At 71.9% G+C, this 114,745-nt stretch carries 94 protein-coding genes, 1 tRNA gene and 1 other RNA gene (2 of these 96 only partly in view); 46 read left to right on the top strand and 50 right to left on the bottom strand.

All coding sequences use genetic code 11. The features are described from left to right. The 5 genes from DEJ24_RS03895 to DEJ24_RS03875 form a co-directional block, all read left to right on the top strand. Positions 1-456 carry the 3' portion of a phosphatidate cytidylyltransferase gene (locus DEJ24_RS03895; protein WP_111077333.1) on the top strand. 537 nt of this gene lie to the left of the window's left edge, so 456 of the gene's 993 nt are visible here — the last part of the coding sequence; its start codon lies off the left edge, out of view; it ends in the stop codon at positions 454-456. Positions 457-542: 86 nt separating this feature from the next. Beyond that, positions 543-1,091 carry a DivIVA domain-containing protein gene (locus DEJ24_RS03890; protein ID WP_111077332.1) on the top strand — a complete coding sequence of 183 codons (549 nt, stop codon included), beginning with the start codon at positions 543-545 and terminating at the stop codon, positions 1,089-1,091. A gap of 104 nt (positions 1,092-1,195) precedes the next feature. Next, a complete protein-coding gene (locus DEJ24_RS17160; RefSeq protein ID WP_258374576.1) occupies positions 1,196-2,170 on the top strand; it encodes a lytic transglycosylase domain-containing protein in 975 nt (324 codons plus the stop codon). A 12-nt stretch (positions 2,171-2,182) separates the two neighbouring features. After that, positions 2,183-2,488, top strand: a complete 306-nt coding sequence (locus DEJ24_RS03880) for a hypothetical protein (protein ID WP_181432856.1) — start codon at positions 2,183-2,185, stop codon at positions 2,486-2,488. Beyond that, entirely contained in the window at positions 2,485-3,255 is a 771-nt protein-coding gene (locus tag DEJ24_RS03875; RefSeq protein WP_111077331.1) for an alpha/beta hydrolase, read from the top strand. Before DEJ24_RS03880 ends, DEJ24_RS03875 begins: the two co-directional genes overlap by 4 nt. A 61-nt stretch (positions 3,256-3,316) precedes the next feature. Here the strand turns inward: DEJ24_RS03875 and DEJ24_RS03870 are convergent, their stop codons facing one another. Further along, complete coding sequence (locus tag DEJ24_RS03870; protein WP_181432857.1) at positions 3,317-5,158, bottom strand: hypothetical protein; 1,842 nt, start codon at positions 5,156-5,158, stop codon at positions 3,317-3,319. Positions 5,159-5,341: 183 nt separating this feature from the next. Here DEJ24_RS03870 and DEJ24_RS03865 point away from each other — a divergent pair, with 183 nt between their 5' ends. Next, positions 5,342-7,084 (top strand): hypothetical protein, encoded by a 1,743-nt coding sequence (locus DEJ24_RS03865; protein WP_111077330.1) that lies wholly within the window; start codon positions 5,342-5,344, stop codon positions 7,082-7,084. Then, positions 7,081-8,091, top strand: coding sequence for a tetratricopeptide repeat protein (locus DEJ24_RS03860; protein ID WP_111077329.1), 1,011 nt, complete (start codon positions 7,081-7,083; stop codon positions 8,089-8,091). The genes DEJ24_RS03865 and DEJ24_RS03860 overlap by 4 nt, the downstream gene beginning before the upstream one ends. Positions 8,092-8,247: 156 nt before the next feature. Here the strand turns inward: DEJ24_RS03860 and glgB are convergent, their stop codons facing one another. The 3 genes from glgB to DEJ24_RS03845 form a co-directional block, all read right to left on the bottom strand. Continuing rightward, positions 8,248-10,731: a 1,4-alpha-glucan branching protein GlgB gene (gene glgB / locus DEJ24_RS03855; protein WP_258374721.1), complete on the bottom strand. Its 2,484-nt coding sequence runs from the start codon at positions 10,729-10,731 to the stop codon at positions 8,248-8,250. After that, entirely contained in the window at positions 10,728-12,785 is a 2,058-nt protein-coding gene (locus DEJ24_RS03850) for a maltotransferase domain-containing protein (protein ID WP_111077328.1), read from the bottom strand. Before DEJ24_RS03850 ends, glgB begins: the two co-directional genes overlap by 4 nt. Before the next feature lie 85 nt (positions 12,786-12,870). After that, positions 12,871-14,916 carry a glycogen-debranching protein gene (locus DEJ24_RS03845; protein WP_111077327.1) on the bottom strand — a complete coding sequence of 682 codons (2,046 nt, stop codon included), beginning with the start codon at positions 14,914-14,916 and terminating at the stop codon, positions 12,871-12,873. A gap of 58 nt (positions 14,917-14,974) precedes the next feature. Between DEJ24_RS03845 and DEJ24_RS03840 the strand changes: the two genes are divergently transcribed. From DEJ24_RS03840 to DEJ24_RS16775, 7 genes are all read left to right on the top strand, one after another. Next, positions 14,975-16,138: a cysteine desulfurase family protein gene (locus tag DEJ24_RS03840; RefSeq protein WP_111077326.1), complete on the top strand. Its 1,164-nt coding sequence runs from the start codon at positions 14,975-14,977 to the stop codon at positions 16,136-16,138. Between the two features lie 43 nt (positions 16,139-16,181). Next, positions 16,182-17,291, top strand: coding sequence for a peptide chain release factor 2 (gene prfB / locus DEJ24_RS03835; RefSeq protein WP_111077325.1), 1,110 nt, complete (start codon positions 16,182-16,184; stop codon positions 17,289-17,291). A 93-nt stretch (positions 17,292-17,384) separates the two neighbouring features. Continuing rightward, positions 17,385-18,140, top strand: coding sequence for a cell division ATP-binding protein FtsE (gene ftsE, locus DEJ24_RS03830; RefSeq protein WP_110825177.1), 756 nt, complete (start codon positions 17,385-17,387; stop codon positions 18,138-18,140). Then, positions 18,137-19,051, top strand: coding sequence for a permease-like cell division protein FtsX (gene ftsX / locus DEJ24_RS03825; protein WP_110902062.1), 915 nt, complete (start codon positions 18,137-18,139; stop codon positions 19,049-19,051). Before ftsE ends, ftsX begins: the two co-directional genes overlap by 4 nt. Positions 19,052-19,202: 151 nt before the next feature. Further along, positions 19,203-19,679, top strand: a complete 477-nt coding sequence (smpB, locus tag DEJ24_RS03820; protein WP_110902063.1) for an SsrA-binding protein SmpB — start codon at positions 19,203-19,205, stop codon at positions 19,677-19,679. A 125-nt stretch (positions 19,680-19,804) separates the two neighbouring features. Then, positions 19,805-20,181, top strand: a transfer-messenger RNA (tmRNA) gene (ssrA, locus tag DEJ24_RS03815). 151 nt (positions 20,182-20,332) lie between these two features. After that, the gene (locus DEJ24_RS16775; RefSeq protein WP_181436516.1) at positions 20,333-21,154 is read left to right on the top strand and encodes a hypothetical protein; all 822 of its coding nucleotides are present in this window, start codon (positions 20,333-20,335) and stop codon (positions 21,152-21,154) included. 79 nt (positions 21,155-21,233) lie between these two features. Here the strand turns inward: DEJ24_RS16775 and DEJ24_RS03805 are convergent, their stop codons facing one another. From DEJ24_RS03805 to DEJ24_RS03770, 8 genes are all read right to left on the bottom strand, one after another. Beyond that, positions 21,234-22,538 (bottom strand): LLM class flavin-dependent oxidoreductase, encoded by a 1,305-nt coding sequence (locus DEJ24_RS03805; RefSeq protein ID WP_111077324.1) that lies wholly within the window; start codon positions 22,536-22,538, stop codon positions 21,234-21,236. After that, entirely contained in the window at positions 22,538-23,914 is a 1,377-nt protein-coding gene (locus tag DEJ24_RS03800; protein WP_111077323.1) for an O-acetylhomoserine aminocarboxypropyltransferase/cysteine synthase family protein, read from the bottom strand. Before DEJ24_RS03800 ends, DEJ24_RS03805 begins: the two co-directional genes overlap by 1 nt. Positions 23,915-24,238: 324 nt before the next feature. Beyond that, the gene (locus DEJ24_RS03795) at positions 24,239-24,958 is read right to left on the bottom strand and encodes a M50 family metallopeptidase (protein WP_181436515.1); all 720 of its coding nucleotides are present in this window, start codon (positions 24,956-24,958) and stop codon (positions 24,239-24,241) included. 78 nt (positions 24,959-25,036) lie between these two features. Next, the gene (locus DEJ24_RS16770) at positions 25,037-25,849 is read right to left on the bottom strand and encodes a hypothetical protein (RefSeq protein WP_181436514.1); all 813 of its coding nucleotides are present in this window, start codon (positions 25,847-25,849) and stop codon (positions 25,037-25,039) included. 1 nt (position 25,850) lies between these two features. Next, positions 25,851-27,443, bottom strand: a complete 1,593-nt coding sequence (locus tag DEJ24_RS03785; RefSeq protein ID WP_111077321.1) for a polysaccharide deacetylase family protein — start codon at positions 27,441-27,443, stop codon at positions 25,851-25,853. Continuing rightward, complete coding sequence (gene glmS / locus DEJ24_RS03780; protein ID WP_111077320.1) at positions 27,440-29,269, bottom strand: glutamine--fructose-6-phosphate transaminase (isomerizing); 1,830 nt, start codon at positions 29,267-29,269, stop codon at positions 27,440-27,442. Before glmS ends, DEJ24_RS03785 begins: the two co-directional genes overlap by 4 nt. Positions 29,270-29,271: 2 nt before the next feature. Continuing rightward, complete coding sequence (locus DEJ24_RS03775) at positions 29,272-30,291, bottom strand: NAD-dependent epimerase/dehydratase family protein (RefSeq protein ID WP_111077319.1); 1,020 nt, start codon at positions 30,289-30,291, stop codon at positions 29,272-29,274. Positions 30,292-30,302: 11 nt separating this feature from the next. Further along, positions 30,303-31,715 (bottom strand): nucleotide sugar dehydrogenase, encoded by a 1,413-nt coding sequence (locus DEJ24_RS03770; RefSeq protein ID WP_111077318.1) that lies wholly within the window; start codon positions 31,713-31,715, stop codon positions 30,303-30,305. Between the two features lie 388 nt (positions 31,716-32,103). Here DEJ24_RS03770 and DEJ24_RS03765 point away from each other — a divergent pair, with 388 nt between their 5' ends. Next, on the top strand, positions 32,104-33,408 hold the full coding sequence (locus DEJ24_RS03765; RefSeq protein ID WP_111077317.1) for a glycosyltransferase family 2 protein: 1,305 nt from the start codon (positions 32,104-32,106) through the stop codon (positions 33,406-33,408). Between the two features lie 97 nt (positions 33,409-33,505). Here the strand turns inward: DEJ24_RS03765 and DEJ24_RS03760 are convergent, their stop codons facing one another. After that, positions 33,506-36,205, bottom strand: a complete 2,700-nt coding sequence (locus DEJ24_RS03760; protein ID WP_111077316.1) for a LuxR family transcriptional regulator — start codon at positions 36,203-36,205, stop codon at positions 33,506-33,508. A gap of 502 nt (positions 36,206-36,707) precedes the next feature. On the opposite strand from DEJ24_RS03760, the gene DEJ24_RS03755 reads away from it, so the two are divergent. After that, positions 36,708-38,282 (top strand): MFS transporter, encoded by a 1,575-nt coding sequence (locus DEJ24_RS03755; RefSeq protein ID WP_111077315.1) that lies wholly within the window; start codon positions 36,708-36,710, stop codon positions 38,280-38,282. Between the two features lie 21 nt (positions 38,283-38,303). Here the strand turns inward: DEJ24_RS03755 and DEJ24_RS03750 are convergent, their stop codons facing one another. The 4 genes from DEJ24_RS03750 to aroA are packed head-to-tail and all read right to left on the bottom strand — an operon-like array spanning position 38,304 to position 42,726. Beyond that, complete coding sequence (locus tag DEJ24_RS03750; protein WP_111077314.1) at positions 38,304-39,089, bottom strand: inositol monophosphatase family protein; 786 nt, start codon at positions 39,087-39,089, stop codon at positions 38,304-38,306. Between the two features lie 20 nt (positions 39,090-39,109). Beyond that, positions 39,110-40,252 (bottom strand): hypothetical protein, encoded by a 1,143-nt coding sequence (locus DEJ24_RS16765; protein WP_181436513.1) that lies wholly within the window; start codon positions 40,250-40,252, stop codon positions 39,110-39,112. A 54-nt stretch (positions 40,253-40,306) separates the two neighbouring features. Further along, positions 40,307-41,362 carry a ribosome small subunit-dependent GTPase A gene (gene rsgA, locus DEJ24_RS03740; RefSeq protein WP_111077313.1) on the bottom strand — a complete coding sequence of 352 codons (1,056 nt, stop codon included), beginning with the start codon at positions 41,360-41,362 and terminating at the stop codon, positions 40,307-40,309. After that, positions 41,359-42,726, bottom strand: coding sequence for a 3-phosphoshikimate 1-carboxyvinyltransferase (aroA, locus tag DEJ24_RS03735; protein WP_111077312.1), 1,368 nt, complete (start codon positions 42,724-42,726; stop codon positions 41,359-41,361). Before aroA ends, rsgA begins: the two co-directional genes overlap by 4 nt. A 152-nt stretch (positions 42,727-42,878) precedes the next feature. Between aroA and DEJ24_RS03730 the strand changes: the two genes are divergently transcribed. The 3 genes from DEJ24_RS03730 to DEJ24_RS03720 all read left to right on the top strand — a co-directional run bounded on the left by DEJ24_RS03730 (position 42,879) and on the right by DEJ24_RS03720 (position 44,437). After that, positions 42,879-43,691: a sigma-70 family RNA polymerase sigma factor gene (locus DEJ24_RS03730; protein ID WP_111077374.1), complete on the top strand. Its 813-nt coding sequence runs from the start codon at positions 42,879-42,881 to the stop codon at positions 43,689-43,691. After that, positions 43,688-43,930 carry a zf-HC2 domain-containing protein gene (locus tag DEJ24_RS03725; protein ID WP_111077311.1) on the top strand — a complete coding sequence of 81 codons (243 nt, stop codon included), beginning with the start codon at positions 43,688-43,690 and terminating at the stop codon, positions 43,928-43,930. Before DEJ24_RS03730 ends, DEJ24_RS03725 begins: the two co-directional genes overlap by 4 nt. Before the next feature lie 69 nt (positions 43,931-43,999). Beyond that, the gene (locus DEJ24_RS03720; protein ID WP_111077310.1) at positions 44,000-44,437 is read left to right on the top strand and encodes a GNAT family N-acetyltransferase; all 438 of its coding nucleotides are present in this window, start codon (positions 44,000-44,002) and stop codon (positions 44,435-44,437) included. A gap of 129 nt (positions 44,438-44,566) precedes the next feature. Here DEJ24_RS03720 and DEJ24_RS03715 read toward each other — a convergent pair whose 3' ends face one another. Then, positions 44,567-48,361 carry a multifunctional oxoglutarate decarboxylase/oxoglutarate dehydrogenase thiamine pyrophosphate-binding subunit/dihydrolipoyllysine-residue succinyltransferase subunit gene (locus DEJ24_RS03715; RefSeq protein WP_181436512.1) on the bottom strand — a complete coding sequence of 1,265 codons (3,795 nt, stop codon included), beginning with the start codon at positions 48,359-48,361 and terminating at the stop codon, positions 44,567-44,569. Between the two features lie 189 nt (positions 48,362-48,550). On the opposite strand from DEJ24_RS03715, the gene DEJ24_RS03710 reads away from it, so the two are divergent. Continuing rightward, on the top strand, positions 48,551-49,990 hold the full coding sequence (locus DEJ24_RS03710) for a GuaB1 family IMP dehydrogenase-related protein (RefSeq protein ID WP_111077372.1): 1,440 nt from the start codon (positions 48,551-48,553) through the stop codon (positions 49,988-49,990). Positions 49,991-50,157: 167 nt separating this feature from the next. On the opposite strand, the gene DEJ24_RS03705 is transcribed toward DEJ24_RS03710, so the two are convergent. From DEJ24_RS03705 to DEJ24_RS03695, 3 genes are all read right to left on the bottom strand, one after another. Further along, the gene (locus DEJ24_RS03705; protein WP_111077309.1) at positions 50,158-51,198 is read right to left on the bottom strand and encodes a hemolysin family protein; all 1,041 of its coding nucleotides are present in this window, start codon (positions 51,196-51,198) and stop codon (positions 50,158-50,160) included. Continuing rightward, positions 51,195-52,547, bottom strand: a complete 1,353-nt coding sequence (locus tag DEJ24_RS03700; protein WP_258374724.1) for a hemolysin family protein — start codon at positions 52,545-52,547, stop codon at positions 51,195-51,197. Before DEJ24_RS03700 ends, DEJ24_RS03705 begins: the two co-directional genes overlap by 4 nt. A gap of 169 nt (positions 52,548-52,716) precedes the next feature. Then, positions 52,717-53,337: an HAD family phosphatase gene (locus DEJ24_RS03695; RefSeq protein WP_111077308.1), complete on the bottom strand. Its 621-nt coding sequence runs from the start codon at positions 53,335-53,337 to the stop codon at positions 52,717-52,719. Positions 53,338-53,361: 24 nt separating this feature from the next. On the opposite strand from DEJ24_RS03695, the gene DEJ24_RS03690 reads away from it, so the two are divergent. Then, a complete protein-coding gene (locus DEJ24_RS03690) occupies positions 53,362-54,210 on the top strand; it encodes an ADP/ATP-dependent (S)-NAD(P)H-hydrate dehydratase (RefSeq protein WP_111077371.1) in 849 nt (282 codons plus the stop codon). Positions 54,211-54,312: 102 nt separating this feature from the next. Here the strand turns inward: DEJ24_RS03690 and DEJ24_RS03685 are convergent, their stop codons facing one another. Continuing rightward, on the bottom strand, positions 54,313-55,035 hold the full coding sequence (locus DEJ24_RS03685) for a YceI family protein (protein WP_258374720.1): 723 nt from the start codon (positions 55,033-55,035) through the stop codon (positions 54,313-54,315). 67 nt (positions 55,036-55,102) lie between these two features. Between DEJ24_RS03685 and DEJ24_RS03680 the strand changes: the two genes are divergently transcribed. The 3 genes from DEJ24_RS03680 to DEJ24_RS03670 are packed head-to-tail and all read left to right on the top strand — an operon-like array spanning position 55,103 to position 56,885. Beyond that, on the top strand, positions 55,103-56,395 hold the full coding sequence (locus DEJ24_RS03680; protein WP_220036690.1) for a glycosyltransferase family 87 protein: 1,293 nt from the start codon (positions 55,103-55,105) through the stop codon (positions 56,393-56,395). Further along, positions 56,392-56,580 carry a thiamine-binding protein gene (locus tag DEJ24_RS03675; RefSeq protein WP_375334689.1) on the top strand — a complete coding sequence of 63 codons (189 nt, stop codon included), beginning with the start codon at positions 56,392-56,394 and terminating at the stop codon, positions 56,578-56,580. The genes DEJ24_RS03680 and DEJ24_RS03675 overlap by 4 nt, the downstream gene beginning before the upstream one ends. Continuing rightward, positions 56,580-56,885, top strand: a complete 306-nt coding sequence (locus DEJ24_RS03670) for a thiamine-binding protein (RefSeq protein WP_111077369.1) — start codon at positions 56,580-56,582, stop codon at positions 56,883-56,885. The genes DEJ24_RS03675 and DEJ24_RS03670 overlap by 1 nt, the downstream gene beginning before the upstream one ends. Positions 56,886-57,097: 212 nt before the next feature. Here the strand turns inward: DEJ24_RS03670 and DEJ24_RS03665 are convergent, their stop codons facing one another. Continuing rightward, positions 57,098-57,382 carry a hypothetical protein gene (locus DEJ24_RS03665; protein ID WP_146242513.1) on the bottom strand — a complete coding sequence of 95 codons (285 nt, stop codon included), beginning with the start codon at positions 57,380-57,382 and terminating at the stop codon, positions 57,098-57,100. Between the two features lie 793 nt (positions 57,383-58,175). Continuing rightward, on the bottom strand, positions 58,176-63,386 hold the full coding sequence (locus tag DEJ24_RS03660) for a DUF6531 domain-containing protein (RefSeq protein ID WP_146242512.1): 5,211 nt from the start codon (positions 63,384-63,386) through the stop codon (positions 58,176-58,178). Between the two features lie 228 nt (positions 63,387-63,614). Here DEJ24_RS03660 and DEJ24_RS16760 point away from each other — a divergent pair, with 228 nt between their 5' ends. From DEJ24_RS16760 to DEJ24_RS03645, 4 genes are all read left to right on the top strand, one after another. After that, on the top strand, positions 63,615-63,791 hold the full coding sequence (locus DEJ24_RS16760) for a hypothetical protein (RefSeq protein WP_181432862.1): 177 nt from the start codon (positions 63,615-63,617) through the stop codon (positions 63,789-63,791). Positions 63,792-64,048: 257 nt separating this feature from the next. Beyond that, positions 64,049-65,761, top strand: a complete 1,713-nt coding sequence (locus DEJ24_RS03655; protein ID WP_375334688.1) for an MDR family MFS transporter — start codon at positions 64,049-64,051, stop codon at positions 65,759-65,761. Between the two features lies 1 nt (position 65,762). Then, complete coding sequence (locus DEJ24_RS03650) at positions 65,763-66,239, top strand: MarR family winged helix-turn-helix transcriptional regulator (protein ID WP_111077304.1); 477 nt, start codon at positions 65,763-65,765, stop codon at positions 66,237-66,239. A 256-nt stretch (positions 66,240-66,495) separates the two neighbouring features. Next, positions 66,496-67,764: an MFS transporter gene (locus DEJ24_RS03645; RefSeq protein ID WP_111077303.1), complete on the top strand. Its 1,269-nt coding sequence runs from the start codon at positions 66,496-66,498 to the stop codon at positions 67,762-67,764. Positions 67,765-67,970: 206 nt separating this feature from the next. Here DEJ24_RS03645 and DEJ24_RS03640 read toward each other — a convergent pair whose 3' ends face one another. The 5 genes from DEJ24_RS03640 to DEJ24_RS03620 form a co-directional block, all read right to left on the bottom strand. Continuing rightward, positions 67,971-68,642 (bottom strand): response regulator transcription factor, encoded by a 672-nt coding sequence (locus DEJ24_RS03640; protein ID WP_110902095.1) that lies wholly within the window; start codon positions 68,640-68,642, stop codon positions 67,971-67,973. Between the two features lie 142 nt (positions 68,643-68,784). Next, entirely contained in the window at positions 68,785-70,101 is a 1,317-nt protein-coding gene (locus DEJ24_RS03635; RefSeq protein WP_111077302.1) for a hypothetical protein, read from the bottom strand. Further along, positions 70,098-71,255 (bottom strand): sensor histidine kinase, encoded by a 1,158-nt coding sequence (locus DEJ24_RS03630; protein WP_111077301.1) that lies wholly within the window; start codon positions 71,253-71,255, stop codon positions 70,098-70,100. The genes DEJ24_RS03635 and DEJ24_RS03630 overlap by 4 nt, the downstream gene beginning before the upstream one ends. A 180-nt stretch (positions 71,256-71,435) precedes the next feature. After that, positions 71,436-72,635 (bottom strand): homoserine O-acetyltransferase, encoded by a 1,200-nt coding sequence (locus DEJ24_RS03625; protein ID WP_111077300.1) that lies wholly within the window; start codon positions 72,633-72,635, stop codon positions 71,436-71,438. Positions 72,636-72,805: 170 nt separating this feature from the next. Continuing rightward, positions 72,806-74,137 carry a bifunctional o-acetylhomoserine/o-acetylserine sulfhydrylase gene (locus DEJ24_RS03620; RefSeq protein ID WP_111077299.1) on the bottom strand — a complete coding sequence of 444 codons (1,332 nt, stop codon included), beginning with the start codon at positions 74,135-74,137 and terminating at the stop codon, positions 72,806-72,808. 179 nt (positions 74,138-74,316) lie between these two features. Between DEJ24_RS03620 and DEJ24_RS03615 the strand changes: the two genes are divergently transcribed. Beyond that, entirely contained in the window at positions 74,317-75,288 is a 972-nt protein-coding gene (locus DEJ24_RS03615; protein WP_146242511.1) for a helix-turn-helix domain-containing protein, read from the top strand. Between the two features lie 26 nt (positions 75,289-75,314). Here the strand turns inward: DEJ24_RS03615 and DEJ24_RS03610 are convergent, their stop codons facing one another. Beyond that, positions 75,315-76,406, bottom strand: coding sequence for an acyltransferase family protein (locus DEJ24_RS03610; RefSeq protein WP_111077297.1), 1,092 nt, complete (start codon positions 76,404-76,406; stop codon positions 75,315-75,317). A gap of 86 nt (positions 76,407-76,492) precedes the next feature. On the opposite strand from DEJ24_RS03610, the gene DEJ24_RS03605 reads away from it, so the two are divergent. The 5 genes from DEJ24_RS03605 to DEJ24_RS03585 all read left to right on the top strand — a co-directional run bounded on the left by DEJ24_RS03605 (position 76,493) and on the right by DEJ24_RS03585 (position 79,925). Beyond that, on the top strand, positions 76,493-77,269 hold the full coding sequence (locus DEJ24_RS03605; protein WP_111077296.1) for an SDR family oxidoreductase: 777 nt from the start codon (positions 76,493-76,495) through the stop codon (positions 77,267-77,269). Positions 77,270-77,354: 85 nt separating this feature from the next. Then, positions 77,355-77,885: a phosphoribosyltransferase gene (locus DEJ24_RS03600; protein WP_181432864.1), complete on the top strand. Its 531-nt coding sequence runs from the start codon at positions 77,355-77,357 to the stop codon at positions 77,883-77,885. Next, on the top strand, positions 77,882-78,601 hold the full coding sequence (locus DEJ24_RS03595) for a Type 1 glutamine amidotransferase-like domain-containing protein (RefSeq protein ID WP_181432866.1): 720 nt from the start codon (positions 77,882-77,884) through the stop codon (positions 78,599-78,601). The genes DEJ24_RS03600 and DEJ24_RS03595 overlap by 4 nt, the downstream gene beginning before the upstream one ends. A 2-nt stretch (positions 78,602-78,603) precedes the next feature. After that, positions 78,604-79,290 (top strand): uracil-DNA glycosylase, encoded by a 687-nt coding sequence (locus DEJ24_RS03590; RefSeq protein ID WP_111077294.1) that lies wholly within the window; start codon positions 78,604-78,606, stop codon positions 79,288-79,290. Between the two features lie 23 nt (positions 79,291-79,313). Continuing rightward, positions 79,314-79,925, top strand: a complete 612-nt coding sequence (locus DEJ24_RS03585) for a GNAT family N-acetyltransferase (RefSeq protein WP_111077293.1) — start codon at positions 79,314-79,316, stop codon at positions 79,923-79,925. A gap of 37 nt (positions 79,926-79,962) precedes the next feature. Here the strand turns inward: DEJ24_RS03585 and DEJ24_RS03580 are convergent, their stop codons facing one another. Beyond that, the gene (locus DEJ24_RS03580; RefSeq protein WP_111077292.1) at positions 79,963-80,661 is read right to left on the bottom strand and encodes a FadR/GntR family transcriptional regulator; all 699 of its coding nucleotides are present in this window, start codon (positions 80,659-80,661) and stop codon (positions 79,963-79,965) included. A gap of 218 nt (positions 80,662-80,879) precedes the next feature. Here DEJ24_RS03580 and DEJ24_RS03575 point away from each other — a divergent pair, with 218 nt between their 5' ends. Genes DEJ24_RS03575 through DEJ24_RS03565 form a run of 3 tightly spaced genes read left to right on the top strand, consistent with a single transcriptional unit; the run spans position 80,880 to position 84,300 of the window. Next, on the top strand, positions 80,880-82,388 hold the full coding sequence (locus DEJ24_RS03575) for a GntP family permease (RefSeq protein WP_111077291.1): 1,509 nt from the start codon (positions 80,880-80,882) through the stop codon (positions 82,386-82,388). Then, on the top strand, positions 82,385-82,939 hold the full coding sequence (locus DEJ24_RS03570) for a gluconokinase (RefSeq protein WP_111077290.1): 555 nt from the start codon (positions 82,385-82,387) through the stop codon (positions 82,937-82,939). The genes DEJ24_RS03575 and DEJ24_RS03570 overlap by 4 nt, the downstream gene beginning before the upstream one ends. A gap of 53 nt (positions 82,940-82,992) precedes the next feature. After that, positions 82,993-84,300 (top strand): cytochrome P450, encoded by a 1,308-nt coding sequence (locus tag DEJ24_RS03565; protein ID WP_111077289.1) that lies wholly within the window; start codon positions 82,993-82,995, stop codon positions 84,298-84,300. 61 nt (positions 84,301-84,361) lie between these two features. On the opposite strand, the gene DEJ24_RS03560 is transcribed toward DEJ24_RS03565, so the two are convergent. Next, positions 84,362-85,312 carry a chlorophyllase gene (locus tag DEJ24_RS03560; RefSeq protein ID WP_111077288.1) on the bottom strand — a complete coding sequence of 317 codons (951 nt, stop codon included), beginning with the start codon at positions 85,310-85,312 and terminating at the stop codon, positions 84,362-84,364. Between the two features lie 105 nt (positions 85,313-85,417). On the opposite strand from DEJ24_RS03560, the gene DEJ24_RS03555 reads away from it, so the two are divergent. Then, positions 85,418-86,020 carry a TetR/AcrR family transcriptional regulator gene (locus DEJ24_RS03555; protein ID WP_111077287.1) on the top strand — a complete coding sequence of 201 codons (603 nt, stop codon included), beginning with the start codon at positions 85,418-85,420 and terminating at the stop codon, positions 86,018-86,020. 18 nt (positions 86,021-86,038) lie between these two features. On the opposite strand, the gene DEJ24_RS03550 is transcribed toward DEJ24_RS03555, so the two are convergent. Further along, positions 86,039-87,703, bottom strand: coding sequence for an ABC-F family ATP-binding cassette domain-containing protein (locus DEJ24_RS03550; RefSeq protein ID WP_111077286.1), 1,665 nt, complete (start codon positions 87,701-87,703; stop codon positions 86,039-86,041). Between the two features lie 103 nt (positions 87,704-87,806). On the opposite strand from DEJ24_RS03550, the gene DEJ24_RS03545 reads away from it, so the two are divergent. After that, positions 87,807-88,775: an NAD-dependent epimerase/dehydratase family protein gene (locus DEJ24_RS03545; protein WP_111077285.1), complete on the top strand. Its 969-nt coding sequence runs from the start codon at positions 87,807-87,809 to the stop codon at positions 88,773-88,775. Here the strand turns inward: DEJ24_RS03545 and DEJ24_RS03540 are convergent. Continuing rightward, positions 88,772-89,467 (bottom strand): hypothetical protein, encoded by a 696-nt coding sequence (locus tag DEJ24_RS03540; protein ID WP_111077284.1) that lies wholly within the window; start codon positions 89,465-89,467, stop codon positions 88,772-88,774. The two genes, DEJ24_RS03545 and DEJ24_RS03540, sit on opposite strands and share 4 nt — an antisense overlap. A 71-nt stretch (positions 89,468-89,538) precedes the next feature. On the opposite strand from DEJ24_RS03540, the gene DEJ24_RS03535 reads away from it, so the two are divergent. Further along, a complete protein-coding gene (locus DEJ24_RS03535) occupies positions 89,539-90,978 on the top strand; it encodes an amidase (RefSeq protein ID WP_111077283.1) in 1,440 nt (479 codons plus the stop codon). A 227-nt stretch (positions 90,979-91,205) separates the two neighbouring features. Here DEJ24_RS03535 and DEJ24_RS03530 read toward each other — a convergent pair whose 3' ends face one another. From DEJ24_RS03530 to DEJ24_RS03505, 6 genes are all read right to left on the bottom strand, one after another. Further along, positions 91,206-92,006, bottom strand: a complete 801-nt coding sequence (locus tag DEJ24_RS03530; RefSeq protein WP_111077282.1) for an ABC transporter ATP-binding protein — start codon at positions 92,004-92,006, stop codon at positions 91,206-91,208. Continuing rightward, positions 92,003-92,803: an ABC transporter ATP-binding protein gene (locus DEJ24_RS03525; RefSeq protein ID WP_111077281.1), complete on the bottom strand. Its 801-nt coding sequence runs from the start codon at positions 92,801-92,803 to the stop codon at positions 92,003-92,005. The genes DEJ24_RS03530 and DEJ24_RS03525 overlap by 4 nt, the downstream gene beginning before the upstream one ends. Then, positions 92,800-93,738 carry an ABC transporter permease gene (locus DEJ24_RS03520; protein WP_258374719.1) on the bottom strand — a complete coding sequence of 313 codons (939 nt, stop codon included), beginning with the start codon at positions 93,736-93,738 and terminating at the stop codon, positions 92,800-92,802. The genes DEJ24_RS03525 and DEJ24_RS03520 overlap by 4 nt, the downstream gene beginning before the upstream one ends. Further along, positions 93,735-94,688, bottom strand: a complete 954-nt coding sequence (locus DEJ24_RS03515; RefSeq protein WP_111077280.1) for an ABC transporter permease — start codon at positions 94,686-94,688, stop codon at positions 93,735-93,737. The genes DEJ24_RS03520 and DEJ24_RS03515 overlap by 4 nt, the downstream gene beginning before the upstream one ends. 10 nt (positions 94,689-94,698) lie before the next feature. Further along, complete coding sequence (locus DEJ24_RS03510) at positions 94,699-96,198, bottom strand: ABC transporter substrate-binding protein (RefSeq protein ID WP_111077279.1); 1,500 nt, start codon at positions 96,196-96,198, stop codon at positions 94,699-94,701. A 110-nt stretch (positions 96,199-96,308) separates the two neighbouring features. Beyond that, positions 96,309-97,262, bottom strand: coding sequence for an alpha/beta fold hydrolase (locus DEJ24_RS03505; RefSeq protein WP_111077278.1), 954 nt, complete (start codon positions 97,260-97,262; stop codon positions 96,309-96,311). A 63-nt stretch (positions 97,263-97,325) separates the two neighbouring features. On the opposite strand from DEJ24_RS03505, the gene DEJ24_RS03500 reads away from it, so the two are divergent. Together DEJ24_RS03500 and DEJ24_RS03495 are read left to right on the top strand one after the other, a co-directional pair. Beyond that, a complete protein-coding gene (locus DEJ24_RS03500) occupies positions 97,326-98,237 on the top strand; it encodes a siderophore-interacting protein (protein ID WP_111043807.1) in 912 nt (303 codons plus the stop codon). Beyond that, positions 98,234-99,061 (top strand): ABC transporter ATP-binding protein, encoded by an 828-nt coding sequence (locus tag DEJ24_RS03495; RefSeq protein WP_111077277.1) that lies wholly within the window; start codon positions 98,234-98,236, stop codon positions 99,059-99,061. The genes DEJ24_RS03500 and DEJ24_RS03495 overlap by 4 nt, the downstream gene beginning before the upstream one ends. A gap of 377 nt (positions 99,062-99,438) precedes the next feature. Here the strand turns inward: DEJ24_RS03495 and DEJ24_RS03490 are convergent, their stop codons facing one another. From DEJ24_RS03490 to DEJ24_RS16755, 5 genes are all read right to left on the bottom strand, one after another. Continuing rightward, positions 99,439-99,795, bottom strand: coding sequence for a Fe-S oxidoreductase (locus DEJ24_RS03490; protein WP_111077276.1), 357 nt, complete (start codon positions 99,793-99,795; stop codon positions 99,439-99,441). 3 nt (positions 99,796-99,798) lie between these two features. Further along, positions 99,799-101,199, bottom strand: a complete 1,401-nt coding sequence (locus DEJ24_RS03485) for an NAD(P)/FAD-dependent oxidoreductase (RefSeq protein WP_111077275.1) — start codon at positions 101,197-101,199, stop codon at positions 99,799-99,801. 79 nt (positions 101,200-101,278) lie between these two features. Then, entirely contained in the window at positions 101,279-102,100 is an 822-nt protein-coding gene (locus DEJ24_RS03480) for an arginase family protein (RefSeq protein WP_111077274.1), read from the bottom strand. 69 nt (positions 102,101-102,169) lie between these two features. Next, a complete protein-coding gene (locus DEJ24_RS03475; protein WP_110902123.1) occupies positions 102,170-102,892 on the bottom strand; it encodes a PspA/IM30 family protein in 723 nt (240 codons plus the stop codon). Positions 102,893-102,941: 49 nt separating this feature from the next. After that, the gene (locus DEJ24_RS16755; RefSeq protein ID WP_111077273.1) at positions 102,942-104,873 is read right to left on the bottom strand and encodes a TPM domain-containing protein; all 1,932 of its coding nucleotides are present in this window, start codon (positions 104,871-104,873) and stop codon (positions 102,942-102,944) included. A 222-nt stretch (positions 104,874-105,095) separates the two neighbouring features. On the opposite strand from DEJ24_RS16755, the gene DEJ24_RS16750 reads away from it, so the two are divergent. Both DEJ24_RS16750 and DEJ24_RS16745 read left to right on the top strand, forming a co-directional pair. Continuing rightward, entirely contained in the window at positions 105,096-105,299 is a 204-nt protein-coding gene (locus DEJ24_RS16750) for a hypothetical protein (RefSeq protein ID WP_111043803.1), read from the top strand. A gap of 8 nt (positions 105,300-105,307) precedes the next feature. Further along, positions 105,308-106,042 (top strand): 4'-phosphopantetheinyl transferase superfamily protein, encoded by a 735-nt coding sequence (locus tag DEJ24_RS16745; RefSeq protein WP_111237571.1) that lies wholly within the window; start codon positions 105,308-105,310, stop codon positions 106,040-106,042. 37 nt (positions 106,043-106,079) lie between these two features. Here DEJ24_RS16745 and DEJ24_RS03460 read toward each other — a convergent pair whose 3' ends face one another. Next, positions 106,080-106,475: a MerR family transcriptional regulator gene (locus tag DEJ24_RS03460; RefSeq protein WP_111077272.1), complete on the bottom strand. Its 396-nt coding sequence runs from the start codon at positions 106,473-106,475 to the stop codon at positions 106,080-106,082. Positions 106,476-106,529: 54 nt separating this feature from the next. On the opposite strand from DEJ24_RS03460, the gene DEJ24_RS03455 reads away from it, so the two are divergent. Continuing rightward, the gene (locus DEJ24_RS03455; protein ID WP_111077271.1) at positions 106,530-107,258 is read left to right on the top strand and encodes an SDR family oxidoreductase; all 729 of its coding nucleotides are present in this window, start codon (positions 106,530-106,532) and stop codon (positions 107,256-107,258) included. Here DEJ24_RS03455 and DEJ24_RS03450 read toward each other — a convergent pair. From DEJ24_RS03450 to DEJ24_RS03435, 4 genes are all read right to left on the bottom strand, one after another. After that, positions 107,255-108,571 carry a M1 family metallopeptidase gene (locus tag DEJ24_RS03450; RefSeq protein WP_258374718.1) on the bottom strand — a complete coding sequence of 439 codons (1,317 nt, stop codon included), beginning with the start codon at positions 108,569-108,571 and terminating at the stop codon, positions 107,255-107,257. The genes DEJ24_RS03455 and DEJ24_RS03450 overlap by 4 nt on opposite strands. Positions 108,572-108,579: 8 nt before the next feature. Further along, on the bottom strand, positions 108,580-112,467 hold the full coding sequence (locus tag DEJ24_RS03445; protein WP_258374717.1) for a Pls/PosA family non-ribosomal peptide synthetase: 3,888 nt from the start codon (positions 112,465-112,467) through the stop codon (positions 108,580-108,582). A gap of 313 nt (positions 112,468-112,780) precedes the next feature. Next, positions 112,781-112,852, bottom strand: a tRNA-Arg gene (locus DEJ24_RS03440). Between the two features lie 157 nt (positions 112,853-113,009). Then, complete coding sequence (locus tag DEJ24_RS03435) at positions 113,010-113,597, bottom strand: hypothetical protein (RefSeq protein ID WP_111077269.1); 588 nt, start codon at positions 113,595-113,597, stop codon at positions 113,010-113,012. A 73-nt stretch (positions 113,598-113,670) separates the two neighbouring features. Here DEJ24_RS03435 and argS point away from each other — a divergent pair, with 73 nt between their 5' ends. Then, positions 113,671-114,745 carry the 5' portion of an arginine--tRNA ligase gene (gene argS / locus DEJ24_RS03430; protein WP_111043799.1) on the top strand. The gene runs 596 nt beyond the window's last position, so 1,075 of the gene's 1,671 nt are visible here — the first part of the coding sequence; it begins with the start codon at positions 113,671-113,673; its stop codon lies beyond the right edge, outside the window.

The following is a 114,745-nucleotide window of genomic DNA, read 5'->3' as shown; positions in this document are numbered from 1 at the left end:
GCGTACGTGACCCTGCTCGGTGCCTGCGTGGTGCTGCTGTCCGCGCAGGAACAGGGGCAGCTCTGGGTCGTCGGGTTCATCCTCGTGGTCGTCGCCGTGGACACCGGGGCCTACGCCACCGGCATCAACCTCGGCAAGCACCCGATGGCTCCGCGGATCAGCCCGAAGAAGACCTGGGAGGGCTTCGGCGGCTCGGTCGGCGCGAGCATCATCGTCGGCATCCTGGTCGCCTGGCTCATGCTCGGTCTGCCCTGGTGGACCGGCATCATCCTCGGGGTGCTCATCTCCGGGTCCGCCACCCTCGGCGACCTCACCGAGTCGATGATCAAGCGAGACCTGGGCATCAAGGACATCTCGTCGTTCCTGCCCGGCCACGGGGGACTGCTGGACCGGATCGACAGCATCCTGCCGTCCGCGGCCATCGCGTACCTGATGTACCTCGTCGTCAACCACTGACGGTCCGCTCGCTCCGTCGATCCTCCTGACCGGACGGGTCCGCGCGTCCAGGTGGCGCACCGGTCGGAGCCTGGCACAATGGCGCCGTGCCTTCGACGTTCCCGACTGCCCCCCGCTCGGTCCTCGGCTACGACTCCGACGAGGTCGACCACTTCCTCGAAGACGCTCGTCGCGCGTACACCGCGAATGACAGTGCCCCGGGGATCGAGGCCGCCAAGATCCGTGCGACCGCCTTCTCGATGAAGAAGGGCGGCTACTCGACCGTCCACGTCGACGCTGCGCTCGAGCGACTGGAGGACGCGTTCGCCGCCCGTGAGCGCGAGCGCGAGATCGCGGACGTCGGCCAGAAGGCCTGGTACGCGGAGGCACGGGGGAAGGCCTCGGACGTCGTCGCGCGACTGGGACGTCCCGACGCGCAGCGGTTCCAGCGGGTCAGCTTCCTGACGACCGGGTACCACCCGAAGGACGTCGACGCGTTCTCCCGTCGGCTGCACGGGTACTTCAAGGACGGCAAGCCGCTGAGCCTGACCGAGGTGCGATCCGTCGTGTTCCGTCCGAAGCACGGCGGGTACCGCGAAGCGCAGGTCGACGCACTGCTCGACGCCGTCATCGAGGTCATGCTCGCCGTCCGCTGAGGCCGGAACGAGGACCTGCACCGGGCCTCCCGGACGGACCGAACCGACTCACCTGGGTCAGGTGCTTCGCTTTCCGTGATCGTTCCGTTATCCTGGTCAGACTCATGGGCAGGCACACGGCAGACAACCGATCCGACCGCGGAACCCGCGCACCGGACGATCTCGCGATCGTCAGTGAGCGCCGAGCGGCGAAGAACCGAATCCGCACGACGGAGACCTCGGTCGCCCGTCCGGTGACCGCACCGCAGGCGCAGCAGCACGTCGCTCCCGTCATCGCGCCCGTGTCCGTCGCCGCGAACCGTGTCTCGGACGCCTCCGCGGCTCGTGCCGCCGTCGCGTCGACCCTGACCGCACCGCGTGCCGTGCGTCGTGCACGCAGCCGCGCAGTCGCCCCGGTCAAGCCGCCGGCGCCGCGGTCCTTCGGGGGCTTCGTCCGGCAGCGCTCGACGATCCCCGTGCTCTCCTTCTTCGCGGTGTCAGCCTTCGTCGGCGGGTCGCTCTTCAACCCGATGCAGACGGACGCCGCGTCGGCCGCACCCGTGCTGGCGCCGGCGCCGATCTCGGTGCCGCAGCAGTTCTCGGCGCACGGCACGTACGGCGACTTCGACGCAGGGCGTGACGGCTTCGACGTCACCAAGCCAGCGCCGAAGCCGGTGCCGACGCCGACCCCCACCGCGACGCCGGACGCCGACGCGACCGACACCGACGCGGCGACGACGTCGACGTCCGCTCAGCAGCCGGTTGCCAGCACGCCGGTCGTGCCCGTCGCCACGCCGGACCCGGGCAGCGCCCAGGCCATCGGCCAGCAGATGGTCGCCGCTCGCGGCTGGGGCAACGACCAGTACAGCTGCCTCGTCTCCCTGTGGAACAAGGAGTCCGGCTGGCGGGTCAACGCCTACAACCCGAGTGGCGCGTACGGCATCCCGCAGTCGCTGCCGGGCAGCAAGATGGCATCCGCCGGTGCCGACTGGCAGACCAACCCGGCCACGCAGATCACCTGGGGTCTCAACTACATCACCGGTGTCTACGGCACTCCCTGTGGCGCCTGGGCGCACAGCGTCTCGTACAACTGGTACTGATCGGCGATCGGGGTGCCGCGGAGCAACCGGCCGCGGGGCCCACGCGGTCGTGGTCATGACGTCGAGCCGGAGGACTCCGGCTTCGACCGCATGCTCAACGGCTGGCGGCGCACCGAGCACCGGCGTGGTCGCGAGTGGTCGGTCCAGCCGATCTCGGCAGCGTCCGCGCAGAAGGAGTACGTCTGCCCGGGCTGTGGCCTGACGATCGAGCCCGGCGTCGCACACGTCGTGGTCTGGCGTGCGGACGGCGTCCTCGGCGACGCAGCCGACCTGGCAGCCCGACGTCACTGGCACCACCACTGCTGGAGCATCGCATGACGTCCGAGCCCGCACCCGCCGCAGACGGCGCCGAGATCCGGTCGGGCACGGTCCTGCCCGCTTCTCGTACCGACATCGAGCTGGTCACCGATGACCACCTGACCCTCGTCGGCGAGTTGGCGGAACCGCTCGACCGGCCCGCGCGGGGAACCGTCGTCGCCCTGCACCCGCTGCCGACTGCGCAGGGCTTCATGGATTCGCACGTCCTGAAGAAGGCCGCCGCACGTCTGCCCGCGCTGGCCGACATCGCGGTCCTGCGCTTCAACTTCCGATCGGTGACCTCGCCCCGCGGTACCTCGGAGGGTGTCTTCGGCGACGGCGTGTCCGAGGGGTTCGACCTCCGTGCTGCCGTGCACGACGTCGTCGAGCGGAGGCTGCCGACGCCGTGGTTGGTCGGCTGGTCGTTCGGCACCGAGGTCGTCCTCAAGCACGCCCTCGAGCACGTCGAGGCCGGGCACGTCGCCGGTGTGGTCCTGCTGTCGCCGCCACTGCACCGCACCTCTGACGAGGAACTCGCGCGTTGGGCCGCGGTCGAGGTGCCGGTGGTCGCCCTCGTCCCGGAGCACGACGACTTCCTGCAGCCCGACGAGGCAGCCCGACGGTTCGCCATCGCCCCGACGGTCCGGGTCGTTCCCGTTGCGGGGGCGAAGCACCTGTGGGTGGGGGAGAAGTACGTGCGGACCGTCCTCGACGCGATCGCCGATCTCGTCGTCCCGGGCAGCGCTCCGCTGCCGACCCACTGGCCCGCGGACGACCAGCGCCCCTAGCCCGGCCCCGTCAGTAGCCCGGCCCCGTCAGAGGACGGGGCCGGCGCCGCGGACGGCGTCGTCAGCGATCCGTGTCGTCCTGCTCGTCGGAGTCCGCCCGGTCGCCCTGCGCCGGCGCCTGCTCGTCGATGACGCCGGCTGCGTGGCTCAGGACGCCCCGGAGGTTCTCCAGGTACCCCGCCACGGCTTCCCGCTCGGTCCGGATCGCTCCGAGCCGGTCCTCCGCATCGGCCAGGAGCTCGGCGGTCCGGTCCTCGGCGTCCGCGACGAGGCGGTGCGCACGCTCCTGTGCCTCACGCACCAGGTCGGCGGCGTGCTCCTGCGCCGCGGTCTCCTGCTGGCGAGCGAGGTCCGCGGCTTCCCGCTCGAGGCGGTCGGCGGTCTCCCGTGCCGTGGTGGCGCGGCGGGTGGCCTCGGCGAGCTGGAGGTTCGCCTCGTCCAGGTACTTCTGCGTCTCGGTGACCGTGGCGCGGTGCCGGTCGAGGTACTCCTGCTCGGCGTCGTCGCGGCGGGCGGCGAGTTCGGTCTCGAGGGCCGCGCGGGCGTCGTCACGTTCGCGGGCGATCTCGGCACGCACCTCGTCGCGTTCCCGGGCGAGACCGGCACGGGCCGTGTCGATCTCCTGGCGGAGGGCGGTGCGCTCGGCCAACAGGTCGTCGAGTTCGGCCGTCCGACGGTCGGCGATCTCGGTGTCGACCTCGGCGTGCTCGCGTTCCCGACGGGCGGCGAGTTCGTTCTCGTGTTCCCGGGCGGCGCGCTCGGCCTCGGCGGCGGCGGCGTCGCGCTCACGTTCGATGCGGGCGACGTGCTCGGCGGTCTCGCGCTCGATCCGATCAGTGGTCTCCTGCACCCGGCGGGCGTTCTCGGCCGCGGTCTGCTCGGAGTCGACCCGGAGCTGGGCACGCGCGGCGGCGATCTCCTGCTCGAGGTCGGTCCGAGCGACGGCGAGTTCGCGGTCCCACTCGGCACGGGCGGCAGCCAACTCCTCGTCGAGGGCACTCCGCCGGTCGTCGATCTCGGCGGCGAGTCCGGCCCGGCGCTGGTCGACCTCCGCGGTCAGTTCGGCGCGAGCGGTCTCGAGTTCGAGTTCGAGGGCTCGGCGCGCCTCACCGTGCTCGCGCTCCCACGCGGTGCGGGCTTCGGTCAGCGTGCGTTCCAGCTGCTCACGGCGGGTGCCCTCCTCGCGGTCGAGGTCCTCGAGGCGACGAGCCTGGTCGGCCTCGAAGACGCTGCGGCGGTGCTCGGTCTCGCGGTCGAGGTCGGCGGCGGCACGACGGGCGTCGGCGGACTCGCGCTGGGCGACCTCGCGCAGTTCGGCGACCTCGTGCTCGACCTGGGCGCGGAGGGCGTTGGTCTCGCGGATGGCGACCGAGCGGACCTCGGCGGCCTCGGTGACGGCGGCTCCACGGACGGCGGCGGCTTCGTTGCGGGCGTCCTGCACGAGGATGCCGGCTTCGGAGCGGGCGCGCTCGACGGTGTCGGCCGACTCGGCGCGGGCGCGGGAGAGCTCGTTGGTCGCCCGGGTGCGGGCGTCCTCGAGCGTGACCTGGGCTTCGTCGCGGGCTTCGCGGAGGGTGCGCTCGGCCTCGGTACGACTGGTGGCGCGGAGCCGCTGGGCGTCGATGTCGGCCTGGCTGATCAGCCGGGTGGACTGCTCCTCGGCGACGCGGAGGGTGGACTCCAGCCGGGTGCCGAGGCCGCTGTAGGTCGGGGTACCGGCCTCGTCGAGCTCGCCCTGCAGGTCCGAGACGCGGGACTGCAGGAGACGGATCTCCTTCGCCGCCTCGGCCCGGTCGGTGTTCGACTTGATCAGTTCGCGGCGGAGGTCGTTCAGAGCCCGTTCGACCTCGTCCTTGCGGTAGCCCCGCAGCTCGGTCCCGAACTCTGCCTCGTCGTTCGCCACGTGTCGCTCCCTGTGGTCGTCACGGACCACCCCGTGCAGTCCGGACCCCGATTGTAGTGGTGCGTCCGCGACGGCTCCTGAGGCCTGCGGTGGACCCGGGGATGCGCCTCCCAGCTGTCCTGGGTACCCTGGGCCGTTGTCCTGCGCCGATCCACCCACCCCGGCGCGGAGGGAGAGAGATCCGTGCGATTCGTCCTGGCGATCGTCAGCTTCGTCATCGGGGTGCTCCTCGTCGGCCTGGGAGTCGGGCAGCGGACCGTGTTCGCGCCACCCACCTCGATCGTCGCCGCGACGAGCGGGACGAACGCCGCTCCCGTCACCGTGCTGCCCGGCAGCGTCCTGAACGCGAACCCCGGCTACCAGCGCGTGAACGTCTCGGGCTCCGGCAAGGTGTTCGCCGCCTACGGCAAGACGTCGGACGTCGACGCCTGGATCGGTGACGCCGAACACACGACCCTCCGCTACGACGCCGACGACGCCTCCCTGCAGTCCCGCACCACCGGATCCGGCTCCGACCTGCCCGATCCGAAGGGCAGCGACCTCTGGTACCAGGAGTACGACGATGCCCGTCAGTTCACCGTCCGACTGCCGGCCGACGTGTCGCTCGTGGTGATGGGCGACGGCTCGGACGCCGCACCCTCGGACATCTCCGTGACGTGGCCGCGCGACACCGCGACGCCCTCCGTGGGTCCGCTGCTGACCGCCGGTGGTGTCTTCGTGCTCGGCGGCCTGGTGCTGCTCGTCTGGGCCTTCCTGCACCAGCGCCGATCCCGTGGTCCGCGTCGTCGGAGCGGGGGCGGGCGCCCGCCGCGCGTGCGTGCCTCCCGTCGCGCCGCCGCGGCCGGAGCCCAGGTGCCGGCCCGCAGCCGACGTGGTCGCCGCGCGATCATCGCCGTGCCGGTGCTCGTCGCCGGTGCGCTCGTGTTGAGCGGCTGCTCCTCGGAGTACTGGCCGACCGGCGGTGGCGCGGACGTCACCCCGACCCCGACCGCCACGGCGACCGGTGCCGCTGCCGCGGACACCTCGACCGCCGCGACGAAGCAGCAGATCGGCCGCATCGTGTCCCGCGTGGCCGAGGTCGCCGAGAAGGCCGACGCCGACAAGGACGCGGACCTCGCCGCCACCCGCTTCACCGGTCCGGCGCTCGAGATCCGCAAGGCGAACTACACCATCCGCGACAGCGACGACAAGGCGCAGGCCCTGCCCGCCGTTGACGCCGACGACGTGTGCGTCGCGCTGCCGCAGCAGACCGACACCTGGCCGCGCACCGTGTTCGCCGTGGTCGCCGCGGACTGCACCGACAAGAAGACGGCCCCGCAGGCGCTGACCCTCGTGCAGCAGGACGCCCGTTCCGACTACAAGGTCGAGTACGCCGTCTCGCTCGAGGCCGATGCACAGTTGCCGTCGCTCGCGCCGACCTCCGTCGGTGCCGCCCAGCTCGCTCCGGACACCAAGCTCCTGGCGCTGGCCCCGAACGCCGTCGCCGCGGCGTACGGCGACATCCTCTCGAAGGACACCGAGAGCGAGTCCGCCGACCTGTTCGCCAGCGACGGGGACGACCTGCGATCGCGCATCGGCAAGTCCTACAAGGACGAGAAGGCGAAGGGGCTGCCGGACACCGCGAAGATCGAGTACTCGTCCGAGGTGCCCGAGGACACCGCCCTGGCCCTCGCGACGAACACCGCCGGTGCGCTCGTGTCCGTCGACCTCAACGAGGTCGAGAAGGTCACCCCGACGGCAGACGGTGCCGAGGTCAACCCCGAGGGTGCGGTCAAGGCGCTGTCGGGTGTGGACTCCAGCACCAAGGGTGTGACGGCCACGTACGGCGTCCAGTTGCTCTTCTCCGTGCCCCCCGTGGGCTCGGACGACAAGATAGAACTCCTCGGGTTCACTCAGGGCCTGATCGCAGCGAGTGAGGTGCAATGACCAACGTCCCCCCGACCCCGTCCAGCTTGCGTGGAGCGGTCGACCTCTCGTCCCTCGTCGACCGGGCGCAGCGTCCGCCGCAGGGCCCCGGTGTCCCGGCGGCGGCAGCCCCGAGCGGGCCTGCCGCCGGTGCTCCGGCAGCCGGCGCCACTGGTGACGGCGTGCTGAGCGTCCCGTCCCTCGTGATGGACGTCACGGATCAGAGCTTCCAGGACATCGTCCAGCTCTCCACCGTCGTCCCGGTCATCGTCGACATCTGGGCCGAGTGGTGCGGCCCGTGCAAGCAGCTCTCGCCGGTCCTCGAGCGACTGACCGAGGAGTACGCGGGTCGCATCGTCCTCGCCAAGGTGGACGCGGACACCAACCCGCAGCTCGTGCAGGCGTTCCAGGCGCAGTCGATCCCGACGGTCGCCGCGGTGATCGGTGGCCGCCCGCTCGGGCTCTTCGTCGGCGCACTGCCCGAGGTTGAGGTCCGCGACGTGTTCGAGCAGGTCCTGCAGGCGGCGGAGCAGAACGGCATCGCCGGTCGCGTCCAGGTCGACGGAGCGATCGAGGCCGACGACGCCGAGCAGGGCGAACCGGAACCGGAGCCGCTGCCGCCGCACCACCAGGCTGCGTACGACGCGATCGAGGCCGGCGACTACGCCACCGCGATCAGCGAGTACCGCACCGCGATCCTGCAGGATCCGCACGACCAGATGGCCGTCGCCGGTCTGGCGCAGGTCTCGCTGCTCGACCGTCTCGCCGGCAGGACCGCGGACGAGATCCGGGCAGCAGCCGGTGCCGGTCCGTCGGACGTGGCGGCCCAGCTCGCGGTCGCCGACCTCGACATCAGCGGCGGGCACGTCGAGGACGCCTTCGGACGTCTCCTCGACCTCGTCCCGACGGTCTTCGGTGAGGACCGTGAGGCGCTCCGCGTGCGGCTGGTCGAGTACTTCGAGCTGATCGGTGCCGAGGACCCGCGCGTCGTCGCGGCGCGACGGCGACTCGCCAACGCGCTCTACTGAGCCGCGGCGCGGGACGCGACACAGGACGGACGGGAGGCCCGGTACCAGCTGGTACCGGGCCTCCCGTCCGTCTACCCTCGCAAAACGCAACCTCGGCGCCGTCCCGCAACGGAAGACCGTTGCGAGTCGACGCCGAGGTTGCGTTCCGCGAGGGTGCTACTCGGCCAAGCGCAGCCAGACCGCGCCGAGCGGGGGCACGACGAGGTTCGCGGAGGCGGGGCGGCCCGCCCACGGGACGTCCTCGGCCTCGACCGAGCCGAGGTTGCCGACACCAGAACCGCCGTACGCCGACGCATCGGTGTTGAGCACCTCGTTCCAGGTGCCCGCCGTCGGCAGCCCGAAGCGGTGCTCGACGGGGACGCCGGAGAAGTTGACGAAGACCGCCAGCTTCTCGTCGCCCGCCTTGCGGAGGAACCCGAGCGTCGAGTGCGGCGCGTCACCGCTCTCGAGCCACTCGAAGCCCTCCGCGCTGGCGTCGAACGTCCAGAGCGCCGGGTTCTCCTTGTAGACGCGGTTCAGCTCGGCGACCAGGTCCTGCACGCCGCGGTGGCCCGGGTCGTCGAGGAGCCACCAGTCGAGGCCGTTCGCCTCGCTCCACTCCGAGGGCTGCGCGAACTCCTGGCCCATGAAGAGCAGCTGCTTGCCGGGGTGCGCCCACATGAACGCCAGGTAGGCGCGCACGTTGGCGAGCTTCTGCCACTCGTCGCCGGGCATCTTGCCGTAGAGCGAGCCCTTGCCGTGCACGACCTCGTCGTGGCTGATCGGCAGGGTGAACTGCTCGCTGAACGCGTAGACGAACGAGAACGTGATCTCGTCGTGGTGGTACGAGCGGAAGGCCGGGTCACGCTCGACGTACTGCAGCGTGTCGTGCATCCAGCCCATGTTCCACTTCTGCCCGAAGCCGAGCCCGCCGGCGCTCGTCGGCCGGGTGACGCCAGGCCACGAGGTCGATTCCTCGGCGATCATCACGATGCCGGGGTAGCGCTTGTAGGCGGTCGCGTTCGTCTCCTGCAGGAGCGAGATCGCCTCGAGGTTCTCGCGGCCACCGTGGACGTTCGGCAGCCACTCGGTGCGGGAGTAGTCGAGGTAGAGCATCGAGGCCACCGCGTCGACCCGGAGGCCGTCGATGTGGAACTCCTCGAGCCAGTACAGCGCGTTGGCGACGAGGAAGTTGCGCACCTGCGGCTGCCCGAAGTCGAACACGTAGGTGCCCCAGTCGAGCTGCTCGCCGCGGCGGGGGTCCGGGTGTTCGAACAGTGCGTAGCCGTCGAACTTCGCCAGCGCCCACTCGTCCTTCGGGAAGTGGCCGGGGACCCAGTCCATGATCACGCCGATGCCCGCCGAGTGCAGTCGGTCGATGAGGTACCGCAGGTCGTCGGGGGAGCCGAACCGTGCCGTCGGCGAGTAGTAGCCGGTGACCTGGTAGCCCCAGGACCCACCGAACGGGTGCTCGGCGAGCGGCAGGAACTGGACGTGGGTGAAGCCGGTGTACTGCAGGTGCCCGATGAGGTCGTCGGCCACCTCGCGGTAGCTGAGACCCGGACGCCACGAGCCGAGGTGCACCTCGTAGACGCTCATCGGCGCGTCGTGGGTGGTCGCGGTGGCACGCGCGGCCATCCACTGCTGGTCGCCCTCCGACCAGGTGTGGTGTGCGCTCGTGATCACGGACGCGGTGAGCGGCGGCACCTCGGTACGGCGGGCGAACGGGTCGGCCCGCTCCACCCAACCGCTGTCGGTGAGGATCTGGAACTTGTAGCGCTGCCCCTCGAGGGCACCCGGCCAGAACAGCTCCCAGACGCCGAGGTCGTTGAGACGGCGCATCGCGGTGGTGCGGCCTTCCCAGCCCTCGAAGTCGCCGATCACGCGGACCGCGGTGGCACGCGGAGCCCACACGGCGAACGCCACGCCGTCGACGCCGTCCACGGTCTGGACGTGCGCACCGAGGTGGTGCCAGAGCTGCTCGTCGCGGCCCTCGCCGAACAGGTGCAGGTCGAGCTCGCCGAGCGTCGGCGGGAACCGGTACGCGTCGTCGGTGGTCCAGGTCTCGTCGCCCTCGTAGTCGGCCTCGACGCGGTACCGGCCGAGCTCGCCGCGGGTCGCGCCGGCCCAGACGCCTTCACCCTCGTGACGGAGTTCGACGTCGTCGCCGTCCGGTCGGACGATGCGGACCGCGGTCGCCAGGTGGCGGACCACCCGGACGCTCGTGCCGCCGTCGACCGGGTGCGGACCGAGCACGTCGTGCGGCTGGGACCACCGGCCCTCGGCGACCTGCTGGCGGATCCACTCGTCGACGGGACCGGGGACCGGCTCCGTCGTGGCGGCGGTGGTGCTGGGGGACGTGGCGCGCGCGCCCTCCGTCCGGGAGGCGGTGGGCGCCTCCGTCTCGTCCGGTGCGTCCGTCGTCAGTCCGCCGGCGAGGGTCGCCGATTCCGGCACGTCCCGGGAGGGTGACTCGGGTGCGGCGGCCGGAACGCCCGGGAGGTCCTCACCCGGTGCCGAGGTGTTCGGCTCGGTGCGGACCACCTGACGGGGGATCGCGGGCGGTGGCGGCGGGACCGGCGGCAGGCCCGGTCCACGGGGCGGCTGTGGTGCGCCGTCCTGCGGTGCGCTGTTCTGCCCGGTGCTGTTGGGATCGGTCATCGGTGCGGTCCTTCCACGACGAGCAGGTGCACGGGCTCCTGGAAGGCATCCAGGCGCACGTAGTTCGAGGAGCCCCAGGTCCAGCGGGCACCGGTCACGACGTCGCGGACGTCGAACTCGGTGCCGGGCTCGAGCCCGAGGGCGGTGAGGTCGAGGTGCACGGTCGTCTCACGAGCGGAGTGCGGGTCGACGTTCGCCACGACGATCACGGTGTCGTCCCGACCGGACCGGGTGAACCGTCCGGGCAGGTGCTTGGAGTACACGACGATGGCGTCGTCCTCAGCGCTGTGCACGGTGGTGTTCCGCAGCTGCCGGAGCGCAGGGTGCGCCGACCGCAGACGGTTGAGCATCGTCACGTAGGGGGCGAGGCTCGCGCCCTCCGCCTCGGCGAGCGCGAAGTCACGGGGCTTGTACTCGTACTTCTCGTTGTCGATGTTCTCCTCGGAGCCCGGGCGGGCGACGTCCTCGAAGAGCTCGTACCCGGCGTACATGCCCCACGTCGGGGCGCCGGTCGCGGCGAGGGCGGCGCGCACCTTGTAGCCGGCACGGCCGCCGTACTGCAGGAACTCGGTGAGGATGTCCGGCGTGTTCACGAAGAGGTTCGGGCGCAGGTAGGCGCTCGTCTCGTGGGAGAGCTCGTCGAAGTACGTCTCGATCTCCTCCTTCGTGTTCCGCCAGGTGAAGTACGAGTACGACTGCTGGAACCCGGTCTCGGCCAGGGCGCGCATCATCGCCGGGCGGGTGAACGCCTCGGCGAGGAACACGACGTCCGGGTGCTCGTCGCGGACCTCACGGATCACGCGCTCCCAGAACCACAGCGGCTTGGTGTGCGGGTTGTCGACGCGGAACACCTTGACGCCGAACGTGATCCAGTGGCGCAGGACCCGGAGCACCTCGGCGACCAGCCCCTCGGGGTCGGTGTCGAACTGGATCGGGTAGATGTCCTGGTACCGCTTCGGCGGGTTCTCGGCCGTGGCGATGGAGCCGTCGGCGCGGACCGTGAACCACTCCGGGTGCTCGGTGACCCAGGGGTGGTCGGGGGAGCACTGCAGGGCGAAGTCGAGTGCGACCTCCATGCCGGTGTTCTTCGCGGTCTCGACGAAGGCGCGGAAGTCGTCCTCGGTGCCGAGGTCCGGGTGGATGGCGTCGTGGCCACCCTCCGGCCCACCGATCGCCCAGGGGCTGCCCGGGTCGTCCGGTCCGGCGGTCAACGTGTTGTTCGGGCCCTTGCGGGCGGTCCGGCCGATCGGGTGGATCGGCGGCAGGTAGACGATCTCGAAGCCCATCCGGGCCACGGCGGGCAGACGACGGGCCGCGGTCCGGAAGTCGCCGCTTTTCCACGAGCCGTCCGGGTTGCGCTTGGCGCCCTCGCTGCGGGGGAAGAACTCGTACCAGGCGCCGACGCCGGCGCGGGTGCGCTCGACGTCGAGCAGCTGCAGGGCGGAGCTCGTGCGCAGCGAGTCGATCGGTGTCTCGGCGATCTCGGCGACGACGCGCGGGTCGTCCACGGCGGCCAGGCGTTCGGCCGCGTCGAGGTCGGTGTCCCGCAGTCGGGCCGCGGCACGGGTGGCCACGGCGGAGCCCTGACGGTCGAGCAGTGCGGCACCGTCGAGCAGGGTCGCCTCGGTGTCGACGCCGGCGGCGATCTTCAGTCGGGCGCCGTGCACCCAGGTCGCCCAGTCGTCGGAGTACGCCTCGACGTGCCACTCCCAGACACCGGTGCCCTCGACCTGCACGGTCGCTTCGTAGCGGTCGGTGCCCGCGGCGACGAGCGTCAGCGGGACGCGGAGGGTGCGCTCGTCGACCTGAGGCGCCGCGGGTGCAGGGGTCTGCTGGGCGACGGCCTGCGTCGTCTCGGGCTTCTGGCCGAGGGGCCGGACGAGGACGAGGTCCGCGCCGATGATGCCGTGCCCCTCCCGGAAGACGGTCGCACCGAACGTGATCACCTCCCCGTCGAAGCCCTTGCCCGGGAAGCCGTTCGGCGTCGTCGGGGCGAGTTCGGTGATCGGGATGCGCCCGATCTTCGGACGCCGGGGTCGGTCTACGGAGGCCACGGAGCAGACGCTACCCGGCTGGGCCGTCCGTGTTCCCCGGGAAGCGTGTCGCGCCTCCGGACCCGGTGCCGAACGGGGCCGTCCGTCAGACGACCTCGAAGACGTGGATGCCGGGGCCGTAGGCCGTGAACCCGGTGCCGGCGGTGCGGTGCCGGTCGTGGTCGCGGTGCTTCTCGCTGGACCAGGCCAGCCGGTACGCGAAGACGTCCTCGCGCGTCGGCAGCGTCAGGTCGCGGGTGCGTCCACTGCCGTGCACGACCACCAGCACGCGGTCGTAGGGCTCGTGCTCCGGCGTCGACTCGACGAAGTACTGCAGGGCACGGTGGATGGGCTGGTCCCAGCCCTCGGCCGTCATCGCCTGTCCGTCCGGGCCGTACCAGGTCATCCGCGACGCCGAGGGCGTGGTCTGCCCGGGGACGCCGAACCGCGACGGACGGAGTGCCGGGTGCGCCGCACGGAGCCGGGTCAGGGCGGCCATCGCCTCGGTCATGGACTCGGCGTCCTCGTCGTCCGACCAGTCCACCGGTGTCAGGTCGTCGGAGACGACGTAGGCGTTGTTGTTGCCGTTCTGGGTCCGGCTGCGCTCGTCACCCGCGGTGATCATCGGCACGCCGGCGGAGAGCAGCACGGTCGCCATCAGGTTCCGCATCGAGCGCCCGCGCGCCGCACGGACGCCCCGGTCCGCGGTGTCGCCCTCGATGCCGTGGTTGAACGAGCGGTTGTCGTTCGAGCCGTCGCGGTTCTCCTCGCCGTTCGCCTCGTTGTGCTTCGCGTCGAAGGACACCAGGTCGTGCAGGGTGAAGCCGTCGTGGGCGGTCACGAAGTTGACGCCGGACAGCGGGCCGCGCTCTGCCCCGAACAGGTGGCGCGAACCGGTGAGGGCTCCGGCGAGCGCCCCGATCCCGGCGTCCGGGGCGCCGCGGCGTCGTTCGTCGGCGACGTCCTCGAGCCAGAACTTCCGCACCGTGTCGCGGAACCCGTCGTTCCACTCGAGGGTGCGGGCACCGAAGGAACCGGTACGCCACCCGTCCGGCCCGACGTCCCACGGTTCCGCGATGACGAGCGTGTCCTGCAGGTCGGGGTGGTTCCGGATCCGCTCGAGCAGCGGGTGCTCGGGGTCGAACACGTGGTCGGCGTCGCGGGCCAGCGACGCCATCAGGTCGAAGCGGAAGCCGTCGACCTGGACCTCGCGCGCCCAGTAGCGCAGGCTGTCGAGGACCAGGTCGGCGGTCGCCGTCACCGAGGTGTCGACGGTGTTGCCGCAGCCCGTCGTGTCGTAGTAGGTGTCGGTGTCCGACCAGCGGTAGCGGCCGGCACCGTCGATCCCGCGGAGCGAGGTCGTGGGGCCGCCGAGACCCTCTTCCGCGGTGTGGTTGTAGACGACGTCGAGGACCACCTGGATCCCCGCCTCGTGCAGCAGCCGGACCATGCCCTTGAACTCGCGGAGCACCCCGTCGGCACCGGCGGCCCGGGCACCGGCGGAGGCGTGGCCCGCGTGCGGGGCGAAGAAGCCGAGCGTGTTGTAGCCCCACGCGTTCTCACGCCCGGCCTCGCGCAGCCAGCGCTCGGTGTCGAACGCCTGCACGGGCAGCAGCTCCAGCGTCGTCACGCCGATGCGCTGCAGGTGGGCGATGGTGCTCTCGTGCGCGATGCCGGCGTACGTGCCACGGAGCTCCTCGGGGACCGCCGGGTTCGCGCTCGTGAAGGTCCGGACGTTCGCCTCGTAGACGACGGCCCGGTCGAGGGGGACGACGGGCTTCGTGACGCCGCCCCAGTCGAAGTCGCCGTCGACGACGACGCTGGTCCAGCGGGTGCCGTCGGCGCCGGCCTCGGCTTCGGCGCCGGTCGCGACGATCCCGCGTGCGTACGGGTCGAGGAGCGGGCGCGTCGGGTCGAAATCGTGCCGTGGTCCCGACGGTCCGTCCACGAGCAGGTGGTACGTGTCCCCGACCCGCACGCCGGGCGTGCTGGCGCTCCACTCGTCGGTGTCGCCCCGGCGTGCCAGGGGGAAGGCGCCCCGGCCGTCGACGACCACCGTCACCGCGGTCGCCGAGGCGGACCGCACCGTCATCCGGGGGTCGCCGTCGTCGACCCGGAAGCCGGGCGTGGTCTCGGTCGCGGTCTCGTACACGCCCCCAGGGTACGAGGCCGACCGGGTATCCTGAAAACGCTCCAGAAAGGGGTACCCCGTGCCCGTCTACCTCGACCACGCCGCGACGACGCCGATCCTGCCCGCGGCGCTCGCCGCGTTCACCGACGCGATGGCGACGGTCGGCAACCCGTCGTCGATCCACAGTGCCGGCCAGCACGCGCGGATGCTGCTCGAGGACGGTCGTGCCCGTGTCGCCGCGTCGCTCGGCGCCGACCCGGTGGAGGTCGTCTTCACCTCGGGCGGGACCGAGAGCATCAACCTCGCGGTGAAGGGGCTGTTCTGGGCGCGGCAGCGCGACCGTCGGCGCCCCCGCATCGTGGTGCCGGCGGGGGAGCACCACGCCACCGTCGACACGGTCGACTGGCTGGAGCGCCACGAGGGCGCCGTCGTCGACGTCGTCCCGCTCGACGCGCAGGGTCGCGTCGACCTGGCCGGACTGGAGGCCCGACTCGCCTCCGCCGACGACGTCGCCCTGGTCACGTTCCTGTGGGCGAACAACGAGGTCGGCACCATGCAGCCCGTCGAGCGGATCGTGGCGCTCGCGCACGCGGTCGGCGTCCCGGTGCACAGCGACGCGGTCGCCGCCTACGGGCAGGTCCCGGTGGACTTCGCCGCCTCCGGGCTCGATGCGCTGAGCGTCTCGGCGCACAAGATCGGTGGTCCGGTCGGGGTCGGCGCGCTCGTGCTCGGCCGACGCGCGGTCGTCGAACCGCTCATCCACGGCGGCGGCCAGCAGCGCCAGGTGCGGAGCGGCACGCAGGACGCCCCGGGTGCTGCGGCCTTCGGGGTCGCCGCCGCCGCACCGCACGCCGACGTCCGGCACCTGCGGGACCGGTTGGTCGACGGGGTCCGGGCCGCGGTGCCGTCCGCGGTGCTGATGGGGGACCCGGTCGACCGGCTGCCGAACAACGCGCACTTCACGTTCCCGGGTTGCGAGGGGGACTCGCTGCTGTTCCTGCTCGACGCCGCCGGGGTCGCCGTGTCCACCGGGTCGGCCTGTCAGGCCGGGGTGCCCGAGGCCTCGCACGTGCTGCTCGCGATGGGCCTCGGTGAGGACGACGCCCGCGGTGCACTCCGGATCACCCTCGGGCACACCTCGACCGACCAGGACGTCGACGCCTTCCTCCGGGCGCTGCCGGTCGCCGTCGAGCGTGCCGGTGCGGCGGGTCTGGCGCGCCGGGAGCCCTCGCTCGGGCGCTGAGTCCGGCGTCGAGCCGGACGCCCGGCCGGTAGGATCGGGGACCATGGTCGAACTGGACATCAGCGAGCAGGTCAACGCCCTCCGAGTGACCTTCGGGAACATCCGCTCCGTGGTCGACGTCGACCGGCTGGAGCGTGAGATCGCCGAGCTCAGCGAGCAGGCCGGTGCGCCCGACCTCTGGGACGACACCGACCACGCGCAGCAGGTCACCAGCGCGCTCGCGCACCGACAGTCCGAGCTGAAGAAGCTCACCGCCACCGCACAGCGCCTCGACGACCTCGAGGTCCTGGTCCAGATGGCGAACGAGGCCGAGGACCAGGAGTCCGCCGACGAGGCGGCCGAGGAACTCAAGGCCATCACGAAGACCATGGGCGAGCTCGAGGTCCAGACGCTCCTCGACGGCGAGTACGACGACCGTCCGGCCGTGATCACGATCCGTGCCGGTGCCGGTGGGGTCGACGCGGCGGACTTCGCCGAGATGCTCATGCGCATGTACCTGCGGTACGCCGAGCAGCACGACCAGAAGGTCACCGTGATGGACACCTCCTACGCGGAAGAGGCCGGCATCAAGTCCGCCACGTTCGAGGTCGACGGCCCGCACGCGTTCGGCACGCTGTCGGTCGAGGCCGGCACGCACCGCCTGGTCCGCATGTCGCCGTTCGGTGCCGCGGGCAAGCGCCAGACGTCCTTCGCCGCGGTGGAGGTCATCCCGCTGATGCCGGAGACCATGGTCATCGACATCCCGGAGAACGACATCCGTGTCGACGTCTTCCGGTCCTCCGGCCCCGGCGGACAGTCCGTCAACACGACCGACTCCGCCGTCCGCCTGACCCACCTGCCGACCGGCACCGTCGTCTCGATGCAGAACGAGAAGTCGCAGATCCAGAACCGTGCCGCCGCCATGCGCGTGCTGCAGTCGCGCCTCCTGCTCCTGAAGAAGGAGGAGGAGAGCGCGAAGAAGAAGGAACTGGCCGGCACGATCACGGCCAGCTGGGGCGACCAGATCCGCAACTACGTCCTGGCGCCGTACCAGATGGTCAAGGACCTGCGGACCGAGTACGAGGTCAACAACCCGTCGGCGGTCTTCGACGGTGACCTGGACGGCTTCATCAACGCCGGCATCCGGTGGCGCAAGCGTCCCGACGAGGACTGAGCCCGATCCGGCACCGATCTGAGCGACCCCGCGGGTTCCTGAGCCGCGCGCCTGGAGCAGGAACACCGGTTCGCGACCTACCCTGATCCGGTCATGATCAAATTCGACCAGGTCACCAAGGTGTACTCGGGCAACCCGAGTCCCGCTCTCGACAACGTCACCCTCGAGATCCTCAAGGGTGAGTTCGTCTTCCTCGTCGGTGCGTCCGGCTCCGGGAAGTCGAGCTTCCTCCGGCTCGTCCTCAAGGAGGAGAAGCCCTCCCGCGGGCAGATCCACGTCCTCGGACAGCGTCTCGGCGCGCTCTCGTCCCGCAAGGTCCCGTACTTCCGCCGCAACCTCGGCGTCGTGTTCCAGGACTTCCGACTGCTGCCGAACAAGAACGTCTTCGACAACGTCGCGTTCTCGCTGCAGGTGATCGGCAAGAGCAAGGGCTTCATCAGCGAGTCCGTCACCGACGTGCTCAAGCTCGTCGGGCTCTCCGGGAAGGCGACCCGCATGCCGCACGAGCTCTCCGGCGGTGAGCAGCAGCGCGTGGCGATCGCCCGTGCCGTCGTGAACAAGCCCGCCGTCCTGCTGGCCGACGAACCGACCGGCAACCTCGACCCGACGACGTCGGCGGGCATCATGGCGCTGCTCGAACGCATCAACCAAGGAGGCACGACGATCCTGATGGCGACGCACGACGCGAGCATCGTGAACCAGATGCAGCGGCGGGTCATCGAGCTCTCCGGCGGCACGGTCCTCCGTGACGAGCAGGCCGGCGGCTACCAGACCCAGGCCCTGCCCATCCAGCGCGGCGGCGTCTCGAACACGACCGGCATCCAGACCATCCCGGGGCTCATCCGATGAGGCTCGGACTCGTCATGGCCGAGGTCGGTTCCGGCCTCCGTCGGAACGCCTCGATGGTCGTCTCCGTCGTCCTGGTGACCTTCATCTCGCTGACCTTCGTCGGCACCGCGATCCTGCTCCAGATGCAGATCAACCAGATGAAGGGCTACTGGTACGACCGGGCCCAGGTCGCCGTCTACCTCTGCACCGACACCGACACCACGGGCAACTGCACCGGGGCGAAGGCGACCGACGACCAACGTGCCCAGATCAAGCAGCAGCTCGAGTCGTCCACGCTGAAGCCGTACATCGAGAAGGCGTACTTCGAGGACCAGCAGGACGCGTACACACGGTTCAAGCAGCAGTTCAAGGACTCGCCCGCCACGGAGTTCGTCAAGCCCGAGTACCTCAACGAGACGTTCTGGGTGAACCTGAAGAACCCGTCGCAGGCCGACGTCCTGGTCGAGAGCCTGTCCAAGGTCGCGGGCGTGCAGAGCGTCGTCGACCAGCGCGGGTACCTGCAGCCGATCTTCAACCTGCTCAACGCCTCGTCGTACACGGCGATCGGCATCGCGGGGCTGATGCTCGTCGCGGCGGTCCTCTTGATCGCCACCACGATCCGGTTGTCGGCGTTCTCGAGACGACGGGAACTCGGCATCATGCGGCTGGTGGGAGCCTCGAACCGGTTCATCCAGACGCCGTTCGTGCTCGAGGGGGTGATCGCCGCCGCGGTCGGAGCCGTGCTCGCGGGTGGTGCGATCACGGCCGTGGTCTGGTTCTTCGTCCGCAACTACCTGACGAAGCGGTTCTCCGGGACGGCGTTCATCGGGATGGACGACGCGGCGGTCGTCGTCCCGGCGGTCATCGTGATCGGTGTCGTCCTGGCGGCCGTCTCGGCCTCCATCGCGATCCGTCGGTACCTGAAGGTCTGAGCCGAGCACCGGCCCTCACGCGGGTCGCCACGTCGGGAGGCCCGCACACCGTAACCGGGGAGATCCCGGGAAGGTGCGCGGGCCTCCCGGCGTTCGATATGCTGGGCGGCTCGCGCGCAGCGCGGACACACCGAACGAAGAGGAGCCGGGCATGGCGAAGGAACGCGGGGAGAAGGTCGTCGCGACGAACCGTCGTGCGCGCCACGACTACCTCATCGAGGACACGTACGAGGCCGGCATGGTGCTCAGCGGGACCGAGGTGAAGTCGCTGCGCGAAGGCCGGGCGTCGCTCGTCGACGGGTACGCGTTCGTGGACGCGGGGGAGGCGTGGCTCGACGCCGTGCACATCCCCGAGTACACCGAGGGGACGTGGAACAACCATGCTCCCCGTCGGAAGCGGAAGCTGCTCCTCCACAAGCAGGAGATCGTGAAGATCTCGCACAAGACGGCACAGGGTGGCTACACGCTCGTGCCGATGAAGATCTACTTCCACGACGGTCGGGCCAAGGTCGAGATCGCGGTCGCGAAGGGCAAGCGCGAGTTCGACAAGCGCCAGGCCCTGCGCGAGAAGACCGACAAGCGCGAGGCCGAGCGGGCCATGCGCTCCCGCAACCGTCTCGGCGAGTGACCAGCCAGCTCGACTAGCATGGGACGTGTTCAGTCGGTAGACTGAACAGCTGCCTGGCCCGGTTCGTCCGGGCACCAGGCTTGGCAACTCAACAGCGTGACAGCGGTTCGCACGACGGCCTGCATGGGGATGATCGGTTTCGACATTGCCTGTGTGCCGACGGGAAGCGGGCCGAGGACCCACGGTCATCTCGTCAACGATCCGTGGAAAACAACAAGTGCCAATTCCAAGCGCACTGACTTCGCTCTCGCTGCGTAAGCAGCCCAGCACATGAAGTCCGTCGGCCAGGTGATCGTCTTCTAACCTGAGTTCCGGCGTCATCCAGAGGACTTGCTGCACGGTTGCGCCTCAGGGCCGTGCGGGACTTGCACTGAGACTGGGCCTGTCGTCCGAGAAGCCGGTAGCAACGGACGGGGCCGAGCAGAACGAACATCCGGATACGCCCGTAGAAGACGTCGAATTGCAGCGATGGACGGGGGTTCGATTCCCCCCATCTCCACCACCTGCCGATCGTCGGACCGCTGTCACGTGAGTTGCCATCGAAGGCCCTGCACCGTTCTCGGACGGTGTAGGGCCTTTTGCATGTCCGGGACCGTTGTCGGGACGGGCCCGATCCTGTCCTGCCGGGTGCGAGGGCTACGCTCCGGGACACGGTGCCGCACCCCGTCGGCGCCGTCCCGAACGAGAGGTACACCGTGCAGGAGATCGCGATCCGAGTCCGTCTGCGGGAGCAGGGCCGTCTGGGACTGGCCGAGTACGAGCGCATCGTGGGGTCGGTCGCCTCCGTCGCGGCCGTGGTCGCTTGGCTGCCGACGCCCGACGCGCGGCTGGTGCTGCGCGGTCGTGGTGCCGAGCCGGTGCGTCTCGAGACCATGTCCTACGGCGCGGTGTTCGAGATGCTCGTCGTGATGGACCAGCACACTCCGGGTGTCGAACGGGCGGCGGCTGCGGTCGCGGCGTTGCTCGAGTCGGTCCGGCACGAGCACGTCGAGGACGACGCCGCCGGGATCGCGGGGGAGCTGGACCGCCTGGACCGTTCCGCTCCGCGTGGACGGTCGGTGCCCGAGCGTGCGCTCCGGACGTTCCTGGAGGGTGCCCGGGCGGATGCGTCGGCACGGAAGTCGACGACGCGACTGCGCGCTGCGCAGGCGCTGCTGCGGCTCGCCGAGTCCGGTGCCGAGGTCCTGGTCGAGCGGGTCGAGGACGCCCTGGCACCGGTCGTCAGCGAACAGGCGGTCGACGTGCTCGTGGACACCGGTTCGGCCGTCGTCGTCGAGCCGGTCGACGGTGTCGAGTCGGCCGCTGCGTCCGAGCCCGCCCCGCTGCAGCCGGAGAAGCCGCCCGCCGAGAAGGACAGCAAGAAGAAGGACGGCAAGAAGAACAGCAAGAAGGACAGCAAGAAGAAGGACGGCAAGAAGAAGGACGGCAAGAAGAAGGACAGCAAGAAGAAGGACAGCAAGAAGAAGAAGAAGTAGCCTCGCAAGACGCAACCCCGGCGTCAGGACGCAACGCTGTGACGTCCCGTCCTGACGCCGGGGTTGCGTCTTGCGGAAGTCAGAAGTCGAACAGGTTCTGCCGCAGACCGCCCGCGCCGTACTCGCGGCGGAGGATCCCGCGCTGGCGGAGCACCGGCACCAGGTCGCCGAGCATCCGGTACACCTGCGCCGGGTGCAGGTCGCCGGACAGGATCACCCCGTCGTTGTCGGCGTCCGACCCGAGCTCCTCGATGAAGTCCGCGAACTCCTCCGCCGTCCCGACGAAGCCCGAGCGGTCCGCGACCCGGCCGAGGCGGGCCTTCCGCGTGAGCAGTTCGCGCAGGGGTGCGTCCGGGGTGTCCCCGAGGAGCCCCCGGACGGTGCCGGCCGAGACGTGGTCGGCGAAGGTGCCGGCGGGGATCGGCGCGTCGAGGTCGAGTGCGAGCAGGTCGGTCTCGGAGTCGCTCGCCCACGCGAGCGCGACCGTGCGGAGGTCCTCGTCGGAAGGGTGCCGGGACGCTTCGACGATGCGGTCGGCCTCCTCCGGTGAGGCCACCACGACGGGCTTGAGCACGAACAGGACGCGGAGGTCCTCCGGTCGGCGTCCGACCTCGGCGGCGGCGGCGTGCACCTTCGTCCGGTAGGCGGCGACCGCGGCGGCCGACAGGGGAGCGAGCGCGAGCTGCACGTCGGAGTGTGCGCCCGCGAAGCCGAGTCCACGGCCGGAACCACCGGGGGAGACCACGACCGGGTCGGACTCGAGCGGCAGGGCGTTCAGCGGCCCCGCGGTCCGGAAGTACCGGCCCTCGTGGGTGAACGCGTCGAGTTCGGATCCGTCGGCGAAGTGCCAGTCCGACTCGGACTGCAGGTGTCCCGACCCCCACGAGTGCCAGAGCCGACGGAGCAGGCCGATCCACTCCTCGGCGCGGTCGTAGGCGGCGTCGTGCGGCAGCGGGTCGAGTCCGGCGTGCCGCGCGCTGCCGACGTCGGTGACGACGTTGACGCCGAGTCGGTCCGACGACAGGTGCGCGAGCGTCGCCAGCTGTCGGGCTGCCAGGTACGGCGGGGTGACGCCGGCGTTCACGGTCGGGGCGATGCCGATGTGCCGTGTCGCGGCGAACAGCCACGGCGCGAGCAGCAGCGGGTCGTGCTTCGGCCCGCCGTACGCCTGCCGGATCCGCAGGTCGAGGGTCGTCGGGTTCCCGAGCGAGATCGCGTCCTCGGCGATGACCAGGTCGAGGCCGGCGTCCTCGAGGGCACGGACGGCCTGCTGGTACATCTCCGGTCTGGTCCAGTCGTGGCCCCAGTGCCAGTCCGCTCGACCCCATGCCTGCGGGCCGAAGCCGCGCGAGAAGAAGTACCCGACGTGCTGCATCCTCGCCATCAGTGGGCCCCGTCGAGGACGGTGACCGCCGTGCCGGGCGCGGGGTGCCCCTCCCGGCCGACGATCCGACCGTCCGTCGTGACCGCGCGCACCGCGGCGAACCCACGCTCGAGGTCGCGGAGCAGGTCGGCGGCGTCCTCGATGCCGATCGACAGGCGCACGAGCCCGTCGTCGATGCCCTGCGCCGCCCGCTCGGCGGCCGTGCGCCCGGCGTGCGTCGTCGTCGCCGGGTGCAGCACCAGCGACCGTACGTCGCCCAGGTGGGTCATCCGGCTGAACAGCTCGACCGCGTCGATGAACGCGTGCGCGGCCGGCTCGCCGCCGGCGAGCGTGAACGCGAAGACGGAACCGGCTCCGCGCGGCAGGTAGCGCTGGGCGAGGTCGTGGTACGGACTGGAGGCCAGACCCGCGTGGTCGACACTCGTCACCTCGGGCTGCGCCTCCAGCCAGGTCGCGACCGTCAGCGCGTTCGCCACGTGCCGCTCGACGCGGAGCGACAGCGTCTCGATGCCCTGGCGGAGGAGGAAGGCGTTGAACGGCGAGGGGGTCGGTCCGATGCGAGAGGCGACGACGTCGCGCGCGTAGGCGAGGAAGGCACCGGTGCCGGCACGGTCGACGTAGCTGGCGCCGCCGAGGGCACGGTCGGGCTGGGTGAGGTGCGGCCAGCGCTCCGGGTTCGCGCTCCAGTCGAACCGGCCGCCGTCCACGACGACCCCGCCGAGGCCGGCCCCGTGCCCGGAGAGGAACTTCGAGGCGGAGTGGATGACGATGTCGGCTCCGTGCTCGACGGGCTGCACGAGGTACGGCGTCGCGAGGGTGTTGTCGACGACGAGCGGGACACCGGCGCGATGGGCCACCTCGGCGACGCCGGTGATGTCGAGCACGTCGTTCTTCGGGTTCGGGATCGACTCGGCGAAGAAAAGCTTGGTCTCGGGCCGGACGGCTGCAGCCCAGGCCTCGAGGTCTCGTGCGTCGGTGACGAAGTCGACCTGGATGCCGAGCCGGCCGAGGTTCTGCAGCAGCAGGCCGCGGGTGCCCTCGTAGATGCTCGCGGCGCTGACGACGTGGTCCCCGGCGGCGAGGAGCCCGAGGAACGCGACCGTCGCGGCCGCCTGACCGCTGCTCACCAGGATCGCGTCGGCGCCCCGCTCGAGGAGGGCGACGCGTCGCTCGACGTCGGCGTTCGTCGGGTTGCCGAGCCGGGTGTACGTGTAGCCGTCGTCGGTCCCGGCGAACCGGTCGCGGGCCTGGGCGGCGTCGTCGAACAGGAAGCCGGAGGACATGTGGATCGCGGGCACCCGTGCACCGTGGGCGGTGTCGGGCATGAAGCCGCCGTGCACCTGCTCGGTCGCGAAACCGGGTCGTTCGTCCGTCATGCGTCCACCTCCGTGCCGGGTCGTCCGGCCGCTCCCGCGTCCGGTCGTTGCCGTACTCTCGCAGGCTCGGCATGGTCGCGGGCCGATTGCGGCGTCGGGTTACGGAGCGGGACGTGGTGCGGCCGCCGACCGTCCGGCGGCGACGCGCAGCACGACCGCGAGTCGCCCGGCGGATCCGGACGCGGGCCGTGCGGGCACTGCGTCGCCCGGGAACGACCGGACGTCGTCGCTCTCGGCGCCGGCCGCCACCGTGCTGTCCACGCGATCGGTCGCCAGGAAGCCGACGCCCCGGTGGGTCGCAGGTCCTGGCCTCCGTCGTGCCAGCTAGGTGCCGAGGAGGGCGCGGACGCCGGTGAGGACGGTGTCGCCGACGGCGAGCAGCGGCCCCCGGGCAGCCCACACCGCGACCCCGTCCACGGCGAGGAACAGCACGAACCAGACGACCGCGGGCAGGTGCATCTCGGCCGCTGCGATGTGGAAGTCGGTCTGCACCCGCGCCCCGGTGAGGAGCCACCGGACGACCTGCACGAGCGAGCGGAGCCCGTCGACGAGGAGCGCGGCACCGAGGGCGGCCACCACGAGGAGGGTGAGGTCCGACGGGCGGACGGCGACCCAGACGGCGAGCGCGTCGAACCCGATCACCACGAGCAGCCCGAACCAGTTCCGGACGAACAGCAGGGCGACCAGGCCGACGACGCCGAGCACGGCGACGGGCAGCCACGGCGAACCGACGACGGCGCCGGTGACGAGCAGCACACCGGCCCAGATCGGTGCGCTGTAGCCGGCGAAGAGGTTGAGCAGCCGCACCAGCCAGCGGATGCCGCCGGGGACCCGTCCGAGCTGGACCCAGGCTTCCCCGGAGCCGTCCGGGTGCAGGTCGATGCGTCGGATGCGGCCGCCGAAGGGGACGACGACGACGCAGTGCCCGACCTCGTGCACGATCGTCGCGGCCAGGCGGGCGACCCGACCGAGGAACGGCACGAGGGGGAGCACGGCGCCGATGAGCAGGGCACCGAAGACGGCGGATGCGGGCAGGGAGGTCAAGCCGACATCGTCGCAGACCGTCCTCAGCGGTTCACTGGGAGCACACCCCTCTCAGGAGTGTGCTCGCGGCAGGTGCGCTCACTGCGACACCTGGCTGGTCGTGACGATGCGGCGCCACGGTCCGTTCGGGACCTTGTCGGCCTCGACGAACCGCCAGCTCACCCGGTCGTCCTCGCCGTCGAGTTCGGCGTACCCGAGACAGCCGTTCAGCGCGGGGGAGACGTCGACCCCGGCACCGTTGTACCGCTTGTTGGCCGGTCGCTTGTTGCCAGGGCCGAAGACGTAGGCGCTGTCGTGGTAGGTGCCGGGGCCGGCGTCCTGGACCTGGCCGTAGCAGGTCCGCCCGTCCTTGCTCAGCTGCACCCACCGGTTCTTGAGGTAGCTGAAGCCGTCGTCACCGCGGTGCTTCCGGTAGGCGGGGTCGCCCGCCCAGGGGACGACCCGGTCGCGGTCGCGGAACCCGGTGCGGTCGTTGACGTCGTCGTACGGGACGTCGAGGTAGAACGGGTTCTCCTTCGGCTTCATGTGCGTCGGGAAGTACCCGTTCGCGGCTCGGCGTCGTTCGGTCTGGCAGACACGCTCGACGATGACGCCGTCGCAGCCGCCGTAGCTGCCCTGCCAGTCGTCGTCGTAGGTGGAGTAGACCTGGCTGCCGTCGTCGGCGTCCGGGTCGAAGACCTCGCCGACCCAGAACGTGGTGGAGACGATCCTGGTGTGCCACGGGTAGGTGCGGGCCACCGCGCCCCCGCCGGAGGGACCGCCGCAGCCGGCGAGCACCGCGGCGAGCGCGAGTGTCCCGACGAGTGCCGCAGCCGTGCGCGGACGCGCACCGCGGCCCCGGGAGCCGCGGGTGCGGGTCTCCCGGGGTCGGGGCTCGGGTGTCGTGCTCACGTCACCGGGCGATCGTGCCGGGCAGCGCCGACGATGCGGCGGCTGCCGAACCGGCAGGCGTGGACGGGGTGTCGAGCTGGCCGGGCATGCCCGACGTGTCGAGCTGCCCGAGGACCGCACGGGACCGGACGGTCAGGGCGTCCACGGCCGGGGCGATCCGGCTCACGCTGCTGCTCGCCTTCGCCTTCGTCGTCGCGCTGTTCGTCGTCGTGGTGGTGGTCGCGAGCGGCGGGGCGCCGACGGTGTCGTACGCGGCGACGTCGTCGGTGGTCAGCGTGCCGTTCGAGAACAGGTTCAGGCCGAAGCTGATCCCGTCGAACCCGGCCGGGATCTGGTCCGTCGTCCACACCGCCTGCGTCCACGTCGAGGCCGAGGCGTACCAGGGGCTCGACGTCCAGTAGTGCCAGGAGCCGGTCGTCGAGTCGCGCAGGTAGACGGTGAACTGCGTGACGGTGTTCGCCTTGTAGTACTCGCGGAGCGAGTACGTGTGGCCGGCGACCACGGTGGGGGCGCAGTCGCCGAGGTCGAACGTCGGCAACCACTTGGCGTCACCGTCGACGTGGTCGCTCACGGTCAGCGATGCCGCCTTGGTGGTGGTGCCGGTGCGGCCCGGGGTGACGGTGCTGAACGCTGCCGTGTTCGAGCCGTACCCGCCGTACTGCCAGCACTTCTGGCCGCTCGGGCTGGTGGTGGAGGTCGTCTGGAAGGACGGGTTCTGCACCGCGTTGACACCGGGGGCTGCGGGTACCGGGACCGGGGACTGCACGACCGGCTGCACCGGGGTGCCGACGGCGTCGCCGACCGTCTTCACGGTGGTGGCGTTCGCGGGGTCCGCGGAGTAGGCGGCGAGCCACTGGGCGAACTGTGCGAACAGTGCCGGCGAGGTCGTCGGGTCGAGCGAGGTGTCGTCGCTGATGTGGTGGAAGGTGAGCTGCACCCAGCCGCCCTTGTCGGTCTTCGCCTGGGTGACCTGCTGCTGCAGGTCGGCCAGGGTCCAGTTCGCCTCGACCTGGCTCGGTGCCCGGGTCAGCATGGCGTTCCGCGGCGGCAGGGTCTCCGCCGTGACGCAGCCGGCGCAGTCGTACGGTGTCCGGACGTCGCCGAGGCCACGGGCGCTGGTGTACCCGCAGGCGCGGACGGCGTCACGCGTCTTCGTGGTCGACTCCGCGAACGGGTAGGCGAAGCTCCGGACGGTGTAGCCCCATGACGACAGCGTGGCACGGGACTGGCAGGCCTGCCGCTGTGCCTCGGCCTGGGACAGCGCGGACATGTCGGGGTGGGTGACGCTGTGCCCGCCGATCTCGTTGCCGGCCGCTGCGAGGGTGGCCAGGTCCGACTGCTGCATGTAGCCGGGGGCGTTGAGGTAGCCCGTGATGATGTAGAACGTGGCGGTCAGGCCGTTCTGCTGCAGCGCCTGCGCGGCCTGCATCTGGTCGGCGTCGCCGTCGTCGAAGGTCAGGCTGACCGTGACGGGCTTCGTGGTCGTCGCGGCGCGTGCCGGGGCTGCCCCGAGGAGGCCGGTGACGACGATCGCCACCGCCGCCAGGACGGCGAGGATCACCGTCAGACGGTTGAACGACTGGTCCTTGGTCATTCGACCGTCACCGACTTCGCGAGGTTGCGGGGCTTGTCCACGTCGCAGCCGAGTTGCAGTGCGAGCTCGCGGGCGAGCATCTGGAGGGGGACCACGGACTCGAGCGGCCCCCAGAGCGACATGCCCTGGTCTGTCACGTCGGTCCGTCGTGAGAGCAGCCGGCCGGCGTCGCGGCCGAGTGCGGGCACGTCGGCGCCGACACCACCGATGGTGATGACGAAGCCGCCGCGGGCACGGACCTCGGCGACGTTCGCCTGGATCTTGTGCTCGCCGTTGTCGACGACGACCACGGGGGTGCCGTCGGTGACGAGAGCGAGCGGACCGTGCTTCAGCTCACCAGCCGGGTAGGCCTCGGCCCACCGGTAGGAGAGCTCCTTGAGCTTCAGCGCACCCTCGGCGGCGAACGGGAGGCCCGCCCCACGTCCCAGGAACAGGAACCCGGAAGCGTCCCGCACGCTCGAGACGAGCAGCGGGATCCGGTCGAGCGACGCTTCGGCCGCACCGGCGAGGAGGCCGGGCAGCCGCTGCATGTCGCCGACGAGCGCCAGTGCCCGCGACCGGTCGATCCGGCTGGACGCCACGAGCGCCGAGATCATCGCCGAGACGCCGACGACGACCTGCGCGGTGAACGTCTTCGTCGCGGCGACGCCGATCTCCGGCCCGGCGTGGCAGTCGAGCACCGCGTCGGCTCGTCGGGCGAGCGAGGAGTGCAGGTTGTTCGTCAGCGCGAGCACCTGGTACCGGTCCGCGAACCGGTCGAGCGCACGGAGCACGTCCGCGGTCTCGCCGGACTGGCTGATCGCGACGACCAGCGTGCCCGGTGTCAGGACGGCCTGGTCGGCCTCGCTCGCGACGACGGTGTCGGTGGGGACGCCGCCGAGCCCGCGGAGCGCGGTCGCGATGACCTGCCCGGCGTTCAGCGACGTGCCGCACGCGACCACCGCGACGCGCTCGAACGGCGCGAGCCCGAGGCCGCGCCACATGCTCCCGTCGACCGCACCACCGGCGATGCGGTCGAGGATCTCCGCCACGACGGTGGGCTGCTCCTCGATCTCCTTCGCCATGTGGTCGGCGTGGTCGCCGAGCTCGAGCGCCTCGGCGGCGAACGGCGACGGCGTCGCGAACGGCACCGCCACGATCTCGCCGCGGGACGACCAGGTCCAGCTCTCGCCGAGCTCGACGACGTCGCCGTCACGGAGCGCGACGAACGTCTCGGCCCAGGTGGCGATCGCACCGATGTCGCTCGCGACGAAGTCACCGCGGGCGGCACGGGCCACCACGAGCGGGGACCGGTCGGCCGCGACGACCATCCGGCCGTCCCGGGCGTCGAGCACGACGATGGCCCAGGACCCCTCGAGCTGCGCGGTCGCGATCTGCACCGCGAGCATCAGGTCCGGGTCGACCGCCAGGGCACGCTCGACCAGGTGCGTGATGACCTCCGAGTCGACCTCGGACGCGAACACGTGCCCCTGGGTGCTCAGCTGCGCGCGGAGCAGGTCCGCGTTCTCGATGATGCCGTTGTGCACGACGCTGATCCGGCCGGAGCAGTCGGCGTGCGGGTGCGCGTTCGTCTCACGGACGGCGCCGTGCGTCGCCCAGCGGGTGTGTCCGATGCCGATGCCCGTGAACGGGTCACCGGAACGGGCGGCGACCAGCGTGCGCAGGTCGCCGACCCGGGACACCGAACGGATCGTCTCGGTGCGGCCGGTGCTGGTGCGCACGGCGATGCCGGCGGAGTCGTACCCGCGGTACTCCAGGCGCTCCAGGCCGTCCAGGAGGTACGGGGTGGCGTCGTCGGCAACGCGTGCCGCGATGATGCCGCACATGTTCAGACCACCGCCGTCGCACCGGCCGGCGCGCTGGCCACGGCGGCGGCGGAGTCGGCCGTCCGGGTCCGGAGGTCCTCGGCGACCAACCGGACCACGGCCTCCAGGGGGGTCACCGGGGCGAACCCGACGGCGGCCTTGGCGCGGGTGTTGTCCGGGACACGACGACGCATGTCCTCGTAGCCCTCGCCGTACGCCTCGTCGTAGGGGACGTAGGTGATCCGGCTGTCCGAGCCGGTGATGTCGATGACGAGCTCCGCGAGTTCGGCGATGCTGATCTCGCGCTCGCCGCCGAGGTTGAACGCCTCGCCGTAGGCCTCCTCGTGCTCGATGAGCGCGACCATCGCGGGGACCACGTCGCCGACGAAGGAGAAGCAGCGCGACTGGACGCCGTCGCCGTAGACGGTCAGCGGTTCGCCGCGGACGGCCTGGCCGACCAGGTTCGGGACGACCATGCCGTAGCGGCCGGTCTGGCGCGGGCCGACGGTGTTGAACGGACGGGCGATGGCGACGCGCAGGCCGTACTCCTTGAAGTAGGCGTGCGCGAAGGCCTCGTCGATGCCCTTCGCCGCGGCGTACGTCCAGCGGGCCACGAGCGGCGAACCGAGGACGCGGTCGGCGGTCTCGTGCAGCGCGTCGGCGGTGTTCTTGCCGTAGATCTCGCTCGTCGAGACGAGGAGCAGCTTGGCGCCGGCGGCCACACAGGCGTCCAGGACGTTCTCGCTGCCGTGGATGTTCGTGCGGAGCCCCTGCAGCGGGTGGTCCACGATGAGCTTCACACCGACCGCGGCGGCCAGGTGGAACACCCGGTCCGACCCGGCGACCAGTTCGGTGACGAGCGCACGGTCGAGGATGCTGCCCTCGACGACGCGCAGCCGGTCGTGTCCGGCCACGGCGGCCAGGTTGTCGGCACGACCGGTGGAGAAGTCGTCGAGGACGACGACGTCGTCGCCGTCGGCGAGCAGGCGTTCGACGAGGTGGCTGCCGATGAACCCGGCGCCTCCGGTGACGATGGACTTCATGGCGTTCCCTTTCAGAGGAGGATGCGGCCGGTGAGGTCCGCAGCCCGGTAGGTGGTGTCGATCACGAGCTGCTCGCCGGTGATCCAGGACAGGTCGGCGTCACTGTGCCGGGTGTGCAGGAGCACGACGTCCGCGCCGAAGGCGGCCTCGTCGACGACGTCGTCGAGGACGGTGCCGTCGTGCAGGCGGACGGAGTCGAAGCGGTGGTCCGCGAACCCGACGTCGGCACCGGCGGCGAGCAGGCCCTCGAGGATCTCGAGCGCGGGCGACTCGCGGAGGTCGGCGACGTCGCGCTTGTACGCGATGCCGACGACGAGCACCCGGGCGCCGCGGAGACCACGGCCGGCGTCCGAGAGGACCTCACGGGTGCGGTCGACGACGCGACCCGGACGGGCTGCGATCTCGGTCATCGCCTGGGTGATCATCGGCGCTGCCTGCCGGTCCGCCTTGAGCTGCCAGAGCAGGTAGTGCGGGTCGCAGGGGATGCAGTGGCCGCCGACGCCCGGGCCCGGCATGAACGCCATGAACCCGTACGGCTTGGTCGCCGCGGCGTCCACGACGTCCGCCACGTCGATGCCCATCGTGCGGCAGATGTCCGAGAACTCGTTCGCCAGCGCGATGTTCACGGCGCGGAACGTGTTCTCGAGGAGCTTCGTCATCTCCGCCGCGGCGAGCGAGGGAACGCGGTGCACCCGGGCGTAGCGGCCGAGCATCTCGTCCGCGATCTCCGCACACTCCGGCGTCGCGGCACCGAGGACGCGGGGGACGTCCTCGTGCGCGACCGAGGCGTTGCCCGGGTCGATGCGCTCCGGGCTGAACGCGACGAACACGTCCTTGCCCGGCAGCAGCCCGCGCTCGGTGAGGGGCTGCACGAGCAGGTCGTCGGTGCACCCGACGTAGGTGGTGCTCGTCAGCATGAGGAGCTGCCCGGGGACGGCGTGCTCGACGACCGTCGCCGCGGCGCCGCGGAGGATCGCGAGGTCCGGGACCAGGTACTCGTCGACGGGCGTCGGCACGCACACGATCACGGCCGCGGCACGTGCCAGCATCGAGGGGTCGTCGGTGAGGACGAAGTCGTCCGCCAGGAACGCCGACTCCAGACGCACCCGGTCGTCCTCGAGCAGGTCGGCGCCGCGGGACCGGATCGTCTCCAGGCGACGCTGCGACACGTCCAGGCCGATCACCGAGGTGCCCGAGTGGTGGTACGCCAGGGCGGTCGGCAGCCCGACGTAGCCGAGGCCCACGATCGCCACGTCGAACTCGAAACCACGGGTACCGCCAGCCGCGGTGGTGCCGTCGGTGCCCGGCACGCTGCGGTGCAGGGAAGCGGGGACGTCCGGGGACGTCGGGACGGCCGACGTCGACGGAGCGACCGGCGACGTGCGGACCGACAGCGCGTCGGACGGCGATGGTGCGATGGACATGCGGGTTCCCCTCGGGTCGGGACACAACCGGGAGGGTCGTCCCGGCAGGCACCGACCGCCGTCGGGTGGACCGCGGGATCAGGTGGGCCTCGTCCGGGCCGTCGTCCGTCCCCGGATCAGGCGGGGACGGACGACGGCGGTCCGGGTGCGGCCGGTCGGGTACCGATCTCGGGTACGCGGTCCTGCCCCGATGACGGGGCCGGCGGTCGGTGCGTTGCCACCATCACGGGTCGAGTGCCCCTCCGGCAACGCCCCCGGACCGGTCTTGCGGTGCTCCGCAGCACCGTGGCGGCGACTGCGGGACCGCATGCGGACTCCCGCAACCGCATGCGGCCACGGCTGCGGGAATGCGGTGCGCGGCCCACTCCGCGCGGCTTAGCGTCGCCCCATGCTCACGTTCGTCGTCGCCCTCGTGCTCGTCCTCGGCGTCAACACGATCCTCTGGACCACGGTCGGCGCGACCCGCGTGGTCACCGCCCGCCTCCACCGCATCGGCGCCGACGGCCGCGGTCGCCGCGCCCGCCGCCGCGGCATGCCGGCACCCGTCCCGCGCGGCTACCGCCCGCCGACGACCGCGGACGTCGCCGTCCTCGTCGCCGCGCACAACGAGGAACTCGTCATCGAACGGACCATCCGCTCCGCCGCCGAACACCTGCCGCCCGAGCAGATCCTCGTCGTCTCCGACGGCTCCTCGGACCGCACCGTCGAGATCGCCCGTGCCGCCGGCGCGCAGGTGTACGACCTGCAGCCGAACCGCGGCAAGGCCGGCGCGATCGCCGCCGCCATCGAGCACTTCGCCATCCCCGAACGCTTCGAGGTGATGATGCTGCTCGACGCGGACACACACCTGTCCACCGACTACTTCAGCACCGGGCTCCCCGAGTTCTCCGCACCCGACGTCGTCGCCGTCGCCGGACGTGCCACCACCATCCTGGAGCCCCGAGCCCCCACCGTCTTCGGTCGCCTGCTCGTCGCCTACCGCGAACGCGTCTACGTCGCCGTCCAGTACCTGCAGAAGTTCGGCCAGGCCGCCCCCGCCGCGAACGTCGTCGCCATCGTCCCCGGCTTCGCCTCGATGTACCGCACCCGGATCCTCCGCGACATCGACATCACCGCCGAGGGGCTGGCCATCGAGGACTTCAACATGACGTTCGAGGTGCACGCGAAGGACCTCGGTCGTGTCGCCTTCCGCCCCGGCGCCGCCGTCGCCTACACGCAGGACCCCGACACTCTCCGTGACTACGCCAAGCAGGTCCGTCGCTGGAACCTCGGCTTCTGGCAGACCCTCCGGCGCCACCGGTTCGGCCTCCGCCGTTTCGGGCTCGCCACCGGACTGTTCGTCCTCGAGCTCCTGACGTCGAGCCTGATGATGCTCCTGCTGCTGCCCGCGGTGGCGCTCGCCGGGACCGCCGCGGTCCTGGTGGCCCTCGGGATGGGTGCCGGCTTCCCGGACGCCGTGCTCGCCGTCGACCCGGTCACCGGGATCGTGATCGGCGTGCTGCTGCCCGACTACCTGCTCACGATCGTCGTCGCGGTGGTGTCACGTCGGGGCGTGTACGTCCTGTACGGGTTGACGTTCCCGCTCCTCCGGGTCCTCGACTCGTACCTGTGCCTCCGGGCGCTCGTCCTGGCGTTCCGTGGTGGCTCCAGCGGGGTCTGGCACAGCCCGACGCGCCGCGCGGCGACCGTCTGACCGCGCGTCCACCGACCCGGCCTCGAGTCGGCACCATGACGGACGGGAGGCCCGGTACCAGCTGGTACCGGGCCTCCCGTCCTGTGCGCCGTCGCGGCTACCCCAGCAGCGCCACCAGGTGCGAGCGCGAGCGCGCCCCCACCTTCCGGTAGATCTGCGTGAGCCGGAGCTCGACCGTCCGCTGCGACATGTACAGGGACGAGGCGATCTCGCGGTTCCGGTAGCCCTCCGTGACCTTCTGGACCACGGCCTGCTCCTCGGCGGTGAGCAGGGTCAGCACCGGCGTGCCGTCCGGCGCGCTCCGCGGCGTCGTCGGCGAGGGCGTCGAGTCGTACTGCGACTGCCGGAGCGCGGACGAGCCGACCGCCGGCGGCATCGCGGCGACGCCCTGCGGGGTGACGAGCGGACGACGGAGCCCCGCTGCCTCGTACGCCGCAGCCGATGCGGCGCCGAGTCGTGCACGGTCCGGACCGGTGCCCGTCGAGGCGAGTGCCGCGAGGGTCCTGGCCCGTTCGAACTGCGAATCCGTGGGCTCGAACAGCTCGAGCGCACGGTGGCGTGCGGCGTCCCGGGAGGTGTCGTCGCTGACGAGCGCCAGGCTCCGGGCCAGGACGAGGGCACCCCAGCGCGACGGGTGCGCCCGGTGGTCGGCGGCGAGCCGGGCCGTCATGGTCCGCGCGTCGTCGGTCCGTCCGAGCCGGACGTAGGACTCGATCAGGTCCCCGAGGTGCCGGAGCACCGTCGGGTTCCGGACCGTCCGTCCGATCGCGTCGGCGGTCTCGAGTGCCACGGCGGCCTCTTCCGCGCGGCCCTCGAACAGCAGGACCCGACCGCGGAACGCGTGCAGCTTCGCCGTCGCGCCCCAGAGCCCGCTCGTGGACCGGAGCGCCAGGCACCGGTCGAGCACCTCGAGGCTCACCAGCGGGCGTCCCTCGAGGAAGTGCCGCCAGGCGATCGCGATCGCCCGCGAGGGCTCCCGCAGTCGCTCGACGACGCTCGACCCGGTCTCCCAGGCGTCGATCGCACGGAGGGCGAGCCGGAAGTTGCCCGAGCGCACCTCGTTCTCGGCGGTCAGGTACCGGGCGGCCTCCACCCACACCGGTGCGGTGTGCGAGGAGCGGGCGATGACCAGCGCGAACACACGCCGGGCGCTGCGGTACCGCTCGGACAGGCTGAGCGCGTGGGCGAGGAGGAGCAGTGCCGGGTCGGAGAGGGCCAGCAGGCTGGTCGTCGCGAGTCCGTCGTGCAGCTCCCGGTCCGGCGGGAGGTGCCCGTCGACCGCGGCGACCATCTGCCGAGCGGCCTGCAGGATCTGCGCCGTGCCGGCCGGCAGCGCCGACTCGAACGGTTCCGCGCGGTGCAGCAGGTCACGGGCGTGCTCCAGTTCCCAGGCCTCGGCCCGGAAGCTGGCGACCATGGCCAGGAGGCCCGTGACGGCCTCCGCCTCGTCGGCGTCGGTCGCGTCGGCGGGGACGAGGAGCTCGTCGGCCTCGACGGCCTCGCCGTTGAGGTACTGCACCGAGTAGTGCAGCCGCAGGCGGCGTACGTCGTCGAGGCGGGACCGGAACGGCGCGATCGCGGCGAGGTACCGTGCCGCGTAGCCGAGGAGCCGGTGTGCGAGCAGGACCTCGGCGACCGCGAGGAGCGCAAGGTGCTCGCTCTCGGAACGGGTGCCGACGTGCAATGCGCGCTCGGTCAGTGTCACGGCTGCAGCGGGGTCGCCGTCCGCCGCGTACGCCAGGGCGGCGTGCAGCAGGGCGACGGCGTCCGGGACGTCGTCCGTGAAGCTCCGGTGCCACGACGCGGAACGCGGGTCGTGGGTCGCGGCGGACACGGCGAGCTCGGCGTGGGCCGCCCGACGGTCGCGGGCCGTCATCCGCCAGTGCAGGAAGGAACGCACGAGCGGGGAGCGGACCGAGATCGACTGACCGCGGACCGTGACGAGGCCGACGGACGCGAGGTCCTCGACGACGTCGCGGTCCCACTCCGGACCGGCGGCCTTCGTGACGGGCACCAGGGCGAGGCGGGCCAGGACGTCCAGATCGCGTCCTGCGACCGCCGCGAACACGGGCGCTGCGACCCGGTCCGTGGTCGGCGTCGGGCGCAGCGGCAGCACGAGGGGTTCCGTGCCGAGCAGCTGCTCACGGCGCAGCATGCCGAGCTGCTCGCGGAGCACGCCGGGGTTGCCGGCGGTCTGCTCCGCGATGACCGCCAGCACGCCGTCGTTCGCGTCGTCGGCGGCCATCTCACGGGCGAGCAGCAGTGCCTCGTCCGGGTGCAGGGCCTCCAGGCGCAGCGCCGGCAGGGCCGCGAGCGGGCTGTCGGACGGCACGCTGGTCACCGTGGCGACGACACGCAGGGACGTGCCGACGAGTCGACCGGCGAGGAACGCGATGAGCGTCTGGCTCGCCTCGTCCATCCGGTCGAGGTCGTCGATGAGGACCAGGGTCGGCGCCATCTGGAGCGTGCGCAGGGTGTCGAGGAGTTCGTGGGCCACGACGATGACCTGCGCGGGGTCGGCGTCGCGCATGGTCCCGAGGATCCGGGTGACGTGTGCGGCGGCCCGGGGGTCGTCGAGTGCGCTGAAGAGCGTCGTCACACCACCGAGCGGCCAGCGGGATTCGCTGCCGTTCACGCCGATGCGGACGACGGGGAGGGAGACGCGGCTGCTGGCCGCGTCGAGGACGCTTGTGCGTCCGGAGCCGGGATCGCCGACGACGACCAGCGCGGACTCCCGAGGGAGTACGGCGAGGGTCGTGATCCGGTCGACCTCAGTGCGTCGACCGGTGAGTTCCATCAGGACTCACCGGCCTCCGGCGCCAGGGCCAGTGACAGGCACGGGGGAGCGAGACGCGCCGGCGGGGAAGCCGACGACGTGGGAGCCCGCAGCGGAGTGGGTGGCTCCGCGGTGGGTGGTGCCGGCGGACGACGGGTGGGTGGCCCGGTTCGCTGGCAGGGTCGACGTGTGGACAGATCGCGGATGACGAGCCTGGGTGGGCTCGGTTCCGCTCGGGAACGATGATGTCATCGTCTTGATCACCCCTCGGGTTAGGGTCTTCGGACGAATGACGGCGGTCCGGTGCACGCTGGGACTAGGGATCCCGTTGCATCCACCTGGACTTCCGTCGTGAGAACGGTAACCCCTCTTCGGTCGTGCTGAGTCGTCCGTCAGGGAAAGGTCTCGCTCCGCGTGCCCCCAGTCCGGGGGGACCCGCGGACCCCCGTCCGGACGCCGTGGTAGGGGTCGGGGTACAGAACCGTGGGTCTGCCCGGAGCACGTCCCGGGTACGAACGGGGCGATGAGTGAGCGGACGGGCGAACAGACGAGCGATCGGGCATCGGACCGGCAACGGTGGCGGGCGTTCGGGGTGTGCGTCGCGGTGGCGGCGCTGACGATCCTGGACCTGTCGAAGGTCAACGTGGGTCTGCCCTCCATCGAGGAGTCCCTGCACGCGACGAGCTCCGCACTGCAGCTCATCGTCGCCGGGTACGCGCTCGCGTTCGGGCTCGCCCTGGTGCCGGCGGGACGTCTGGGTGACCTGACCAACCGACGCCGACTGTTCGTCATCGGGCTCGTCGCCTTCACCGTCTCGAGCCTGCTCTGTGCGCTCGCGCCGACGATCGAGGTGCTCACGGTCACCCGGATCCTGCAGGGTTTCGCCGCAGGGACGCAGATGCCGCAGGTGATCGGCCTGGTGCAGCAGCTGTTCCGCGGCGAGGAACGCGGCCGGGCCTTCGGCCTGTTCGGCGCGGTCATCGGGGTGTCCACGGCGCTCGGCCCGACGATCGGCGGCGGGCTGATCGCGCTCGGCGGGGAGCAGGACGGATGGCGCCTGCTGTTCTGGATGAACGTCCCGCTCGGCCTCGTCGCGCTGGTCTTCGCCTGGCGGCTGCTCCCGCGCGGGTCGCAGGGGAAGGCCGCGGACCGGGAGCTCGACATCGTCGGGATCCTGCTGCTCGGAGTCGCGATCATCGCGTTGATGCTGCCGTTCGTGACCACGTCCGGCGGCGGAGGATCGGCCGCCCGGTGGCTCTGGCTGGTGGTGTTCGCGGTCTTCCTGGTCGGCTTCGTGCTGTGGGAACAGGGGTACAAGCGCCGGGGGAAGTCACCGGTCGTCCACTTCGAGCTGTTCCGCCGTTCGTCCTACCGGAACGGCCTGGCGATCGTCGCCGTCTACTTCGCGGCCCTGCCCGCGTCGTTCCTCATGGTGACGCTGTACCTGCAGGAGGGTCTCGGGCTCGCCCCGGTGTTCGCCGGCATGGTGAGCATCCCGTTCGCGATCACGAGCGCCGTCGGCTCCTACGTCGGCGGCCGGCTCGTGAACCGCATCGGTCGGGCTCTGGTCGTCGCCGGGCTCGTGGCCGTCGTCGTCGGCTTCGTGCTGCTCATGCTCGCCGCGGTCCTCACCCCGCCGGAGGTCACACCGTGGGCGATGGCCGGGGCGTTCCTGGTCGGCGGCCTCGGAGGCGGGTTCGTCGTCTCGCCGAACCAGACCCTGACGCTCGCCGAGGTCCCGGTCGAGCAGTCCGGCGTCGCCGGCTCGATGCAGCAGCTCGGGCAGCGCGTCGGGACGGCGATCGGCACCGCGGTGGCGACGAGCATCTTCTACGGGATCGTCCGGAGCGAGTCTGCCGGGTCGGGGTCCGGCGGCCGGCTGGAGGCGTACCACGACGCCTTCCGCAGTGGCACGACCTTCACGGTGTCGCTCATCGCGCTGGCCCTCGTGCTGGCGGTCGCCGACCTGCTGGTCCGCCGTCGTGCGGCGCGGCGGGACGGCGTGGACGACCGGGAGGCCCGCCCCGCCTCCGACGAGCGGGCGGACGACGGGACGGGGTCGGCGGGGCACGTCGCGGAGCCGCGCCGACAGGACTGAGCGGGCCGCGCCTCCCGTCCGTCAGTCGCGGCGGACGACCTCGACGACCGCGTCGTGGACCAGGCCGTTCGAGGCCAGGGCGCTGCCGTGCCACGGCCCCGGGTCGCCGTCGAGCGAGGTGAAGCGCCCGCCGGCCTCCTCCACGATGGGCACGAGGGCCGCCATGTCCCACGGCTTGAGGTCCGGCTCGCCCGCAACGTCGAGGACCCCCTCGGCGACCATCATGTACGACCACATGTCGCCGTAGGCCCGGGTGCGCCAGACCTTCCGGGACAGCGCGACGAGGGAGTCGAGCCGGTCGTCGTCGTCCCACTGCTGCAGGGAGTTGTAGCTGAGGCTGGCGTCCTCGAGTGTTCGGACACCCGACACCTGCAGCGGCCCCTCGAGCGAGTGCGCGCCGAGACCCTCGGCTGCCCACCAGCGCCTGCCGAGCGCCGGGGCGCTCACCACGCCGAGGACCGGACGTCCGTCCACCGCCAGTGCGATCAGGGTCGCCCACACCGGCACACCCCGGAGGTAGTTCGCGGTGCCGTCGATCGGGTCGACCACCCATTGGCGATGACCCGCACTGACGGCCTCGGCACCGGTGTCGGCCGTGGTCTCCTCGCCGAGGAACGCGTCGTCCGGTCGCTCCGCGGCGAGTCGATCGCGCAGCGCCCGCTCGACGGCCTGGTCGGCGTCCGTGACCGCGGTGTGGTCGGCCTTCTCGGTGACGTGCAGGTCCGCGGCGCGGAAGCGGCCCAGGCTGATCGCGTCGGCGGTGTCGGCGAGGGAACGGGCGAAGTCCAGGTCGGCGCTGAGGTCCACGACCCCGAGCGTAGCGGCGGTCAGGCCGCGACGACCTCTTCCTCCTCCAGCCGGGTGACCGCACGCTCGCGGGCGATCCGCGTCCGACGGGCGACGAGCCCGTGGACGAGGACGCAGAGCAGCACGGCGGCGACGAACCAGAGTCCCAGGACCAGGCCGCTCCGACCGAGCGACGTGCCGGGGAAGTACTGCAGGTCCTGTGCGGCCTGCAGCCAGGCCGCGCCGCTCCAGAAGGTGTTGAGGCCCGCGAAGAACCCGGGCTGGAACGCCGGCTGGAAGATCCCGCCCGAGGACGTGAAGTTGAGCATCACGAACAGCATCGTCAGCACCGGCGTGGTCCACCGGCCGATGAGCGGGTGCAGGCCGACTCCGAGCGCGATGACGACCGCGTCGTACAGCCAGGCGAACAGGAACACCTGCCACTGGTGGGTGGTCAGCACGCCGTACACCGGGCCGGCGACGACGATGCCGATGCCTGCGACGACTCCCGCGGTGACGAGTCCGACGACGGCGGTCCACACCGGGCGCAGGCGCGTGGCGAAGGCGGCGACGGCGATCGCGGACGAGTACCCGCCGACGCTCAGGCCGACCAGCAGGAAGAACAGGCCCTGACCGGTGGTGTCCTCGGCACCGGTCGGGACGACGTCGACGACGTGGAACGGCAGGTGTTGCTCGAACGCGATCGGCACGAACACCTCCTCCGCAGCCGAGGCCGTGGTCTCGCTGGCGGCGGTCGAGACGTAGAGCGTCGCGTCGGCGTCGCTCGGGGCGTAGACCGCCGCGAGCTCTCGGTCCCGGACCTGCTGCTCGGCGGCCCGGCTGTCGTCGACGACGTGCGCGACGAGGGCGCCGTCGGACCGGTCGGTCACCGTCTGCGCGAAGACCTGCGTGGTCGGGGTCGTGCCGACGATCCCGACCGGGAGGTCGTGCGGGGTGGGGGCGTGGAAGGCACCCAGGTAGGCCAGGGTCATCCCGACCGCGAGGAAGAGCGGGACGAGGATGTGCGAGCCGAACGAGCGCAGCACCTGCCCGAGGCCCTGCGGGCGCAGCACACCGGGGGAGCGGTGCGGTGGGCGGGGGGCCGCATGGCCGTGCACGGTCGGAGCGGTGGGGGAGGACGACGCGTTCGGGGACGCGTAGTTGTACTTTGCAACTTCGGACACGAGGAGCGAGACTACGCCCACCTCGGCGCGAAGTCGAGGGGGCCGGCGCGGGACCTACGCCGTGCCGGGGTCCTCGGCGCCCATGCCCGTCAGCAGGGCCCGGAACGAGTCGAGGCGCTCGACGCCGGTCGTCCCGAGTTCGCCGTTCTGTACCCGGTCGACGATCTCCCAGTCGTGCGCCTGGTCGAGCGGGATGCCGTCGGGGGAGTCCTGCACGGTGACCGCGTGCGAGGCGAACGCGCGGAACACGTTCTCCGGCTGCACGTGGCCCAGGCCGAACGACCGGACGCCCGGGGTGTCGATGATCCAGCCGCCGTCCCGCACCCGCAGTGCGATCGAGGACGACGACGTGTGCCGCCCACGACCGGTGACGGAGTTCACGACGCCGATCGCCCGCGTCGACCCGGTCAGGGCGTTCACGAGCGTCGACTTGCCGACGCCGGAGTGCCCGACGGTGACGGTGACCTTGCCGTCGAGCAGCTCGTGCAACGCCTCGAACGGCACGTCGTCCGCGCGGCTCGTCACGATGCGCAGGTCGAGGCAGGCGAAGTGCGCCAGGAACGACGTCGGGTCGGCGAGGTCGGTCTTCGTGATGCAGAGGATCGGGTCGAGCCCCGCGTCGAACGCCGCCACCAGGTACCGGTCGATGAGCCGGGTCCGGGGCTCTGGGTCGGCCGCGGCGACGACGATGAGCATCTGGTCCGCGTTCGCGACGATGACGCGCTCGACCTCGTCCGAGTCGTCGGCGCTGCGTCGGAGCAGCGAGGTGCGCTCGGCCACCCGGACGATGCGGGCCAGGGAGCCCTCGTCGCCCGAGACGTCGCCCGCGAGCGAGACGTGGTCACCGGTCACGACGGACTTCCGACCCAGCTCGCGTGCCTTCGTCGCGGTGACGACGTGCTCGCCCTCCTCGCTCGTCACCAGGACGCCGAACCGACCGCGGTCGACGTTCGTCACCCAGCCGGTCGGGGCGTCGTCGTACGAGGGTCGGGTCTTGGTGCGCGGCCGGTTGCCCTTCGGGTTCGGGCGGACACGGACGCTGGACTCGTCGTACTGGCCGTACGGCTCGTCCTCGTCGGTGCCGCCGTCGGTCTCGTCCCACCAGCTCATGCCGGGTCCCCTTCGCTCGTCCGCGCGGTGCTCGTCGCCAGCAGGTCGGCCCACAGCTCGGGGAACTGCGGCAGCGTCTTCGCGGTCGAGCCGATGTCGTCAACGGCCACGCCCGCCGTCACCAGGCCGACGACGGCTCCGGCGGTGGCCATGCGGTGGTCCTCGTACGCGGCCCAGTCGCCGCCGTGGAGCTGCGCCGGATCGATCCGCAGGCCCTCCGGTCGTTCCGTCACCGCGCCTCCGAGACCGTTGACGTCCGCCGCGAGCGCGGCCAGCCGGTCCGTCTCGTGGCCCCGCAGGTGACCGATGCCCGAGACCTCGCTCGGTCCGTCGGCCAGGGCCGCGAGCGCGACCAGCGCGGGGGCCAGTTCGCCGCCGCGGGTCAGGTCCAGATCGACGCCCGGGACGGAGGCCCCACCCCGGATCCCGACGCCGCCGTCGAACACCAGGTCGTCGCCGTCCCGCGTCACGGTCGCGCCCCACAGCGGCAGGAGCGTCTCGAGGTCGGCACCGACCTGCGTCGTCTCGGTCGGCCAGGTCCGGATCCGGACCGTGCCGCCGGCGACGAGGGCGGCGACGGCGAAGGGGGCCGCGTTCGAGAGGTCCGGTTCGATCGTGACGTCCCGCGCCGCGATCGGCCCGGGGTGCACGACCCACTCCCCGACCGACGGCTCGTCGACCTGCACGCCGCGGGCGCGGAGGACCGCGACCGTCATGGCGATGTGCGGCAGGCTCGGCAGTCGCTCGCCGGTGTGCCGGAGATGCAGCCCCTCGGTGAAACGCGGTGCGGAGAGCAGCAGCCCGGAGACGAACTGGGACGACGCCGACGCGTCGATGTCGAGCGCGCCGCCCCGGACCGCGCCGGTGCCGACGAAGGTGAAGGGCATCGCGCCGCCGCCGTCGTCGGTGACCTGCACCCCGAGGTCGACCAGGGCCTGGACCACCGCGGCCATCGGGCGCTTCCGGGCGTAGGGGTCGCCGTCGATCGTGACCGGTCCCTCGGCCAGGGCGGCGAGCGGCGGCAGGAAGCGCATCACGGTCCCCGCGAGACCGCAGTCCACCCGGACGTCGCCGTGCATCGGTCCGGGCGTGACCCGCAGGTCAGGACCGTACGGGTTCACCGGGTCGCCGGCCGCGGGTCGGACCTCGTCGATCCCGACGCCGAGCTGCCGGAGCGCGGTCGTCATCAGCGACGAGTCCCGCGAGTGCAGCGGCAGGTGGATCGTCGACGGGCCGTCGGCCAGGGCGGCGAGGACGAGCTCCCGGTTCGTCAGCGACTTCGAGCCCGGCAGCGCGACGTCGCCGGCCAGCGGGCCGCGCGCGACCGGGGCGGTCCAGGGGTGGGAATGCGTCGTGGCTGCCATCGGTTCACCACACTACTGAACCCATCGGGAGGAGCACGGTGATCGCACTCGCACCGTCACGAACGGCCGACACAGCACTGCTGCCTCGGGTCGTCACGACGCTCGCCGAGCCACAGGGCCCGGACACCACCGTCCGCCTAGACTGGCGGGCGATGACGACCGACGAACCGCAGCACGCACCGGACGACCTGGTCGACGAGACCGAGGCGCAGCTCGACGCCGTCGAGGACGAAGACCTGGCCGGACTCGACTCCGACGCAGGGCCCGACGCGGCGCCCGAGCCCGTCGACGCGAAGACCGTGTCCGAGCACGAGCTGCGTCGTCTGTTCGAGGACCAGGCGCTGCCGTTCATGGACCAGCTCTACGGTGCGGCGATGCGGATGACGCGCAACCCGGCCGACGCCTCCGACCTCGTGCAGGAGACCTTCGTGAAGGCGTTCGCCGCCTTCCGACAGTTCCGCCAGGGCACGAACCTCAAGGCGTGGCTCTACCGGATCCTGACGAACACGTTCATCAACACGTACCGCAAGAACCAGCGGAACCCGTACCAGGGCACGATCGACGAGCTCGAGGACTGGCAGCTGGGCGGCGCGGAGAGCGTGACCCAGTCGATCTCGGCGCGATCCGCCGAGGCCGACGCCATCGACCACCTGCCGTCCTCCGCCGTGAAGGACGCGCTGCAGGCCATCCCGGAGGACTTCCGGATGGCCGTCTACTTCGCCGATGTCGAAGGGTTCTCCTACCAGGAGATCGCCGACATCATGAAGACCCCCGTGGGGACGGTCATGAGCCGCCTCCACCGTGGCCGCCGGCTGCTCCGCGGACTGCTGGCCGACCACGCACGTGAGACCGGTGTCGTCCCGGACGCAGCGTCGACGGCGACGATGCGCGGACGAGGCCGAGGTGCAGGCACGCGGGCGGCCACGACGGCCGGCACCCGCACGACCCGGAAGGACGCACGATGAGCGGGTGTGACTGCTCGAAGGCGAAGGCGGAACTCGAGGAGTTCCTCCACGACGAACTCCGACACGAGGACGCTGCGGACATCCGCGAGCACATGGACGGCTGCGAGGACTGCCTCACCGAACACCGCGTCGGCGTGGTGCTCATGGAGACCGTAAAGCGCGCCTGCCGCGAATCCGCGCCGGAGCAGCTCCGGGACGAGGTCCTCGCCCGGCTCCGCGCGGTGCAGTCGACCCACTGACGCCCGGTCCCGCGCGGCTGGGCTCGTCACACCCGCGGTGACGACGTCGTGAACGGGTAGGGTGCGGACATGACCGACGCCGAGCCGATCAGCACCTGGACCGAACCCGACGTCGCCGCGGTGACCGACCTGCTGCGCCTGCTCGGCCACCGGGTGGAGCCCGACGCGATGCAGGCCCGACTCGACCGGCTCACCGCCGAGGCCGGACACCGCACCTGGGTGGTCCGTGGCGACGACGGTCGTCCGATCGCGGTCGCCGGCGCGCAGGTCACGTGGACGTACGCCAGCGACGAGCCGACCGCACAGCTCCTGCTGCTGGTCGTCGATCCGACGGCCAGGAGGCACGGCACCGGTTCCGCACTCCTCGGCACGTTCGAGACGTGGGCAGCCGAGCAGGGCGCGCGGCGCCTGGCTGCCGTCAGCGCCGCGGCGACCGACAACGCGCACCGCTTCTACCAGCGCCGCGGGTACCACGAGGCTGGCGTGCGGTACACCCGGATGCTCTGACTCGCGGCCGGGGCGATCGCGCCGACCGCCCCGCCCGCGCTGTGGGGCACTGCCGCCTGCGGCCCCGCCCCACAGCGAACAACGCGCCCCGTCGGAACGGGGCGCGTTGTTCGTTGCGGGGTGCGAGTGCTACCGCAGCGCGCGGTCGATGACGTCGGCCGCCTCCTGTGCACTGCGCTTCGAGGAACCGGTGGCCGGGGCCGCGCTCGCCGAGCGGGACGAGACGGACAGCGGCCGGCCGTCGAGGTGCGGCGACAGGTTCATGCAGACGAAGGGCCAGGCGCCCTGGTTCTCGGGCTCCTCCTGCGCGAAGACGACCTCGGCCTCGGGGTAGCTCGCGAGCACCTCGAGGATCCGGTCGAGCGGCAACGGGGCGAGCTGCTCCAGCCGGACGAGGGCCACGTCGGTGATGCCACGCTTCTCGGCCTCGGTCCGCAGGTCGTGGTGGATCTTGCCCGAGTGCAGGACGACGCGGCGCACCGACCCCTTGTCGACGCCGCGCGACTGCAGGCGGTCGTCGTCGAGCACCTCCTGGAACGAGCCGGACGTGAAGTCGTCGACGGCGCTCGTCGCCTGGCGCAGGCGGAGCATCGCCTTCGGGGAGAACACCACGAGCGGCTTCTGCGGCTTCGCCCACGCCTGTCGGCGGAGCAGGTGGAAGTACGACGCCGGGGTCGACGGCCGAGCCACCACCATGTTGTCCTGCGCGCAGAGCTGCAGGTACCGCTCGATGCGGCCGGAGGAGTGGTCCGGTCCCTGACCCTCGTAGCCGTGCGGGAGCAGCAGCACCAGGCCGGAGCGCTGGCCCCACTTCTGCTCGGCGGAGGAGATGAACTCGTCGATCACGGTCTGGGCGCCGTTGGCGAAGTCGCCGAACTGCGCCTCCCAGAGCACCAGGGCCTCGGGACGCTCGACCGAGTAGCCGTACTCGAACGCCATCGCCGCGTACTCGCTGAGGAGCGAGTCGTAGATGAAGAAGCGTGCCTGGTCCTCGGTCAGGTTGGCGAGCGGCAGCCACTCCTGGCCGTTCGTCCGGTCGTGGAAGACCGCCTGACGCTGCACGAACGTGCCGCGGCGGGCATCCTGTCCGGCGAACCGCACGGGCTTGCCCTCGACCAGGACCGAACCGATCGCCATGAGTTCGGCCATCGCCCAGTCGACACCGCCGGCACGCGTCATCTCGCGGCGCTTCGTGAGCAGCTGCTGCAGCTTCGGGTGGATCGAGAAGCCCGACGGCGGGTTGCCGTGCGCGTCGCCGATGAGTTCGACGAGCTCCTGCGAGATCGCGGTCTCGCGCACCTCGAGCTCGGAGTCGTCACGCTGCGAGGTCGGACGCTCGAGGCCGTTCACGGCACCGGAGTCGTCGACCGAGACGGTCGGCATGGTGCCGGTCTGTGCCTCGTGGGTCTCGGCGAACGCACGCTCCAGGCGGTCCTGGAAATCGCGGTGCGCGTCGTCGTACTCCTGCTGCGTGATGTCGCCGCGGCCGACGAGGGCCTCGGTGTACAGCGTGCGGACGGAGCGCTTCGCCTCGATGAGGTTGTACATCAGCGGCTGCGTCATCGAGGGGTCGTCGCCCTCGTTGTGACCGCGCCGGCGGTAGCAGACCAGGTCGATCACGACGTCGCGGTGGAACTCCTCGCGGTACGCGAACGCCAGGTCGGCGACGCGGGACACGGCCTCCGGGTCGTCGCCGTTCACGTGGAAGACCGGCGCCTGGATGGTCTTCGCCACGTCCGTCGAGTAGACGGATGTGCGCGCGGACTCCGGCGGGGTGGTGAAGCCGACCTGGTTGTTGATGACCAGGTGCACGGTGCCGCCGGTGCGGTAGCCGCGCAGCTGCGACATCTGCAGCGTCTCGACGACCACGCCCTGTCCCGCCATCGCCGCGTCGCCGTGCACGAGCACCGGCAGGGTGCCGAACGTCCCCGCCGGCTTCCGGTCCTGCTTCGCGCGGACGATGCCCTCGAGCACGCCGTCGACGGCCTCCAGGTGGGACGGGTTCGCCGCGATGGTCACCGGGATGGCCGTGCCGTCGGACGCGCGGAACACGCCCTCGGTGCCGACGTGGTACTTGACGTCGCCGGAGCCCTGTCCGGAGACGGTGCCGGGCAGCTGGGTGCCCTCGAACTCGCGGAAGATCTGACCGTACGTCTTGCCGGCGATGTTCGTCAGGACGTTGAGGCGACCTCGGTGCGCCATGCCGATGGCGACCTCGTCGAGGCCGGCACCGGCGGCGTTCTGGATCAGGGTGTCGAGGAAGGCGATGGTCGACTCGCCGCCCTCGAGCGAGAAGCGCTTCTGACCGACGTACTTGGTCTGCAGGAAGGTCTCGAACGCCTCGGCCTCGTTGAGCTTGCCGAGGACCCGCAGCTGCTCGTCCTTCGACGGCTTCGAGTAGGGCACCTCGATGCGCTCCTGGACCCAGCGGCGCTGCTCCGGGTCCTGGATGTGCATGTACTCGATGCCGACGGTCCGGCAGTAGGCGTCGCGCAGGATGCCAAGCACGTCGCGCAGGGGAGCGGTGGTCGTCCCGGCGAGCCCGCCGGTCACGAACTCGCGGTCGAGGTCCCAGAACGTCAGCCCGTGGCGCTCGATCTCGAGGTCCGGGTGCGTGCGCTGCCGGTACTCGAGCGGGTCGATGTCGGCCATCAGGTGCCCGCGGACACGGTAGCTGTTGATGAGCTCCTGCACGCGCGCGGTCTTGTTCACCCGGTGCGCCAGGTCGACGTTGATGTCGTTCGCCCACTGGATCGGCTTGTAGGGGATGCGGAGCGCGGCGAAGATGTCGTCGTAGAAGCCGTGCTGACCGATCAGCCGCTCGTGCACCTTCTTGAGGAACTCGCCGGAGCCGGCGCCCTGGATCACGCGGTGGTCGTAGGTGCTGGTCAGCGTGATGGTCTTGCCGACGCCGAGCTCGACCAGGGTCTTCGGTGCCGAGCCCTGGAACTGTGCCGGGTACTCGAGCGCCCCGGCACCGACGATGCAGCCCTGGCCCCTGGTGAGACGGGGGACGGAGTGTTCGGTGCCGATGCCGCCGGGGTTCGTCAGGGAGATCGTCGTGCCCTGGAAGTCCGACGGGGTCAGCTTGTTGTCCCGGGCGCGCTTGACGACGTCCTCGTAGACGGAGAGGAACTGCCCGAACGTCAGGGTCTCGGCCCGCTTGATGCTCGGGACGAGCAGGGAGCGCGTGCCGTCCTTCTTCGGGACGTCGATCGCGATGCCGAGGTTGACGTGCGCGGGGGTGACGAGGAACGGCTTGCCGTCGCGCTCCTCGTAGGAGACGTTCTGGCTCGGGAACTCCTTGAGCGTCTGGACCATGGCCCAGCCGATCAGGTGGGTGAAGGAGATCTTGCCGCCACGGGCCCGGCGCAGGTGGTTGTTGATGACGATCCGGTTGTCGATCATCAGCTTCGCCGGGATCGTCCGGACGCTGGTCGCGGTCGGGACGGTCAGCGAGGCATCCATGTTCGACGCCAGGGTCTTCGCCATGCCGCGCAGCGGGGTGGCGACGTCCTCGTGCGTCTCCTCGTGCTCGTCGGCGGAGTCGTTCGCCTCGGCCGGGATCGGCTGCGGCGACGGCTGGCGCGAGGTGGTCCGGGCCTGGAGCGGGGTCTTCGCCTCGCCGGTGGCGGGCTGCTGCGTGCTGGACGGCCCGGCGACGGCGGCGGGCTGATCGGCGGGTGCGTCCGCGGCGGCAGCGGCCTGCGCGGGGGCTTCGGTGGTCGAGTCGGTCGCGGCGGTCGAGGTCGTGGGGTCGGTGCTGCTGAGCTGGGTCCGGTGGTAGCTCTCGAGGACCGGCCACCAGGACTCGTCGACGCTGCTCTTGTCGGCGACGAACTGCTCGTAGAGCTCGTCCACCAGCCACTCGTTCGCGCCGAATTCGCCCGCGGTCTCGTCAGTTCCGGTCAGATGGCTCGACACAGCCGATCGCCCACTCTCCGTCGATTGATGCTCGTGTGTGTCGTGCAGGGCAACCCTGTCCCGCACGCCGTCAACCCTAGCCGCTCATCCGTGGCCGTGAGGTGGGAGACGGCGGGTGAGTCGAGCCTCCAGGCCGGTCCGCGTGGCGCTCCCCGGCGGCCCTCCGCAGGCCGCCGTACAGTGGCCGTCATGAGGTTCTACGAGACGCGGCCGACCCACGACCTGACCTACTCCGACGTCTTCCTCGTCCCCAGCCGGTCGAGCGTGACGAGCCGCTTCGACGTGGACCTGGCCACGAACGACGGCACCGGCGCGACGATCCCGATCGTCAGCGCGAACATGAACTCCGTCACCGGTCCGCGACTGGCCGTGACCCTCGCTCGGCGGGGCGGCCTCGGCGTGCTGCCGCAGGACATGCACCTGCAGGACCTCGACGCGGCGATCCGCTGGGTGAAGGCACAGCCGGTCGCGTTCGACTCCGCGCTCGACCTGGGCGCCGACACCACCGTCGCCGAGGCGCTCGAGCAGCTGCTGCCTGTCGCCGGCCGTGGTGTCGTGGTCCGCGACGAGGCGGGGGAGTACCTCGGCTGCGTGCCCGCGACCCGTCTCGCCACCGCCGGCGCGGACGCGGTCCTCGGCGACCTGCTGCACGGCGCGACGACCGCGATCGACGCCGAGGACGCCGGGTCCTCCCGCCATGTGTACGACGTGCTCACCGCGGCCGGCGTCGACTTCGCGCCGGTGATGCGGCACGGCAAGGTCGTCGGCACCGTCAGCCCGACGAGCGCCATCCGCTCCGACATCTACCGGCCCGCGGTCGACGCCTCCGGCCGACTGCGTGTCGCCGCGGCCGTCGGCATCAACGGCGACGTCGCCGCGAAGGCCGCAGCGCTGGCGGACGCCGGTGTCGACGTCCTGGTCCTGGACACCGCGCACGGTCACCAGGAGGGCATGATCCGCGCGCTGCGCGCGGTGTCGGCGCTCGACCTCGGCATCCCGCTCGTCGCCGGCAACGTCGTCACCGCCGACGCCGTGGCCCACCTCGTCGCCGCGGGTGCGTCCATCATCAAGGTCGGGGTCGGTCCCGGGGCGATGTGCACCACGCGCATGATGACGGCGGTCGGTCGTCCGCAGTTCTCCGCCGTCCTCGAGACCGCCGCCGCCGCGCGTTCGCTCGGCGCGCACGTCTGGGCTGACGGTGGCGTCCGCTACCCCCGCGACGTCGCGCTGGCCCTGGCCGCGGGCGCGTCGGCCGTGATGATCGGCTCGTGGTTCGCCGGCACACTCGAGGCACCGGGCGTGCTCCGCCGCGACGACGCCGGGCGCGCGTACAAGGAGAGCTGGGGGATGGCGTCCGCCAAGGCGGTGCGGGAGCGCTTCGAGCGCCTCGACCCCTACGAGCGGGCGCGCAAGGCGCTCTTCGCGGAGGGCATCTCGTCCTCGACCATCTACCTCGATCCCGAGCGGCCGAGCGTCGAGGACCTGTTGGACATGATCACGACGGGCCTCCGCAGCTCCGCCACCTACGCCGGCGCGACGAGCCTGCCCGAGTTCGCCGACCGTGCCCTGGTCGGCATCCAGTCCGCCGCCGGTTACGAGGAGGGCAAGCCCCTGCCGGTCAGCTGGTAGCGGAGCACGGACGGACGGGAGGCCCGGTACCAGCTGGTACCGGGCCTCCCGTCCGTCCGGGCGTCACCTCAGCGGCGGCCTCGGCCGTCCTCACCGCGGAAGCGACAGTCCTGCGCCGATGAGCGGGACACGACTGTCGCTTTCGCGAGGGGATTCAATGCGCTGGGTCAGCGACGCCGGGTGGCGTCCTCGACGGTGCCGATGAGTTCCTCGAGGATGTCCTCGAGGAACAGCACGCCCGTCGTCCGACCGTCCGCGTCGAATGCCCGCGCCACGTGGCGTCCGGCCCCGCGCATCGTCGCGAGCGCGTCCTCCAGGTCCATCTCCGTGTAGAGCGAGATGAGCTGGCGGATGCGCTTCGGCGGCACCGGGTCGTCGAACTCGTCCGGCCGCAGGTCGATGACGTCCTTGACGTGCACGTACCCGGTCGGGTCGCCCGCGTCGTCGACCAGGACGTACCGCGAGAAGCCCCGCTGGGCGACGGCCCGTTCGACCTCGGCGGGCGTCGCGTCCTCGTGGAGGGTGACGAGCCCGGACATCGGCACGGCGACGTCCTTGACCTTCTTCTCGGTGAACTCGAACGCCATCCGGAGCGTGCCCGAGTCGTCGGCGAGGGTGCCCTCGCGTCGGGACTGCTCGACGATCGTCTGGACCTCTTCCACCGTGTACGCGCTGACGGCCTCGTCCTTGGGCTCCACCTTGAACAGGCGCAGCACCGCGTTCGCGACCTCGTTGAGCCCGACGACGACCCAGTGCAGGCCGTGGCCGATGTACCAGAGCGTCGGGACGAGCAGCAGTGCCGCCCGGTCCGGCATCGAGAACGAGATGTTCTTCGGGACCATCTCGCCGAAGACCACGTGCAGGAACGACACGAGCAGCAGCGTGAAGACGAACGCGATCACGCCGATGACCTCGCCGCTCCACCCGGTCAGGTGCAGCGGGACCTCGAGCAGGTGGTGGATCGCCGGCTCGGAGACGTTGAGGATCAGCAGCGAACAGACCGTGATGCCGAGCTGTGTGGTCGCGAGCATCCGGGTGGCGTGCTCCATCGCCCACAGCGTCATCTGCGCGGCTCGCGACCCCTGCTCCGCGCGCGGCTCGATCTGCGAGCGACGGGCCGAGATGACGGCGAACTCGGCTGCGACGAAGAAGGCGTTGCCGCCGAGCAGCACGAACAGCCAGAAGATGCCCCACCAGTCGGAACTCATCGGGTGGCCTCCTGGTCCGTCGTGGTGGTGCGCTTGCCGTTGCCGGCGTTGCTGCCCAGGGTGTCCTCGCCGACCGGGTTCGGCGTGTACCGGATCCGGTCGATGCGCCGGCCGTCCAACCGCTCGATGCGGAAGACGCCGGAGTCGATGGCGACCTCGTCACCCACCACAGGCAGGCGTCCGAGCTCCTGCATGAGGAACCCGCCGACGGTCTCGTACGGGCCGTCCTCGGGGACGGTGACGCTCGCGCGGTCCTCCAGCTCGTCGGGGCGAAGCAGCCCCGGGAAGGTCAGCCAGCCGCGGCTCCGGACGACGTCGATGCGCGCCCGGTCGTGCTCGTCGGACACCTCGCCGACGATCTCCTCGACCAGGTCCTCGAGCGTGACGACGCCCGCGGTCCCGCCGTACTCGTCGACGACGATGACCATCTGGTAGCCGCGACCGCGGACCTCGGTGAGCAGGGTGTCGCCGGGCATGGTCTCCGGCACGCGCTCGGCGTCGGTCATCAGGGCACCGACCGGCACCTCGGCGCGCTTCTCACGCGGGACCGAGACGGCCTGCTTGACGTGCACGAGCCCGACGACGTCGTCCGCGTCCTCCTCGATGACGGGGAAGCGGCTGAAACCGGTCCTGCGGGCCAGGGCGATGACCGCCTCGGCGCTGTCGGACACGCGGATCGTCGACAGGCGCGGACGCGGCGTCATCACGTCGCTGGCGTTGAGCTCGGAGAAGGACAGCGTGCGCTCGAGCAGCGTCGCGGTGTCCTGTTCGAGCGAGCCCTCGGACGCGGACCGGCGGAGCAGTGACGTGAGCTCCTCGGCACTGCGGGCACCGGAGAGCTCCTCCTGCGGTTCGATGCCGATCGCGCGGAGGACGGCGTTCGCGGTGCCGTTGAGCAGGGCGACGGCGGGCTTGAACACCGTCGTGAAGCCGACCTGCAGCGGCACGACCAGGCGTGCGGTCTGCAGCGGCAGGGCGAGCGCGAAGTTCTTCGGCACGAGTTCGCCGAGGATCATCGACAGCAGGGTCGCGATGACGAGCGCCACAATCGAGCCCACGGTCTCGACGACGCCCTCGGCGAGGTTCATCGCGAGGAACGGCGCTTCGAGCAGCGTGGCGATCGACGGCTCGAGCAGGTAGCCGGTGAGCAGCGTCGTCAGCGTGATGCCGAGCTGCGCGCTGGACAGGTGGGTCGAGGTGACCTTCAGCGCACCGATGACGGTGCCGAGGCCGGTCTCACCGCGGTCTCGGCGGGCTTCGACGTCGGCGCGGTCGAGGTTCACGAGCGCGAACTCGGAGGCGACGAAGACGCCGGTGCCGAGCGTCAGCAGGATGCCGCCGATCAGCATGACGATGTCGACGGGGCTCACGAGGCACACCTCGGAGTCAGGCAGCTCACTGTGTGAGCGGCGGGCATGTGATGGTCAGAACTAGGAGGGTCGTCCACAATGCCTCGATGGTACCGGGCGCTTCCTCGGAGGAAGCGAGAAGGCGTCAGGAGGTGAGCCGTGCCTCCCGTCAGACGCCGGCCGCGAGCTCCTCGAGCGACCGGCGCAGCCCGGCGGCCGAGGTGAAGTGCACGCCCACCGCGCCGACGGCGTCCGCGCCGGCGGCGTTCTCCGCACGGTTGTCGACGAAGACCATGGCACTCGGCTCGATGCCCAGACGTGTGCAGGTCTCGCGGTAGATCGAGGCGTCGGGCTTCAGGACGTGTTCCTCCGCGCTCACCACGACCGTCTCGAACAGCGAGCCCATCGGGGAGCGGCGGTACGGGTCACCGAAGTCGAAGCCCGCGTTCGAGAGCAGCGCCAGCCGGGTGCCGCCGTCGTGGAGCTCCTCGACGAGGGCCAGGACCTCGGGGTCGACCTCGAACCAGCCGGTGAAGTCGAGCGCCCACAGCCGGTGCACCTCCGTCACCGACCAGGTCCGGCCGGTGCGCTCGGCGATCGCGCGCCAGTACTCCAGCACCGTCAGGTCGCCGCGGTCCAGGTCGTGCCGGAGCTCCTGGTAGACCGGGAACAGCGTGTCGGCGTCGAGCCCGGTCGCCTCGAGCAGTGCGGCACGAGCGGCGTGCGGGGTCCGGCTGATCACCTCGCCGTAGTCGAAGACGACGACACGACCAGGCAGGGACAGGCTCATGCCCGTCACCGTACCGTGGGCACGATGAACGACTTCGTCTCCGTCCGACCCGTCGACGCCGCCCGCTGGATCACCGTCCCCACCGGCGACACCTCGAAGTACCGACGCGGGGTCCTCGGCGTCGCCACCGGGTCCGCGCAGTACCCGGGTGCGGCCGTGATGGGGGTCGACGCCGCCGTGCACACCGGCCTCGGCATGGTCCGGTACGTCGGCCCGGACCGGGCCACCGACTTCGTGCTCGCCCGCCGGCCCGAGGTCGTCGCCGGCGTCGGTCGCGTCCAGGCGTGGCTCGTCGGGTCGGGGATCTCGGCGCCGTCGCTCGACGCACTGGACGAGACGACCCGCTCCGCGTTCGCGCACGCCTCGGACGACGGCGTCCCGGTCGTCGTCGACGCTGGGGCGATCCCGCTCGTCGACCTCGGGCCGCTCGCGGTGCTCACCCCGCACGCGGGCGAGCTCGCGGCCCTCCTCGGTATGTCGCGGGACGAGGTCGAGGGTGATCCGCGGTCCTCGGCCCTCCGTGCCGCGGAACGGACCGGGAGCGTCGTGCTCCTCAAGGGCGCCGACACGCACGTCGTCACGCCCGACGGCGGGGTCCGCCTGGTCGCGTCGTCGGCGACCCCCTGGCTCGCAGCGGCTGGTGCCGGGGACGTCCTCGGCGGGGTGCTCGGCGCGCTCGTCGCCGCCCGCGCCGGCACGTCCGAGGTCGGACCGGAGGACCTCGCGCACCTGGCAGCGGCGGCAGCGGTCGTGCACGGGGTCGCGGCACGTCGCGCCTCGCGGGGCGGGCCGTTCCCGATGACCTCGCTCATCGAGCAGCTGCCCGGGGTGGTGCGCGACCTCGCGGTCACGGGCGACGCGCAGGTCGACTGACGGGGTGGCGGGACGGGCCCGTCGGACGGGAGGCGCGCCGACGGGCCGGTGCCGAGCCTCCCGTCCGTCAGCCGGTCGCGCCGTGACCCGCCCGGTCGCCGGTCAGGACGACGGCGAGGCGTGCACGAGGAACTCGACCGCCCCCGCGTCGTCGACCTTCACGAAGCCCAGGTTCGGCGCCTGCACCGAGTAGTCGGAGAACGTGATCGGGACCGTGCCGGAGACGTCGACGCCGTCGCCGCTGAGTCCGACCTGCAGCGTCGCCGTCACCGGCTTCGTGACGCCGTGCAACTCGAGCGTGCCGGTCGCGCGGACCTCGGTCGTGCCGCTGCCGGTCGGGACGGCGTCGGACACCGGCTCGGTCAGGGTGAACGTCGCGGTCGGGAACGCCTGCGTGTCGAGGGCTGAGTCGCGGAAGTACGAGTCGCGCTGTGCCGAGTCGGTCGCGATGGTGCCGACCTGCACGGTGATCGTCGCCGCGCTGATCGTGGTGCCGTCGACGGTCGCCGTCCCCGTGACGTCGGACGTGCGGCCGGTGACGGTGACGTCCGAGCCGTTGAGGACCTCGTGGACGCGGTAGCCGGCCTCGGACCCGTCGCCGACCGTCCAGGTGCCGGACAGGTCCTGTGCGTCGAGCGTGGACGGAGCGCGGGTGGCGGCGACCGTCGGTGTCGCTGACGCCTTGGCGTTCTCACCGGAGGTGTACGCGCGGGTGCCGATCGCGACGGCGACCACCGCGACCACGGCGACGACGACGAGCACGACGAGCACGACCACGAGGCGGCGCCGGGGGCGGGGGGACGGGCGGTTCGGAGCGGAGGTCACCCGAGGACGGTGACACGTCACTCTCGGGATCGGCTGAGGATCTGTGCCCGGTCGGTACGCTCGTCCGGTGCGCAGGAACCCGTGGCCCGAGATCGTCGTCTTCGGGGTGGCGTTCGTCACGGTGCACCTGGTCCTCTGGTACCTGACGCTGGTCGTGCCGAACCAGCCGATCGGTGACGTCACCATCACCTACCGACGGTGGATCGAGTCGGGGCAGTCGTCGCACTTCTGGGTCGGCATCGACTCGGCGTGGGTGTACCCGATCCTGGCGATCGTGCCGATGGCGGCCGCGGCCCTCGGCGGCACCGCGTCGATCGGCACCGGATGGCTGCTGCTCATGGTGCTGTTGAACGCGGTCGCGGCCGCGGTGCTCTGGCGCTTCCGGGCGTTCGGCGTCCGGGTGGTCTGGTGGTGGCTGGTGTTCCTGCTGGCCCTCGGACCGATCGGCCTCGGACGGATCGACACCGTCGCCACCGCGGTCGCACTGGTCGGCGTGGCCTTCGTCGCCGCACGACCGGGGATCGCCTCCGCGGTGTTCACCGTCGCGGCCTGGATCAAGGTGTGGCCGGCGGCCCTGGTCGGGGTGCTGTTCGTCCTCCGCCGCGGGCGTCGTGTCGAGGTCGTCGCCGGTGCGTTCACCGTCACCGGGCTCGTCGTCCTGGTCGACGTGCTGTTCGGCGGCGCGGCACACCTGCTCTCGTTCATCGGCGAACAGACCGGTCGTGGGCTGCAGATCGAGTCACCGCTCGCCACCCCGTTCCTCTGGGCCGCCGCTGCCCACGTTCCGGAAGCGGCGGTCTTCTACGACCAGGAGATCCTGACCTTCGAGGTGTCCGGTGCCGGGACCGCCGTCGCCGCGGCGCTGTCCACCCCGCTCATGGCGGTCGTCGTCGTCGTCGGGGTCGTCCTCGCCCTGCTCGCTGTGCGCACCGGTGCTCGGCAGTCCCAGGTGGCACCGGTCCTGGCGCTCCTGTTCGTCGCCGCGCTCATCGCGACCAACAAGGTCGGATCGCCGCAGTACATCGGGTGGTTCGCCGTCCCCGTGGTGTGGGGGCTCGTCGCCGGACGGGGGAGCGCCTGGCGGTTCCTGCCCGTCGCCGCAGCGATGCTGCCGACGGCGTTCCTCACGCAGCTCGTCTACCCCGCCTACTACGACCAGGTGCTCATGGTGCAGCCCTGGATCCTCGTCGTGCTCTCGGTGCGGAACGCGCTCGAGGTCGCGGTTCTGGTCTGGGCCGTCGTGGTGCTCGTCCGGCTGTGGCGGCAGGGGATCGAGCCACGGGCCTCCCGTCCGGTCGGCGACCCGACGCACGCGGATCCGTCGCGCATCAACGTGCAGCGGGGCAGGATGGGGACATGATCGTCGCCTTCTCCATCGCTCCGTCCGGCGGACCCGCCGCAACCGAGGACGGCTCCGTCCACGACGCCGTCGCCGCAGCCGTGCGGGTCGTCCGCGAGTCCGGCCTGCCGAACCGCACCTCGTCGATGTTCACCGAGCTCGAGGGCGCGATAGCTCAGAAGAGTACATGGAAGGGTGGTCTGTGATGTTGGTCGCGTTCAGCGTTTCGCCGAGTGGCAACGGCCGAGAGGACGGCTCCGTGCACGACGCAGTCGCGGCGGCCGTCCGAGTGGTCCGCGAGAGCGGGCTCCCGAATCGCACGACGTCAATGTTCACAGAGGTTGAAGGGCCCGACTGGGACTCCGTGATGGACGTTGTCAAGCGTGCGACGGAGGCCGTCGCGCCGTTTGGAAGCCGGGTGTCGCTCGTCTTGAAGGCGGACATTCGACCCGGGTACTCTGGCGAGCTCGACGCAAAGGTTGAGCGCCTCGAAGCCGCGATCGAAGACTAGAGCAGCGGCCTACGTGAACAGGCCGAGGCAGCCGCTGACAAGGGCGACAGCCGCGCCCAGGAGGGCTATAAAGAGCCCCCTCGGTCCGCCGGAAGGCACGGAATATAGGCCGGAGCCCTTCGGATCCTCGCGCCTCCGTCCGCGGCATGCATCTATCGCCCCTGTTACGGCGAGGAGAGCGCCCGCGATTGTCAGAACGGCGAGAAGAACAGTCATGCGGAATCCGTAGCTAATGCGCGGTGCCTCACAGCGGCAGTGCGCCAGACCCACACCTCCAGCGGGAGGCCGTCGGCCCGGTCCCAGCGGACGAGCACGGCGGCGGGCGTCTGCGAGACGCGACCCCCCTCGACGCGGAAGAGCCCCTCCGGCGTCTGCACGTAGGCGTGCACCGGGAGGAGTCCCGCGCCGAAGACGGGGCCGCCGTACGCCTCGGGGGAGAGGCTGAAGGGCGTCGCGGTCACGGGCGGGACGAACCGGTCCGATCGTCGCTTTCCCACGGCGGGGAGTCTGCTGGGGACCGCCGACGCCGGAACGACGAAAGGCCCCCATGCGCAACGAGCGGATGAGGGTCTTCGGAGGTGTCGCGCTAACGGTGGTCGGCGTCAGTGCTCGCGAGGCTCGTGCGCAGCGATAGCGCGTCGCGCTGTCAGTCCGGTGCAGTCCGAGGCCAGGGGTTCAAATTTTGCCCAGGACTCGACGCCAGGGCGTGGCGGTCGCGAGAACGGGCCGTGGTCGCCGGCTGCCCCGGTTCAGGTCTTGGCCGCGACCACGGACCGGATCACCACCGCGCCGATGCGCGGCGTGGCCGCCGTCGATCGTCACTTCTGATGAAGATCGGCGGTCAGGTTCGCAGTCAAGTCGAAGACGTCCTGTGGAACACGTAATCGGGTCGTGGTGCCTCGACTGATCGCACGAAGAAGCCGAGGTCGTCGCCATCGCGGACCGCCCTGCGCACGAGGAAGTCGTTGTACTCCAGCCAGAGTTCGCGCGGGTTCCCGTCCGCCAGCCGCCATGAACCGGAGAAACTCACCGAGGGGCTGCCGTCTCGGCAGCCGGGAGGGCTTCCCGCGGCGATCTCAAGCCGACATGCGAGCGCTCGTGGCAGATCCTCCGCGGTGTACGTGTGGTCCGCTGCCAGAGTGAAGCGCGCTGGCGACGCCCCGTTCTCGGCTTGGAGCTGCCAAGAGCCCACATAGTCCTTTGGGGCGGGCTGCGACTGAATCGTGCACCCGGTCAGGGACACGATGAGTGATGGGAACAGCACCAGCCGCACCGCTCGACGCCAATCCACTATTGCACTTCCTCTTTCCAAGTGAACCGCTCGGTCACTCGCGACATCGGGCCGTGGTCTCCTGCCATTCGATTGAGATCTTCGTAGCTGAAACCGGGAAGCCCCCGGAGGAAGGAGCCCAAAGTTGTCTCATTGGTTGCGGTGTACTCGACAACGGCAGGTCCATCCGCATCGCGACTCACAACACGCGCCTCGACTTCGTACGAGCCGAGCGCGAGAAGCGTTCGATTCTCCTCCGGAGCGATGGGCCACGTGGCGACCGTCACGAGGTCTCGTACGAAGTTCGGATTGTCGAGTCCGGGGGACTCAGCGTTGTAGCCGTATCCGGATGCCACCGGCTCGCCAGCCTTCAAGTCACGGATGATGTTCTTACGTTGGTCTGCTGGCAACTGCTCTCGCACGGCCTGTGTCATCTTGCTGTCCGACCCGTACAACAGGGTCCTCGGCGACGTCCCCGTTGCCCATCCGAAGAGCATCTCACCCTGCCCGCTCGTCAGAACCGTCCCGGCGTAGAAGTCCGCCGCCATACCGATGGGGATCCCGATCAGGGGCATGGGGCTCAAGAGCCCGAGCAAGAACCCGGGACCTGGCGAGGGGTCGAGGAGGGACATCCCGAGCAGCCAAGACAGCGCGTGCGAAGCATGGACGTCCCCGTCCATCGCGAACGCGCCGTTGTTCGAGAACCGATGCGCGATGCCGAGGAGCCCTTGGCGCCCGGCACCGTAAGCGGCCAGCTCCGCGTCCGTGATCGGGCGGAGGCCAGAAGGGTCGATCTGGTTCACCGGGTCGTTGCCGGCGTACGAGTACGGGTTGTCAGACCACGCCGCACCCACCACCGCCGGCAGCGGGTCGGGCGAGAGGAACGAGCGCACCGATGGGTCGTACATGCGCGCGCCCGTGACTTCGAGCCCGCCGACCACGACCGTCCCGGTCGGGCTGACCCCGATGCCGTCCGGGAGGCCCGCAGTCGTGACTGCGTCCGTCGCCGTCCACGGGTCCGCGCGCTGTGTCGAGCGCGCACGACGCCACCCGGACGGCTTCCACGTCCCGTCGACACCCAGGAGGCCGGGTGCCGTGATGACTGGCACGTCGCCGACCGACAGAAGAGTCGCCACCGGTGTCGTCAGGTCCCAGCTGAGCGCGGTGCCGTTGACCTCGGCGAGTTCCCCGAGGGCGTTCACCCAGAGGTCGGTGCGGTCGCTGTCGGTGCCGTCCTCGCGCACGACGGTGCGGAGATGACCCAGCTCGTCCCAGGCGTACGACATCGTGAACTCGTCCGACTCGGCTCGGACTCGCCGTCCGAGGCCGTCGTACGCGAACTGGACGACTGAAGGAGCGTCGCCGTGGCGTTCGGCCTGCAGGAGCGCTCCGGCTCCGTCGTGCGAGTACGAGTACCGCTCAGCGGCCCGCTGCTCGTCGACGAGCCGACCGGATCCGTCGTAGCTCCAGGTCGACACCGAGGACCCTTCACGGGCGGCGAGGAGCTGCGAGGCCGTGTCGTACTCGTAACGCACGGCCTCGCCGTCCGGAGCACGGACGGCTGTCAGACGCCCGCGGTCGTCGCGCTCGAGGACGGTCTCGCTGCCGTCGGAGGAGTGGCTGACGAGGAACCCGTCCTCGTACTCCCACGCCTGGGCGAGCGCTCCGGCGAGAGCGCCGGTCAGGCGACCGTCTTCGTCATGCCGGAACGTCGCCTCCGGGAAGTCCGACCGACGGATGGCGGTCAGGACGCCACCGCGACCACGGTCGAACTCGGTCCGCACCCCGTCCGGGGAGATCACTGCGCGCTGGTTGCCCGCGGCGTCGTACTCCCACCGGGTCGTCGTGCTCCGACCGGCACGCGTCGTGGTGCGTCGGAGGAGCTCGCCCCGTGCTCCGTACTCCAGACGGTGGACGGTGGGCGTGCCGTCGGGATGCGTCAGGTCGTTGATCGTCACCGACCGTTCGTCGGCGTCCCGTGCGATGCTCGCGACGAGTCGGTCGTCGTGACGCACCTCCGACAGCCGACCGGCCGCATCGCGCACCCAGGTCGTCGTGCGTCCGTCGGGGTCCGTTCGGGTCGACAACCGTCCGGCCGGGTCCCGAGTGGAGACGACCGTCCGGTCCAACGGGTCGGTCGTGCTCGACACCTGACCGAGGGGCGTGTGGTCGGTGCGGGTGCGCTCGCCGGAAGGGGCCGTCGTCTGCGTCACCTGTCCGACGGCGTCGTGATCGAACGCGGTGGTCCGACCGAGTCCGTCGTCGACGGCGACCATCTGACCGGCGGCGTCGCGAGCGATCGTGCGCCGTCCGTTCCGGGGGTCGTCGATCCAGGTCAGTCGCCCGGCCAGGTCGTGGCCGTATCGGGTCGTACCCACACCGGGGACGTGCTCCCGGACGAGCCGACCACATGCGTCGTACTCGAACACGGTGACGGCACCGGACGGCTCCACGCGCTCGACGAGGCGTGAGTCGGCGTCGTACCGGAGCGTGGTCCGGCCGCCGTCCACATCGGTCCACGCGGCCAGCCGACCGCAGGCGTCGTACTCGATCGCTGTCCGGTCCCCGAGCGGAGACGTCCCAGCAACGACACGGTTCGCGAGGTCGAACTCGAAGGACGGAGCAGACGGTGACCCGTCGACCGACGGGCCACCGTCGACCAGCTCGACCACGGACCGGACGCCGCTGGGGTCGACCCGAGCAGTCGGCCGCCCGACGACGTCTTGTTCCCGGAGCCATCGGCCTCCTGCCGGGTCCGAGACCTCCTGCAGTCGCGAGAGTGCGTCGTGCAGCAGGTCCCAGCGCGCGCCGTCCGGCAGGACGACCGCGCTGAGGTTGCCGAGACGGTCGTAGCGTAGCTCGGTCGTCCGTCCGAGTGGATCGGTCGTGCTCGTCACGTCGCCGCTCGGACCGTGTTCGTGGGTCGTCCTGCCACCGAGCGGATCGACGACGGCACCGATGCGGCCACCGGCGTCCCGCTCGAACGTCCACACGGCGCCGGCGGGATCCTCGCGGGACGTCACTCGGCCGGCGTCGTCGTAGGTGAAGCGGGTGCGGTGCCCCAGCGGGGTGGTGGTCGCCGCGACCCGACCGGCCGGGTCACGGTCGATCTGGATCGTGCCGCCGAGTGCGTCACGAACGGCGACCAGGTCACCGGCGCGGTCGTACTCGTAGGCGACGACGACGCCCGCAGGGTCCTCCATCCGGACGAGCAGGTCGTCGTCCCACGTCAGGGCGAATGCGGCTCCGCGCTCGTCGGCGACGACCGAGGGGAACCGGGCGGACGGCCCGGCGTGCTCGAACGTGACGAGCCGGCCGTCGCGCTCGATCCGCCGCACGCGGTCCTGCTCGTCGTAGGACACCGTCGTGTCGGTGCCGTCCGCGGCCACGGTCTTGACGAGCCGACCCTGGTCGTCGTAGGCGTGGACGGTGACCGAACCGTCACGAGCGGTCGACGCTACGAGGTTCCCGTGTTCGTCGTGGCTCAGGGACTGCCGGTGACCGTCGGCGTCGACGATCCCGACCACCCGTCCGTGCCGGTCCGACATCCACGTGTTCGCGTTCGCGCCGTCCTCGTCGGAGACGGAGGTGACGCGTCCGGGCAGGTAGGCGAAGCGCAGTGTCCGGCCGTGCGGGGTTGCCTGGCGGAGCACCCGGCCGTGCTCGTCGTAGGTGTTGACGCACTCGACGACGCCGTCCGCTGCCGTGACCCGCTCGATCCGGCGGTCCTGGTCCCACGTGTACGACCGGGTGCCACTCGGACTCGTCGCCGTGGCGAGCATCCCGTCGGCGTCGTACTCGTACGTCACCGTGCGGCCGTCCGACGACCGGGCCGAGCGGACCAGACCGTCGGCGTGGGCGAAGGCGACGGCTCGTCCGCGGCGGTGCTCGAGCCGGACCAGTCTGCCGTCCCGGTCGCGACCGGCGGTGACCGCAGCTCGGTCCCCCGTCCCGGAGGCGAGCCATGCGCCGGTCATCGCGAACGACCACCAGGCTCCGGCGTTGTCACGGACGACGAGCACCGTCCCGTCCGGGGGCGTACTCGACGCAGCCCCGGACACGGCTGCGGGTTCGGTGGCCAACCACAGGTTCTCACCGACGGCCCGGACACCCGAGGAGCCCCGGGTCGGGAACGTGATCCGCCGACCGTCGTCGGTCACCATCGCGATGTGGTCGTCGAGGAGTTCGAGGCGCATGTCGAGCACGGATGACCACCCGGGGCCGAACGCCCCGCCGACGGTGTCGAAGGAGTTGTAGGTCCGGCTCAGGTCGAGCGCCGTCGCGCCCCCGGCGAACGCGAGGTCGTGCTCCACCTCGATGAAGTTGCCCGTCGCGGTGTTCACCGGATCGGCCGCGAAGCCGCTGGTGGGCACGGCGCCGAACAGCGTGGGCTCACCGAAGTCGAGGTCCGTCCTCGTCCGGTTCACCCCCGCCGCCTGCAGTGCTGCCGCCAGCGAACTGTCGGCGACGCTGACGACCGCGCCGCCCGCACCGGCGGACTCGAAGGCAGCAGCGACCGTGTTCGCCCAGCGCACGTCGCCGCCGTTCGCGTCCAACCAGGCGCGGAAGCCCCGTACCACCGGTGCTACGTCGACCGTCCCGAAGTCGCAGGTCCGCGCGAAGGAGGCCATCGCGCTCTCGATGCGCCCGGGCAGGGCGCTGAGGTCACCGTCGAGCGATGCGGACCCCGACGCGAACGACCGGAGGCTCTCCGGTCGTGCGGACGAGACTCCGCCCCCGCTCCCCGGACCGGCTCCGGGGGACGGCGTGCTCCTGGCCCGCGGGGCGTAGCTGGTGTCCGGGAAGGTCGGAGCGTCGAGCTTCCCGCTGCTCGGTGGTGGTTCTTCGCCGAAGACGTGGTCCCACATGCTGTCGACGGCGTCCGCTCTCCGGGCGACCACGCGGTCGCGCCAGGCTCGGGCTGCGCGCCGACGCATGTTCTCCTCGCGCGCGGCGTCGCTCAACCGGCGGATGCCCTGCGCGATCTCGCCGAGCTTGGTGCTCAGTTCGCGCGAGTCCTCGACGGCGATCGCGGCGTTCGCGCGGAAGGTCTCGGCGAATCTCCCCGCGAAGTCCGTGCTGCCCAGCAGCACCAGCGCACCTCGGGAGGGCGTCTGGAGGCTGATGGACGTCTTCGCGGCGTCGCAGGCCCGTGCGACCGCGTCGGCTGCTGGGAAGTCGTACGTGAGGTCGGGCAATGCGAATGCCGACAGGTCTGTTGGTGCTGTCACCGTTGTTTTCCCCCCATGGAAAGCGGCGTGTCCACCCAGAACCTAACGCAGCCGTGTCGGCGCCGCTCGGACGGACGGAACCCCACAGGTGATCGCCAGCGCCGTGTACCGCCCGGTGTGGGTCGGCAGACACGCCGCCGACGTTCCGGCGATGTCGGCGGTCGGGTGTGTGCTGGGTCCATCAGCCGGCGCACGAGCACCGGCACCCGCGACGGAAGGAGCCCGCTCATGATGCACGACGGTTGGTGCCCGGATTGCGACCTCCCCTCGGTCGTGATCGACGTCTCCGATGACGAGCAGCACGCCTGGGCGAGCTGCGCCGAGTGCGGGACCGGGTGGGTGCACCGCGACGAACTGCCCGAGGCGCGGGTCGCCGCCCACGCTTCGGAGCGGCGCGCGGCCTGAGTCATGAGCGGTCTCGTCACCTGACACAGGAACGCAGTACGCCTCGACCCCGACGTTGATCCACCGTCGGGGTTTCTGCATGTCCTCGACGCGAGCGCGGATGCTGGAGCGGCACTCCGACGAGGGAGCGTTCAGTGTGCCCCGGCGGAGTCGTGCCTCCCACGCAGATCATTGACTTCGGTCAACCATGTGCAATGATTGACGCTGGTCAAGTAACGGGTGCAGCGTGGCATGCCGGAGAGTTCTGAGGAGTCCAGATGTCACAAGCCGAACCCGAGGCTGCCCACCGGTCCTCGTCCGACGCACCCGCGATGACGCAGCGGCAGGTGCTCGAAGCGCTGTCCGGTCTGCTGCTCGGCATGTTCGTCGCGATCCTCGCCTCGACCGTCGTCAGCACGTCGCTGCCGCGGATCATCGGCGACCTCGGCGGCGGTGAGAGTGCCTACACGTGGGTCGTCACCTCGACCCTCCTGGCGACGACCGTGTCGACCCCGGTGTGGGGCAAGCTCGCCGACCTCTTCAACCGGAAGCTGCTCATCCAGCTGTCGCTGGTGGTCTTCGTCCTCGGGTCGGCCCTGGCTGGCTTCTCACAGAACCCCGGGACGCTCATCACGTTCCGCGTCCTGCAGGGTCTCGGCGCCGGTGGCCTGACCGCGCTGAGCCAGATCATCCTGGCCGACATCATCAGTCCCCGCGAGCGCGGCCGCTACGGCGGGTACTTCGGTGCGGTCATGGCCGTCGGCACCGTCGGCGGACCGCTCTTCGGCGGCTTGCTGACCGACAGCCTCGGGTGGCGGTGGAACTTCTTCGTCGGAGTCCCGTTCGCGGTCGCGGCGATCATCCTGCTGCAGCTCACCCTGAAGCTCCGCGCGATGCCGAAGCGGAAGGTGTCGATCGACTACCTGGGCATCGCGACGATCGCCGGTGGTGTCTCGCTCCTGCTGATCTGGATCACCCTGGCGGGGAAGAACTTCGACTGGGTGTCGCCGACGTCGGCCGTCATGGTGATCGGCGCAGTCGTCCTGCTCGTCGCGACGGTGTTCATCGAGCTCCGTGCGACGGAGCCGATCCTCCCGATGACGCTCTTCCGGAGCCGGACCTTCTCGATGTCCGTGATCGGATCGATCGCCGTGGGCATCGCGATGTTCGGCGCCACGGTCTACCTGGCGCAGTACATGCAGCTGGCTCGCGGGGCCACTCCGACGCAGTCCGGCCTGCTGACGATCCCGATGATCGGCGGACTGCTCATCGCCTCCACCGTCGGCGGCAGCCTCGTGACGAAGACCGGCAAGTGGAAGCCGATCATGCTGATCGGGTCGATCGCGCTCGTGGTCGGTCTCGCCCTCATGGGGACGATCGAGTACGACACTCCCTACCTCGTCGTGGCCGTGTACATGTTCGTGATGGGTTCCGGCGTCGGTCTCGTGATGCAGAACCTCGTCCTGGTGGTGCAGAACACGACGGAGCCGCGGAACATCGGTGCGGCCTCCGCCGGCGTCGCGTTCTTCCGCTCGCTCGGCGGTGCGCTCGGGGTGTCGGTGCTCGGGACCGTTCTCGGCAACCGCGTCACCGACCTGCTCGGTGACAAGCAGGCCGAACTCGGCAAGGCGATCGCGGCGCTCGGCGCCAAGGGCGCGGCCGTGGCGAAGGAGCTGTCCTCTGGCAGCATCCCGGCCGTGAGCAAGCTGCCGTCGGGCGTCCGCCAGATCATCGAGTCGGCGTACGGGCAGGGCGTCGCCGACGTGTTCCTCATCGCGGCGCCGATCGCGGTCCTGCTCGTCCTGGCGATCGTCTTCATGCCGAACGTGCCGCTGACCACGAAGACCGTCGCCGAGCGATCCACGGACCAGGGGCCGCTGGCCGGGTCCGCGGAGGACTTCGCCGGCATCGGTACGGTCACCGGATCGAACCCGGTCATCGAGGCCGGTGGTTCCCAGGGTTCCGCCGGGACACGTGCTCGAAACTCGTGAGATGACGTCGTCCGGGACTCCGCCCACCGCAGGTGACGACGGGTTCCCGGACGGCCTGGAAGCCCGCGTCGGAGTGCTGGAGCGCCAGTTCGCGGCGCTGTTCAGCGCGTACCGCACGCGCCTCCGGCAGCAGGCGACGGACGTCGACCCGGCACTGCAACCGTCCGGCTTCCGGACGCTGCAGGAGCTCGTCGACCGCGGGCCGGTCGGCGCGGGGGAGCTGGCGGAGTCGCTGGGCTTCGACAAGAGCGTGCTCAGCAGGCAGCTCCGGCAACTCGAGTCGCTCGGTCTGGTGTCGAGGGGTCAGGACCCGGCGGACCGCCGCGCGGTCGTGATCAGCCCCACCGATGACGCCGTCGCCCGGATGGAACGGATCCGCACCGGAGCGCGAGACGAGTTCCGCACCAACCTGGCGGAGTGGCCAACCCGCGACCTGGACGAACTCGCCCGACTGCTCGCCAATCTCTGGCCGCGGTGACGCTCGGTACCAGTACCAGCACCAGCACCAGCACCAGCACCAGCACGGACAGCTCGTCGTGACGGGACCGTCGCGCCGATCGGGAATCCCGGTCGGCGCGAATGCGTTGGATCGTCCAGTCAGCGACACTGTCGACATGTCGGTCGAATCGATTCGGCCACTCGTCTTCCGCCGCCGTGTTGGAGCGGTCTACACTGATCCGGCACCCGATCCCACGTGCTCGTACCCACCGTGCTCGCGCACGAGAACAGGTCCCATGTCCCAGCTCACGCCGGCACGTCGCACGCTCGCCATCCTCGCTCTCGCGCTGGGTGGCTTTGCCATCGGGACCACCGAGTTCGTCGCGATGGGCCTGCTGCCGAACATCGCCGAGGCGCTGCTGCCCGGTCAGTACTCCGCCGACCCCGAGGGCGGGGTCGCCCACGCCGGTTGGATCGTCAGCGCGTACGCCCTGGGGGTCGTGGTCGGTGCACCGACGATCGCGGCGATGTCCGCCAGGTTCCCGCGCAAGGGTCTGCTCATGGCGCTGCTGGTCGGCTTCGTCGTCGCGACGGTCGCGAGCGCGGTGCTGCCCTCGTTCGGCCTGGTCCTCGTGGCCCGGTTCGTCGCCGGACTCCCGCACGGTGCGTACTTCGGCATCGCCTCGATCGTCGCCGGCGACATCATGGGACCGGGCAAGCGCGGCAAGGGCATCGCCCTCGTGCTCCTCGGCCTGTCGGTCGCCAACGTCGTCGGTGTCCCCGCGGTCACCTGGATCGGTCAGGTCGCCAGCTGGCGGACCGCGTACGGGGTCGTGGCCGCGCTGTTCGCGCTGACGTTCCTCGCCGTGTCGGTGTTCGTGCCGCGCAGCGGTCGGGACGTGCACGCGACCATCGGGCGGGAGCTCCGCGCCTTCCGGGTGCCGCAGGTCTGGATCGTGATGAGCCTGGGGGCGGTCGGCTTCGGCGGTTTCTTCGCCGTCTACTCGTACATCTCGCCGCTGGTGCAGAACGTGACCGGGTTGTCGGAGTCCTCGGTGCCGCTCGTGCTGGTCGTCGTCGGGCTCGGCATGGTCGTCGGCGGCCTGCTCGGAGGATTCCTGGCCGACCGCAGCGTCAAGGCCACCATCTTCGTCGGGCTGTTCGCCCTGATCGGCGCGCTGCTCGTGACGGTCCTCACCGCACAGTGGGTCGTCGGCCTGTTCATCGGGGCGTTCCTGCTCGGTGCGACCTCGTCCGCGATCCCGCCGGCGGTGCAGTCCCGACTGATGGACGTCGCCGGCGATGCCCGCACCATCGCGGCAGCACTCAACCACTCCGCCTTCAACCTGGGCAACTCGCTCGGCGCTGCGCTCGGCGGCGCGGTCATCGCGGCCGGCTTCGGCTTCGTCGCCCCGGGCTGGCTCGGCATCGGTCTGGCGCTGCTCGGCGTCCTCGTCGCGGTGATCAGCTACGCGGTCGAGAACCGCACGAACCGACGCGCAGCGGCGGTCCGGACGGCGGGGGCCAGCACCGGCTCGATCCGCGAGTCCGTGTCCTCACACTGAGGCCCGCCTTCGGGACGCAGCCCGAGCCTCCCGGCCAGCCGGCAGATGACCCAGACCCCCGGCCCCGACCGTGGTCGTGTCGCCAGACGCCCTGACTCGCCGCGCGCACTCCGCCGAGATGCGAAGATCGCGGCATCCCGGCCCCCGAGATGCCACGATCGCGGCACCTCGCGGTGGAGCCCGCCCGCTCGCCCGGCAGGCCGCCCCTACAGCCCGTGTGGGGAACCGTCCTGGACGATGATCCCGTCGGTGATCGCACGCTTCCGCAGCGCCACCTTCGTGCCGACGTCGAACCCGGCGACGCGGTACTTCTCGCGGATGCGCTTGAGGTAGCTCTTCGCGGTCTCCTCGGAGATGCCGAGCTGGTAGGCGACGCTCTTCACGGGCTCACCACCGCCGTAGAGCGCCATCACACGACGCTCCTGGGCGCTGAGCTTCGGCACGCCGCCGACGTCGCCGCTGTTGATCGCCAGGTCGAGTTCGGCGGAGACGTACTGCTCGCCGCGCTGCGCTGCGCGGATCGCCTCGACGATCATCGCCGCGTCCTCGCTCTTGACGAGGTAGCCGAGGGCCCCGGCACCGAGGGCCTCACGGACCACGTTCGGCTCGGAGTAGGTGCTCATCACGACCGTCTTCACGCCAGCGGTCTTCAGCGTCGAGATCTTCAGGGACACCGGGATGGAGTCCTTGAGGTCCAGGTCGAGCAGCACGACGTCGACCGGGAAGGCCGGACTGGTGAGCAGCTCCGGCCACGTGGTGACCGCGGTGACCATCGCGATGTCGTCGGCTGCGTTCCGGATCCACTCGGTCAGGGCGCTGAGCAGCATCCGGTGGTCGTCGACGAGAGCGAGTCTGATCGGTTCTGCTGGAGTCGCCATGCGCGATGGTCCTTTCTGGTGGGTCCGTCCCGGGCCTGCTGATCCTAGGAGGATCGGCGGCCCGGTTCGGGGAGGCTGGCCATGTTTTCCGGTAGCGGCACTCGCTGCGTGCCGGCATCGCTGCCGGGAGGCTCGTGGTGCGTCACATCTGCGGGTGCCGGTTGACGACGCAGTGCGCCGTGACGTGCAGCACGCCGTCGCGGACGCTGTCGGTGTAGGGCCCGATGCGCTGCAGGGCGGTCCACGCGGCCGGGCCGAGGCGGCGGCGGGGGACCCCGCGCGACTCGATGACGACCGGGACGTCCATGGTGTCGTCGGTGACCGGGTGGCCGTCGCTGCCGACGGGACCGAGGGTGACCGAGACGACGGGCACACCGGGCTGCTGGGCGCGGCCGTCGCCGACCATCTGCCACAGCGCCTGGAGCAGGCCGTCGCGCTGGGCGGGGGTGAGGTGGCCCGCGAGGGCGCTCGGGTCGGTGACGGCGACGGAACGGCCGAGGTTGTCGGACTCCGTGATCGCGTGGTAGAGCCAGGTCTCGCGGCGGCCCTCGATCAGGTGCAGGCGGAGCTCGGTGGCGAGGGACGCGGCGTCCGAGGCCGACGCGTCGGAGAGCGGCAACGGGTCGGAGCCGTTCGCGACGGCGTCGAGCAGCTTCTCGGCGGCGAGGTCCAGGCGCGCGAGTTCGTCCGAGGCGAGCATCCCGACGGCGAACTGCGGGGCGCCGACGTTGCTCTGCACGAGCACCCGGTCGAGTTCGCGCTGCACGAGCTGCCGGAACCGGTGCACGACGAACAGCGCCACGGACGGCGGGACGACGGTGACCGCGAGCATGGTGACGATGCCGGGCAGGGTCTCGGTCGTCAGCGGGGTGGACACCACGGCGTAGACGGCGAACGCCAGGCCGAGGCCGACGATCGCGGCGATGACCTCACGGGCGGGCCGGAGGGTCGTGATCGGCAGCAGCGCGAACCCGGCCGCCATCGACGCGGTGGCGGTGTGGCCGACGTCGTGCTGGTCCCACATGCCGATGAAGTCGAGCGTGACGATGCAGGCGAGCACGACGCAGATCAGCCCGAAGGCGACACCGGTCAGTCGTTCTCCGTACGTGAGGACCGTGGCGAGCACGCAGCTCGCGGCGACGACGAACAGCGCCCAGGCGGTCGCGGTCATCCACGGGTTGGTGTAGTCGTCCCAGTGCACGAGGAAGAAGACGATCCCACCGAGCGCCTCGAGTCCGGTGAGCACGGCGGCACCGAGCCCGAGGTGGCCGGCACCGAGCGAGGCACCGGGCTGGGCTGCCTGTCGGAGCGAGCGGGCGCCGGTCGAGGTGGAGGGCAGGCCGCGCGCCTGTCGTCGTTCTGTGCCCCGGTAGCGTTCGCGGGCCTCCCGGCGGGTGCGGGGGGCGGTCTGCTCACCGGGCAGGCCGTGGCTGATGGTGTCCTCCGGGACGCCGCTCATCGGGGTGCCTCCAGGACGACGGTGGTGCCGGCACCGGGTGCCGAGAACAGGCGGGCGTCGCCGCCGACCTCGCGGAGGCGGTTCACGACGCTCTCCTTGAAGCCGAGCCGTTCGGCGCTGATGGTGTCGAGTTCGAAGCCGACGCCGGAGTCGGTGACCATCGCGCGCACCATCGCCTCGTCGTGCACGATCGTGACGTGCGCCTCGGGGACGCCGGCGTGGCGTCGGACGTTCTCCAGGCACTCGCCGAGCGCGAGCAGGAACGCGTCGAGCACGTGCTTCGGCAGCAGGACCTGCCCGGTGCCGTGCCAGGCGACCTCGAGACCCATGCGGCCGAAGCGCTGCTTGACGGACTCCAGGGTCTGGCCGAGCGGGGACTCCTCGGTCCGGGTGAGGGAGTAGTCACCGGACTGCTGTGGCTGCGGGGTCGCGCCGAGGCGGAGGTGGCGGAGGAGTCGTGCGTCCTCCGCGGCCTGCTCCCGCATCGCGTGCTCGGAGACGCCGACGCCGGAGTGCGCCAGCAGGGTCAGGGTGGCGAGCACGGTGTCGTGCAGCAGTCGGGCGCCCTGTCGTCGCTGCGCCTCGGTCTCGCTGGCCTGGCGTTCGGCGCGGTGAGCGGTGCCGATGCTGTAGATGCGACGAGCCACGCGCGGGATGCTGCGGCTGATCCAGACGGCGACGACGGCGACGAGGACCCAACCGAGGAGCACGCCGCTGACCGGGGCGCTGAGGACGGCGCCGCTGGCCCAGCTCATCAGCCCGACGGAGACGACTCCGGCACCGGCGGCGAGGCCGAGTCCGACCCGGTGTCCGCGCTGCGCCATGAGCAGGGAGGCGAGTCCACCGCCGGCGAGCGGGACGAGTGCGCTGGCGATCACGCCGCGGTCGTCCGCCGCGACGGCCGTGGTGAGGATCGTCACGGCGCCGAGACCGGCGACGACGGTGGTGGCCGTCCACCAGGTCGAACCGTTGGCCCCGAACGCGAGGAGCGCCCCGACCATCACGGCGATGCAGCCGAGTCCGAGGACGAGCTGTGCCACGGGGACGGCGAGGGACGTGGCCACGCCCACGACGCTGACGAGCGCGCAGACGACGCCCACGACACGGGTCGTCGACCGGAGGAGGCGGTCGCGTTCCTGCGCGAGGAGTTCCATCGTTGGTCCTGGCTGTTCCTGGTTCGGGAAGCTGGTTGGTCTTGGGAAACCGAGCACTGGTCGAGACCGTGCACTCTGCATCATTCCACGGGCGACACCCGTAGTGGGGTCTTCGGCGCGCGGGGGTCGACGGATCGGTCTGCGGGTGTCCCGTCTTCCGGGGACACCGATGCACCCCGATCAGTCGAGCAGTCGCCGCAGGTGCGCCCCGACGGCCTCGTGTTCGATGAGGAAACCGTCGTGACCGAACTCGCTCGTGATCACCGCGGCGCGGTCGCCGTCCAGCGTGTCGGGCACCCCGGCGGCGATCCGGTGCTGGTCCTCGACGGGGAAGAGCCGGTCGCTGGAGATGCCGACGACGAGCGTCTGAGCGCGCACCCGGGCGAGCGCCGCAGCCACTCCGCCGCGGCCGGCACCGACGTCGTGCGAGTCCATCGCGTGCGTGAGGGCGACGTAGGACGCCGCGTCGAACCGTCGGGTGAACTTGTTGCCGTGGAAGTCGAGGTAGCTCTCCACCGAGAACCGTCCGTCGTCGCCGAGCGGGGAGACGTCGCTCTGCCACGAGCGGGCGAACCGGCCGTTGAGCTCGTCCGAGGCCCGGTAGGTCATCATCGCCATCCGCCGCGCCAGCGCCAGTCCCCGGTGCGGGCCCTCGCCGGGTTCGGCGTCGTGGTGGTCGCCGCCGGCGAACCCCGGGTCCATCTGGATCGCGGCACGCTGCAGGGAGTTCGCGGCGATCTGGTCCGCGGTGGTCTGCGCGGTGCTCGCCAGGACCGCGAGCCGGGCGACGCGTTCCGGGGCGGTGACGGCGGCCTCCAGGGCGTGCATGCCGCCCATCGAGCCACCGACGACGGCGGCGAAGCGCTCGATGCCGAGCCGGTCGGCCAACCGGAGCTGCGTGGCGACCTGGTCGCGGATCGTGACGAACGGGAACCGGGAGCCCCACTCGACGCCGTCGGGTGCGACCGAGGACGGCCCGGTGGTGCCCTGGCAACCGCCGAGCATGTTCGGCGCGACGACGAACCAGCGGTCGGTGTCGATGGCGCGTCCGGGTCCGACGACGTCACCCCACCAGCCCGCCGTGCGGTGCCCCGGTCCGGGCGGGCCCGCGACGTGCGAGTCGCCGGTCAGGGCGTGGAACACCAGGACGACGTTGTCCTTCGCGGGGGAGAGCGTCCCCCAGGTCTCGTACGCGACGCGGACCGACGGGATCCGGCCGCCGCGGACGAACTGCTCGCCGAGCGCCTCGAAGCGCCGTGCGCCGGGCGGGTCGCCCGGCCGCCACGCACCGGTGACCGGCGGCTTGCCGAGGGTGCCGAGCTCGGCGCCGGGCACCAGGGTGGACGGCACGGAGTCCTCGGGAGTCGTCTGCCAGTCCATGGTGCGTCCATCCTCCCTGGAGGCGCGGCTCGCCGCCGCCGTGTTACGTCGCGCCCGGCGTGGCAGCCCCGCGGGACGCAACGTGGGCGGGTTCCCGCGACGGAGTACCGCTGCGAGGAGCCGCCCACGTTGCGTCCCGCGGGTGCCTCAGTCGGGAGGCGCGGCACGGGTCAGGCGCGCAGGCCCGCCTGGGCGACGGCGCGGGCCGCGGCGAGCCCGGCCTCGAGATCGGCCTTGAGGTCCTCGACGTTCTCGATCCCGACCGACAGGCGCACCAGGCCCGGCGTGACCCCGGTGGTGAGCTGCTGCTCGGGGGTCAGCTGCGAGTGGGTGGTGGACGCCGGGTGGATCACGAGCGAGCGGACGTCACCGATGTTCGCCAGGTGCGAGAACAGCTGCAGCTCGTCGACCAGTGCTCGCCCTGCGTCGACGCCGCCCTTCAGTTCGAAGGACAGCACGGCGCCGACACCACGGGGCGCGTACTTCGTCGCCGCCGGGTACCACGGGCTCGTCGGCAGCCCCGCGTAGGCGACCGTGGCGACGTCCGGGTGCCGGTCCAGCCACTCTGCGATCTCCTGCGCGTTGGAGACGTGCCGTTCGATCCGCAGGCTCAGCGTCTCGATGCCCTGCAGGAGCGCGAACGCCGTGTCCGCCGAGTTCGACGCACCGAGGTCGCGGAGCAACTGCACGCGGGCCTTGACGATGTACGCCAGCGCGTCACCGACGGCCTGCGAGAACACCGCCCCGTGGTACGAAGGGTCCGGGGTGCTGAACTCCGGGAACCGCTCGGCGTGCTCGGACCACGCGAACGTGCCACCGTCGACGATGATGCCGCCGATGACGGTGCCGTGTCCGCCGAGGAACTTCGTCGCCGAGTGCACCACGATGTCCGCGCCGTGCTCGAACGGACGGATCAGGTACGGCGTCGCGATCGTGTTGTCGACGATCAGGGGCACACCGGACTCGTGTGCGACGCCCGCGACGGTCTCGATGTCGAGCACGTTGATGCGCGGGTTGCCGATGGTCTCGGCGAAGAACAGCTTCGTGTTCGGACGGACCGCGCGACGCCACTCCTCCGGGTCGTCCTGGTCCTCGACGAACGTCGTCTCGATGCCGAGCTTCGCCAGCGTGTACTTGAACAGGTTGTAGGTGCCGCCGTAGATCGACGACGACGACACGATGTGGTCACCGGCACCCGCGATGTTGAGCACCGCGTAGGTCTCCGCCGCCTGGCCGCTCGACACGAGCAACGCCCCGGTCCCGCCCTCGAGCGCGGCGATGCGCTGCTCCACGACGTCGTTCGTCGGGTTCATGATCCGCGAGTAGATGTTCCCCGGCTGCGCCAGCGCGAACAGGTCGCGGGCGTGGTCCGAGTTCTCGAACACGTACGAGGTCGTCTTGTAGATCGGCGTCGCCCGGGCACCCGTGGTCGGGTCCGGTGCGGCACCCGCGTGCACCTGCGTGGTCTCGAACCGCCAGGCGGCTCCGTCGTTCGTGGTCATCGGGGCTCCTCTTCCGTCGCGCGTCACGCTACGCAGCTGACCGGGCGGGCACCAGCGGGGGAGTCGTCGGACGTAACGCGCGGTGCCGAGGCGGACGGGCCTCCCGGGATGACGGGAAGTGGACGACGGGTCCGCTCGTGTCGCGACGGGGAACGCGCGTGACCTACAGTGTCGCCGTCATGCCCTCTCCGAACCCGCCCGAGCAGCCCGGACGCTCGCACGTCAGACGGCACGACGTGGCCGGCCGGGACATCGACGAGGCCACCCACTTCTACGAGCGTGTGCACGACGCGCACGCCGTGCGGCTCACGCAGGACGAGGACCGGCCGTTCGGGTACCGGCTGCGTGCCGTGGGTGACGAGCGGTTGCGACTGCGGAGTTCAGCGCTCAGCGCTCGCCGCTGGGGCCGGATCGAGCCCCAGGGCCGCTACCTCGTCACCTGGGCGCACGACGGTGAACTGGCCATCGACGGCGGCGCCGACACCGAACTCGTCGTCAGCGCCGGCACCCCCGCCGTCTACCCGACCGGCCGCCCCTTCACCATCGAGGCCCCGCCGAGCATCACGCTGCACACGATCGACATCGACGGCCCGGCCCTCGAAGCGCTCCACCTGGCGCGGAGCGGCGAGCACGCGGAACCGCTCCGGTTCGCCCAGACGCCGGACCCCGAGGGACTCGCCGCACTGCAGCGCACGCTCGCCGCGTCGACCCCGGTCCTCCTCGACCCGGCCGCTGACCGCCTCACCCGGGCACGCATGGTGGACGCGGTGAGCCGCCGGGTCCTCGACGCCTTCGCGCCCGCCCCGGCCTTCCCACGCTTCCCCGGCCACCCGGCGAACGTCATCCGCGCGCTCGACTACATCGAAGCCCACCTGACCGAGCCGATCACGACGGCCGACCTCGCCGCAGCCGCCGGCCTCAGCCAACGCGGACTCCAGCAGGCCTTCGGGCGGAACGACCTGCCCACGCCGCTCGAGGCCCTGCGCGAGGCACGACTCCGTCGAGCCCGCACCCTGCTGGCCGACGCTCGACCGGGCGAGGTCAGCGTCGCGGCCATCGCCCGTCAGCTCGGGTTCGTGCACCTCGGACGCTTCGCCGGGTACTACGCCGAACGGTTCGGGGAACGCCCGAGCGACACGCTCCGCGCCTGACGACGGCGGTCACGCGTCGGCGCCGCTCAGGCCGGGTCCCGGCGGAACAGCCAGTCGACCTTCGGCTCGAGCAACCACCGCATCCCGCGCCGCACGAACGGCTGTGCCAGGAACAGGCTCACCGCACACGCCACCAGCACCATCAGCAGCACGAACGGCCACGCCGAGTGCTCACCCGCCAGCACCCCCGACTCGCGGATCGGGTAGAGCAGGAACGTGTGCAGCAGGTACACGTACATCGTCGCCGCACCGAACCGCGTCAACCAGACCGTCCGGCGCGGCACGAGGACCAGGAACGACGCCGTCAACAGCGTCGCCAACAGCATCAGCCCGAAGCGGACCCCGCCGGCCCACCACGCGTCCTCGCCGAGTCCTGAGTACGAGTCGTCGTAGAAGAACCAGTGGTGCAGGTCGAACTCCTTGAACTGCGGGATCCACAGCGCGCACGACACCGCCCACGCCAGGAACACCACACCCGCGAGGACCCGCACCCGGACCACCGTCCGCCGGGACGCCTCGTACCAGCGGTCGAACAGCCCCCACTGCTTCACCTGCCACCCGAGCAGGAAGAACGGCAGCAGGCTGATCGCCCGGCCGAGGGACAGCGTCGAGTCCACGTTGTCGAAGTACCCGACACCGATGCTCAGCACCACCGCCCACACCAGCGGTGCCCGCAGCTGCGCCAGGTACGGCAGGATCAGCCGGAAGATCCCCAACGCCAACAGGAACCAGAGCGTCCACGTCGGCTTCGTCGGGTTGAACTCCTTGCCACCCTCCACCACCGCCTGCACCACGGTCCAGATCGTCTGCATGATGATGTACGGCACCACGATGTCCGTGAACGTCCGCCGCATCCGCTTCGCCGTCGGGGTGTCCGCCGACGAGAAGTACCCGCTGATCACCCCGAACGCCGGCATGTGGAACGCGTAGATGAACGTGTACAGCGCCAACGCGTGCTCACTGCCCGTCGTCTGCCGCTGGATCGCGTGCCCGATCACCACGAGCGTCACCGCCAGGAAGCGTGCCGTGTCCCACATCGGGATCCGCCGCCGGATCCGACCCGGGTCGAGCGCGCCCGCCGGGGCAGAGGGCGCGGGAGGGGCGGCGTCCGTCGTCATCCTCCGCACGTTACCGTCCGGCGGCTGCCCCGGTGTCGGTAGCGTTGCCCCGGGCCGCCCACCGTCCCCGACCCGCGAGGAGCATCATGACCACACGTCGAGCCGTCGTCACCGGAGCCAGCTCGGGCATCGGCGCCGCCACCGTCCGCCTGTTCCGCCGACACGGGTGGGACGTCCTCGCCGTCGCCCGCCGAGCCGACCGGCTCGAGGCGCTCGCCACGGAGACCGGTGCGGACACCCTGGTGGTCGACGTCACGGACTCCGCCGACGTGGCGGCGCTCGCCGCACGGGTGGACGAGCTCGGCGGCGCGGACGTGCTCGTCAACAACGCCGGGGGAGCGTTCGGGTCGGCCTCGGTCGAGCACAGCGACGTCGACGACTGGCGGGCGATGTTCGAGGTGAACGTCCTCGGCACGAAGCGCGTCACCGCTGCCCTCCTGCCGGCACTCCGTCGTCGTGCCGGCGAGACCGGCGGCGCGGACGTCGTGACCGTGACGAGCACGGCGGGCTTCGTCGCCTACGAGAACGGCGGCGGGTACGTCGCCGCGAAGCACGCCGAGCACGCCCTGGTCGGCGTGCTCCGACTCGAGTTGAACGGCGAACCGATCCGGGTCGTCGAGATCGCGCCGGGCATGGTGAAGACCGACGAGTTCGCACTGGTGCGGTTCGGTGGCGACAGCGACGCGGCCGCGGCGGTCTACGACGGGGTGGAGGCACCACTTGTCGCCGACGACGTGGCCGAGGCGATCGTGCACGCCGTCGAACTGCCGGCCCACGTCAACCTGGACCTGGTGACCGTCCGGCCGGTGGCCCAGTCGGCGCAGCACAAGCTCGCCCGCGGGCCGCTGACCCCGAAGGCGTAGCGGCCGGGGTGCCGCCGGCGGCCCGCAGCGCCCGGGCGGCGATCACGGGTCGCGGGCGGAGCATCCCTGCCGGTACCGTGGGCGGATGCCGATCAGCAGCGAACCCGCGGAGTCTCCCGCCTCGTCGACCGTGACCGTGACGAGCGGACCGGAGGTGCTCGGCTGGCTCGAGTTCGGCGACGCAGCCCGGCTGCTGGCGAAGGACGTCCTGTCCGCCGGCTTCGAGCCCGAGGTCGTCGTGGCCGTCGCCCGTGGTGGGCTCATCATCGCCGGTGCCGTCGCCTACGCCCTCGGCACCAAGGAGTGCGGCTCCATCAACGTCGAGTTCTACACCGACGTCGAGCAGCGCCTGGAGGAGCCGGTCGTGCTCGCTCCGGCCCTCGACGCGCCGAGCCTCGCCGGCAAGCGGGTCCTGGTCGTGGACGACGTGTCCGACTCCGGTCGCACCCTTGCGCTCGTGGTCGACATCATCCGCACCGCCGGTGCCGACGTCCGGAGCGCCTGCCTGTACTCGAAGCCCGGCACCGTCCTCGAGCCGGACCACGTGTGGCGTCGTGTCGACGGCTGGATCACGTTCCCGTGGAGCGCCCTCGCACCGGTGACGGCCGAGTCGTGAGCATCCATCTCGTCGGCGGCGGCCCCTTCGTCGCCGCGGACGCCGCCGCGGCCTTCACCGCCGAGGCCACCGCCCGTTCGGCCGCCGTGGGACGGACCGTCCCGCGCATCGCACTGCTCTCCGTCGCCTCCGCGGACGGGGCCTCGCCGTCGTCGACCGCGGACATCGCCGAGGTCCTCGGAGGGTCCCGCGCCGCCGAGGTGCTGGTGACCGAGATCTCGGCGGGCGCGGTCTTCGAGACCACCGTCCTCAGCGACGTCGACGCCCTCGTCGTGGGCGGCGGTCGTACCCCCGACTACCTGGACGCCGTCGCTCCGCTCGTCGACCAGATCCGCCTGCTCGTCTCCGACGGGCTGCCCTACCTCGGCTACTCCGCCGGCGCGATGATCGCCGCGGACCGCGCCCTGGTCGGCGGTTTCCGCATCGGCGGCGTCGAGGTGTGTCCCGAGGCCGCGTCCGAGGGGCTCGACGAGGTCGAGCTCCGCGAAGGGCTCGGGCTCGTCGACCTGACCATCGACGTCCACGCGGTCCAGGCCGGCACCCTCGCCCGCCTGGTCGCCGCCGCCGAAGCCGAGTTCGTCACCGCGGGCCTGGCCGTCGACGAGGACACCACGCTGGTCGTCGGCGAAGGCGCCCTCGAGGTCCGGGGCACGGGGAGCGTCTGGCGGGTGGTGGCGGGCGACGAGTCCGTCTCGGTCGCCACCATGGGCGCCTGAGCGTGCAGCCGAAGCCCCTCGCCGACCTGGTCGACCCGGGCTGGGCGGCAGCGCTCGCGCCCGTCGAGGACGACGTCCACCGCATCGGCGCCTGGCTCCGTGCCGAGACCGAGGCCGGTCGTCCGTACCTGCCCGCCGGTCCCGCCGTGCTCCGCGCCTTCGAGGAGCCGTTCGACCGGGTGAAGGTGCTCGTCGTCGGCCAGGACCCGTACCCGACGCCCGGACACCCGATCGGGCTGTCCTTCGCCGTCGACCCGCACGTGCGGCCGGTCCCGCGCAGCCTGCAGAACGTCTACCGCGAACTCCACGACGACCTCGGCGTCACGCCGCCGCCGCACGGTGACCTCCGCGCCTGGTCGGACCAGGGCGTGCTGCTGCTCAACCGCGTGCTGACGGTGGGCGTCGGCGAACCCGCCAGCCACCGCGGCAAGGGCTGGGAACGGGTCACCGAGCGGGCGGTCGAGGCGCTCGTCGCCCGCGACCGTCCGCTCGTCGCCGTGCTCTGGGGTGCGCAGGCCGCGTCGGTCCGACCGCTGCTCGGTGACACCCCGGTCGTGGCGTCGGCCCACCCCAGCCCGCTCAGCGCCGCCCGCGGGTTCTTCGGCAGCCGTCCGTTCTCGGCTGTGAACGACCTGCTCGTCGCCCAGGGGGCCGACCCCGTCGAGTGGACACTGCCGGCGGAGGCGTGACGGGCCTCCCGTAGGCTCGTGTCGTGCTCGAGGAGGAATACCAGCAGCGGCGCGTCCTGCCGCGCCACCTGCGTACCCCGGCGCCGGTCGAGCCGGCGTTCGCGTACGCGATCCGTCCCGCCACGGCTGCGGACCTGCCCGAGGTCCGCGAGATCCACACGCACTACGTGCGCAACTCGTCCGTGACCTTCGACGCGGCCGCGTTCACCTTCGCGGCCTGGAAGAAGCGGTTCGACGAGGTCCAGCGTCGCAAGCTGCCGTTCCTGGTCGCGGAGAACCCGTCCGGACAGGTGCTCGGGTACGCGCTCGTCGAGCCGTGGAACATCCGCGACCGGTCGAACCGGGTGGTCGAGGACTCGATCTACCTCGGCGCCGCGGCGGGCGGCAAGGGCCTCGGCCGGGCGCTGATGGAGGCGCTCCTCGACGCCTGTCGGACCGTCGGCGTCCGGGAGGTGATCGCCGTGATCGCCGACCGGTCCGCGGACGCGTCGATCCGGCTGCACGAGCGGCTCGGCTTCGAGGAGGTCGGGCGGATGGGCCGCGTCGGCTACAAGTACGACCGGTGGCTCGGCACGGTCACGATGCGGTTGCGCCTGCGGAGCACCCGCAAGCCGCTGTTCGGTCCGCGCGACTGACGTCGACCGCCGAACGGGACTCCGTCCCGATCCGTCCTCAACCCGCTTCGGCGACGAACTCGTCCCGCGTGGTGCGCACCAGGTCGGCGGCCGCTGCGGAGGCGACCCGGGCCTCCCGTCCGACGACCGCCCGACCGACGGCTTCGTGCCGGGCCGCCGCCCCCGCCGTCCACCCGGTGATCGTGTCCCGTGACTCGCTCGTCCGGGTGCGCAGCAGCGCCTCGACGGTGCCCGCGAAGTGGGCGAAGACCGCGTTGCCGGAGCCGGTGAGCAGCGCGCGGTGGAAGCGGACGTCGGCGTCGAGGTAGGCGCGCCCGTCACCCGCGGACGCTGCGGCGACCATCTCCTGCGCGGCGGAGAGCACGGCGTCGGCCGCCGCTCCGCCGTGTTCCGCGGTGAGGCCCGCGGCGACCGGCTCGATGCCCAGCCGGAGGTCCAGGAGCTCGCGCTGCTGGGTGAAGTACGCCCCGGAGGTGCCCCGCCAGCGGATCACCGACGGGGCCAGGAGTTCCCAGCGGGTCGACGGCTGCACCTGCGTGCCGACGCGCTGCCGTGGTTCCACCAGTCCGAGGGACTGCAGGACACGTAGTGCCTCGCGGACGACGGACCGCGAGACGCCGAACTCGGCGACGACGTCGTCCGGGCGGAGCACGGTGCCGGGGGCGAGGGTGCCGTCGACGATGCGCTGCCCGAGCGTGTCGAGCACGTGGGCGTGCAGGCCGCCGGGTGTCGGCATCGTTCCTCCTCGAAGGACCTGGTCACGCGGATGCGTGACGCGGTGACCATTGCAGCGGCAGACTGCGCCTGAGCCCGGGTGGCGCGCGGACGACGACGATGTAGTCTGATTAATCAGATTATTGCATCGGCGACCGCAGCCGGGATCAGCACCCCGGTCGGCCCGGCACCAGCAGCAGGACGGCAGCAGCGCAGGAGCTGCTCCAGGAAGGGGCGCAGATGCCTCACCTCCAGACCACCCCGGCGATCCCGGACCACGTGCTCGCCGCCGGGACCGAGACGGTCGACCCGTCCGGTCCGATCCCGCAACTCGTCATCGCCGCCCTCGTCGGCATCGTGGTGATCATCGCGCTCATCACCTGGCTCAAGGTGCACCCCTTCGTCGCCCTGACGATCGGTGCGCTCGGCGTCGGCCTCGGTGCCGGACTCGCACCGGAGAAGGCGGTCACGAGCTTCGGGGACGGCTTCGGCGCGACCATGACGAGCGTCGGCATCCTCGTCGGCCTCGGCTCGATGTTCGGCAAGCTCCTCGTCGACTCCGGCGCCGCCGACCGGGTCGTCGACACCCTGGTCCGCCGCTCGTCCGCCGCCGCGCTGCCCTGGACGATGGCACTGATCGGTGCGCTGATCGGCCTGCCGATGTTCTTCGAGGTCGGCCTGGTCCTGCTCATCCCGATCATCGTCCTGGTCGCCAAGCGCAGCTCCGTCCCGATCATGAAGATCGCGATCCCGGCCCTCGCCGGGCTCTCCACGATGCACGCGTTCGTCCCGCCGCACCCCGGTCCGCTGGTCGCCGTCTCGACGGTGGGTGCGGACCTCGGCACGACGCTGGCGTTCGGCATCGTGCTCGCGATCCCCGTCATCGTCCTGGCCGGCCCGGTCTTCGCCCGCTTCGCAGCGCGCTGGGTCGACGTCCCGGTGCCGGACATCTTCGGCGCGCGGGGCGAGGACCCAGCGCACCCCGGCCGGGAGGCCCGCCGCACCCCCGCCACGGAGGACACCGCGTCCCTGCCCCACGGCAAGAGCGACTTCACGCGGGTGATCAGCGAGCCGCGCAGCCCGTCGTTCGCCGTCGCGCTGGTCGGCATCCTGCTGCCCGTCGTGCTCATGCTCGCGCAGGCGATCCGCGAGGCCACCGCCCCGGACGCGGATGGTGCCTGGGTGGGCGTGCTCGACTTCCTCGGGACGCCGATGATCGCGATCGGCATCGCGACCGTCTACGCGATGGTCTTCTTCGCGATCGGCGGCGGCATGGACCGGTCCGCGGTCGCGAAGTCGCTCGAGAGCGCGCTGCCGCCGGTCGCCGGGGTGCTCCTCATCGTCGGTGCCGGCGGTGGCTTCAAGCAGGTGCTCATCGACACGGGCATCGGCGGCGTGATCGCCGACGCGGTCAAGGACTCCGGCATCTCGGTACTCCTCGTCGCCTGGGTGGTCGCCGCGCTCGTCCGCGTCGCCACCGGGTCCGCCACCGTCGCGACCGTCACGGCCGCGGGCATCATGGCCCCGATCGCCCACGACCTGTCGTCCCCGATGACGTCACTGCTCGTGCTCGCGATCGGCGCCGGGTCGGTGTTCCTGTCGCACGTCAACGACGCCGGGTTCTGGTTGGTGAAGGGGTACCTCAACACCTCGGTGGGACAGACCTTCAAGTCGTGGTCGGTGCTCGAGTGCCTGATCTCGGTCATCGGTCTGGTCGGCGTGCTCGTCGCCGGGATCTTCATCCGATGAGCGGACAGTCGGACGGACGGCAGCCCCGCTCGGAGTCCCGGACGCTGGACCCCCAGGTGCTCGTGGTGATGGGCGTCTCCGGTTCCGGCAAGTCCACCGTCGCGGCGATGGTCGCCGACGAGCTCGGGTGGGAGTTCGCGGAGGGGGACAGCATGCACCCCGAGGCGAACGTCGCGAAGATGCACGCCGGCACAGCCTTGACGGACGAGGACCGCTGGCCGTGGCTCGACGTCGTCGCCGGCTGGATCCGCGGCCACCTCGACGCCGGGACGAACGGGGTGGTGACCTGCTCGGCACTGAAGCGGTCGTACCGGGACGTGCTGCGGGCCTCCGGGGTGGTCTTCGTGCACGTCGCCGCGGACCGGGCCCTGCTCGAGGAGCGGATGTCCTCGCGGTCCGGGCACTTCATGCCGGCGTCCCTGCTCGCATCGCAGCTGGCGACCCTCGAGCCGCCGCAGCCGGACGAGGCGCATCTCACTGTCACCGCCGACCGCTCACCGGAGGAGGAGTCCGCCGAGGTGCTCGAGCTGCTGGGGTTCCGGACGGCCTGACGGGACCGCCCCGCTTGAGAGGGCGGACGGGCGGACGTCGGCAGCATGGGGGCATGCCTGTCGACGACTCCCCGTCCCTGCTCACCCGCGGCTACGGCTTCGGCGCCCACGTCTGGCGCCGGGCGGCCGACGGTGCCAGGGCGGTGCCGATGCGCTTCCTGCTCCGTGACGCGCTGCTGGTCCGCGGTGCCGAGGGTGTCGAGTTGTTCTACAGCGACCGGATCGCCCGACACGGTGCGATGCCGGCGATCGTGCAGCAGACGCTGTTCGGCGACGGGTCCGTGCACAGCCTCGACGGCGCCGAGCACCGGCACCGCAAGGCGACCTTCGTCGACGTCGCGTACGAGGACGAGCAGGTCGCCCGCCTCACCCCGCTCATCGCCGAGGAGTGGCACCGGGAACTCGACGAGTGGCTCGGCGGCGGGCAGCGGTCTGCCTACGACGCCGCCGTCGGTGTGTTCGGCCGTGCCGGCATGCGGTGGGCGGGTCTGCCCGGCACGCCGGCCGCGAAGACCCGGTGGGCAGCACGCCTCGCGCAGATCGTCGACGGGTTCGGTGTGCCGTACTCGCCGGAGTACCTGCTCGCCATCCGGAACCGGTGGTGGTCGAACCGACACGCGGAACGGCTGGTCCGGGCGGTCCGGGACGGCGATCTCGACCCGGCCGAGGGCACGGCGCTGTACGAGTGGGCGTGGCACCGTGACCGCTCCGGCGTGCTGCTGCCCGCGGTGACCGCCGGCGTCGAGCTCCAGAACAGCATCCGTCCGCTCATCGCGGTCGCCCGGTTCGTCGCGTTCGCCGCGAAGGAGCTGCACGACCGGCCGGAGTGGCGTGCCCGGATCGCCGAGGAGTCCGTCACCGGACGCTCGCTCGCCGGCGGGCCCCTCGCGACCGCCTTCGCGCAGGAGATCCGCCGGACGGCGCCGTTCGTGCCGATGCTGCCCGGGTGGGCGACCGAGGACCTCGAACTCGACGGACAGCGGCTCGCGAGTGGCGGCCGGGTCCTGCTCGACCTGCTCGGCACCGACATCGACGACCGTTCGTGGCCCGCGGCCGACCGGTTCGACCCGGAGCGGTTCCTCGGCGTCGACGACTACGAGGCGATCGAGACGTTCGTGCCGCACGGTGGCGGCGACGTCGCGAGCGGCCATCGGTGCCCGGGGGAGAAGCTCGCGATCGTCGCACTCGCTTCGGCGATCGCGACCCTCAGTGACCCGCGGGTCAGCGTCCTCGACGAGGGGCTCGACGTCGACCGTCGACGTCTGCCGACGAAGCCGGCTTCGGGCGGCCGTGTCCGGGCGCGGTCCCGGGTCGGGTCCGGCCGCTCCGGTGGCTGCCCGTTCCACCGTGGCGGGCGCTGACGGCCGGTCGCTGTCGGGCGAACGCTGACCCGCGCGCGCTGGCACGCGGTCGCCCGGGCGGTCAGCGGCCGCGGTGCTCGAGCGTCGCCGGTGCGTCCGGACCCGTCGGCATGGAGGCCCGGGCCTGCTCCCACGCGTCGTCACCGGCATCGAGTGCAGGGCGCAGGTACGCCGTGGTCAGACGCTGCACCAGAGCGACGCGCTCCGGGTCCTCGTCGGTGGTCTCGGCGGCCTCGTAGCCGGAGATCCCGCCGAGGGAGTGCTCGCCGCCGCGGAGGACGAGCAGGTCCGTTGCACCGGGGCTCTGTGTGTAGGCATCGGTGAACCAGTCCGGGCCGCGGGTCGACATCCGTGACTGGTCGTGGTCACCGGCCACGACGAGCGTGGGGGTCGTCAGTTCGGCGAAGGACGGTCGCATGAACGGGAAGTGCTCGGCCGCGAACGGGACGAGGTCGTCGCCGGCCACCCCGGTGGCGGCGAGGAGGACGCCGGCGGTGATCCGGGCCTCCCGTCGGTCCTCGCCGGGCTGGCCGGCGTCGTCGAGGATGCGCGCGCCGAGCAGGCTCTGCACGCTCTGGCCGCCCCACGAGTGTCCGGCGGCGGCGACGCGGCTGTGGTCGACGCGGCCGGACAGACCGGGCAGTGCGGCCTCGACGGTGTCGAGCTGGTCGAGCACCCGGACCAGGTCGGTGGTGCGTTCGGACCAGATCGTCGGGAAGATCGGGTGGTCGAACCCGATGCCGTTGCGGCGGGAGTCGAGGTGCGTCGGCTGCACCACGACGAACCCGTGCGCCGCCCAGAACGAGACGAGGGGTGCGTAGGCGTCGAGGTGCATGCCGTTGCCGTGCGAGAAGAGCACGACGGGCAGGTCGGTGCCGGTCGCCGGTGCGGACACGCGGACCTGCAGGGGGAGCGGGCGGCCCGGTGCGTCGAGGGTGACGGGCGCGATGGAGACGACGGGGGCGCCGTCACCGAGCAGGTGGTCCAGGGCGGGGGTGGTCGAGGTGGGCACGGGGTTCCTTCCGCGGGGGTGTCCGCTGCCGTACGATGAAGCGGAGCAGTGTTCCGGACAGTACCGGAACCTAGTTCCGTTTGCAACGACCGTCGAGGAGCCCCCATGCCTGAGCCCGGCCCAGCCGCGTCCGACCGCGTGCAACGCAGCGACGCGCGCCGGAACCAGGAGACCCTGCTCGACGCCGCCGCCCGGGTCTTCGTCCGGTCCGGCGTCGACGCCCCCGTGCGTGCGGTCGCGACGGAGGCCGGGGTCGGCGTGGGGACCGTCTACCGGCACTTCCCGACCCGGGCCGACCTGGTGCTCGCCGTCTACCGGCACCAGGTGGAGGCGTGCGCGGAGGCCGGCCCGCGCCTCCTGTCCGAGGCGTCCGACCCGGATGCGGCACTGCGGCAATGGATCGGACTCTTCGTCGACTTCCTGGTCACCAAGCACGGACTGCCCGTCGCCATGCACGGCGACGGCGCCGCGACCGACGCCCTGCACCGGTACTTCGTCGACCGACTCGTGCCGGTGTGCGGCGATCTGCTGACCGCCGCGCGCGCTGCCGTTCCGGGGCGGGCGACGAGCGCGGGGGTCACCGGCTACGAACTGCTCCGCGGTGTCGGGAACCTGTGCATCGGGACGGCGGACGACCCGGACTTCGACGTCGAGCGGGCGGTCCAGGTGTACGTGTCCGGGGCGCTCGTCGGCGTCCCGGGCGGGTGAGCACCGGGCTCCCGACGCTCAGACCTCGGTGACCCGGCCGGCCTCGACCCGCCACTGCCGGTCGAGCTGCACGGTGTCGAGCATCCGCCGGTCGTGGGTGACCAGCAGCAGCGTCCCCTCGTAGGACTCGAGTGCCTGCTCGAGCTGCTCGATGGCGACGAGGTCCAGGTGGTTCGTCGGCTCGTCGAGCACGAGCACGTTCACCCCGCGGGCCTGGAGGAGCGCCAACCCGGCACGGGTCCGTTCGCCCGGCGAGAGCTCACCGGCGGCCCGTCCGACGTGGTCGGCCTTCAGCCCGAACTTCGCGAGCAGGGTGCGGACGTCCGGGGTGTTCATCTCGGGGACCAGGTCCTCGAACACGGCGGCCAGGGGCTCGGACCCGGTGAACAGCGACCGGGCCTGGTCGACCTCGCCGACCGCCACGCTCGACCCGATCGACGCCGTGCCGGTCGTCGGTTCCTGCCGCCCGAGCAGCGCCCGCAGCAGCGTCGACTTGCCGGCGCCGTTCGGGCCCGTGATGCCGATCCGGTCGCCGCCGTTCACCTGCAGCGACACCGGCCCGAGGGTGAAGTCGCCCTGCTCGTAGCTGGCGTTCGACAGGGTCGCGACGACGGCCGAGGACCGGGGCGCCTGCCCGATCGTGAACTCGAGTTGCCACTCCTTGCGCGGCTCCTCGACCTCGTCCAGCCGGGCGATGCGCGACTCCATCTGCCGGACCTTCTGCGCCTGCTTCTCGCTCGACTCACTGGCGGCCTTGCGACGGATCTTGTCGTTGTCGGGGGCCTTCTTCATCGCGTTCCGCACGCCCTGGCTCGACCACTCGCGCTGCGTCCGGGCACGCGAGACCAGGTCGGCCTTGGTGGACGCGAACTCGTCGTACGCGTCGCGCTTGTGCTGGCGGGCGATCTCGCGTTCCTCGAGGTAGGCGTCGTAGCCACCGCCGAACAGCCGGTTCGACGACTGCGCCAGGTCGAGTTCCAGGACCGCCGTCACCGAGCGGGCGAGGAACTCGCGGTCGTGGCTGACGAGGACGACGCCGCCGCGCAGGCCGCGCACGAACTCCTCGAGCCGGTCCAGCCCGTCGAGGTCCAGGTCGTTCGTCGGCTCGTCGAGCAGCACGATGTCGAACCGGGAGAGCAGCAGCGCCGCCAACCCCACCCGGGCCGCCTGTCCGCCGGACAGCGAGGTCATCAGCGAGTCCGCCGTGACCGAGCCGTCGGGTGCGTCGAGGGTCAGGCCGAGGTCGGCGAGCACCACCGGCATCCGCTCGTCCAGGTCCGCGGCACCCGAGGCCAGCCAGCGCTCGAGGGCGACCGAGTACCGGTCGGCGGCGGCATCCCCGGCGTCGGGCTCGCCGAGGGCCAGCGCCGTCGTGTCCATCTCCGCCGCCGCGTCGGCGCACCCGGTCCGGCGGGCGACGTACCCGGCGACGGTCTCCCCGGGCACCCGCTCGTGCTCCTGTGGCAGCCAGCCGACGAACGCGTCCGTCGGCGACAGTGACACGGCCCCGGCGAGCGGCTCGTCGACCCCGGCCAGCAGGCGGAGCAGCGTGGACTTGCCCGCGCCGTTGACGCCGACGACGCCGATCACGTCACCGGGTGCGACCGTGAGGTCGAGGGAGTCGAACAGCGTGCGGGCGGCGTAGCCGCCGGCGAGCCCCTTGGCGACGAGCGTGGCGGTCATCCCTCCATCGTCCCACCTCGCCGGGGCGGCCACGGACCGGGGCGGGAGGCGCGGTGCCGGGCCGCCCCGGGCCTCTCGTCCGGTGCGCTGCCAGACTGGCCGCATGCGACACGTTCTGGTGCTGGGTGGGACCGGGTGGTTGGGGTGGGCGGTCGCCGAGGCGGCAATACGGGACGGTGCCGAGGTGACATGTCTCGCCCGCGGGGAGTCGGGGGAGCCGCCGGCCGGCGCACGGTTCGTCCGCGCCGACCGCTCGGCTGCCGACGCGTACGCGCACCTCGGCGACGATTGGGATGAGGTCGTCGAGCTCGCGACCGATCCGGCGCACGTCGCGAGTGCGCTCGAGGCGCTCGCGACGCGTGCCCGGCACTGGACCTCCGTCTCGACGATCTCCGTGTACGCGCGGACCGACCGGGCCGGCGACGACGAGGACGCGCCGGTCGTCGAGCCCGTGGACCTGACGCAGTACGCCGACGTGAAGGCCGCCGGGGAGCGTGCAACCCGGCGGGTGCGCGGGACAGACGCGCTCGTGGTCCGGCCCGGCCTCATCGTCGGACCCGGCGACCCGAGTGACCGGTTCGGCTACTGGGCTGCTCGGCTCGACCGCGGCGGCGACGTGCTCACTCCGGTCCTTGACGACCGTGCGGTGCAGGTGGTCGATGTCACAGACCTGGCGGAGTGGATCGTCCGGGCCGGGCGGGTGGGCACGGTCGGGACCGTCGACGCCGTCGGGCCGAGTACGTCGATGCGGGCCTTCCTGGACACCGTGGCGACCGCCACCGGGTTCGACGGGAGGCTCGTGGCGGCCGACGACGAGACCCTCCTTGCGCAGGGGGTCACGTACTGGGCGGGGCCGGCGTCGCTGCCGCTGTGGATCCCGGTGAGTGAGGTCGGGTTCGCGCGGCGGGCCGGTCGGGCGTTCCTCGCGGCCGGCGGGACGGTTCGGCCGCTCGCCGAGACCGTGCGGCGCGTCGTCGAGGACGAGCGTGCTCGCGGGGTTGCGCGCGGTCGGCGGTCGGGTCTGACGGCAGCGGACGAGCGGCGGGTCCTCAGCGTGGTCCAGGCGGACTAGCCCAGCGGGGTCGCGGAGTCGAAGGCGACGGTGAGCAGGGGCAGCTCGTCGCGGGGGAGCACCGCCGTCAGGAGTCGCCCGTCGTCGAGCTCGGTGGCCAGGCCGAGCACGAAGGGGTCCGTGTCGAGGAGCAGCCCGGGGCGCTCGACGCCGTCGACCAAGACGGGGTGTCCGGACTGGACGCTGCGTTCGTCGACCAGCGTCGGCCAGGGGTCCTCGGTGGACTCCGGGAGAGCGAGTTCGTCGCGGTACCCGTTGACGAGGACGTACTGCACGTGCTGGACGAGCGCCTCGGCAGGTGACGGGCGGGTGGTACCGAGCCGGCTCCAGTGGGTCCGGACCGCCTCCCACAGCATCGGGTACCGCATCCGCTCGACCGTGGCGACGAGCCAGTCCGGGCGTGGCCAGGGCGGGACCTCCTCCAGGGACCGTCGCCGCTCGTCGTCCATCGCCGCTAGGTTCACCGGGTCGTCGTGGTCCTCCGGGTTCCGCCAGAGTGTGTACTGCCGCGACACGGTCGCACTGTCGCGGACGCCGTCGGATTCGCCCGTCTGCACGCCGACGGAACCGAAGTCCTCGAGATGCCGCTGTGCGACGAGCCCGGCGACGCCGAACCCCAGCGAGCGGGCCGCGGCCCGGCGCGCGATCTCCGGGTCGGGCGCATCCGCACCGAGCACTCCGCCGTGGTCCATGCGCCGAGCCTGGACCCGTCGAGGCGGTCGGTCAAGGGCCGGGGAACGACATGTCGGCCTAGGCTCGATCCGTGTTCGAACTCCACCACCTGTCCGCGCAGGAACTCTGGGACTGGATCCGCCGCGGTGACACCACCGCCCGCGAGGTCACCGACCACTACCTCGCCCGCATCGAGCGGCTCGACCCGGAGCTCGGCGCGTTCGTGACCGTCACTGCCGAGGCCGCGCGTGCCCGGGCCGACCACCTCGGCGACCTGGTGCCGACGTCGAGGCCGCTGTGGGGCCTCCCGTCCGCGGACAAGGACCTGACGGACCGGCGCGGCGTCCCGACCCGGTCCGGGACGCTCGCCCTGCCGGGTGACCCGGCGACGGTCGACCACCCGCTCGTCACCGCCCTCGACGACGCCGGGGCGATCAGCCTGGGCAAGACGGCGACGCCCGAGTTCGGCATGTCGTCGTCCTCCGAGACGCGCTTCGGCACGACCCGCAACCCGTACGACACCACGCGTGCCCCGGGCGGGTCGTCGAGCGGCGCCGCCGTCGCCGTCGCAGCCGGGCTGCTGCCGGCGGCCGTCGGGTCGGACGGTGGAGGCTCGGTGCGGATCCCGGCCGCGGCCACCGGCCTGGTCGGACTCAAGCCGAGTCGTGGTCGGGTGCCGTCGATGCCCGGGCGTGCCGGGCTGGGCGGACTCGCTGTCGCCGGGCCGCTCACCCGGACCGTCGCCGACGCGGGGATGCTGCTCGACGCACTCGTGGCGCCGACCGGTCTGGCCGAGCGCCAGCCCTACGCGCTCGTGACACCCGAGGTCGGCGAGGGGCCGTTCACCGCGGCCGCCGTCCGGGGCGAGGGGCGCTTCGTCGTCGGGCTGCTCGACGGTTCGCCGTGGGACGACTTCGTCGACGTGGTCGTCGACCCGGCCGCGCGGGAGGCCGTGGACACCGCCGTCCGTGTGCTCGGCGAGGTCGGGCACGGGGTCGAGGAGGTCGTGATGCCGCGCGTGCCGTACGCGGAGTCGTTCCAGGTGGCGTGGGAGTCCTCGGGCGCCGGCATCGCCCGGATCCCCGGCATCGACCTGCGCGCCCTGACGCCCCTCGTCGCCTGGCTGGTGTCGCGAGGGCGGGAGCTGTCCGCGACGCAGGTGCTCGACGCGATGGCCGGACTGGACGCGTTCTCGATCGCGCTGATCCGGGCGTTCGACCGGTTCGACGCCGTCCTCACGCCGACGCTCGCCATGACCCCGAGGCCGCTCGGCTGGTACGGCGACGACCCGGAGGAGGACTTCCGTCGTCAGTGCGCGTACTCGCCCTGGACGTCGATGGCGAACGTGTCGGGGTTGCCCGCGATCTCGTTGCCCGTCGGGGTCACGGGCGAGGGGCACCCGGACGGCGCGGGGCTGCCGATGGGGGTGCAGCTCATCGGACGTCCGGGTGGTGAGCGGGTGCTCCTGGCGATCGGGGCGCAGCTCGAGCGCCGGCTGCGCTGGCAGCGGCGACACCCCGCCGGCTGGTAGCGCGGGGCGCTCGGCGCGGGCGCTCGTCGGGCGGGCCTGTCGCCGGGCGTGTCGCCGTCCGCCGAGGTCGCACGACATGCCGCGCGTCGTCCGCCGAGGTCGCGAAATCTGCAGGCCTGGAGGCGCGTGGCCGGCAGTCCGTGCAACCTCGGCGGATGTGAGCGGCGGTTTGTGCGACCCGGGCGCCGCCACCCCGGCCTCGCCGGGCCGCCCGCGCGCCCCTGGCCCTACGGCAGCGTCGGCGCCGCCGCGACCAGGGCCCGGGTGACCTCGTGCGTCGGCGCGTCGAGCAGGGACACCGGGCCGTGCTCGACGATCCGCCCCGCCGACATCACCGCGACGGTGTCGCACAGGCGCTGGACGACCCCGATGTCGTGCGAGACGAGCACGAGTGTCGCCCCGAGGTCGTCCACGAACGAGCGGAACAGGTCGATCACGCGGGCGCGCACCACGACGTCGAGGGCGCTCATCGGCTCGTCCCCGAACAGGATCCGCGGTCGGTGCACCACCGCGCGGGCGATCGCGATCCGCTGGCGCTGCCCGCCGGAGAACTCGTGCGGGTACCGGTCAGCAGCGTCGGCTGGCAGGTCCACCCGTTCCAGGACCGCCGCAACCATCGCGCGGTGGTCGCCGGCGACACGGAGTGCCCGGAGCGGTTCGGCGACGATCGCACCGACGCGCATCCGCGGGTCGAGCGAGGCGACCGGGTCCTGGAACACGATGCCGGTCTCGCGCCGGAACCAGCGCGAGGACGCGGCCGATGCCCGCGCGTCCACGGGGCGGCCAGAAGCGTGGACCGTGCCGGTGGTGGGGGCCTCCAGCCCGGCGAGGAGGCGGACGAGCGTCGACTTGCCGGACCCGGACTCACCGACGATCCCGAGCCGTGCGCCGGACGGGACGATGAGGTCGACGCCGTCCACGGCGGTGCGGACCGCGCCGGGCTCGAAGGGGCCACGCCGGGGGAGCCGGTACGTGCGGCTGAGGTCCGCGCCGGCGAGGGCCGGAGCAGCGGTGTCGAGCTCCGTCACGAGGTCCTCCTGGCGGTGGCCCGGGCTGCCTCGACGAGCGCGAGCGTGGCGGGGTGCCCGGGCGTGGCGAGCAGGTCGGCGACGCGGCCCTGCTCGACGACACGTCCGGCCTCCAGGACGACAGCCGTGTCCGCGATCCGCGACAGGACCGCCAGGTCGTGCGTCACGAACAGCATCCCCGTCCCCCTGGAGGCCGTGAGCGACTCGAACAGGTCGAGGATCCGCGCCTGCGTGGTCACGTCGAGCGCGGTGGTCGGCTCGTCGGCGACGAGGAACGCGGGCTCGCCCGCCATCGCCATCGCGATGCAGATCCGCTGCCGCTGCCCGCCGGACAGCTGGTGCGGGTACTGCCGGAGCAGCAGTTCCGGGTCCGGCAGACCGACGTCCCGGGCGAGTCCGACGGCGGCTTCGGCGGCGGCGCGCCGGTCGAGACCCCGGTGCAGCCGGAGCGGCTCGACGATCTGCCTGCCGACGCGCCGGAGCGGGTCGAGGGCGGTCCCCGGCTCCTGGAACACCATCCCGATGGCCGCGCCGCGGGTGCGTGCACGCTCGCGGTCGGGTAGGCCGACGAGCTCCCGTCCGTCCAGGCGGATGCTGCCGCTGACGGTCGCACCGGCGGGTTCCAGGCCCATCAGGGCGAGCGAGGTCATCGACTTGCCCGACCCGGACGCGCCGATCACGCCGACGCGACGGCCGGGAGGCACGGTGAACGTCACGTCGTCGAGCACCGTCCGCCCCGCGATCCGGACCGTCAGGCCGCGGACCTCGAGGCCGGTCGTCGCCGTTCCGGTGCTCATGCGATGCCCTCCGTTCCGCTGACCGTGCCGGTCGTGCCGCGGGTGTCGGGTGTGTCGGGCGTGCCCACTGCGGTGCCGGGTGCGGGAGCCGCGTCCGGCCCCCGCCGACTGGTCATCAGCCGTGGGTCCGTGGCGTCCCGGACCGCGTCGCCGAGCAGGGACAGCGCCATCACGACGAGCGCGATCGCCGCACCCGGCCAGGTCGCACTCCACGGATGCACGCCGATGTAGGTCTGCAGGTCGGACAGCAGCCGACCCCAGGACGCCGTGCCCGCGTCGGCGCCGTAGCCGAGGTAGGACAGCCCGGCCTCGGCGAGGACCGCGGTCGCCATCGCGAGCGACAGCTGCACGGTGAACAACGGCGCGGCGTTCGGGACCAGGTGGCGGAACAGCACGCCCAGCGGCCCGACCCCGGACGCGCGGGCTGCGACGACGTAGTCGCTCCGTGCGATGCGCCGGATCTCACCGCGGGCGACCCGGGCGATGGTGACGCCGAACGCCAGCCCGACGGACACCACGACGACGCCGAGCGACCCGCCGTACACGGCGGTGAGGAGCATCGCGGTGAGGAGGGTGGGGAAGGCGACCAGGACGTCGAGGAGCACCGCCGTGGCCTCGCGCATCCAGCGGGCGGTGAGGGAGCCGATCGCGGTGAGGACGATGCCGACGACGCTGGCGATGACCCCGGCGCCGACCGCGACGAGGAGCGTGGTCCGGGTGCCGGCGAGCAGGTAGCTGGCGATGTCGCGGCCGACCCCGTCGGTGCCGAACCAGTGCGCGGCGCTCGGGCGCTCCCACTGGTGGAACGGGTCGGTGCGGAACGGGTCCTCGGGCGTCCAGACGAGCGACACCGCGGCCAGGACGACGAGCAGCCCGAGGACGACGACGGCGAACAGTCCGGTCGGGGTCCGGAGCAGCCGGCCGAGCGCGCTCACGACGAAGCCTCGCGCTGCCTCGGGTCCAGCACGCGATGCAGCACGTCGACGGCGAACCCGACCAGCAGCACGAGACCGGTGAGCACGAGGAGCTCGGACTGCACCTTCGTGATGTCGCGCCGGCCGACGTCGGTGACGAGCATGCGGCCGACCCCGGGCAGTGAGAACAGCTGCTCGACGACGACGGCTCCGACCAGCAGCCCGGCGATCTGCACACCGAGAACGGCGAGCACGGTCAGCGCGACGCTCGGCAGGCCGTGGCGGAGGAGCGCCCGGTTCTTCGTCAAGCCGACGGCCGCCGCTGTGCGGACGTGGTCGGCGTCGAGGACGGACAGCGTCGCGGACCGGGTGAAGCGGAGGATGACGGCTCCCTCGACCGCGCCGATGGTCAGCGCGGGCAGGACGAGCGCCGCGAACGCCCGGCCCGGCGTGTCCCAGCCGTCGAGCGGGAAGCCCTGCACGGGAAGCCAGTGCAGCGTCACGGCGAACAGGGCGACGAGCAGCATGCCGGCCCAGACGACCGGGATCGCGGCGACGGCCTGCGCGGCACCGGAGATGACCGCGCCACCCGGTCGGCGACGGAGCACCGCGGCCAGCACGCCGAGCGGGACGCCGATGACCAGCGCGGCCGCCAGGGACATGCCGGCGAGCGGCAGCGTCACCGCGAGCTTCTGCGCGATCTCCGGGGCGACCGGGCCGCGAGTGACGAGCGAGTTGCCGAGGTCACCGTGGAACAGGCCGCCGATCCAGTCGAGGTACTGCAGCACGACGGGCCGGTCGAGCCCGAGCTGCTCGCGGAGCGCCGCGACCTGGGCGGGCGTCGCCTCGGCTCCGGCGACGACCTGCGCGACGTCGCCGGGGAGCACGCGGAGCGTCGCGAAGACGATCAGGCTCGCCACGAGCAGTCCGACGGCGAGCAGGAACACCCGCCCGACGAGGAATCGGGTCACGACTCCGATGCTACGAGACGGCGAGGTCCGCCAGGTCCAAGCGGGTCGTGGTGCTGTCGAACGGGAAGCCGGTGACCCCGTCGCGGACCGCCGTCGTGGTGGTCGCCGTGTACAGCCACTCGGCCGCGGCGTCGTCGCTGACGATCTTCGCCGCCTGCTGCAGGGCGCGCACCTTCTCGGCCTGGTCGGTCGTGGCGACGGAGGCTGCGTAGAGCCGCTGGACCTCGGCGTTGTCGTACCCGAAGTAGTAGTCCGGGTCCGCCCAGTTGCCGAAGTCCCGCGCCTCGGTGTGGTTCACCATGCTGAGGTCGAAGTCCTTGTTCTTGAACACCGAGTCGAGCCAGGTCGCGAAGTCCACGCGCTGCACCTTGAGCGTGATGCCGACGTCGGCGAGCTCGGAGGTCAGGACGTCGCCGATCGCCGTGGGGTACACGTTGGCGTAGGTCAGGGTGAGCGTCGGCTTCGTGACGCCGGCCTGCCGCAGGAGCTTCTTCGCCGAGGCGGGGTCGTACGCGTCGATGTGGGTCAGGTCCTGGTAGCCGGGGTCGAGCGCGGGGATCGGACCGCCCTGCTCCACCCCGCCGCCGCCGATCGCCTTGATGACGGCCTTCGGGTCGACGGCCTGCCGGATCGCCCTGCGGACGCGGACGTCGTCGAAGGGTGCCTTCTGGTCGTTGAACGCGAGCGTGTACTTGTCGGTCGTCTTGCCGGTGTGCAGTGTGACGCCGGAGGTGTTCTGCAGCTGGCTCTTCAGGGTGCCGTCGACCGCGGTCTCGACGTCGAGATCGCCGCCGGCCATGGCGTTGACGGCCGTCGACGGGTCGGTGATGTACCGGAAGACGACCTTCGCCACCTTCGCCGTCGCGCCCCAGTAGTCCGGGTTCCGGCGGAAGGTGAGCGAGTCGCCCTGCTTCCAGCTGGCGACCTCGAACGGCCCGGTGCCGTTCGCGGTCTTCGTCCGGTCGTTGTCCGCCGCCTGCTCGAGGACCAGGCCCGCGCGGCCGGTGAGGTTCCAGAGCAGGTCCGAGTCCGGCTTCGAGAGGGTCAGCGTGACGGTGTCGTCTCCGGTGGCGGCCACGGTCTCCACCGCGGCGAGGTCGTCCGCGTCGACGTAGGACTCGTGCGCCTTGACGTCCTCGAACGACCAGACGACGTCCTTCGCGGTGACCGGCTCGCCGTCCTGGAAGGTCGCACCGTCGCGCAGCGTGAACGTGTAGGTCAGGCCGTCGTCGGACACCTCGTGCGAGGACGCCAGCACGTCGCGGACCTTCCCGCTCGCGGTCCGTCCGACGAGCCCCTGGTAGACGTTGTCGATGAGCACCTGGTCGAGCGCGTTGCCGGACTGGGTGCGGATGTCGAGGCTGGTCGGTTCGAGCACCAGGCCGACCCGGACCGTCGCGTCGGCGCCGCCCCGGGTGTCGTCGGAGCCGCCGGAGCAGCCGGCCAGGGCGACCGAGGTCGCGACGGCGAGGGCTGCCGCGGCCAGGGCGGTGCGGTGGAGCGGACGCATGCTGGGTTCCTTCCCGGAGCCAGACCCACGAGGGCCGGGACGAGGGCGGCGAGACGACGGTCGTCAGCGACGCTCGGACGAGGCTACCGGGCAGCCGGGCACCGGCGGTGTCAGGTCTCGGACGAAGTCTCGGGGGGTTCTTCGACGCCATCCAACAAGCCGTGAGTGGTCGCCCATTCCCGGATCGCGTCCGCGAGGGCGAGCGGCGCCTGCGTCTGCACGGCGTGCCGCGACTCCACCGTCACGATCGTGGCGTCCGGCAGCCGCTCGGCGAACGCGTGGTGCAGCTTGGGGGAGACGTACCCCCGGTCACCGCGGACGAGCAGCAGCGGGACGTCGAGCTGCTCGAGGTCCGGCCACGCGTCCACGAACCGCCCGACGGACGACGTGCGACCGCCGAGGTGCGGGAAGTGGTGCCGCCGCACGAGTCGTCCGTCGGCGCCGAGCCGGGTCGAGTGGCGCGCCTCCCGGAGGAGTGTCGCCTCGTCCCCACCGACTCGCGCGGCGATCGCCCGTTCGACGACCTCGTCCAGGCTCGCGAACGGCTCCTCGGACTCCAGGGCACGGGCGATCCGGTCGACGGCCCGCTGCGCGAAGTCCGGGGACATGTCGACGAGCACGAGCCCGGTGACCCGCGCGGGTGCGAGGGCGGCGAGCCGCGCGGACAGGATCGCACCGAGTGAGTGGCCGACGACGAGCCCCGGCGGCACGTCGAGGGCGTCCAGGGCGGCGAGGACGGTCGGTGCCGTCGCGGTCGCCGCGTAGTCCGCGTCCTCCCGCCAGGCCGAGCGGCCGTGCCCGGGCAGGTCGAGCGCGACGGCCGGCTGGTCGATCGCGACCGCGGTCTGGTCGAAGCTGTGGGCGTCGATGCCGAGCCCGTGCAGGTAGGTGATCCGTGCCTCCCGTCCGGGCGCGGGCGGGCCGGTGCGGGACCAGCGGATCGCCGAGACCGTCCCGCCGCCGTCGGTGCGCACGTCCTGCCGGGAGGCGCGGAGCGGCTCGCTCACGCCGCTCGCGGCCGCCAGGGCGGGGACGTCGGCGAATTCGTCATCGTGCTCGGACACCCGACCAGTGTCGCAGTGCCTCGCGCCCTTCTGTCGTTAGGTTAGGCATGCCATACTCGAGGTGTGGCAGCCCGGTACCGTGTCTTCTCCGTCCGTGTGGCCGCCGTCACGTCGCTCACCCCGCACTTCGTCCGGGTGACGCTGACGGGCGACGAGCTCGCGGACTTCTCGGCCGTCGGTCTCGACCAGCGCATCAAGGTGCTCCTGCCGCTCGAGGGCCACGGGTTCTCGGACCTGCCCGAGGGGCAGGACTGGTTCGCCGCGTGGCGTGCCCTGCCGGACGCGACCCGGAACCCGATCCGCACCTACACCGTCCGCTCGTTCCGGCCCGACGCCCACGAGCTCGACATCGACTTCGTCGCCCACGGGGACGCCGGCCCCGCATCGCGGTGGGTGTCCGCGTGCCGCGTCGGTGACGAACTGCGGATCGTCGGGCCGAGCGTCCCGGAGTCGCCCGCCGACCTGCCGTCCGGCGCTGCCGAGTTCTCGCCCGGGTCCGCGAACCGGATCCTGCTCGCCGGGGACGAGACCGCCGCGCCCGCGATCTGCGCCATCCTCGAAGCCCTCGACGTCAGCGCCGTCGGACACGTCTTCATCGAGGTCCCGACCGACGCCGACCGGCTGCCGGTGTCGGCGCCCGCCGGGGTCGAGGTCCGCTGGATCGCCCGCAACGGTGCTTCGCACGGGGCCCGGATGACGGACCACGTGCACGCCTGGGCCTCGACCGTGGCACCGGACCCGCTCGTCGTCGACCGACGCGCTGCGGCCGCGGCCGAACTCGTCGACGTGGACGTCGACGAGCAGGTGCTCTGGGACGTCCCGCGTGAGGACGACGACCTGCCGGTGTACGCCTGGATCGCGGGGGAGGCCGGCTGCGTCAAGGAGCTCCGTCGTCACCTCGTGCGGAGCATCGGGCTGGACCGGAAGCAGGTCGCGTTCATGGGGTACTGGCGGCACGGCAAGGCGGAGTGTTGAGTCCTGCCGGTCGTCCCGCGACCGTCCTCACCCCGGAGGCACCGGTCACCGCGCTCGGAGCCCGGGGTCTCCGGCTCGGGTACGACGACCGGGTCGTCGTGCAGGACCTCGACGTGGACGTCCCGGACGGCGAACTGACCGTCATCGTCGGGCCGAACGCGTGTGGCAAGTCGACGCTGCTGAAGGCGCTGGCCCGGACGCTCAAGCCCTCGGCCGGCACCGTGTACCTGGACGGCCGGCCGATCACGTCGTACCGCCCGAAGGCCGTCGCCCGGCGGGTCGCGATGCTGCCGCAGACGCCGATCGCTCCGGACGGCATCACCGTGCGGGACCTCGTGGCCCGCGGACGGTTCCCCCACCAGGACCTGCTGCACCCCTCCAGCGGGACCGATCGACAGGTCGTGCAGGCGGCCCTGGCGCAGACCGACATCCTGGGGCTCGCCGACCGTGGCGTGGACGAACTCTCCGGCGGGCAGCGGCAGCGGGTCTGGATCGCGATGGTGCTCGCGCAGCAGACCGACATCGTGCTGCTCGACGAGCCGACGACGTTCCTCGACATCGCGCACCAGTACGACGTGCTCGAACTGGCGTCCACGCTCCACGCCGCCGGGCGAACGGTCGTCGCGGTGCTGCACGACCTCAACCAGGCGGCCCGCTACGCCACGCACATGATCGCGATGCGGGACGGCGCGATCGTCGCGCAGGGGACGCCGGCGTCCGTCGTCACCGAGGAACTCGTCGCGGACGTCTTCGGGCTGCCGTGCGTGGTCGTGCCGGATCCGGAGACCGGGACGCCGCTGGTCGTCCCGCGCCGCTCGCGTTGAGCCGGGCTGACGCGTGCGCTGCGCCGGGCTGCCGCGTGCATCGGGCCGGGCTGCCGCGCCCGGCTCGGGTCCGTCGAGTGGTCACACATCGTCGTTCTCAGCGCCGCGGAACGACCGAACGTGACCGAACGGCGGATCCGTTGTCGTGACCGTTCGGCGCGAGGACGATGCCCGGTTGTCCTCTGCCGGGCGCTCGATCGGATCGGCGGCGCAGATCGGCGGCGCAGAACGGCGCCGCACAGCGGAAACCGGCTGGAACCGGGGGATCCCGTGGTTCGAGCCGGTTGCTGTTGTGCGTGGCCGGGCGGCGCCGGGCGCCGGGCGCCGGACGCCAGGCGGCGCCAGCCGAGCCGGGTGCCGAGCGCGGGGAACGCGGGTCAGCGGTAGCCGCCGTCCTCCAACCCGGCCTCGACCTCGAAGCGGTTGCGGAGCGGATCCCGCCCGGCGATCCCGTAGAGCAGCGGCATGAGCATGCCGTAGCGGCGCCACTGGTCGACGTGCACACGCTCGTGCCGCAGGACCCGGTCGCCGTCGTTGTCCCGCGTCAGGTAGACCGAGCCGACGCAGGTCCCACCGCGCCGGAAGACCCAGCGCGGCAGTCCTCGGCAGACGATCACGCCATCGACGACCCGCACGGGTCCGGACGACAGCGGCAGCCCGATCGCCAGGCCCACGGCCGTCGCGAAGAGCCATCCCGCACGGGACACCGGCGAGTCGACGAGCGGGTTCCGCATCGGCTACTCGGGGCGGCCGTAGGTCTCGAGCAGGCGCAGCCAGATCTCGTTCATGGTGGGGTAGGCCGGGACCGCGTGCCAGAGCCGGTCGACCGGGACCTCGCCCACGACCGCCACGGTGGCGGCGTGCAGCATCTCGGCGACGTCCTGCCCGACGAAGGTGACCCCGACGACGACCCCGCGGGACTCGTCGACGACCATCTTCGCCCGGCCGGTGTAGCCGTCCGCCTGCAGTGCCGAGCCGGCGACGCTGCCCAGGTCGTACTCGACCGCGCGGACGTCGATGCCCTGCTGACGCGCCTGCTCCTCGGTGAGGCCGATGCTCGCGACCTCGGGGTCGGTGAAGGTGACCTGCGGGACCGCGGCGTGGTCCGCGGTGGCGACGTGCGCGCCCCACGGCTCGGCGTGCACCGGACGGCCCTGGACCCGTGCCGCGATGACCTCGCCGGCTGCGCGGGCCTGGTACTTGCCCTGGTGGGTGAGGAGCGCGCGGTGGTTGACGTCACCGACGGCGTACAGCCAGTCGGTGCCGGTGACGAGCATGGTGTCGTCGACGTCGAGCCACTCGCCGTCGGTCAGCCCGACGGAGGAGAGCCCGAGGTGCTCGGTGCCCGGTGCGCGGCCGGTCGCGGCGAGGACCTCGCTCGTGACGAGGGTCGTGCCGTCGTCGAAGGTGGTGGTGACCAGCCCGTGCTCGTCGCGGTCGACGCGGGTCGGGTTCACACCGGTGCGGACGTCGATGCCCAGCTCCCGCATGCCGTCGGCGACGAGTTCGCCCGCGAAGGGCTCCATGCCGCCGAGCAGACCGTGGCGGGCGGCCAGCGTGACCTTCGCGCCGAGTGCTGCCCAGGCGGTCGCCAGCTCGGAACCGGCGACGCCGCCACCGATGACGAGCAGGCTCTCCGGGACCTCCTGCGCACTGGTGCCCTCCCGCGTGCCCCACGGCTTCGCCTCGGCCAGACCCGGGACCGGCGGCAGGGTGTGCACGGAACCGGTGACCAGGGCGACGGCGTGTGCGGTGTACGTGGTGCCGTCGACCTCGACGGTCTTCTCACCGGTGATCACGGCGCGGCCACGGATCAGTGCGATGTCGGCGGACTCGAGCCACTGCACCTGCGATGCGTCGTCCCAGTTGCTCGTGAACGAGTTGCGGCGTGCGAGCACGGCGGCCGCGTCGACGTCACCGGTCACGGCTTCCGCCGCGCCACCCACGCGCTTGGCCGCGGCGATCGCGTGGCTGCTGCGGAGCAGTGCCTTGGACGGCATGCAGGCCCAGTAGGAGCACTCACCGCCCACGAGTTCGGCTTCCACCACGGCGACCGAGAGGCCGCGCTTGTGGGCGTAGTCCGCCACGTTCTCGCCGACAGCGCCGGCTCCGATCACGATGAGGTCGTAGTCCGTCATGTGGCCGAGCGTAGCCTTCGCCGGGCGGTCATCGGCCGGGAGCGGTGCGCCCGGTGGAGAACCGCACCCGACGGGTGCGTCAGGCCGCGCGCGCCGCGGTGGACAGGGCGCCGACGACCCGCAGGATCACGCCCAGGTCCTCGACGGCACGGCTCGGGTCGACCGGGGCGAACCCGGTCAGGGCTGCTCCGACGAGCCGTCGTCCGTCCGTGGCCGCCTGGACCAGGGCGACGAGGGCTGCGCCGTCGATGCCGAAGGGGACCGGTTCGAGCAGCCCGTCGACCTGCGAGGGGTCGAGGACGTCGAGGTCCACGTGCACGAACACGCTGCCGGCACCGGTGCGCTCGACCGCGGCACGGACGGCGTCCGGGGTCGCCGCGTCCACGTCGAGGTGGGTGATCCCGGCCCGGTCGAGTGCGGCCGCCTCGGCGAACTCGGTGCCGCGCGTGCCCGCGACCACCACCGACGACGCCGGGACGACCGGCAGGTCCGGGAACAGTTCCGACGGGCGGTCGACCAGGAGGCGCAGTGCGGCCGTCTCGGCCGCGACCGGCTGGGCGCGGTTCAACGCCCGGAACCCACTCGACCCGGAGAGGCGCACCACCGCCGTGTCCGCCCCGACCAGCACGGAGGCGCCGAGCACGCTGGAGCCGTCACCACCGATCACGAGGACGGCTTCGGTGGCGACAGCCGCCTCCGCGGCGACGGAGCCGGAGACCGTGAGCACCGAGGTGTACCGCGCGACCGCGGTGTCGAGGCGGTCGCCGGCACCGGTCGGCACGTCGATCGTGGTGGTCGCCGTGCGGGGGAGGTCCGCTGCGACGGCGGCTGCTCCGTCCGCGAGCCGCATGGCGCGCGACGACGCCGAACCCTGCCACTGACCGACCACGATGAAGCGCATCGTGTCAGTCTGTCAGGCGGGTCCGACGTCGTCCGGAGCAGTCGTCGAGCGTGTGCCGACCGGTCGGGGTCAGACCGTCGGGCCGCCGGACTTCAGGGCGGCGAGACGGGCTTCGACCTCGGCGTCGCGGCCGACGTCCTCGAGGCTCTCGAACTGTGCGTCGAGACTGGAGGCCTGCAGCTCCTGCTGGCCGATGACCTTCGCCTCTTCGCGGCGGACCTTCTCCTCGAAGCGGGCCAGGTCACTCGTCGGGTCGGTGATGTCGATGTTGCCCAGGGCGTCGTTCACCTTCGACTGCGCCTCGGCGGTCTTGGCACGGGCGACGAGGGTGTTCCGCTTCGACCGGAGCTCCTCGAGCTTCTGCTCCATGCCGGCGAGACCCTGCTTGAGCTTCTCGACCTGCTCGTTCTGCGTGGCGAGTGGTGCGGCGTTGTCCTGCACCTCTTGTTCGGCGGCGATCTGCTTGCCGATCGCGATCTTCGCGAGGTTGTCGAACTTGTCGGCGTCCGAGGCCTTGCCCTCGGCCCGGTACCGGTCGGCAGCGGCGGAGGCGTTCGCGGCCTTCTGACCCCACTCCTGAGCGGCGCGGACGTCCTCCTCGTTGTCCTGCTCGAGCAGGCGGAGGTTCCCGATCGTCTGCGCGATGGCGCTCTTGGCGTCCGCGATGTTGTTCGAGTAGTCGCGGACGAGCTGGTCGAGCATCAGCTGCGGGTCCTCGGCGTTGTCGATCAGCTGGTTGATGTTCGCCCGGACGAGTGTGGAGATGCGGCCGAAGATGGACTGCTTTGCCATTGCTGGTTCCCTTTCGTGGATGGACTGCTGGGTTGTTCGAGAGGTCTGGTCAGAACCGGCCGCCGCCGGAGAAGCCGCCGCCCCCGCCGAAGCTGCCGCCACCGTAGCTGCCACCGCGCCCGCCGAGCAGGCCGCCGAGGACGATGCCGGTGACGAGTCCGCCGAGCTGGGCGCCACCGCGGCCGCCACCCGTGCCCCCACCGGCACCGGGCCATCCGCCCATGTCGTTGTCCGCCTCGTCGATGGCCGCGGCCGCGTACTGCTCGGCTGCACGGGCCGCCTGCAGCGCACGCTGGGGGTCGGTCACCGCGAGGTCGAGGGCGTCGTCGAGCGCGCGTTCGGCCTCGGACAGACGGGTGCGGGCGGTCGAGCCGACACCGCCGCGGTGGACGGTCACGTACTGGCGGGCCTGGGCGATCCGGCTCCGGGCGTCCCGCAGCGCGGCGTCGAGGGCCTGGGTCGCGCGGCGGTGCTGCTCTTCGGCGGTGCGGGCGCTGGCGAGGGCCGCGTCGATGTCGGTGTTCGCCCTGGTCAGTGCGTCGACGGCGCCGACCGGGTCGCGCGGGTCGACGTCGGCGCGGAGGACCCGCTGCGCTCGCGCCACGGCGGCGGCCAGGTCCGCACCACCGGTGGTGAGGGTGCCGGCGGCGGCGAGGTCCCCCTCGATGTCGGCGCGCATGGCCTCGGCGCGGCTGGCAGCGTCGGCGAAGGTGGTCTCGGCGGCCGTCACGGCACCGGTGAGCTGCTGCACCTGAGCCAGCGCGTGCTGGCCGTCGCGGACGGCGACGACCGCTGCGCCACGGTCACCGGCGGCGAGGGCCGTCCGGGCTGCGGCGGCGCGCTCGTCGGCGTACCGCAGGACCTCGACGGCCTGGTCGACGTTGTCGGCGACGGTCGCGAGGGTCCGGCCGGTGTAGGCGTTCCGGACGCGCTCGAGAGCGGCGCGGGCTGCGTCGACGGCGGCGGGAGCCGCGGTGAGCGACGTCGTGAGGTCGGCCGAGGCGGTGTCCACCGTCTCCTCGAGCGCCCGGAGCTGGTCGAACGCCTCGGTCTGGGACTCGATCGCCGCGTGGGCCTGCTCGCACGTCGCGATGATCTGGTTCGACCAGTCGACGCGCTGCTGGGCGGTGTCCGGGACCTCGTCGTCGAGCTGCTGTTGGAGGGCGAAGGCCTTGCGGACCTCGCGTCTGGCGATCGCGACGGTGTCGGCGAACGGCTTCGCGGCGTCGTCGCCGAACTGGGCCGCGGCGAACCCGACCTCCTGCTCGGCGGTGCGGATCTCGTCGTCGATCGTGACGAGGGCGCCACCGGCTCGGCGTTCGAGCTCGGCGAGGGTCTGCTCCTGCTGCTCGCGTGCCGCGGCCGCGCGGCGTCTGTTGCGGGTACGGATCAACAGGACCGCGACGACGGCGGCGAGCACGGCGAGGCCGAGCAGGATCCACAGCCAGGTCAGGTCGGCGGGCTGCTGGGTCTGCTGCAGTCCGGCGGCGAACGCGGTCGCCGCAGCGGCCCACTGCCCCTGCTTCAGCCGGGGGAGCAGGTCCGAGTCGACAGCGTTCTCGACGTCGCCGGAGCTGATCGCGGTCTCGTTCGTCTGCTGGACGTCGTAGTTCCGCTCGTCGACCGCGACGGACAGCAGGATGCCGTCCGTCTCGATCTGGTTCCGCTGCAGCGTCGCCGCGCCCCATGCGGTGTGGTCGGTCGGGTCGGTGAACGACGGGACGAAGACCACGTAGAGCTGGGTCTGCGTGTCCTGGTAGAGCTCCTGCACGGCCTGCTCGACGTCGGCCTGCTGCGCGTCGGTCAGTGCGTCGGCGTCGTCGACGACGTAGGCGCTGCCGATGTCGACCGGTGCGGTGGCCTGCGCTCCCGCTGCGGGGAGCACGACGAGCGCCATCGCGGTCACCGCCGAGACGATCCCCGACGACAGCCGCGTCACCCTCGCCGACCCGGAGTCCGTCCTGCTTCCGACCGCGCGCATCCGTCCTCTTTCCGTGGTCCTGTCGACCTGGTCCGTGGCCGTCGCTCGGAGTCTATCCAGGCACCCGCTGGACCGGCCCGGGCTGTGGAGAACTCCGTCAGGAGGCGTCGACCTGTACCCCGTATCGCCTCCGTGGCTCCGAGCCGGATGCGGACAATCCGGGAGGCGTGTCCCCCGAAGCGGGGTATGGTGAGTCCACGTCAACGAGGAAGGGGTCCAGCAATGGAGCGAGCGACCACTGCAGAAGTCGTCCCACTGGAGGACGGGTACCACCGCGTGTCGACACCGCTGAGCGGTGTGATCGGGTTCGTCCGCGAGAGCGACGGCCGGTACGAGGTCCTCCGTGGCCGCGTCCGCCAGGCCACCCGGTCCGAGGGCAAGTACGCGACGATGAACGTCGCACTCATCGCCCTCACGCACGCCTGAAGGGCTCCGTGTCGGACGGTGTCGTCGTCCGCGTCCTGACCGGACGTGGGACGCGCGCCGCCGACCGGGAGGCCCTGGTCGCCTTCGTCGCGGACGTCACCGACACCGCCGTGGCGCTGGTGCGCGTCGAGCGTCGCTGCGCGCATTGCGGGGCCGCGGACCACGGCCGACCGGCAGCCGTCGTGGACGGTCACGACATCGGTGTCAGCCTGTCGCGGACGACGGGCGTCCTCGCACTGGCCGTCGGCCCGAGCACGACCAGCCGCGCCACGACGAGTTCCGGCTCGACGAGCCCCGCCACGACCGACCCGAGCGCGATCGTCCCGAGCGCGATCGGCGTCGACGTCGAACGCCTCTCCCGCGTCGCCGCCGCCGAGCTCGACGCCTTCACGCCGGGGGAGCGTCAGCGAGCCGGACGGTCCGGGTCCGCCGCCGTCGACCTCACCGCGTGCTGGGCCGTGAAGGAGGCCGTCCTGAAACGGGACGGTCGGGGCCTCCGTGTCGACCCGACCGAGGTCGACGTGGTGCTCGGGTGCATGACGCCGGAGTCCGTCGCTGCCGACCGGGTCACGCCCGAGTCCAGCGGGCACACCGCCCGCTTCGACGGCCTCGTGCAGCCGGTGACGGTCCTCCGGCTCGGTGACGACCTCGTGCTCGCCGTCGCGGCAGGGGGCGCCCCGGTCACGGTCCAGGACCGACGCGTCGGGCTGGTCTCCGACCGGGAGAGCGGAGAGCGCCCGTAGAGGCGTGGTGCTCAGCGCCCGGGGACGACACCGGCCATCAGGCGGCGGCGGCGTTCGCTGAGGAGCGACACTCCTCCGGCGGCCGACCAGCGACCGACTCCGCCGCGATGCCGCGGAGCCGGGCGAGGCGATCACGGGTGGCGGTGAGGGCCTCGATCTGGCGTCGGATGCGATCGCTCTCCTCGTCGAAGTGGTCGAGCATCGTCGACGTGGCGACCCCGGTGTCGAGGAAGGGCAGGAGCTCGATGATCCGGCGGCTCGGCATGCCCGCGGCGTAGAGCATCTGCATGAAGCGCACACGCGTGACGTCGGACTCGCGGTACTCCCGGTGTCCTCCTGCAGTCCGCTCGGACTCGAGGAGGCCTCGTTCCTCGTAGTACCGCAGCGACCGCACGCTGACGCCGGCCTGTTCGGCGAGTGCACCGATCCGCATCCTCGACCCCCTGGGCTTGATCCTCACGCTGACGTCAGGTTCTACCGTAGCGGCATGGACATCTCTGGAGCCACTGCCCTCGTCACCGGCGCGAACCGCGGGATCGGACGCCACCTCGCCGCCCAGCTGGTCGAACGCGGGGCGAAGGTGTACGCCACCGCCCGCCGGCCTGAACTGATCGACCTCGAGGGCGTCGAGCCGCTCGCCCTCGACATCACCTCCCCGGCGTCCGTCGCAGCCGCCGCCGCTGTCGCGACCGACACCGACCTCCTGATCAACAACGCCGGGATCGCCACCACGGCGACCCTGCTGGGTGATCTGGACGCGGCGCACGCCGACATGGACACGAACGTCTGGGGCACCCTGTCCGTGATCCGGGCGTTCGCACCCGTGCTGTCCGCGAACGGTGGTGGGAGCATCGTGAACATCGCCTCGGGCGCCTCCTGGCTGGCCATGCCGGGCGCCTCCGCGTACGCGGTGTCGAAGGCTGCCCTGTGGAACATGGGCAACGCGTTGCGCCACGAGCTGGCCGGACAGGGGACATCGGTGATGTCCGTGCACCTCGGCATCGCCGACACGGACATGGCGGCGGGAGTCCCGCTGGCCAAGACCGACCCGGCGGACGTGGCGCGCGCGACCCTCGACGGGGTGGAGCGCGGCGTGTACGAGGTCGTGGTGGACGAGCAGACGGCGTTGGTCAAGCAGATGCTCGCCCGTGACCCCGAGGAGTTGTACGCGGTCCTGGCCCGGATGCTCGCGGGGGAGACGCGACCCCGGGACTAGGGCAGGTCCGGCACCCCGGGCTCGTCGATCCACGGCCCGATGGCGAGCAGCACGTCCACGGGCGTCCTGTCGTCCGCCGCGGCGAACGCCTCGACGACGTCGGTCGTCGCGACCGTCCCGTGGCGGTGCCGTTCGGTGATGGTCCGGAGCCCCGCGGTGAAGGCCTGGTCACCGATCGTCCGACGGAGGGCGTGCAGGGCGATCGCCCCACGCTTGTAGACGCGGTCGTCGAACATGTCCCGAGCGCCCGGGTCGGCGACCACCAGGTCCTGCGGCTGGTCGAGCAGGCCGGCCCGGTGCTCGGCGGCGAGCACGTCCGCCGAGGCACCGCCGCGGTGCTCGGACCAGAGCCACTCGGCGTAGCAGGCGAAGCCCTCGTGCAGCCAGATGTCCCGCCACTGCCCGAGGGTGACCGAGTTCCCGAACCACTGATGGGCGAGTTCGTGGGCGATCAGCCGGTCGGTCCCGTGTTCGCCGTCGACGTGGTTCCGGCCGAAGACGGCCAGGCCGTGTGCCTCGAGCGGGATCTCGAGCTCGTCGTCGGTGACCACGACGCCGTACTCCGCGAACGGGTACGGGCCGAAGCGGTCGGTGAACAGGGCGATCATGTCCGGCACCCGTCCGAAGTCGGTCTTCACCGCCGCGGTCAGGTCGGCCGGGTGGTGCAGCGTGACCGGGACGTCGCCGCCGCGGATCGTCGTCGTGCGGTAGCGGCCGATCTGCACCGTGGCGAGGTACGACGCCATCGGTTCGGTGACGGCGAAGGTCCACCGGCTGCCGCGTGCGGTGCGGTCACGGCCGAGCAGTGCCCCGTTCGCGACGACGTCGTACCCGGCTTCGCAGGTGAGCTCGATCCGGTAGGTCGCCTTGTCGTCGGGCCGGTCGTTGCAGGGGAACCACGACGGCGCACCGATCGGCTGGCTGGCGACGATCACGCCGTCGGTCAGCTCCTCCCACCCGAGCGTGCCCCAGGGGCTCCGGAGCGGTCGGGGTGCGCCGCGGTAGCGGACGTGCACGGTGAACTCGGCTCCGGCGGCGATCGGCGTCGCGGGCGTGACGGTCGTCTTGTGGGTGCCGACGGAGACCTTCTTCGCGCGGACACCGTCGACGTCGACCCGGTCGACGGACAGCCCGTGCAGGTCGAGGACGACCCGGTCGAGCGCTTCGTTCGCCACCGCAGTGACGGTCGCGGTCGCGTCCAGGCGGTTCGTGGCGACGCGGTAGTCGAGGTGCAGGTCGTGGTGGCGGCTCGACCAGCGTCGGTCGCCGCTGTGCGGGGTGTACGGGTCGGCGGCGGGGTCGGTCTGCTTCACGGTGCCGGTCAGTCTGTCACGGCCCCGGGGGCGTCACGCCACGGCGGGCGTCCCCACGGCGCGATCGGGTTACCGGCCCAGAGCGTCCCGGCGGGGACCTGCTCGCCGCGCATGACGAGGCTCGCAGGTCCGACGGTCGCACCGGGGCCGATGCGGGCGGCGGGCAGGACGACGCCGTGGGGGCCGAGCGTCGACCCCGCGTCGAGGGTGACGGCGTCGAGCTGCATGACGCGGTCGTGGAACAGGTGGGTCTGGACGACGGTGCCGCGGGCGACCGTCCCGCCGTCGCCGATCGTGACGAGGTCCGCCTCGGGCAGCCAGTACGTCTCGCACCACACGCCGCGGCCGATCATCGCGCCGAGACTCCGCAGCCAGACGGACAGGGCGGGCGTGCCGATGGCCTGCTCGGCGAACCAGGGACGGGCGACGGTCTCGACGAAGGTGTCCTGCACCTCGTTGCGCCAGACGAACGAGGACCACAGCGGGTGCTCGGTCGCGGTGATCCGGCCGACGAAGGCCCACTTCGCCAGGGTCGACACGGCCGCGGCCACCGCTCCGGCGACGATGAGCACCGGGCCGGCGAGCAGCACCGTCCACCCGATGCCGACGGTGCTCCAGGACGCCAGGAGCGTCGACGCGACGCCGAGGGCGATGGCGGCGGACACCATCGGGGCGAGCAGACGCAGCAGCTCCCACGCGCCGCGGGCGACCTTGAGGCGGGTCGGCGGCCGGAAGGTGCGCTCCTCGTCGAACTGCGCGGCGGCCCGGCGCAGGCGGACCGGCGGGCTGCCGAGCCAGGACGACCCGCGCTCGGCCTTCTTCGGCACGGCCGAGAGCACCGCGACGAGTGCCTCGCGGGGGACCGAGCGACCGGCACCGGTCATGCCCGAGTTGCCGAGGAACGCCCGACGCCCGACCTTCGAGCGGCCGATCTTCACCCGTCCACCGCCGAGTTCGTACGTGGCGACCATCGTGTCGTCGGCCAGGAACGCACCCGAAGCGATCTGCGTCAGTGCGGGGATGAGCAGCACGGTGGAGATCTCGGTGTCCCGACCGACCTGCGCACCGAGCAGCCGGAGCCACAGCGGCGTGACGAGGCTCGCGTACAGCGGGAACAGCAGCGTCCGGGCGGCGTCGAGGATCCGCTCGGTGCTCCACACCTGCCAGCCGGTCCGTGAGCGCACCGGGTGTCGTCCCTCGACCAGTCCGAGTCCGAGGAGCCGGACCGCGGCGACGACGAGGCCCGCGTACACGACGCCGGCGACGACCGTGCCGAGCGGGACGGCGACCAAGGCCGGACCCACCACGGCGCCGAGCGAGTCCGGACGCCCGACCACCGCGGCGACGACGGCGAGCCCGGCGGCGACCCCGACCACGGGGAGCCCGGCGACGGCGACGGAGCCGACCCCGTACGCGAGCAGCCAGCGTCTCGGGGAGGCGGGGCGCGCCTCCCGGCCGTGGCGTGCCGAGCCGACGCGTCCGGCGGGAGAACCAGCCCACCGTTCGCCGTCGGGGACGGCGCCGGCGACAGCGGAACCGGCCTCGACCTCGGCGCCGGCACCGACGTGGGCGCCGGGCATCAGCGTCGAGCGGCTGTGCACGACCGCGTCCGCTCCGACGTGCACCCGGCCGAGCCGGAAGACGTCGCCGTCCACCCAGTGCCCGGCGAGGTCCACCTCGGGTTCGACCGAGGCCCGCTTGCCGATCGTGAGCATGCCGGTCACGGGCGGCAGCGTGTGCAGGTCGACGCCGCGACCGACGGTCGCGCCGAGTGCGCGGGCGTAGTAGCTGATCCACGGCGCGCCCGCCGTGGAGGGACCGTCCACCGCCTCGGCGATCCGCTCGGCGAGCCAGACCCGCACGTGCACCGACCCACCACGGGGATGGTCGCCCGGACGGACGCCGGCCAGCAGCAGACGGGCCGCGACGACCGTGAGCGTCATCTTGCCCGCGGGGCTGACGAACAGCAGGAGACCGACCACGAGCGCCGGCCAGGGCAGCACGGGCAGGAACGGCATGGTCGTGGCGTGCAGGACCTGTGCGACCAGCGCCGTCCAGCTGAGCAGCCGCAGTCCGCGGAGCACCTGGAGCGGCAGCCCGAGGAGGGTCAGCAGCGCACCGGTCGCGGGCGGGACCGGCACGACGTCACGGCGGACCGCGGCGACCGGACCGGACTCGTCCAGCGCGTCCGCCAGTGCACCGATGCGGGGATGGTCGTACACGTCGGCGACGGTCGTCGTCGGGTACCGCTCGCGGATCGCGGAGACCAGCTGCGCAGCGGTCAACGAGCCGCCACCGTGCGCGAAGAAGTCGTCGTCGACGTCCGCGACGGGCACGCCGAGGATCGCGGACCACCGTTCGGCGATCCACGCGACGGTCGGCGGCAGGTCGGTGCCGGTCACACCCTCGAGCGGCCAGGGGAGGGCCGCCCGGTCGACCTTGCCCGACGTGCGCGTCGGCAGGACGTCGACCACGGCCAGGAGCGGCACGAGCGCGGCGGGCAGCTCCTGTCGCAGTCGCTCGTTCGCCGCGGCCGTGTCGATGGGCGCGCCGGCGACCGGGGCCACGTACCCGACGAGCACCTGGTTGCCGGCGGGGGTCCGCTGCACCACGGCAGCACCACCCGCGACTCCGTCGAGCGCCTGGAGCGCGGCGTCGATCTCGCCGAGTTCGATGCGCCGCCCACCGAGCTTCACCTGGTCGTCCGCACGACCCTGGAAGACGAGCCCCTCCGGGTCGTAGCGGACCAGGTCGCCGGACCGGTACGCCCGCGGCCACCCGAGGGTCGGGAACGGCGCGTACTTCTCCGCGTCCTTCGCCGGGTCGAGGTAACGGCCGAGCCCGACACCCCCGATGACGAGCTCACCCACCTGCCCCGGCGCGACCCGCTGCCCCTCGGCGTCCACGACGGCCAGGTCCCACCCGTCGAGCGGCAGCCCGATCCGGATCGGGGTGCTGCCGTCGAGCAGGGCCCCGCACGCGACGACCGTGGCCTCGGTCGGTCCGTAGGTGTTCCAGACCTCCCGGTCCCGCGACGCGATGCGGGCGGCGAGCTCGGGCGGGCACGCCTCACCGCCGAAGATCACCAGACGCACGGACTCCAACGCGTCGTCCGGCCACAGCGCCGCGAGCGTCGGGACCGTCGACACGACGGTGATCCCGTGCGCGATGAGCCACGGCCCGAGGTCCACACCGCTCTTCACCAACGACCGGGGCGCCGGGACCAGGCAGGCGCCGTGCCCCCAGGCCAGCCACATCTCCTCACACGACGCGTCGAACGCGACACTGAGCCCGGCGAGCACCCGGTCCGCCGGACCGAGCGGAGCGGCCTGCAGGAACATCCGCGCCTCGGCGTCGACGAACGCGGCAGCGGAGCGGTGGGTGACGGCGACGCCCTTCGGCACCCCCGTGGACCCGGAGGTGAAGATGACCCACGCGTCGTCGTCGGTGGTCGGGGGCTCGGCGCTCGCCGTGGGGTCGGTGACCGGCAGGGCTGCGCCGGCGCGGTCGCGGAGCACCCCGCCGGCCCCGATGACGCCGACGACACCGGCCTCACCGAAGACGAGGGTCGCGCGTTCCTCGGGGTCGTCGGCGTCGACGGGGACGTAGGCGGCACCGGCGGCGAGGACGGCGAGGATCGAGAGCGAGAGGTCGCGGCCGCCGGAGGGGATGCGGATGCCGACCCGGTCGCCGCGGCGGACGCCGTGCCGTGCCAGGTCGTCGGCGCCCTCGTGCACGAGGGCGACGAGCGCGCGGTAGTCGAGCGGCCCCTCGGGCGTCTCGAGGGCCAGGGCGTCAGGGTGCGTCGCGGCGGTGGCAGTGAGGACGTCGAGCAGGGTCCGGGCGGGTGCCGCGAGGCTGCCCCGGTCGAGTTCCCGCTGCGTGGAGTGCGTCACGCCGCGTGATCCTAGGGCCCCGAGGTGTCCTCCTCGGAAACAGCGGTGACGCTCACCCGTCGGAGTCGCCACGACGGGGTGCGCCGGCCCACCGGGGTCACCACGACGGGGTGCGCCGGCCCACCGGAGTCGCCACGACGAGGTGCGTCACCCTGTCGGAGTCGTCACGAGGAGGTGCGCCGACCCACCGGGGTCACCACGACGAGGTGCGCCGGCCCACCGGAGTCGCCACGGGGGATCAGTCGGCGAAGCCGACATCGCGCGCTGCCGACCGAGCGCAGCGAGGACGTCAGCTTGCGCGGGAGTGTCACTGTGCCCCCAGGAGGATTCGAACCTCCGCCCCTGCCTCCGGAGGGCAGTGCTCTATCCCCTGAGCTATGGGGGCCCGGGGTGACATCAACCGTAGCAGGTCCGGACCGCGCCCTCGTACGCGTGTCCGGCCTCCGGCCTGCTGTTCCGGACAGGACGCCCCACCGGACGGGAGGCCCGTGCCGGCCCCGCCCCGCGCCTCCCGTCCGACGGCGGTCCGCCGAGCGGTCCGATCAGGGCGTCGGGGACCCACTCGGGGCCGTGGTGTCGGGCGCGACCGCTGCCCGGACCGCGTCGACGACGGGCTGCGCGGTGCCGGGTTCGGTGTAGAGGGAGGACGAGGTGTGGATCCAGGAGCGGTCGGCGAAGGCGTCGGCGCGGCCGGTCCTGCCGGCGAGGCTGAAGTAGCCCTCGACCGTGTAGGTGGGGACGGAACCACCCTGTTCGAAGAGGGCGTCCTCGAGTTGCGTCAGCTGCTCCTGCGGCAGGTGGGCGACGGCGACGGTCACGGTCACGCTGTCGTCGGTGGTGGACCGCCAGGTGCAGACCCGACCGTCCTGGGCGACGATCTGAGCGACGGGGGAGCCCTTCGTCGGCTTCGGGGACCGGACGCGGTCGAACCGCTGCCCGTAGACGCTGAACGTGTCGGCGGGCACGAGCTCGTCGCAGGTCTGCGTCACGGGTCGTCCCACGACGCCGGCGGTCGCCGAGGCCGAGGCGGTCGTGCCGTCGCCGTCGCCACCGGAGCAGCCGGCGAGGACGAGGGCGGCGGGGAGCACGAGGGCGGCGATGCTGATCGCCCGGAGGCTGCGGGAGGTCATGACGCCCCATCCTGCTGCATGGTGCCCGGCGTGGTCCGGGTGCTGCCTGGGTGTCCCGGTAGACTCGTCCGCCGTGACTCCTGCCGAACTCTCCGAAGCGTACCTGTCGATCCTCACGGGCATCGTCGAGCGACGAGGTGCTGCCGACACGGTGACGATCGAGGACTCGCACGTGGCTCTGGAGCGTCCGAAGAACCGGGCGCACGGCGACTGGGCGTCGAACGCGGCGATGCAACTCGCGAAGCGCCTGGGCACGAACCCGCGGGAGCTGGCCACGGAGATCGCCGGCGAGCTGACCGAGCTCGACGGTGTGGCGTCGGTGGACGTCGCGGGTCCGGGCTTCATCAACATCACGCTCGAGGCCGCCGCGGCGGGCGAGGTCGCGCGCACCGTCGTCGACCAGGGGGAGTCCTTCGGCCACGGTGACCTGTACGACGGGGTGCGGATCGACCTGGAGTTCGTCTCAGCGAACCCCACCGGTCCGATCCACATGGGCGGGGTTCGCTGGGCCGCGGTCGGCGACAGCCTGGCCCGCGTGTTCCAGGCGCAGGGCGGCCTGGTCACCCGCGAGTACTACTTCAACGACCACGGCAACCAGATCGACCGGTTCGCCCGGTCGCTGCTGGCGTCCGCGCTCGGCGAGCCGACACCCGAGGACGGCTACGGCGGCGCCTACATCGGCGAGATCGCTGCCCGGGTGCTCGCGACGCTCGAGCCGGGGCTCGACGTGACGGACCTGCCGCGCGACGAGGCGCAGGAGCTGTTCCGGCGCGAGGGCGTCGAGTTCATGTTCACGGACATCAAGCGCTCCCTGCACGACTTCGGGGTGGACTTCGACGTCTACTTCCACGAGAACTCCCTGCACGAGTCGAAGGCCGTCGACCGCGCCATCGCCCGACTGCAGGAGCAGGGCCGGATGTACGAGGCCGACGGCGCACTGTGGCTCCGCACGACGGACTTCGGCGACGACCGCGACCGTGTGGTCATCAAGTCGGACGGCGAGCCCGCGTACATCGCCGGTGACCTGGCCTACTACCTCGACAAGCGCGAGCGCGGCTTCGAGCGCAACCTGATCATGCTCGGCGCGGACCACCACGGCTACGTCGGTCGCATGATGGCGATGTGCGCTGCGTTCGGGGACGAGCCGG

Source organism: Curtobacterium sp. MCPF17_001, assembly GCF_003234615.1.
In the GTDB taxonomy this organism is placed as follows: domain Bacteria; phylum Actinomycetota; class Actinomycetes; order Actinomycetales; family Microbacteriaceae; genus Curtobacterium.
This window is presented reverse-complemented; position numbering and strand designations above follow the sequence as displayed.

Coding starts and splice junctions, on each gene's coding strand:
- DEJ24_RS03550 (WP_111077286.1), bottom strand. CDS start 87,703: ATGACCGCCACGCTCGTCGCCAAGGGGCTCGCCGGCGGCTACGCCGCC.
- DEJ24_RS03510 (WP_111077279.1), bottom strand. CDS start 96,198: ATGCGTCCGCTCCACCGCACCGCCCTGGCCGCGGCAGCCCTCGCCGTC.
- DEJ24_RS03555 (WP_111077287.1), top strand. CDS start 85,418: ATGCCTGAGCCCGGCCCAGCCGCGTCCGACCGCGTGCAACGCAGCGAC.
- DEJ24_RS03720 (WP_111077310.1), top strand. CDS start 44,000: ATGACCGACGCCGAGCCGATCAGCACCTGGACCGAACCCGACGTCGCC.
- DEJ24_RS03620 (WP_111077299.1), bottom strand. CDS start 74,137: ATGACCACGAACGACGGAGCCGCCTGGCGGTTCGAGACCACGCAGGTG.
- DEJ24_RS03875 (WP_111077331.1), top strand. CDS start 2,485: ATGACGTCCGAGCCCGCACCCGCCGCAGACGGCGCCGAGATCCGGTCG.
- DEJ24_RS03655 (WP_375334688.1), top strand. CDS start 64,049: ATGTCACAAGCCGAACCCGAGGCTGCCCACCGGTCCTCGTCCGACGCA.
- glgB (WP_258374721.1), bottom strand. CDS start 10,731: ATGACCGATCCCAACAGCACCGGGCAGAACAGCGCACCGCAGGACGGC.
- DEJ24_RS03630 (WP_111077301.1), bottom strand. CDS start 71,255: ATGGAACTCCTCGCGCAGGAACGCGACCGCCTCCTCCGGTCGACGACC.
- ftsX (WP_110902062.1), top strand. CDS start 18,137: ATGAGGCTCGGACTCGTCATGGCCGAGGTCGGTTCCGGCCTCCGTCGG.
- DEJ24_RS03805 (WP_111077324.1), bottom strand. CDS start 22,538: ATGGCGAGGATGCAGCACGTCGGGTACTTCTTCTCGCGCGGCTTCGGC.
- DEJ24_RS16750 (WP_111043803.1), top strand. CDS start 105,096: ATGGAGCGAGCGACCACTGCAGAAGTCGTCCCACTGGAGGACGGGTAC.
- DEJ24_RS03475 (WP_110902123.1), bottom strand. CDS start 102,892: ATGGCAAAGCAGTCCATCTTCGGCCGCATCTCCACACTCGTCCGGGCG.
- ftsE (WP_110825177.1), top strand. CDS start 17,385: ATGATCAAATTCGACCAGGTCACCAAGGTGTACTCGGGCAACCCGAGT.
- DEJ24_RS03760 (WP_111077316.1), bottom strand. CDS start 36,205: ATGGAACTCACCGGTCGACGCACTGAGGTCGACCGGATCACGACCCTC.
- DEJ24_RS03860 (WP_111077329.1), top strand. CDS start 7,081: ATGACCAACGTCCCCCCGACCCCGTCCAGCTTGCGTGGAGCGGTCGAC.
- DEJ24_RS03700 (WP_258374724.1), bottom strand. CDS start 52,547: ATGCTGATCGGCGGCATCCTGCTGACGCTCGGCACCGGCGTCTTCGTC.
- DEJ24_RS03540 (WP_111077284.1), bottom strand. CDS start 89,467: ATGGACCACGGCGGAGTGCTCGGTGCGGATGCGCCCGACCCGGAGATC.
- DEJ24_RS16755 (WP_111077273.1), bottom strand. CDS start 104,873: ATGCGCGCGGTCGGAAGCAGGACGGACTCCGGGTCGGCGAGGGTGACG.
- DEJ24_RS03460 (WP_111077272.1), bottom strand. CDS start 106,475: ATGCGGATCGGTGCACTCGCCGAACAGGCCGGCGTCAGCGTGCGGTCG.
- DEJ24_RS03575 (WP_111077291.1), top strand. CDS start 80,880: ATGCCTCACCTCCAGACCACCCCGGCGATCCCGGACCACGTGCTCGCC.
- DEJ24_RS03480 (WP_111077274.1), bottom strand. CDS start 102,100: ATGCGCTTCATCGTGGTCGGTCAGTGGCAGGGTTCGGCGTCGTCGCGC.
- prfB (WP_111077325.1), top strand. CDS start 16,182: ATGGTCGAACTGGACATCAGCGAGCAGGTCAACGCCCTCCGAGTGACC.
- smpB (WP_110902063.1), top strand. CDS start 19,203: ATGGCGAAGGAACGCGGGGAGAAGGTCGTCGCGACGAACCGTCGTGCG.
- DEJ24_RS03545 (WP_111077285.1), top strand. CDS start 87,807: ATGCGACACGTTCTGGTGCTGGGTGGGACCGGGTGGTTGGGGTGGGCG.
- DEJ24_RS03690 (WP_111077371.1), top strand. CDS start 53,362: ATGAACGACTTCGTCTCCGTCCGACCCGTCGACGCCGCCCGCTGGATC.
- DEJ24_RS03580 (WP_111077292.1), bottom strand. CDS start 80,661: ATGCCGACACCCGGCGGCCTGCACGCCCACGTGCTCGACACGCTCGGG.
- DEJ24_RS03625 (WP_111077300.1), bottom strand. CDS start 72,635: ATGGACTGGCAGACGACTCCCGAGGACTCCGTGCCGTCCACCCTGGTG.
- DEJ24_RS03565 (WP_111077289.1), top strand. CDS start 82,993: ATGCCTGTCGACGACTCCCCGTCCCTGCTCACCCGCGGCTACGGCTTC.
- DEJ24_RS03650 (WP_111077304.1), top strand. CDS start 65,763: ATGACGTCGTCCGGGACTCCGCCCACCGCAGGTGACGACGGGTTCCCG.
- DEJ24_RS03645 (WP_111077303.1), top strand. CDS start 66,496: ATGTCCCAGCTCACGCCGGCACGTCGCACGCTCGCCATCCTCGCTCTC.
- glmS (WP_111077320.1), bottom strand. CDS start 29,269: ATGTGCGGCATCATCGCGGCACGCGTTGCCGACGACGCCACCCCGTAC.
- DEJ24_RS03770 (WP_111077318.1), bottom strand. CDS start 31,715: ATGTCCATCGCACCATCGCCGTCCGACGCGCTGTCGGTCCGCACGTCG.
- DEJ24_RS03570 (WP_111077290.1), top strand. CDS start 82,385: ATGAGCGGACAGTCGGACGGACGGCAGCCCCGCTCGGAGTCCCGGACG.
- DEJ24_RS03485 (WP_111077275.1), bottom strand. CDS start 101,199: ATGACGGACTACGACCTCATCGTGATCGGAGCCGGCGCTGTCGGCGAG.
- DEJ24_RS03730 (WP_111077374.1), top strand. CDS start 42,879: ATGACGACCGACGAACCGCAGCACGCACCGGACGACCTGGTCGACGAG.
- DEJ24_RS03785 (WP_111077321.1), bottom strand. CDS start 27,443: ATGACCAAGGACCAGTCGTTCAACCGTCTGACGGTGATCCTCGCCGTC.
- DEJ24_RS03490 (WP_111077276.1), bottom strand. CDS start 99,795: ATGCGGAACCCGCTCGTCGACTCGCCGGTGTCCCGTGCGGGATGGCTC.
- DEJ24_RS17160 (WP_258374576.1), top strand. CDS start 1,196: ATGGGCAGGCACACGGCAGACAACCGATCCGACCGCGGAACCCGCGCA.
- DEJ24_RS03675 (WP_375334689.1), top strand. CDS start 56,392: ATGATCGTCGCCTTCTCCATCGCTCCGTCCGGCGGACCCGCCGCAACC.
- DEJ24_RS03435 (WP_111077269.1), bottom strand. CDS start 113,597: ATGACCTCCCGCAGCCTCCGGGCGATCAGCATCGCCGCCCTCGTGCTC.
- DEJ24_RS03615 (WP_146242511.1), top strand. CDS start 74,317: ATGCCCTCTCCGAACCCGCCCGAGCAGCCCGGACGCTCGCACGTCAGA.
- DEJ24_RS03775 (WP_111077319.1), bottom strand. CDS start 30,291: ATGAAGTCCATCGTCACCGGAGGCGCCGGGTTCATCGGCAGCCACCTC.
- DEJ24_RS03725 (WP_111077311.1), top strand. CDS start 43,688: ATGAGCGGGTGTGACTGCTCGAAGGCGAAGGCGGAACTCGAGGAGTTC.
- DEJ24_RS03755 (WP_111077315.1), top strand. CDS start 36,708: ATGAGTGAGCGGACGGGCGAACAGACGAGCGATCGGGCATCGGACCGG.
- DEJ24_RS03605 (WP_111077296.1), top strand. CDS start 76,493: ATGACCACACGTCGAGCCGTCGTCACCGGAGCCAGCTCGGGCATCGGC.
- DEJ24_RS03705 (WP_111077309.1), bottom strand. CDS start 51,198: ATGAGTTCCGACTGGTGGGGCATCTTCTGGCTGTTCGTGCTGCTCGGC.
- DEJ24_RS03600 (WP_181432864.1), top strand. CDS start 77,355: ATGCCGATCAGCAGCGAACCCGCGGAGTCTCCCGCCTCGTCGACCGTG.
- aroA (WP_111077312.1), bottom strand. CDS start 42,726: ATGGCAGCCACGACGCATTCCCACCCCTGGACCGCCCCGGTCGCGCGC.
- rsgA (WP_111077313.1), bottom strand. CDS start 41,362: ATGAGCTGGTGGGACGAGACCGACGGCGGCACCGACGAGGACGAGCCG.
- DEJ24_RS03695 (WP_111077308.1), bottom strand. CDS start 53,337: ATGAGCCTGTCCCTGCCTGGTCGTGTCGTCGTCTTCGACTACGGCGAG.
- DEJ24_RS03640 (WP_110902095.1), bottom strand. CDS start 68,642: ATGGCGACTCCAGCAGAACCGATCAGACTCGCTCTCGTCGACGACCAC.
- DEJ24_RS16760 (WP_181432862.1), top strand. CDS start 63,615: ATGATGCACGACGGTTGGTGCCCGGATTGCGACCTCCCCTCGGTCGTG.
- DEJ24_RS03800 (WP_111077323.1), bottom strand. CDS start 23,914: ATGACGGACGAACGACCCGGTTTCGCGACCGAGCAGGTGCACGGCGGC.
- DEJ24_RS03765 (WP_111077317.1), top strand. CDS start 32,104: ATGCTCACGTTCGTCGTCGCCCTCGTGCTCGTCCTCGGCGTCAACACG.
- DEJ24_RS03710 (WP_111077372.1), top strand. CDS start 48,551: ATGAGGTTCTACGAGACGCGGCCGACCCACGACCTGACCTACTCCGAC.
- DEJ24_RS03610 (WP_111077297.1), bottom strand. CDS start 76,406: ATGACGACGGACGCCGCCCCTCCCGCGCCCTCTGCCCCGGCGGGCGCG.
- DEJ24_RS03525 (WP_111077281.1), bottom strand. CDS start 92,803: ATGAGCACCGGAACGGCGACGACCGGCCTCGAGGTCCGCGGCCTGACG.
- DEJ24_RS03455 (WP_111077271.1), top strand. CDS start 106,530: ATGGACATCTCTGGAGCCACTGCCCTCGTCACCGGCGCGAACCGCGGG.
- DEJ24_RS03635 (WP_111077302.1), bottom strand. CDS start 70,101: ATGAGCGGCGTCCCGGAGGACACCATCAGCCACGGCCTGCCCGGTGAG.
- DEJ24_RS03670 (WP_111077369.1), top strand. CDS start 56,580: ATGTTGGTCGCGTTCAGCGTTTCGCCGAGTGGCAACGGCCGAGAGGAC.